This is a genomic window from Nocardia sp. bgisy134, assembly GCF_965341865.1.
Lineage (GTDB): Bacteria > Actinomycetota > Actinomycetes > Mycobacteriales > Mycobacteriaceae > Nocardia.
Window position 1 is genome coordinate 1 of sequence record NZ_CBDQZP010000018.1, and the last position, 115,343, is coordinate 115,343.

Annotated in this window: 81 protein-coding genes, 1 tRNA gene and 1 pseudogene (1 of these 83 running past the window's edge); 40 read left to right on the top strand and 43 right to left on the bottom strand. The window is 66.6% G+C overall.

Annotated features, from left to right (window positions below):
- The 7 genes and pseudogenes from ACRWNM_RS27475 to ACRWNM_RS27505 form a co-directional block, all read right to left on the bottom strand.
- Positions 1-2,027, bottom strand: a 2,027-nt coding sequence (locus ACRWNM_RS27475; RefSeq protein WP_431970995.1) for a type I polyketide synthase, incomplete at its 3' end; no start/stop codon positions are given.
- A 124-nt stretch (positions 2,028-2,151) separates the two neighbouring features.
- Positions 2,152-26,232 (bottom strand): annotated as a pseudogene (locus ACRWNM_RS27480) (SDR family NAD(P)-dependent oxidoreductase); the annotation flags it as partial.
- Between the two features lie 803 nt (positions 26,233-27,035).
- A complete protein-coding gene (locus ACRWNM_RS27485) occupies positions 27,036-27,173 on the bottom strand; it encodes a hypothetical protein (RefSeq protein WP_431970996.1) in 138 nt (45 codons plus the stop codon).
- 571 nt (positions 27,174-27,744) lie between these two features.
- Positions 27,745-28,620: a hypothetical protein gene (locus tag ACRWNM_RS27490; RefSeq protein ID WP_431970997.1), complete on the bottom strand. Its 876-nt coding sequence runs from the start codon at positions 28,618-28,620 to the stop codon at positions 27,745-27,747.
- 27 nt (positions 28,621-28,647) lie between these two features.
- Positions 28,648-29,559, bottom strand: coding sequence for a hypothetical protein (locus ACRWNM_RS27495; protein WP_431970999.1), 912 nt, complete (start codon positions 29,557-29,559; stop codon positions 28,648-28,650).
- An 11-nt stretch (positions 29,560-29,570) separates the two neighbouring features.
- Positions 29,571-29,897 carry a type VII secretion target gene (locus tag ACRWNM_RS27500; protein WP_431971000.1) on the bottom strand — a complete coding sequence of 109 codons (327 nt, stop codon included), beginning with the start codon at positions 29,895-29,897 and terminating at the stop codon, positions 29,571-29,573.
- Positions 29,898-30,098: a hypothetical protein gene (locus ACRWNM_RS27505; RefSeq protein ID WP_431971001.1), complete on the bottom strand. Its 201-nt coding sequence runs from the start codon at positions 30,096-30,098 to the stop codon at positions 29,898-29,900.
- 392 nt (positions 30,099-30,490) lie between these two features.
- On the opposite strand from ACRWNM_RS27505, the gene ACRWNM_RS27510 reads away from it, so the two are divergent.
- From ACRWNM_RS27510 to ACRWNM_RS27525, 4 genes are all read left to right on the top strand, one after another.
- On the top strand, positions 30,491-31,381 hold the full coding sequence (locus tag ACRWNM_RS27510) for a helix-turn-helix domain-containing protein (protein WP_431971002.1): 891 nt from the start codon (positions 30,491-30,493) through the stop codon (positions 31,379-31,381).
- Between the two features lie 59 nt (positions 31,382-31,440).
- Positions 31,441-31,602, top strand: a complete 162-nt coding sequence (locus ACRWNM_RS27515) for a hypothetical protein (RefSeq protein ID WP_431971003.1) — start codon at positions 31,441-31,443, stop codon at positions 31,600-31,602.
- A 23-nt stretch (positions 31,603-31,625) separates the two neighbouring features.
- The gene (locus ACRWNM_RS27520; RefSeq protein ID WP_431971004.1) at positions 31,626-32,126 is read left to right on the top strand and encodes a DinB family protein; all 501 of its coding nucleotides are present in this window, start codon (positions 31,626-31,628) and stop codon (positions 32,124-32,126) included.
- A 189-nt stretch (positions 32,127-32,315) separates the two neighbouring features.
- Entirely contained in the window at positions 32,316-32,774 is a 459-nt protein-coding gene (locus ACRWNM_RS27525; RefSeq protein ID WP_431971005.1) for an SRPBCC family protein, read from the top strand.
- A 54-nt stretch (positions 32,775-32,828) separates the two neighbouring features.
- Here ACRWNM_RS27525 and ACRWNM_RS27530 read toward each other — a convergent pair whose 3' ends face one another.
- Complete coding sequence (locus ACRWNM_RS27530) at positions 32,829-33,473, bottom strand: SDR family oxidoreductase (RefSeq protein WP_431971135.1); 645 nt, start codon at positions 33,471-33,473, stop codon at positions 32,829-32,831.
- A 138-nt stretch (positions 33,474-33,611) separates the two neighbouring features.
- Here ACRWNM_RS27530 and ACRWNM_RS27535 point away from each other — a divergent pair, with 138 nt between their 5' ends.
- Complete coding sequence (locus ACRWNM_RS27535) at positions 33,612-34,226, top strand: TetR/AcrR family transcriptional regulator (protein ID WP_431971006.1); 615 nt, start codon at positions 33,612-33,614, stop codon at positions 34,224-34,226.
- A gap of 133 nt (positions 34,227-34,359) precedes the next feature.
- On the opposite strand, the gene ACRWNM_RS27540 is transcribed toward ACRWNM_RS27535, so the two are convergent.
- The gene (locus ACRWNM_RS27540) at positions 34,360-34,947 is read right to left on the bottom strand and encodes a cytochrome P450 (RefSeq protein ID WP_431971007.1); all 588 of its coding nucleotides are present in this window, start codon (positions 34,945-34,947) and stop codon (positions 34,360-34,362) included.
- Positions 34,948-35,134: 187 nt separating this feature from the next.
- Between ACRWNM_RS27540 and ACRWNM_RS27545 the strand changes: the two genes are divergently transcribed.
- Both ACRWNM_RS27545 and ACRWNM_RS27550 read left to right on the top strand, forming a co-directional pair.
- The gene (locus ACRWNM_RS27545) at positions 35,135-36,838 is read left to right on the top strand and encodes an MAB_1171c family putative transporter (protein WP_431971009.1); all 1,704 of its coding nucleotides are present in this window, start codon (positions 35,135-35,137) and stop codon (positions 36,836-36,838) included.
- Positions 36,751-38,244, top strand: coding sequence for a cytochrome P450 (locus ACRWNM_RS27550; protein WP_431971010.1), 1,494 nt, complete (start codon positions 36,751-36,753; stop codon positions 38,242-38,244). The genes ACRWNM_RS27545 and ACRWNM_RS27550 overlap by 88 nt, the downstream gene beginning before the upstream one ends.
- A gap of 162 nt (positions 38,245-38,406) precedes the next feature.
- Here ACRWNM_RS27550 and ACRWNM_RS27555 read toward each other — a convergent pair whose 3' ends face one another.
- Positions 38,407-38,892, bottom strand: coding sequence for a MarR family winged helix-turn-helix transcriptional regulator (locus ACRWNM_RS27555; protein ID WP_431971011.1), 486 nt, complete (start codon positions 38,890-38,892; stop codon positions 38,407-38,409).
- An 81-nt stretch (positions 38,893-38,973) separates the two neighbouring features.
- Here ACRWNM_RS27555 and ACRWNM_RS27560 point away from each other — a divergent pair, with 81 nt between their 5' ends.
- Positions 38,974-39,501: a DUF1772 domain-containing protein gene (locus ACRWNM_RS27560; protein WP_431971012.1), complete on the top strand. Its 528-nt coding sequence runs from the start codon at positions 38,974-38,976 to the stop codon at positions 39,499-39,501.
- 332 nt (positions 39,502-39,833) lie between these two features.
- On the opposite strand, the gene ACRWNM_RS27565 is transcribed toward ACRWNM_RS27560, so the two are convergent.
- From ACRWNM_RS27565 to ACRWNM_RS27575, 3 genes are all read right to left on the bottom strand, one after another.
- A complete protein-coding gene (locus ACRWNM_RS27565; protein WP_431971013.1) occupies positions 39,834-40,319 on the bottom strand; it encodes a hypothetical protein in 486 nt (161 codons plus the stop codon).
- Between the two features lie 40 nt (positions 40,320-40,359).
- Positions 40,360-41,232 carry a hypothetical protein gene (locus tag ACRWNM_RS27570; RefSeq protein WP_431971014.1) on the bottom strand — a complete coding sequence of 291 codons (873 nt, stop codon included), beginning with the start codon at positions 41,230-41,232 and terminating at the stop codon, positions 40,360-40,362.
- Positions 41,233-41,387: 155 nt separating this feature from the next.
- A complete protein-coding gene (locus ACRWNM_RS27575) occupies positions 41,388-42,503 on the bottom strand; it encodes a hypothetical protein (RefSeq protein ID WP_431971015.1) in 1,116 nt (371 codons plus the stop codon).
- Positions 42,504-42,691: 188 nt separating this feature from the next.
- Here ACRWNM_RS27575 and ACRWNM_RS27580 point away from each other — a divergent pair, with 188 nt between their 5' ends.
- From ACRWNM_RS27580 to ACRWNM_RS27605, 6 genes are all read left to right on the top strand, one after another.
- Positions 42,692-44,473 carry a hypothetical protein gene (locus ACRWNM_RS27580; protein ID WP_431971016.1) on the top strand — a complete coding sequence of 594 codons (1,782 nt, stop codon included), beginning with the start codon at positions 42,692-42,694 and terminating at the stop codon, positions 44,471-44,473.
- Positions 44,474-44,497: 24 nt separating this feature from the next.
- The gene (locus ACRWNM_RS27585) at positions 44,498-44,842 is read left to right on the top strand and encodes a hypothetical protein (RefSeq protein ID WP_431971017.1); all 345 of its coding nucleotides are present in this window, start codon (positions 44,498-44,500) and stop codon (positions 44,840-44,842) included.
- Positions 44,839-45,330 carry a YbaB/EbfC family nucleoid-associated protein gene (locus tag ACRWNM_RS27590; protein ID WP_431971018.1) on the top strand — a complete coding sequence of 164 codons (492 nt, stop codon included), beginning with the start codon at positions 44,839-44,841 and terminating at the stop codon, positions 45,328-45,330. The genes ACRWNM_RS27585 and ACRWNM_RS27590 overlap by 4 nt, the downstream gene beginning before the upstream one ends.
- Before the next feature lie 44 nt (positions 45,331-45,374).
- A complete protein-coding gene (locus ACRWNM_RS27595) occupies positions 45,375-47,936 on the top strand; it encodes a hypothetical protein (protein ID WP_431971019.1) in 2,562 nt (853 codons plus the stop codon).
- A complete protein-coding gene (locus ACRWNM_RS27600; RefSeq protein WP_431971020.1) occupies positions 47,933-48,733 on the top strand; it encodes an ESX secretion-associated protein EspG in 801 nt (266 codons plus the stop codon). The genes ACRWNM_RS27595 and ACRWNM_RS27600 overlap by 4 nt, the downstream gene beginning before the upstream one ends.
- Before the next feature lie 183 nt (positions 48,734-48,916).
- Complete coding sequence (locus tag ACRWNM_RS27605; RefSeq protein WP_431971021.1) at positions 48,917-49,948, top strand: DUF6630 family protein; 1,032 nt, start codon at positions 48,917-48,919, stop codon at positions 49,946-49,948.
- Positions 49,949-50,728: 780 nt separating this feature from the next.
- Here the strand turns inward: ACRWNM_RS27605 and ACRWNM_RS27610 are convergent.
- The 13 genes from ACRWNM_RS27610 to ACRWNM_RS27670 form a co-directional block, all read right to left on the bottom strand.
- Complete coding sequence (locus tag ACRWNM_RS27610; protein ID WP_431971022.1) at positions 50,729-51,010, bottom strand: hypothetical protein; 282 nt, start codon at positions 51,008-51,010, stop codon at positions 50,729-50,731.
- A gap of 628 nt (positions 51,011-51,638) precedes the next feature.
- Positions 51,639-52,925, bottom strand: coding sequence for a condensation domain-containing protein (locus tag ACRWNM_RS27615; RefSeq protein ID WP_431971023.1), 1,287 nt, complete (start codon positions 52,923-52,925; stop codon positions 51,639-51,641).
- An 8-nt stretch (positions 52,926-52,933) separates the two neighbouring features.
- The gene (locus ACRWNM_RS27620; RefSeq protein ID WP_431971024.1) at positions 52,934-54,166 is read right to left on the bottom strand and encodes a class I SAM-dependent methyltransferase; all 1,233 of its coding nucleotides are present in this window, start codon (positions 54,164-54,166) and stop codon (positions 52,934-52,936) included.
- The gene (locus ACRWNM_RS27625) at positions 54,159-55,394 is read right to left on the bottom strand and encodes a hypothetical protein (RefSeq protein WP_431971025.1); all 1,236 of its coding nucleotides are present in this window, start codon (positions 55,392-55,394) and stop codon (positions 54,159-54,161) included. The genes ACRWNM_RS27620 and ACRWNM_RS27625 overlap by 8 nt, the downstream gene beginning before the upstream one ends.
- A complete protein-coding gene (locus ACRWNM_RS27630) occupies positions 55,315-56,532 on the bottom strand; it encodes a hypothetical protein (RefSeq protein ID WP_431971026.1) in 1,218 nt (405 codons plus the stop codon). Before ACRWNM_RS27630 ends, ACRWNM_RS27625 begins: the two co-directional genes overlap by 80 nt.
- Positions 56,525-57,817 (bottom strand): hypothetical protein, encoded by a 1,293-nt coding sequence (locus ACRWNM_RS27635; RefSeq protein ID WP_431971027.1) that lies wholly within the window; start codon positions 57,815-57,817, stop codon positions 56,525-56,527. The genes ACRWNM_RS27630 and ACRWNM_RS27635 overlap by 8 nt, the downstream gene beginning before the upstream one ends.
- Positions 57,814-62,388, bottom strand: coding sequence for an AMP-binding protein (locus ACRWNM_RS27640; RefSeq protein WP_431971028.1), 4,575 nt, complete (start codon positions 62,386-62,388; stop codon positions 57,814-57,816). The genes ACRWNM_RS27635 and ACRWNM_RS27640 overlap by 4 nt, the downstream gene beginning before the upstream one ends.
- Before the next feature lie 53 nt (positions 62,389-62,441).
- Positions 62,442-63,005, bottom strand: a complete 564-nt coding sequence (locus ACRWNM_RS27645) for a hypothetical protein (protein WP_431971029.1) — start codon at positions 63,003-63,005, stop codon at positions 62,442-62,444.
- 44 nt (positions 63,006-63,049) lie between these two features.
- Positions 63,050-64,333, bottom strand: coding sequence for a thymidine phosphorylase (locus ACRWNM_RS27650; protein ID WP_431971030.1), 1,284 nt, complete (start codon positions 64,331-64,333; stop codon positions 63,050-63,052).
- A gap of 7 nt (positions 64,334-64,340) precedes the next feature.
- Positions 64,341-65,639 carry an aminotransferase class III-fold pyridoxal phosphate-dependent enzyme gene (locus ACRWNM_RS27655; RefSeq protein ID WP_431971031.1) on the bottom strand — a complete coding sequence of 433 codons (1,299 nt, stop codon included), beginning with the start codon at positions 65,637-65,639 and terminating at the stop codon, positions 64,341-64,343.
- Entirely contained in the window at positions 65,640-66,938 is a 1,299-nt protein-coding gene (locus tag ACRWNM_RS27660) for a hypothetical protein (RefSeq protein WP_431971032.1), read from the bottom strand.
- Positions 66,935-67,633, bottom strand: a complete 699-nt coding sequence (locus tag ACRWNM_RS27665) for a hypothetical protein (protein WP_431971033.1) — start codon at positions 67,631-67,633, stop codon at positions 66,935-66,937. The genes ACRWNM_RS27660 and ACRWNM_RS27665 overlap by 4 nt, the downstream gene beginning before the upstream one ends.
- A gap of 27 nt (positions 67,634-67,660) precedes the next feature.
- Positions 67,661-68,455 (bottom strand): TauD/TfdA family dioxygenase, encoded by a 795-nt coding sequence (locus ACRWNM_RS27670; RefSeq protein ID WP_431971034.1) that lies wholly within the window; start codon positions 68,453-68,455, stop codon positions 67,661-67,663.
- Positions 68,456-69,345: 890 nt separating this feature from the next.
- Between ACRWNM_RS27670 and ACRWNM_RS27675 the strand changes: the two genes are divergently transcribed.
- The 11 genes from ACRWNM_RS27675 to ACRWNM_RS27725 all read left to right on the top strand — a co-directional run bounded on the left by ACRWNM_RS27675 (position 69,346) and on the right by ACRWNM_RS27725 (position 83,909).
- Positions 69,346-70,305 (top strand): siderophore-interacting protein, encoded by a 960-nt coding sequence (locus ACRWNM_RS27675; protein WP_431971035.1) that lies wholly within the window; start codon positions 69,346-69,348, stop codon positions 70,303-70,305.
- Positions 70,306-70,441: 136 nt separating this feature from the next.
- Positions 70,442-71,263 (top strand): SDR family oxidoreductase, encoded by an 822-nt coding sequence (locus ACRWNM_RS27680; RefSeq protein ID WP_431971036.1) that lies wholly within the window; start codon positions 70,442-70,444, stop codon positions 71,261-71,263.
- Positions 71,264-71,422: 159 nt separating this feature from the next.
- The gene (locus ACRWNM_RS27685; RefSeq protein ID WP_431971037.1) at positions 71,423-72,415 is read left to right on the top strand and encodes an isochorismate synthase; all 993 of its coding nucleotides are present in this window, start codon (positions 71,423-71,425) and stop codon (positions 72,413-72,415) included.
- 57 nt (positions 72,416-72,472) lie between these two features.
- The gene (locus ACRWNM_RS27690) at positions 72,473-73,156 is read left to right on the top strand and encodes an isochorismatase family protein (protein WP_431971038.1); all 684 of its coding nucleotides are present in this window, start codon (positions 72,473-72,475) and stop codon (positions 73,154-73,156) included.
- A 115-nt stretch (positions 73,157-73,271) separates the two neighbouring features.
- The gene (locus ACRWNM_RS27695) at positions 73,272-74,792 is read left to right on the top strand and encodes an ABC transporter transmembrane domain-containing protein (RefSeq protein WP_431971136.1); all 1,521 of its coding nucleotides are present in this window, start codon (positions 73,272-73,274) and stop codon (positions 74,790-74,792) included.
- The gene (locus tag ACRWNM_RS27700; RefSeq protein ID WP_431971039.1) at positions 74,789-76,675 is read left to right on the top strand and encodes an ABC transporter ATP-binding protein; all 1,887 of its coding nucleotides are present in this window, start codon (positions 74,789-74,791) and stop codon (positions 76,673-76,675) included. The genes ACRWNM_RS27695 and ACRWNM_RS27700 overlap by 4 nt, the downstream gene beginning before the upstream one ends.
- Positions 76,672-78,744, top strand: coding sequence for a PhoX family protein (locus ACRWNM_RS27705; RefSeq protein WP_431971040.1), 2,073 nt, complete (start codon positions 76,672-76,674; stop codon positions 78,742-78,744). Before ACRWNM_RS27700 ends, ACRWNM_RS27705 begins: the two co-directional genes overlap by 4 nt.
- A 178-nt stretch (positions 78,745-78,922) precedes the next feature.
- Complete coding sequence (locus ACRWNM_RS27710) at positions 78,923-80,548, top strand: (2,3-dihydroxybenzoyl)adenylate synthase (protein ID WP_431971041.1); 1,626 nt, start codon at positions 78,923-78,925, stop codon at positions 80,546-80,548.
- 79 nt (positions 80,549-80,627) lie between these two features.
- Positions 80,628-80,846, top strand: a complete 219-nt coding sequence (locus ACRWNM_RS27715) for a phosphopantetheine-binding protein (RefSeq protein WP_431971042.1) — start codon at positions 80,628-80,630, stop codon at positions 80,844-80,846.
- Between the two features lie 24 nt (positions 80,847-80,870).
- Positions 80,871-82,379, top strand: a complete 1,509-nt coding sequence (locus ACRWNM_RS27720; protein ID WP_431971043.1) for a tryptophan 7-halogenase — start codon at positions 80,871-80,873, stop codon at positions 82,377-82,379.
- Positions 82,380-82,580: 201 nt separating this feature from the next.
- Positions 82,581-83,909 carry a cation:proton antiporter gene (locus tag ACRWNM_RS27725; RefSeq protein WP_431971044.1) on the top strand — a complete coding sequence of 443 codons (1,329 nt, stop codon included), beginning with the start codon at positions 82,581-82,583 and terminating at the stop codon, positions 83,907-83,909.
- Between the two features lie 1,231 nt (positions 83,910-85,140).
- On the opposite strand, the gene ACRWNM_RS27730 is transcribed toward ACRWNM_RS27725, so the two are convergent.
- Positions 85,141-85,213, bottom strand: a tRNA-Ala gene (locus ACRWNM_RS27730).
- A gap of 122 nt (positions 85,214-85,335) precedes the next feature.
- Between ACRWNM_RS27730 and ACRWNM_RS27735 the strand changes: the two genes are divergently transcribed.
- Positions 85,336-86,808, top strand: coding sequence for a DUF222 domain-containing protein (locus ACRWNM_RS27735; protein WP_431971045.1), 1,473 nt, complete (start codon positions 85,336-85,338; stop codon positions 86,806-86,808).
- 36 nt (positions 86,809-86,844) lie between these two features.
- Here ACRWNM_RS27735 and ACRWNM_RS27740 read toward each other — a convergent pair whose 3' ends face one another.
- From ACRWNM_RS27740 to crcB (ACRWNM_RS27765), 6 genes are all read right to left on the bottom strand, one after another.
- Entirely contained in the window at positions 86,845-87,582 is a 738-nt protein-coding gene (locus tag ACRWNM_RS27740) for a DsbA family protein (RefSeq protein WP_431971046.1), read from the bottom strand.
- Between the two features lie 107 nt (positions 87,583-87,689).
- Positions 87,690-89,033, bottom strand: coding sequence for an MFS transporter (locus ACRWNM_RS27745; protein WP_431971047.1), 1,344 nt, complete (start codon positions 89,031-89,033; stop codon positions 87,690-87,692).
- The gene (gene pgm, locus ACRWNM_RS27750; protein WP_431971137.1) at positions 89,023-90,666 is read right to left on the bottom strand and encodes a phosphoglucomutase (alpha-D-glucose-1,6-bisphosphate-dependent); all 1,644 of its coding nucleotides are present in this window, start codon (positions 90,664-90,666) and stop codon (positions 89,023-89,025) included. Before pgm ends, ACRWNM_RS27745 begins: the two co-directional genes overlap by 11 nt.
- A 47-nt stretch (positions 90,667-90,713) precedes the next feature.
- A complete protein-coding gene (gene crcB / locus ACRWNM_RS27755; RefSeq protein ID WP_431971048.1) occupies positions 90,714-91,076 on the bottom strand; it encodes a fluoride efflux transporter CrcB in 363 nt (120 codons plus the stop codon).
- A complete protein-coding gene (locus tag ACRWNM_RS27760) occupies positions 91,073-91,435 on the bottom strand; it encodes a DUF190 domain-containing protein (RefSeq protein WP_431971049.1) in 363 nt (120 codons plus the stop codon). The genes crcB (ACRWNM_RS27755) and ACRWNM_RS27760 overlap by 4 nt, the downstream gene beginning before the upstream one ends.
- 64 nt (positions 91,436-91,499) lie before the next feature.
- Complete coding sequence (crcB, locus tag ACRWNM_RS27765) at positions 91,500-91,973, bottom strand: fluoride efflux transporter CrcB (protein ID WP_431971050.1); 474 nt, start codon at positions 91,971-91,973, stop codon at positions 91,500-91,502.
- Between the two features lie 258 nt (positions 91,974-92,231).
- Between crcB (ACRWNM_RS27765) and ACRWNM_RS27770 the strand changes: the two genes are divergently transcribed.
- Complete coding sequence (locus ACRWNM_RS27770; RefSeq protein ID WP_431971051.1) at positions 92,232-93,407, top strand: lipase family protein; 1,176 nt, start codon at positions 92,232-92,234, stop codon at positions 93,405-93,407.
- A gap of 96 nt (positions 93,408-93,503) precedes the next feature.
- On the opposite strand, the gene ACRWNM_RS27775 is transcribed toward ACRWNM_RS27770, so the two are convergent.
- Positions 93,504-94,997 carry an MFS transporter gene (locus ACRWNM_RS27775; RefSeq protein WP_431971052.1) on the bottom strand — a complete coding sequence of 498 codons (1,494 nt, stop codon included), beginning with the start codon at positions 94,995-94,997 and terminating at the stop codon, positions 93,504-93,506.
- 118 nt (positions 94,998-95,115) lie between these two features.
- On the opposite strand from ACRWNM_RS27775, the gene ACRWNM_RS27780 reads away from it, so the two are divergent.
- Positions 95,116-95,790, top strand: a complete 675-nt coding sequence (locus ACRWNM_RS27780; protein ID WP_431971053.1) for a TetR/AcrR family transcriptional regulator — start codon at positions 95,116-95,118, stop codon at positions 95,788-95,790.
- Between the two features lie 53 nt (positions 95,791-95,843).
- A complete protein-coding gene (locus ACRWNM_RS27785; protein ID WP_431971054.1) occupies positions 95,844-97,142 on the top strand; it encodes a D-arabinono-1,4-lactone oxidase in 1,299 nt (432 codons plus the stop codon).
- A gap of 71 nt (positions 97,143-97,213) precedes the next feature.
- Here the strand turns inward: ACRWNM_RS27785 and ACRWNM_RS27790 are convergent, their stop codons facing one another.
- Positions 97,214-97,960, bottom strand: coding sequence for an SIR2 family NAD-dependent protein deacylase (locus ACRWNM_RS27790; protein WP_431971055.1), 747 nt, complete (start codon positions 97,958-97,960; stop codon positions 97,214-97,216).
- Between the two features lie 154 nt (positions 97,961-98,114).
- Between ACRWNM_RS27790 and ACRWNM_RS27795 the strand changes: the two genes are divergently transcribed.
- The 3 genes from ACRWNM_RS27795 (at position 98,115) to ACRWNM_RS27805 (ending at position 100,293) form a co-directional block, all read left to right on the top strand.
- Positions 98,115-99,023 (top strand): oxygenase MpaB family protein, encoded by a 909-nt coding sequence (locus tag ACRWNM_RS27795; protein ID WP_431971056.1) that lies wholly within the window; start codon positions 98,115-98,117, stop codon positions 99,021-99,023.
- A gap of 410 nt (positions 99,024-99,433) precedes the next feature.
- Positions 99,434-99,847: an arsenate reductase ArsC gene (locus ACRWNM_RS27800; protein WP_431971057.1), complete on the top strand. Its 414-nt coding sequence runs from the start codon at positions 99,434-99,436 to the stop codon at positions 99,845-99,847.
- Positions 99,848-99,900: 53 nt separating this feature from the next.
- The gene (locus tag ACRWNM_RS27805; RefSeq protein WP_431971058.1) at positions 99,901-100,293 is read left to right on the top strand and encodes a VOC family protein; all 393 of its coding nucleotides are present in this window, start codon (positions 99,901-99,903) and stop codon (positions 100,291-100,293) included.
- A 22-nt stretch (positions 100,294-100,315) separates the two neighbouring features.
- Here the strand turns inward: ACRWNM_RS27805 and ACRWNM_RS27810 are convergent, their stop codons facing one another.
- Positions 100,316-101,050, bottom strand: a complete 735-nt coding sequence (locus tag ACRWNM_RS27810; RefSeq protein ID WP_431971059.1) for a DUF6597 domain-containing transcriptional factor — start codon at positions 101,048-101,050, stop codon at positions 100,316-100,318.
- Positions 101,051-101,275: 225 nt separating this feature from the next.
- On the opposite strand from ACRWNM_RS27810, the gene ACRWNM_RS27815 reads away from it, so the two are divergent.
- Positions 101,276-101,749, top strand: a complete 474-nt coding sequence (locus ACRWNM_RS27815) for a YiiD C-terminal domain-containing protein (protein WP_431971060.1) — start codon at positions 101,276-101,278, stop codon at positions 101,747-101,749.
- A 39-nt stretch (positions 101,750-101,788) separates the two neighbouring features.
- Here the strand turns inward: ACRWNM_RS27815 and ACRWNM_RS27820 are convergent, their stop codons facing one another.
- Entirely contained in the window at positions 101,789-102,277 is a 489-nt protein-coding gene (locus ACRWNM_RS27820) for a hypothetical protein (protein ID WP_431971061.1), read from the bottom strand.
- A 249-nt stretch (positions 102,278-102,526) separates the two neighbouring features.
- On the opposite strand from ACRWNM_RS27820, the gene ACRWNM_RS27825 reads away from it, so the two are divergent.
- The gene (locus ACRWNM_RS27825) at positions 102,527-103,471 is read left to right on the top strand and encodes a threonine/serine dehydratase (protein WP_431971062.1); all 945 of its coding nucleotides are present in this window, start codon (positions 102,527-102,529) and stop codon (positions 103,469-103,471) included.
- A 114-nt stretch (positions 103,472-103,585) separates the two neighbouring features.
- Positions 103,586-104,131, top strand: a complete 546-nt coding sequence (locus tag ACRWNM_RS27830) for a thioredoxin family protein (protein WP_431971063.1) — start codon at positions 103,586-103,588, stop codon at positions 104,129-104,131.
- 18 nt (positions 104,132-104,149) lie between these two features.
- Here the strand turns inward: ACRWNM_RS27830 and ACRWNM_RS27835 are convergent, their stop codons facing one another.
- The gene (locus tag ACRWNM_RS27835) at positions 104,150-104,437 is read right to left on the bottom strand and encodes a hypothetical protein (RefSeq protein WP_157108003.1); all 288 of its coding nucleotides are present in this window, start codon (positions 104,435-104,437) and stop codon (positions 104,150-104,152) included.
- Between the two features lie 181 nt (positions 104,438-104,618).
- Between ACRWNM_RS27835 and ACRWNM_RS27840 the strand changes: the two genes are divergently transcribed.
- Positions 104,619-105,302 (top strand): SGNH/GDSL hydrolase family protein, encoded by a 684-nt coding sequence (locus ACRWNM_RS27840; RefSeq protein WP_431971064.1) that lies wholly within the window; start codon positions 104,619-104,621, stop codon positions 105,300-105,302.
- Between the two features lie 210 nt (positions 105,303-105,512).
- On the opposite strand, the gene ACRWNM_RS27845 is transcribed toward ACRWNM_RS27840, so the two are convergent.
- Positions 105,513-106,679: a hypothetical protein gene (locus tag ACRWNM_RS27845; protein WP_431971065.1), complete on the bottom strand. Its 1,167-nt coding sequence runs from the start codon at positions 106,677-106,679 to the stop codon at positions 105,513-105,515.
- Positions 106,680-106,800: 121 nt separating this feature from the next.
- Here ACRWNM_RS27845 and ACRWNM_RS27850 point away from each other — a divergent pair, with 121 nt between their 5' ends.
- Complete coding sequence (locus tag ACRWNM_RS27850; RefSeq protein WP_431971066.1) at positions 106,801-108,237, top strand: amidase; 1,437 nt, start codon at positions 106,801-106,803, stop codon at positions 108,235-108,237.
- A 273-nt stretch (positions 108,238-108,510) separates the two neighbouring features.
- Here the strand turns inward: ACRWNM_RS27850 and ACRWNM_RS27855 are convergent, their stop codons facing one another.
- Both ACRWNM_RS27855 and ACRWNM_RS27860 read right to left on the bottom strand, forming a co-directional pair.
- Complete coding sequence (locus tag ACRWNM_RS27855; protein ID WP_431971067.1) at positions 108,511-109,791, bottom strand: glycosyltransferase 87 family protein; 1,281 nt, start codon at positions 109,789-109,791, stop codon at positions 108,511-108,513.
- A gap of 76 nt (positions 109,792-109,867) precedes the next feature.
- Positions 109,868-110,770, bottom strand: coding sequence for an ADP-ribosylglycohydrolase family protein (locus ACRWNM_RS27860; RefSeq protein ID WP_431971068.1), 903 nt, complete (start codon positions 110,768-110,770; stop codon positions 109,868-109,870).
- A 178-nt stretch (positions 110,771-110,948) separates the two neighbouring features.
- Here ACRWNM_RS27860 and ACRWNM_RS27865 point away from each other — a divergent pair, with 178 nt between their 5' ends.
- Positions 110,949-111,764 (top strand): cyclase family protein, encoded by an 816-nt coding sequence (locus ACRWNM_RS27865; RefSeq protein WP_431971069.1) that lies wholly within the window; start codon positions 110,949-110,951, stop codon positions 111,762-111,764.
- A gap of 196 nt (positions 111,765-111,960) precedes the next feature.
- On the opposite strand, the gene ACRWNM_RS27870 is transcribed toward ACRWNM_RS27865, so the two are convergent.
- Together ACRWNM_RS27870 and ACRWNM_RS27875 are read right to left on the bottom strand one after the other, a co-directional pair.
- Positions 111,961-113,529 (bottom strand): FAD-binding oxidoreductase, encoded by a 1,569-nt coding sequence (locus tag ACRWNM_RS27870; protein ID WP_431971070.1) that lies wholly within the window; start codon positions 113,527-113,529, stop codon positions 111,961-111,963.
- A 154-nt stretch (positions 113,530-113,683) separates the two neighbouring features.
- Complete coding sequence (locus tag ACRWNM_RS27875) at positions 113,684-113,851, bottom strand: SDR family oxidoreductase (RefSeq protein ID WP_431971071.1); 168 nt, start codon at positions 113,849-113,851, stop codon at positions 113,684-113,686.
- A 158-nt stretch (positions 113,852-114,009) separates the two neighbouring features.
- Between ACRWNM_RS27875 and ACRWNM_RS27880 the strand changes: the two genes are divergently transcribed.
- Complete coding sequence (locus ACRWNM_RS27880) at positions 114,010-114,627, top strand: malonic semialdehyde reductase (RefSeq protein ID WP_431971072.1); 618 nt, start codon at positions 114,010-114,012, stop codon at positions 114,625-114,627.
- A 43-nt stretch (positions 114,628-114,670) separates the two neighbouring features.
- Positions 114,671-115,343: the 5' portion of an alpha/beta fold hydrolase gene (locus tag ACRWNM_RS27885; protein ID WP_431971073.1), read on the top strand. Its footprint extends 272 nt past the window's final position; 673 of the gene's 945 nt are visible here — the first part of the coding sequence; the start codon lies at positions 114,671-114,673; its stop codon lies beyond the right edge, outside the window.

A 115,343-nucleotide genomic window follows, 5' to 3' on the forward strand; every position in this document is an offset into this window, starting at 1 on the left:
CGGCCACGCGCCGCCACCAACACACACGCATCCCCGAGCGACATCACCCCCGCCACATGCGCAGCAGCCACCTCGCCGATCGAATGACCGGCCACCACATCCGCACGCACGCCCCACGACTCCAGCAGCCGGAACAACGCCACCTCGAACGCGAACAACCCCGCCTGAGCGAACACCGTCCGATCGATCAGAGCCTCGTCGGCCAACGCCACGTTCAGCGAAACCGACTGTCCCAACAGCGGATCCAGCTGAGCGACGATCGCATCGAAAGCCTCGGCGAACACCGGATACGCACCACGCAGCTCGGCAGCCATACCCGCCCACTGCGCACCCTGACCGGAAAACACCACACCCGTCGAACCCGGCAGCACACGACCGGTCACCACACCGGGAATGGTTTCGGCGCGACCCAGCGCCCGCACTCCCGCCAGCAGACCATCACGGTTATCGGCCACGACAACAGCGCGATGCTCGAACACAGCACGCGTGGACGCCATCGAGAAACCGACATCCACCGGATCCAGATCGTTCTCACCCGCATGAGACGCCAAACGGACCGCCTGACCCGCAAGAGCCTCACCACCACGCGCCGAAACCACCCACGGCAGCAACCCACCCGCCGGGACAGTCTTCACCACCGGCACCGAAGCCTGATCCACCACCGGCTCGGTCGCGGGGGCCTCTTCCACGATGACGTGAGCATTCGTGCCGCTGATACCGAAGGACGAGACACCGGCACGACGCGGCCGATCTGCCACCGGCCACGCCACCGCCTCGGTCAGCAACCGGATGTGGCCTTCGGTCCAATCGACCTTGGTGCTGGGCTGATCGACATGCAGGGTCTGGGGCAGCACACCGTGCCGCATCGCCATCACCATCTTGATCACACCACCCACACCCGCCGCGGCTTGGGAATGACCGATGTTGGACTTCAACGACCCCAACCACAACGGACGATCCGCATCACGGTCCTGCCCGTAGGTCGCCAGCAGCGCTTGGGCTTCGATCGGATCGCCCAGAGTCGTACCGGTGCCGTGAGCTTCGACCACGTCCACCTCGCCAGGGGACACCCCGGCATTCGCCAACGCCGCCCGAATGACCCGCCGCTGCGACGGACCGTTGGGCGCGGTCAAACCATTCGAGGCGCCATCCTGATTCACCGCCGAACCAGCGATCACCGCAAGAATCTGGTGACCGTTACGCTGCGCGTCGGACAACCGCTCCAACACCAGTACGCCGACACCTTCCGACCAGCCCACCCCATCGGCGGCATCGGCGAAGGACTTGCACCGCCCGTCCGGGGCCAGCCCGCGCTGTCGGCTGAACTCCACGAAGGTCTCCGGCGTGGCCATCACCGCCACACCACCGGCCAATGCCAGATCACACTCCCCCGACCGCAACGACGCCGCAGCCGAATGCATTGCCACCAAAGACGATGAACACGCCGTGTCCACGGTGACCGAGGGCCCTTCCAGACCGAACACATACGACACTCGCCCGGACGCGATCGATCCCGAATTCGCATTGGCCGGATAGTCGTGATACATCATGCCGACCCACACACCGGTCCGGCTTCCCTTCAGCGAGCCGGGATCGACGCCGGCCCGCTCGAACGCCTCCCATGAGGTCTCCAGCAGCAGAAACTGCTGCGGATCCATCAGCGCGGCTTCGTTGGGACTGATATTGAAGAACGCCGGATCGAACTCGCCGGCGGAATGCAGGAATCCACCCTCGCGGGTATAGGTGCTGTTCGGTGTCTCGCCGGTGTGATCGTAGAGACGTTCGGTATCCCAGCCTCGATTTTCGGGGAACTCCGACGTCGCGTCGGTCCCGTCCGAGACCAACCGCCAGAGGTCCTCGGGAGAGCCGACACCACCCGGATAACGACACGCCATACCCACAATCGCAATAGGTTCGCGAAGGGCTGCGTCGAGCTTGCGGTTGCGGGCACGCAATCTCTCGGTCTCTTTGAGTGAGACGCGCAACGCCTGAGCGAGCTTCTGGGTATTGTCGTCGGGCTTCGTCATTATTGTTCCAGCTCTTCCTACGGTCACCGTGACTCGTCGACGAAATCTCGTCTACGAGACAGAATTCCGATGCATTACGGGTGATCGCGGCACGGGTTTTCCACCCGTGCCGCGGACATCGCCGTCAGTCCTCTGATGAGTTGTTGTAAGCCATGTCGATCAAGTCATCGATATCGAGCTCGTCGATCGATTCATCCGAGATGCTCTGATCGATCTCGCTGTGGCTTTCCTGTCCATGTGCGAGCTGCATGAGTGCATCCAGCATGCCCGCGTCGCGGAGACGGGCGACGGGGATCGTTTGCAGGGCTCTGCGAATATCGTCTTCCGACGAATCCGTCGATCGGCCGGAGTTGCGGTGGTCGGTGAACTCGTCGGCCAGGTATTTGGCCAAAGCCTCCGGTGACGGGTAGTCGAACACCAGAGTCGCGGGCAACCGCAGACCTGTAACGGATTTGAGGGCGTTGCGGAATTCGATAGCGGTGATCGAATCGAAGCCCAATTCGTTGAAGGCCCGGTCCGCCGCAATCGCATTCGCATTCTGATGACCCAGCACCGCCGCGACCTGACCGCGAACGATTTCGACGAGCACACCGAGACGTTCGCTGTCGGGTGTGTTCGCCAAACGGGCACGAAGCGCCGTGGGTGCGCCCGAGGCTGTTGCGCGGCGCGCGGGTACCAGGCCGGACAACAGGGTCGCGGCGAACCCCGTGCTGCGGAGACTCGCCAGATCGAGACGGGCGAGAATGGGAGCCGCCGTGCCGATCTCGGCAGCGGCATGGAACAGCGCCAAGCCCTGTTCTTCCGACAAAGGCAGCATGCCCGTACGAGACATGCGGTGCCGATCGACGTCGCTGAGCTCCGCGCCCATCCCGCCATCCATGCTCCACAGACCCCACGCCAGAGACCGGCCGGAGCGCCCGGATGCCCTGCGGTGTGCCGCGAGTGCGTCCAGGCAGGCGTTGGCCGCGGCATAGTTGCCCTGACCAGGGCTGCCGAATGCTCCGGCCGCCGAGCTGAACAGCACGAACGCTTTCAACGGCAGATCGGCGGTCAATTCGTGCAGGTGCAGAGCGGCATCGACCTTGGGCCGCAAAACCACGTCCATCCGATCCGCGGTCAGCGAAGCGATGGCGCCATCGTCGAGCACACCGGCCGTATGGAACACGCCGGTGAGCGGACGGCTCGCGGGAACGTCCGCCAACACCTCGGCAAGCGCCCCACGGTCGGCGACATCGCAGGCGGCGAACTCGACTTCGGCGCCGAGACCCTGCAACTCCGCCCGCAGCTCAGCAGCGCCGGGAGCGGATTCACCACGGCGGCTCAGCAACAGCAGGTGACGGACACCCAGCGCGTCGACCAGATGCCGGGCGAACAATCCACCGAGGAAGCCGCTGGCACCGGTGATCAGAACCGTCTCGTCCGGACCGAAAGTGGGGCTCGGAGCCGAAGCGGTCGCCTGAGTGGCGGCCGCTCGGGTGAGTCGCGCACCGTGTACCTGTCCACCGCGCACGGCCACCTGCGGTTCCTCCGCGGCCAGAATCCCGCCGAGCAGCCCCTCGATGTCGGAATCGGTGTCCACCAACATGATCCGGCCCTGACTCTCCGCCTGCGCGGAACGAACCAGGCCACCCACAGCAGCACCGGCCAGATTCGTAATGTTCTCCCCGGCAACCGATACCGCACCACTGGTCCGAACCACCAGCACCGAATCAACGGACCGCTGATGGGCAATCCAGGACTGAAGCGCTTGCAGCACATCGTGAGTCGCGGCACGAACGGCTGCGGGATCGTTGCCCGTCGGGCATTCCAATATGACCGCCGCCGGGACCTCGTCACCGAGATCCGCCCAGGACACTGCGCTGACCTCGGCATCGGACACCGAGATCGGTGTCCAACCAACCTGGAACATCGCATTACCGGCAGTGGACGCACCGGCCGTGAGCTGTGCGGGATCGATGGGCCGGGAAGCCAGATGCCGCACCGTGGCGACCGGAGCGCCCGACGGATCCGCCAGATCCAGAGCGGCACCGTGCTCACCGACGCGGGTGAGCCGAACACGCAAGGCGTTGGCACCGGCCGCGTGCACGGTGACACCGGACCACTCGAACGGCAGCGCGAGCCCACTTCCCTCCGCGGGCGTGTGCCCGGCGATGAGCAGTGCGTGCAAGGCGGAGTCGAACAGCGCAGGGTGGATCCCGAAACCCTCGGCATCCCGCGGATCGGGCAGCGCAACCTCGGCGAACAGCTCGTCGCCACGCTGCCAAGCCGCCTGCAAACCCTGGAAGGACGGGCCATACCCATACCCGGCATCGAGCAGCTCGTCGTATACACCGTCGATCGGCAACGGCTGCGCACCAACCGGAGGCCAGGAGGTGAGACCGGAATCGGCCGCCACCTCGCCCGGGGCAAGCACACCTTCGGCGTTCAGCGTCCACGACGACGCCGAAGCGACATCATCAGGGCAGGAGAAGATCCGCACCGCGCGACGGCCCGTCGGGTCCTGGTCGCCGACCACAATGCGCAGCGCGAGCCCGCCGGACTCCGACAGCACCAGCGGGGCCTGTAGGACCAGCTCCTCCAGGGTCGGGCAGCCGACCTGCTCCGCCGCGTGCAGGGCGAGTTCGACGAGACCTGTGCCGGGGAACAGCACGGTGTCCATCACCCTGTGGTCGGCCAGCCATGGGTACGTCTGCGCCGACAGGCGGCCGGTGAGGATCACCGCGTCGGAGTCCGGTTGCGATATCACCGCCGAAACCAGGGGATGTCCGGTTGCCACCAGACCCATCGCCCGAGCGTCACTGCCACCGGCGAACCCTTCGGCCATCCAATAGCGTCGACGCTGGAAGGCGTAGGTGGGCAGGTCGATTCGCCGGCCTGCGGAACCGGCGTACCGACCGGACCAATCCACCGTCGAACCTGCGACATGCAACCGGGCGAGACCCGTCAGCAGGGTCGAGGGGTCCGCATTGTTTCGTCTGGTCAGCGGGACTGTGGTCGCGGTGTCGAGGGTCTGGACGATCATCGGGGCCAGCACCGCATCGGGCCCGACCTCGGCGAACCTGGTCACGCCCATGCCCGCCATCACGGCGACCGCATCAGCGAATCGCACCGTTTCGCGGACCTGACCGACCCAGTACGACGGATCCGACATCTCGTCACCGACCCGGGCGCCGGTCACTGTGGACACCAACGGGATGGCGGGCCGACCGAACGCCAAACCCTGCACCACTGAAGCGAACTCAGCCAGCATCGGCTCCATCAGCGCCGAATGGAAAGCGTGCGAAACCCGCAACCGATGCGTCCGCCACCCACGATCGACACAACGATCGACCACAGCGGCGACATCAGCCTCGACACCGGAGAGCACCACCGACGACGGACCATTGACCGCCGCCATCGACACCTCGAGCTGGGCTTCGACACCTCCCAGCAACGCCAGCACCTCGGCGACCTCGTCTTCCGAGGCACCCACGGCGACCATCGCCCCACCCGCGGGCAACGCCTGCATCAACCGGCCACGCGCCGCTACCAGCACACACGCATCCCCGAGCGACATCACCCCCGCCACATGCGCAGCCGCGACCTCGCCGATCGAATGACCGGCCACCACATCCGCACGCACGCCCCACGACTCCAGCAGCCGGAACAACGCCACCTCGAACGCGAACAAACCCGCCTGAGCGAACACCGTCGCATCGACCATGTCCTCGGACGACAACGCCTCACCCAGCGAAACCGACTGCCCCAACAACGGATCCAACTCAGCCACGATCGCATCGAAAGCCTCGGCGAACACCGGATACGCACCACGCAGCTCAGTAGCCATACCCGCCCACTGCGCACCCTGGCCGGAGAACACCACACCAGTCGAACCCGGCACCACACGACCGGTCACCACACCGGGCGCCTGCACGTCGGCGGCCAGCGCCCGCACTCCGGCGAGCAGACCGTCGCGGTCATCGGCCATGACAACAGCACGATGCTCGAAGACACCACGCGTCGACGCCAACGAGTAACCCACATCGATCGGATCGTGGTCGTCGACATACGACGCCAGACGGGCGGCTTGACTCGCGAGAGCCTCGCCACTACGTGCCGAGAGCACCCACGGCAGCACTCCACCGGCCGAGCCGATACTGACCGCAGGCACCGATCCCAGCGCCGGCACCGAACCCACCACCGGCGGAGCCTGCTCCACGATGACGTGCGCATTCGTGCCACTGATACCGAACGACGACACACCGGCACGACGCGGCCGATCCACGACCGGCCACGGCACCGACTCGGTCAACAACCGAACGTGGCCCTCGGACCAATCGACCTTGGTACTCGGCTGATCGACATGCAGGGTCTGGGGCAGCACACCGTGCCGCATCGCCATCACCATCTTGATCACACCACCCACACCCGCGGCGGCCTGAGCATGACCGATATTGGACTTCAACGATCCCAGCCACAACGGACGATCCGGGTCACGATCCTGCCCGTAGGTAGCCAGCAATGCCTGGGCTTCGATCGGATCGCCCAACGTGGTGCCGGTGCCATGCGCTTCCACAGCATCGACCTCGACCGGGGACACTCCGGCATTCGCCAGTGCTTGGCGGATCACTCGCCTTTGCGAGGGACCGTTCGGCGCGGTCAAACCATTCGACGCACCATCCTGATTCACCGCCGAACCGGCAAGCACCGCCAACACCTGATGACCATTGCGGCGGGCGTCGGACAACCGCTCCAACACCAGCACACCGGCGCCTTCGGACCAGCCGACACCATCGGCGGCATCGGCGAACGACTTACACCGTCCATCCGGCGACAACCCACGCTGACGACCGAACTCGAGGAACATATCCGGTGTCGCCATAACCGCCACACCACCGGCCAACGCCAGATCACACTCGCCCGACCGCAACGACTGCCCGGCCAGATGCAGGGCCACCAGCGACGACGAACACGCCGTATCCACGGTGACCGACGGCCCTTCCAGACCGAACACATACGACACACGACCCGAGACCAAACTGCCTGCGGCACCGCTACCGGTCCCGGTTGCCTGGGCGTAGTCGTGGTACATCAGACCGGTGAACACGCCGGTCGAACTGCCCCGCAGCACCGCCGGATCCATACCGGCCCGTTCCAACGCCTCCCACGAGACCTCCAAAAGCAACCGCTGCTGGGGATCCATCACCGTGGCCTCGTTGGGGCTGATTCCGAAGAAGTCCGCGTCGAATTCGGCTGCGGAGTACAAGAACCCACCACTGCGCGTATAGGTCTTGCCCGCCTTACCGGGTTCGGGATCGTAGATGCCCTCGATGTCCCAGCCTCGATCCACCGGCATCTCCCCGGTGGTATCGACGCCCGAGACGACCAGATTCCACAGGTCCTCCGGCGAGGCGACCCCACCTGGATAACGGCAGGCCATCGCGACCACAGCGATCGGCTCGTCGTCGGCTCGAACCCGACTGACCGCGTGCTCTTCGACAGCTTCGGTACCGGTGAGTTGCGTACCGATGAACTCGGCCACGACTTGCGGATTGGGGTAATCGAAGATGAGCGTGGCCGGGAGCTGCAGACCGGTCGCGGTGTTGAGCTTGTTGCGGAACTCGACGGCGCTCAACGAGTCGAACCCGAGCTGCTGGAAAGCCTGCTGGGGTTCGACGGAATCGAGGGAGGCGTGTCCGAGGATGCCCGCGGCAACCGACCGGACGAGGTCGACCAGAGCACCTTCGCGGTCGGAATCCGACAGGCCTGCCAGCGTCTGTAGAAACGCCTGACCCGCGGGGGTCCGGCTGGGGCGGCGCACAGGTGCCGGTGCCATCGAGCGGACGAGAGCCGGGATCTGCTCGCCCCGTGTTCGAAGCACCGCGGGATCGACCCGCAGTGCTACCAGCTGAGCGGTATCGGCGGCGATCGCCGCATCGAACAATGCCAGACCCTCGGCCTCGGTCAGCGGCGGGAAGCCCTGCCTGCGCATCCGATCGAAATCGTCCTCGGACAGCTCGATACCGAGCCCGCTCGACCGCGCCCACATGCCGTAATCGAGGGAGGCCGCAGGCAGCCCCAACCTGTGACGATGCACCGCGAGGGCATCCAGGAAGACGTTGGCCGCAGCGTAATTGGCTTGGCCCGCGGCCAGCACCAACCCACCCGCCGAGGACACCAGCACGAACAGCGACAGCGATCGATCACGCGTGAGCTCGTGCAGATGCCATGCGGCATCGACCTTGGGCCGGAAAACATACCCGATCCGGTCCACCGTCATCGACTCGATCACACCGTTGTCGGCAGTTCCCGCCGCGTGCACCACACCCACCAGGGGATGCTCGTCGGAGATGCCGTCCAGCAGCGCGGCCAGCGCGGACCGATCGGACACATCACACGCGGCAATGGTGACCTCGGCGCCGAGCTCGACCAACTCGTCACGCATCTCAGCGGCACCCGGAGCGTCCAGGCCTCGCCGAGACGTCAAAAGCAGATGTCCCACACCATGTTCGGTCACCAGATGCCGAGCGATCACGGCACCCAGACCACCGGTACCACCGGTAACCAGCACGGTGCCAGGCTCTGTCAGCCGAGCGATCGTGCCCGGTGCGTGGCGGATCAAACGCGGCACGAGCAGTGTCGTGCCGCGTAGCGCGGCCTCCGGTTCCCCAGCAGCGGCTGCCACTGCGGTCGCGACAGCGAACATGTCACCGTCCTGATCCAGATCGACAAGCTGGAACCGACCCGGGTGCTCGGCCTGCGCGGCACGCAGCAGCCCCCACACCGGCGCTTGATCCAGACGCACCTGCTCGGAATCGGCAACGGCCACCGCCTGCCTGGTCGATACGACCAAACGGGAAGCAGCGAAACGGGTTTCGGCCATCCAGCCCTGGACGTTGTCGAGCACAGAGGTCACGACCTGCCGTGCCGCCGCTGTCGGCGGACCGTCCTGGAGCGGGCACTCGAGCAGCACGATGTCGGGAACAGCCGACTCCTCGGCCGCATCCAGATCGGTGATCAACGCCGCGAGATCACGATAGCGCCGCACTCCGTCGGAACTCTGGTCACCGCGGTTCTCGCCGGAACCGAGGACCGCCACGCGGCCCGGGTCGACACTCACCGCTGACGAGGCCGCAACGGTGACCCATTCCACGCCGAAGAGGGCCTCCGACACCCGGCCCGCGCCCAGGCGTTCGGCCGACACCGGCCGAGACACCAGAGCACCCACCGACAGCACCGGCCGGCCCTGGTCATCGGCTATCTGCACCGCGAAGTCGTCGCCTTCGGGGACGCTGTGTACCCGCACGGCGGCGGCACCGGTCGAGTGCACGACCACACGATTCCAGGCGAAAGGCAGCACCGCGGAATCATTTCCGCTGCGACGACCATGAATGATCTCGGTGTGCAGGGCCGCGTCGAACAATGCGGGATGGATTCCGAAACCCTTGGCATCCTGCGGATCCGGCAGCGCGACCTCGGCGAACAACTCATCGCCGCGCCGCCAAGCCGCCCGCAGACCCTGGAAGAACGGGCCATACCCGTACCCGAGTTCGAGCAACTCGTCATAGGCTCCGTCGATGTCCAACGGCTGCGCGCCAGCCGGAGGCCACGAAGTCAGATCGAAATCAGCCATGACGTCACCCGGGGCGAGCACGCCCTCGGCGTGGAGCGACCACGGACCCTCTGCGGCCTGTCGAGAATGGACGGTCAGTCGTCGGCGACCGGCCTCGTCGGCAGCGGTCACCACGACCTGTACCGCGACACTGCCTTCGGCGGGCAACGTCAACGCGGTGTGCAGGACGAGCTCGTCCACCACCGGGCAGCCCAGCAGACCGCCGACATAACCGGCCAGCTCGACGAATCCGGTACCCGGCAGCAACACGACTCCGTGCACGCTGTGGTCGGCCAGCCATTCGACGGAGTCCAGCGACCACCGGCCGGTGAGGCTCATTCCACCCGACTCCGGGTGCGGCACAACGGCACCGAGCAAGGGATGGTCCACCGTATCGAGCCCGACGGCGGTGATTCCGCCGAGTTCGGCACCGAGCCACGACTGGGCCAACATCTGCTTGGCGTCGAGCCAGAACCGCTCGTGTTGGAAAGCGTAGGTGGGCAGGTCGATTCGCCGAGCTCCGGTACCGGCGTAGAGACCGGCCCAGTCCACTTCGGCACCGGCCACGAACAACCCGGCCACCGCATTCAATACGGTTGAGGCATCTGCGTGGTCACGTCTGGTGACAGCGACTGTCGCTGCGTCACTGAGAGTTTGGGCGACCATCGGTGTCAAGACGGCGTCGGGCCCGACCTCGGCGAACCTGGATACACCCATGGCCGCCATCGCGGCGACCGCATCGGCGAACCGCACCGTTTCACGAACCTGACCGACCCAATACGACGGATCCGACATCTCGTCTTCGACGCGGGCACCGGTCACCGTCGACACCAACGGGATACTCGGGCGGGCGAACGCCAAACCCTCTATCGCCGAAGCGAACTCATCCAGCATCGGCTCCATCGACGCCGAATGGAAAGCGTGCGACACCCGCAGCCTGTGTATACGCCAACCCTGTTCGGCGCACCGATCGGCGACAGCCACGACATCGTTCTCGACACCGGAGAGCACTACCGACGACGGACCGTTCACCGCCGCGATCGACACCCCACCGGCCAGCAGCGGTAGTACGTCGGCCTCGGACGCACCGACGGCAATCATCGCCCCGCCCGCGGGCAGCGCCCACATCAACCGGCCACGCGCCGCCACGAGCACACACGCATCCGCCAACGACAACACACCCGCCACATGCGCGGCAGCGACCTCACCGATCGAATGTCCGGCCACCACATCCGCACGCACGCCCCACGACTCGAGCAGCCGGAACAACGCCACCTCGAACGCGAACAACCCCGCCTGCGCGAACACCGTCTGGTCGATCAGGTCATCGCTCACCAAAGCAGCACTCAGCGAAACAGTCTGCCCCAGCATCGGATCCAGTTCAGCGACGATCGCGTCGAAATGCTCGGCGAACACCGGATACGCACCATGGAGCGCGGCGGCCATGCCAGCCCACTGCGCACCCTGACCCGAAAACACCACACCCGTCGAACCCGGCACCACACGACCGGTCACGACGCCAGGAGCCTGCGCGCCGGCAGCCAATGCCCGCATACCTACGAGCAGACCATCACGACCCTCGGCCACCACGACTCCGCGATGCTCGAACACACTGCGCGTCGATGCCAGCGAGAAGCCGATATCGAGCGGATCATGTTCGCCCACACGCGATGTCAAACGATCGGCTTGATCGGCAAGCGCCTCGCGACCGCGGGCCGAAACCACCCACGGCAGCACAGCCGGGACGGTCCGCACAACCGGCGCCGGAGCAGGCTCCACCACCGACGCCTGTTCCAGGATGAGGTGAGCGTTGGTGCCGCTGATACCGAACGAGGACACACCGGCGCGGCGCGGCCGATCCACCTCCGGCCATGCCACCTGCTCGGTCAGCAACCGGATGTGGCCTTCGGACCAATCGACCTTTGTGGAGGGCTGATCGACGTGCAGGGTCTGCGGCAGCAGCCCGTGCCGCATCGCCATCACCATCTTGATCACACCGCCGACACCCGCCGCCGCCTGAGTGTGACCGATATTGGACTTCAACGACCCCAACCACAACGGACGATCCGCATCACGGGCCTGACCGTAAGTAGCAAGCAGCGCCTGCGCCTCGATCGGATCTCCCAAGGTGGTACCGGTGCCGTGGGCTTCCACCGCGTCGACCTCCGTTGGGGAGACCCCGGCATTCGCCAATGCTTGGCGGATCACCCGCCGCTGCGACGGACCGTTCGGCGCGGTCAAACCATTCGACGCGCCGTCCTGATTCACCGCCGAACCCGCGATCACCGCGAGAACCTCATGACCATTGCGGCGCGCGTCGGACAACCGCTCCAACACCAGCACACCGGCGCCTTCGGACCAGCCGACACCATCGGCGGCATCGGCGAACGACTTACTCCGCCCGTCCGGCGAAAGCCCCCGCTGCCGACTGAACTCGACAAAGACCTCCGGCGTCGCCATGACCGCCACACCACCGGCCAACGCCAGATCACATTCGCCCGACCGCAACGACTGCGCGGCCAGATGCATCGCCACCAGCGACGACGAACACGCCGTATCCACGGTGACCGACGGCCCCTCCAGACCGAACACATACGAAACTCGACCGGACGCGATAGATCCCGAATTCGAATTGACCGGATAGTCGTGATACATCATCCCGGTGAAGACCCCGGTCGAACTGCCACTCAGCACGGTGGGATCGACACCGGCCCGCTCCAATGCCTCCCATGAGGTCTCCAGCAACAGGAACTGCTGCGGATCCATCAGCGCGGCTTCATTGGGACTGATGCCGAAGAAGACAGGATCGAACTCGCCGGCAGAATGCAGGAATCCACCCTCACGCGTGTAGGTGGTGTGCGGTGTTTCGCCGGTGGGATCGTAGATACGTTCGGTATCCCAGCCACGATTCACGGGGAATTCCGACGTCGTGTCGATACCGTCTACGACCAAATTCCAAAGATCCTCGGGCGAACTGACACCACCCGGGTACCGGCAAGCCATGCCGACGATCGCAATAGGTTCGTCGGCAACAACTTTGGCGGCAGTGACCGCGATGTCCTCTCCTGCGCCGGTGAGCTCGCCCGCGAGGTATGTGGCCAGCGCCTGTGGTGTCGGGTAGTCGAAGACCACCGCGGCCGAAAGCGACAGGCCGGTGGCGGTTTTGAGCCGGTTGCGCAGCTCGACCGCGCTCAGCGAATCGAAGCCCAGGTCCTGGAACGCGCGATCGGGATCGATCGCGGACGCACTGTCATGACCGAGGACGGCCGCGACGTACGTGCGCACGGTATCGAGTACCGCCTGCTGCTGTCGATCGGCGTCCAGACCGGCCAGCCGCTGCTGGAGACCGGACATCACCGCCGATGTCGCCGCCGCCGGCCGCCGGGCGGCTCTCGGCGCCAGTTCCCGCAGCAGCGGTGGCAGCAGTCCGGCATCGGCCTGGGCACGAATCGCGGCGGTGTCCACCGCGGCGATCACCGCGTGTGCCACGCCGCGGTCGAGCACCGCATTCCAGCCGGCCAACGCCTGCTCATCCGGCATCGCGGTGAATCCGCCCCGGCTCATCCGGGCCACATCGGTCTCACTCAGGTGTCCGGTCATGCCCCCCGAGCGTGCCCACGGACCCCACGCCAGCGATTGGCCGGCCAGCCCTCGTGCACGACGGTGCGCCACCAGCCCGTCGAGGAAGGTATTCGCGGCCGCGTAGTTGGCCTGTCCTGGTCCGCCGATCGTGCCCGACACCGACGAGAACACCACGAACGCCGCAAGATTCAGCTCCGCGGTCGCCTCGTGCAGGTACCAGGCGGCATCCACCTTCGGCGCCAGGACTGCGTCCAACCGTTGTGCGGTCAGCGACGCGATGATCCCGTCGTCGAGCACACCCGCGGCATGGATCACGCCCGTCAACGGCCACTGTGCAGGCGCTTCGGCAGGCAGCCCCGCCACCGCGTCGGTGTCGGTGACGTCGCAGGCCACCACCCGAACCTGTGCGCCCAGTTGCTCCAACTCGGCGCACAGCGGTGCCACGCCGTCGGCCCGCGGACCGCTGCGGCTCACCAGTAGCAACGACCGCACGCCGTGCTCGGCCACCACGTGGCGGGCCACCACCGCACCCAAACCACCTGTGCCGCCGGTGATCAGCACCGTTCCCGTGCCGAAGGCGGAAGCATCATCGCCAGGTACGGAAGGCACCACGGTCGCGGGTCGGGTGAGCCGAGCGGTGTGGGTGACTCCGGCGCGCACGACCACCTGGGGTTCGCCCACGGCCATGACAGTGGCCGCGAGTTGCTCGTCGATGCCGGTGTCCGCATCGACCAAGACGATTCGGCCCGGATCTTCCGTCTGCGCTGTGCGCACCAAACCCCACACCGCGGCGCCGGCAAGGTCGGTGAGGTCTTCATCGGGCAGCGCGACCGCGCCGCGCGTGGCGATCAGCAGGGTGCTCGAGGCGAACCGGTCCTGATCCAGCCATGCCTGCACCACCTCGAGGATCCGCGCGACCTCGGAATGGGTGGCGGTCACCACATCGGTGCCGGTGTGTTCGTCCCACCCGAACCCGGCCTCGACCACCACCACCGGGGGTACCGGCGACTCCGGATCCAGGTCCCACCGACCCACGGCCACATCTCGAGGTGTTACCGCCACCACCGCGGACTCGGACGCGGTCGGCGACCACACCAGTTCCAGTACCGGATCGGCCGCGCCCGCGGCAGCCGCGGCGAGCTGCTCGAGTGGCATCGGCCGGGTCTTCACCGATCCCGACAACACCGGCTGTCCCTGCTCATCGGCTACCGACACCGACACCGACGATCCGGTCGTGGTCAGACGTACGCGCAGCACCGACGCTCCGGCCGCGTGCAGCGACACCGATTCCCACGAGAACGGCAGCACGACCTGCCCGGCCCCGACCGTGAACGGTGAATCAGGCTTTCCCGCAGCGCTTTCGAGTACACCAGCCAGCAGTCCCGCCTGCAGGGCAGCATCCAGCAGTGCCGGATGGATCCCGAATCCTTCGGCTCGCACCCCGGTGTCCGCATCGACGGCGATCTCGGCGAACACGTCCGCACCGCGTCGCCACAGCGCCCGCACACCCTGGAACGCCGGACCGTAGTCGTAACCACGCGCCAGCAGCTCCGGGTACGCGGCCGCGACATCGATACCACTCGACGCGGCCGGCGGCCATGCCGCCGGTTCGGGTTCGGTCATGTCGTCGTGGGTGGTCAGCAGCCCTCGCGCGTGCAGTACCCACTGTCCGTCGCGGTCGTGTTCATCGCGGGAGTAGATCGATATCGGCCGCTGCGGGGACTCGTGTTCGGGCCCGCCGACGATGACGTGGATCTGCACACCGCCTGCCGCGGGCAGCAGCAGTGGCGCCTGTAGCGTCAATTCCTCGATCACCGGACACCCGGTGACGGCGCCTGCACGCAACGCCAGCTCCACAAACCCGGTGCCCGGCAACAACACCGACCCGGCTACCGCATGGTCGGCCAGCCAGGGCTGTGTCGCTACCGACAATCGGCCGGTCAACAGCACGCCACCGGACTCAGGCACCGACACCATCGCGCCCAGCAACGGATGGTCCACCGCACCCAAACCAACGGATTCGACACCCGCCGTGCCGGCAGTGGCCTCGAGCCAGTAGCGACGGCGCTGGAACGCATAGGTGGGCAACGCGACCCTATCCGTGCGGCGGCCCGCATACAGCGGCGTCCAGTCCACCCCTACACCGACGACAGAGGCTTGTGCCAGCGCGGACACGAACTGAGTCGGCTCGTCGATCGAGCGCCGGGCGGCCGCGACCACTATCGACTTGGCCTCGACGGCCGGAGTCTCGACAAGACATTGCCGAGTCATCGCGGCCAGCACCGCATCCGGTCCGATCTCCACGAATCGCCGCACACCCGCCTCGACCAGGGCGTCGATCCCTGGTGCGAACCGGACACACCGCCGCACCTGCTCGACCCAGTACGCGGGATCGGTCAGCTCGGCAGCGACCACGACCGCCGAAACGTTCGACACGATCGGCAAGGACGGCTCGCGGTACGTCAATCCTTCGGCGACAGCGCGGAACTCGTCGAGCATCGGCTCCATCGACACCGAGTGGAACGCGTGGCTGACCCGTAGCCGGGAGGTCTTCACTCCATCCGCAACCAGCCGATCACCGATCTCGTCTATCACCGACGCTTCCCCGGACAACACCACCGACGACGGGCTGTTCACCGCCGCCAACGACACCCGGCCGCCGAACTCGGCCAGCACCTCCAACGCCTCGGCCTCTGACACCGCGACCGCGAGCATTGCCCCGCCCTCCGGCAAGGCACCCATCAACAGACCACGCGCCACAACCAGCGCACACGCGTCCTCGAGCGACCACACCCCCGCCACATACGCCGCCGCCAACTCACCGATCGAGTGCCCGATCAGCAGATCCGGTGTCACACCGAATGATTCGATCAACCGGAACAACGCCACCTCGAACGCGAACAACGCCGGCTGGGTGAATTCGGTCCGATCCAACACACCCTCGGTGTCGGCGAACATCAACTCCTTCAAGGACAGCGCGGAGCTCCTCGATGGGTGGGCCCGACCCAACAACGGATCGACCTGCGCGCACACCTCGTCGAACGCCGCCGCGAATACCGGAAACGCGTCGTACAGACCCGCACCCATCCCCATCCGCTGCGCACCCTGCCCCGTGAACAGAAACGCCGTCTTCCCCGAACCCGCCGACCCCTCGATCGTGCGCGGCGAACCCACCGCCAAATCGGCCAGACCCGCCAGCAGTTCGTCCCGATCCCGACCGACGACGACACCCCGGCGCTCCAGCAATGCCCGCGAGTCCACCAATGACCGCGCCGCCGACCAGATGTCGACCTCCGGGCGATCGACCAACCACGCCCGCAACCGCTCGGCCTGCGCCCGCAGGCCCTCCTCCGATGTGGCCGAGATCGTCCACGCCACAGCGGCATCGATGTCCGGCAAGGCCGATCCGTGCTCAGGCATCGATACCGCCTGGGCCGGAGCCTCCTCGATGATCACGTGCGCGTTGGTGCCGCTGACTCCGAACGAGGACACACCGGCGCGGCGAACCGTCCCCCCTGCGCGCCATGGTTCCGCCCGAGACAGCAGTCGCACCGCGCCTGCCGACCAATCCACGTGCGGGGACGGCGTTTCCGCGTGCAGGGTCGCGGGCAGGGTTTCGTGTCGCAGCGACTGCACCATCTTGATCACGCCACCGACACCGGCCGCCGCGACGGTGTGACCGATATTCGATTTGATCGATCCGATGCGGAGCGGCTCCCGATCCCCACGCTCCTGCCCGTACGCGGCGATCAACGCGTTGGCTTCGATGGGATCTCCCAGCGGAGTGCCGGTCCCGTGCGCTTCCACCGCATCCACGTCGGCGGGCGTGAGCCCGGCATTCGCGAGGGCCTGCGCGATCACTCGCTCCTGCGACGGACCGTTCGGCGCTGTCAGGCCATTGCTCGCACCGTCCTGATTCACCGCACTGCCCCGGACGACGGCCAGGATGTCATGGCCGAGCCGCTGCGCATCCGACAGCCGCTCCAAGACCAGGACGCCCACGCCTTCGGCGAAGGCCACACCGTCGGCCGCGGCGGAGAACGCCTTGCAGCGGCCATCCGGCGACAGGCCGCGTTGCCGCGCGAAATCAACGGAGAGATAAGGGGTTGCGGCCACGGTGACGCCGCCGGCCAGGGCCAGTGACGTTTCGCCCTGACGCAGGGCCTGACACGCCAGATGCAATGCCACCAGTGAGGACGAGCATGCGGTATCGATCGTGACCGCTGGTCCCTCGAGGCCGAACACGTATGCGACGCGGCCGGAGATGACACTGTGGGTGGTGCCGGTCAGCCGGAACCCTTCGAGATCGCCGGTGACGCGGTCGACATATCCGGAGGCGCACGCGCCCGCGAACACGCCGGTATCGCTGCCGCGCAACGCGATCGGGTCGATTCCGGATTGCTCCAGTGCCTCCCAGGATGCTTCCAGCAGCAACCGCTGCTGCGGATCCATCGCCAGGGCTTCCCGCGGGCTGATTCCGAAGAATCCGGCGTCGAAATCACCGGCATCGTCGAGGAATCCGCCGCCGCGGCTGTAGACCGTGCCGGGTCTATCCGGATCCTGGTCGATCAGCTGGTCGAGATCCCACCCACGATCGTTCGGGAATTCCGTGGTGGCATCGGTACCCGACCGCACCAGATCCCACAACTGGTCCGGGGTTCGGACGCCGCCGGGGAATCGGCAGCTCATGCCGACGATCGCGATGGGCTCGTCCACGCGGACGCGGCGCGACACCCGGGTCGTTCCGGAACCGGACGCCGCTCCCTCGATCTTGGAGTGCAAGAGGGTGGCCACCGCCGCGGCGGTGGGGTGGTCGAAGACCATGGTGGACGGTAGCTGGACACCGGTGGCCTTCGACAGGCGGTTGCGGAATTCGACGCCGCCGAGCGAGTCGAATCCCAGTGTGTCGAATCGCTCGTCGGGACTGATGTCTTCGGCGGAGCCGTGCCCAAGGACGGCTGCCGCGTGCTCCCGGACGAGTTCGAGCACCACCTCGGCGCGTTTGGCCTCCGGTACCCGGCTCAGTCGAGTGCCGAGCGAACTCGACGCGGCCGCGGTCGGGGCTGTGGTGCGGGGCAGGTAACCGCGCAGCACCGCAGGCACCGCACCGTCGCGCGCTTCGCGCCGCAGCTCCGCCGGGTCGAACCCGATCGCAGCCAGGTGCGCGGCGGCGCGTGCGGTGGCCGCATCGAACAGCCGGAGACCTTCGTCGTTCCCGAGCGGGTGGAGACCGAGCCTCTCCCAGCGGGCGACGGCGCTGCGGTCCAAAGCGCCGGTCATACCGGCGGCGGAATTCCAGGGCCCCCACGCCAGCGAAATCGCGGACAGTCCTTCGGCTCGGCGACGGTGCGCCAGTGCGTCGAGGAATGCGTTGGCTGCCGCGTAGTTGCCCTGTCCCGCCGATCCGATCGTTGCCGCGATGGACGAGAACAGCACGAAGGCCGACAGGTCACGGTCGCGACTGAGCTCGTGCAGATGCCACGCGGCCGCAGCCTTCGAGTCGAACACTCGCCGCAGTTGCTCGGCGGTCAGGCCTGCGAGGGTGCCGTCGTCGAGGACACCCGCCGCATGTACTACGCCGGTCAGCGGATGATCGGCGTCGATCGAATCCAACAGCGAACGGAGGGCTGCTCGATCGCCCACATCGCAGGCCGCCACGCTGACGCCAGCTCCGGCCGCCGACAGCTCGGACACCAGTTCCGTCGCACCGTCGGCAGTTTCGCCACGCCTGGACACCAGCAGCAAACGGCGGACTCCGTGTGCGGCGACCAGACGTCGGGCCACGAGGGCGCCGAGGCCACCGGTGCCACCGGTTATCAGTACGGTGCCATCGCCAAATGACGGGTGGGCCTGCGTCGCGTAGCGACTCGATGAGGGGTGGTGGTCGGGCGACGGGTGGGCCTGTCCCTCGGCATCGTGTTCGGCTCGTGCTTTCGCGAGCCTGGGCACGAGCAATGCTCCGGCGCGCACCGCGACCTGTGGTTCGCCTGCCGCGATCACCGCACCGATCGGCATCGAATCACCCAGGGGCGCAGCGGCCGACGGATCGGCGTCGACGAGAACGAACCGACCCGGATATTCGGATTGGGCGCTACGCATCAGCCCCCAGACGGCTGCCGCGGCGAGATCCGGCGCCTCGCCAGGCAGCGCGGCACCGTTGGTGGTCACCAGAACCAGCCGAGTGTCGGCCAGGCGGTCTTCGGCCAGCCAGGCCTGCACCGTCGCCAAGACCGTTTCCAGGTGGCCGCGAACGGCCGCCGGATCGTCGGCCGCGGCGCTGTCCTGCGGATGCCAGATCACGACATCCGGAATAGTCGGTGCCGCAGCGAGTTCCGATGGGCTCGGCGAGCAGGTGTCGATTCCGGCGATCGGCACCGAACCGAGGACGGCCATCCGTTCCGCGGACGGACTCGGTGCCGTTGCCTGCACGGGCATCCACTGGACGCCGTAGAGATCGGCGTCGTCCCCGGCCACTGTGCCGCGCATCTGTTGTACGTCGTAGGGCCGCATGACGACCGCGTCGACGGAGACCACCGGCCGCCCCGAATCGTCCACGGTCGCGACGGAGATCGTCTCCGGCCCGGTCGCCGTGGCGATGACCCGCAGCGTCGTCGCCTTGACCAGCGGCTGGTGCAGTCGCGCCCCGCCCCAACGGAACAGCAACCGGCCGGTGTTCGGATCGCTGCCTTGATCGCGCCAGACGAGCCCTGCCAGACCGGCGTGCATCACGAGGTCGAGCAGAGCGGGATGCAGATCGAACCGCTCCGGTTCGGCCGCGGCTGCGGTATCCAGGGTGATCTCGGAGAAGACGGTCCCGCCCCGCTGCCACGCGGCGTCGACACCGAGGAACGCGGGACCGTATTCGAGTCCGGAGCCCTTCGCGATCTGCTCGGGAATCCATGCCGTGTCGAGGGTTTCGGCGTCGACCGGCGGCCAAGCCTCATCGCGCAGCTGATTCAGCAGCGCGTCGTCGCCGTCCCAGGAGGGGGCCAGTACGCCACTGGCGTTGCGCACCCATTCGCCCGCTCGGCGACCTGTCTTACGGAAGTAGAAGCTGAACTGCCGTCGCCCGGTCCGGTCCGGCTCCTGCACCGACACCTGGAGCTCGACCTCGTCGTCCTCCGACGGAAGGATCGGAGCCTCCAGGGTCAGCTCCTCGACGACGCCGCAATCTATTCTGCTGCCCGCTACGAGGAGGAACTCGACGAGCGTCGCACTCGGCAGCACCACGGTGCCGTAGGTCATATGGTCGGCGACCCACGGGTCGGTCGGCAGCGAGAACCGGCCGGTGAAAACGAACTCGTCCTTGCCGGCCACCGGCACCACGCCGGTGAGCAACGGGTGGCCGTGGGCGTCGCCGGTGGCTTCGGGACGCGGCGGCAACCAGAATCGCTGGTGTTGGAAGGCATACGTGGGCAGGGGAACTCGCGGCATCGCACGGCCACCGAACAGTGACGTCCAGTCCACCCGCACGCCGGACGTGTGAGCGTGCGCCAACATCGTCAGGAACTGTTGGGGCTCATCGTGATCCCGGCGCGTAGCCGCGGCAACCACCGACGACTCCACGCTGTCCGGAAGGGTCTGCCGGGTCAGCGCCGCCAGCACCGCGTCGGGCCCCACTTCCAGGAAGCGACGCACACCCGAGTCGATCAACGTCTCGATACCCGGCGCGAATCGCACCGCGGCCCGCACTTGCCGGACCCAGTAGGCAGCTTCCATCACCTCGTCCCCGGCAAGCTGACCGGAAACATTCGATACCACAGGAAGGCGCGGCCGGTTGTACGTCAAGTTCGCTGCGACAGATTCGAATTCGGCCAGCATCGGCTCCATCCGATGCGAGTGGAAGGCGTGGCTGACTCGCAGCCGCGAGGTCTTCCGGCCACGCTCGGCGAATCGAGCCTCGATTTCGGCGACCGCGTCCTCGTCACCCGAGATCACCAGGGCCGCAGGCGCGTTCACCGCAGCGACCGACACTCGCTCGGAATACCGAGCGACGACATCGTTCACTTCGCTTTCGGACGCCGCGATGGCCAGCATCGCTCCGCCCTCGGGCAACGCACCCATGAGACGGCCGCGCGCCGCCACCAACCGGCAGGCATCCTCGAGCGACCACAGACCCGCGAGGTATGCGGCCGCGACTTCGCCGATCGAATGGCCGATCAACACGTCCGGGGTGACGCCGAACGACTCCAGCAGCCGATACAGCGCGACCTCGAAGGCGAACAACGCAGGCTGGGTGAACTCCGTCCGATTCAGAATCGTGGCATCAGTACCGCCATGAGCGGCGCCGCTGAACATGAGTTGTTTCAGCGAGCACTCCAACACCGGATCGAACTGGGCGCACACCGAATCCAACACGTCGGCGAATACCGGGAACGCCTCGTACAAGCCTGCGCCCATGCCGATTCGCTGGGCACCCTGACCGGTGAACAAGAACGCCGTCGTCCCCGAGCCGATGGCGCCCGCGACGACACCGGAGCCGGTTCCCGATTCGGCAAGATCGGCCAGCCGCTCGAGCAACTCGGCCCGATCGCGACCGAGGATCACACTCCGCGAATCCAACTGCGCCCGGGACGTCGCCAGCGAATAGGCGGCATCGGCGATGTCGATCTCCGGCCGCTCCGACAACCATGCGCGCAGCCGTGCCGCCTGCGCGCGCAGGCCTGCCTCGCCCTTACCCGACACCAGCACCGGGGTGACCGGCACGGTGATAGTCGAGTGCCGCTCCGCTTCGTCGTCGATGTCACCCTCGGTGGCCGCCACCGGTGCAGCAGGTGCTTCTTCGAGGATCACATGCGCGTTGGTACCGCTGATCCCGAAGGACGACACACCGGCCCGACGCACTCGATCGCCTGCGGTCCACGGTTCGGCTTCGGTCAGTAGACGCACCGCGCCCGCATCCCAATCCACGTGCGGCGTAGGAGTTTCGACGTGCAGCGTGCGCGGCAGTCGTTCGTGCCGCATCGCCTGCACCATCTTGATCACACCGGCCACACCGGCAGCGGCGACCGTATGGCCGATATTCGATTTCAAGGAACCGATCCGCAACGATTCCCGATCACCGCGATCCTGTCCGTAGGCGGCGATCAACGCCTGCGCTTCGATCGGATCACCCAGGGTCGTGCCGGTCCCGTGCGCCTCCACGGCGTCGACATCGACCGCCGAGATCCCCGCATTGGCGAGGGCCTGCGCAATCACCCGTTGCTGGGCCGGACCGTTCGGTGCGGTCAGGCCGTTGCTCGCGCCGTCCTGGTTCACCGCACTACCGCGAACGACGGCCAGGATGTTGTGACCGAGCCGCCGCGCATCCGAAAGCCGCTCGAGCACAAGCACACCCGAGCCCTCTGACCACGCCACACCGTCGGCGGCGGCCGAGAACGCCTTGCACCGACCATCGGGTGACAGGCCGCGCTGGCGGGAGAAGTCCACGTACAGATACGGGCTGGCCGCCACGGTCACACCACCGGCGAGCACCAGCGAGCTGTCGCCCTGGCGCAGCGCCTGGCAGGCCAGGTGCAACGCCACCAGCGATGACGAGCACGCCGTATCCACCGTCACCGCAGGCCCTTCCAGGCCGAACGCGTACGCGACGCGACCCGAGATGACGCTGTGCGACGTGCCGGTCAGCCGGAAGCCCTCCAGGTCACCGGTCACCCGACGGGAGTATCCCGACGAGCAGGCACCGACGAAGACGCCGGTATCGCTGCCCCGCAACGACATCGGGTCGACACCCGCGTCCTCCAGGGCTTCCCATGCTGTTTCGAGCAGCAACCGCTGCTGCGGATCCATCGCCAGCGCTTCGCGAGGACTGATGCCGAAGAAGCCTGGATCGAAATCGCCTGCACCGCCCAGGAATCCACCGTGGCGCGTGTAGACCTTTCCAGGCTTGTCGGGGTCCGGGTCGAACAGCCGGTCCAGGTCCCACCCGCGGTCGGTGGGAAATTCGCCGATGACATCCCGGTCCGCCGCGAGCAGGTCCCACAGATCCTCGGCGGACCGAACGCCGCCCGGGAATCGGGCACTCATGCCGACGATCGCGATCGGCTCGTCCGACGCCGGGGATGGTCGGCCAGCGGAACGGGTGAGCTCAGCGCGCCGCTGCCCGCGGCCCGTCCCCGTGACCCGTTCCAGTAGTAACGCCGCGACCGCACTCGCGGTCGGATGGTCGAATATGAGCGTCTTCGGCAGCGGCACACCGGTGGCCCGCATCAGTCGGTTCTGCAGCTCCACTCCGCTGACGGAGTCGAAACCGAACTCGGTGAACGGCAGGTCGGGGTGGATCGACAGGGCCGACTCGTGGCCTAGGACGGCAGCGGCATGCTCACCAACGAGATCGAGAACTACTGTGTCGCGCTGATATTCGGGGACCGACAGCAGTTTGCGTGCCAGCGGGCCGTCGTCCCACGCTCCGGTCTGCTCCCTGCCCTCCGAAAGCTGGCCCTCGGAAATCTGCTCCTCGGTTATCGCAACGACGTCGGTTACGCGGGAAGCGACGGATGCACCGGCCCAGAAACTACGGCGCTGGAACGCGTACGGCGGCAGGTCGACCCGCGTCCCACCGGACACCAGCGCGCGCGGATCCACCGGCACACCGGCGCAATGGGCCTGTGCCAGCGACGCCATGAACCGTTCCGGTCCACCGTCACCGCGCCGCAACGATCCGACAACCTGCACGCCCTCGGCCGCACCGGCCGCCTCGGCGGTGACGCCGATGCCCATCGTGAGCACCGGATGCGGACTCGCCTCGATGAACCCGTTGATACCGTCACCGATCAGCGCCGTAACGGCATCGGCGAATCGAACCGGTTCCCGCAGTGACCGATACCAGTATTCGGCGTCCAGTTCCGCCGTATCCAACCGGTCGGCGAATACCGTGGAGAAGAAGGGCACCGACCCTGATCGCGGGCGGATCGGCTCCAGTTCCTCGAGCAGCCGATCACGCAGCCGCTCAACCGCTTTCGAATGCGACGCGTAATCCACCGGAATCCGGCGGGCCCATACACCGTCGCGGGCGCAGTCGGCGAGGAAGTCATCCATCGCCGAAACGTCACCGGCTATCACACTTTGCGCCGGTCCATTCACCGCCGCCAACGACAGCCGGTCCCCATACGCCGACAAACGTTCCCGGACCGCCTCCGCGCCGAGTCCGATCGAGGCCATACCGCCCTGTCCGGCCAGCTCATCGGCGACCGCCCGCGATCGGAGAGCCACCACACGCGCCGCGTCGGACAGCGATAGTCCACCGGCAACATAGGCGGCGGCGATCTCGCCCTGGGAATGGCCGATCACCACGTCCGGCTCCACGCCGGCCGCTCGCCACATCCGGGCCAGCGAGACCATCACCGCGAACAGCGTCGGCTGCACCACATCCACGCGATCCAGCGGGGGCGCGTCACCTTCGCGACGCAGCACCGCCGTCAGCGACCAGTCCACGTACGGCGCGAGCGCCGCTTCACATTCCGCAATCGACTCCGCGAACACGCCACCCGAATCCAACAGCCCGAGCGCCATCCCCTCCCACTGGCTGCCCTGCCCCGGGAAGACGAACGCGATCCGCCGCTGCTCGGCCCGCGCGGTTGTCGGCTCGACCGCCACAGCGGGCGCGGTCGGGTCGGCCAGTGCTGCCATGCCTGCCAGCAGCTCCGCTCGATCCCGCCCGACGACGTTGCCGCACCATTCCATTCGGGCTCGCGTGGCCAGGAGCGAGTGCGCCACATCGACCGCATCCAGCTCCGGGCGATGGAGCAGCCACTCTCGGAGCCGGGCCGCTTGCGCACGCACGCCGTCCTCGCTGCGGGCCGACACCACCCACGGCACCGCACCGGCCGCGTCGCGTGCCGTGGACGCGGCGGACCCGACGGCGGGCGCCTCCTCCACGATCACGTGGGCATTCGATCCCCCCATACCGAACGACGACACGCCTGCCATGCGCACGTTGTCGACGGGCCAGTTCTCGGTGCCGGTCACGACCCGTAAACCCAAGTCCTCGAGTGGAATTCGCGGATTCGGCGTCTCGAAGTTCAGGCTGGCCACCAGTTCCCGGTTGCTCAGACAGAGCACGGTCTTGATGAGGCCCGCGATACCGGAAGCACCTTCCAGATGCCCGATATTCGTCTTGACCGATCCGACGGCCAGCGGCGCATCCTGCGTCCGGCTCACGCCGTAGGTTTCGCCGAGCGCGGCGGCCTCCACCGGATCACCGGCGGGTGTTCCGGTCCCGTGCAATTCGACGTACTGCACCGACGGCGCCTCGACACCTGCCGCCGTCAGAGCCGAGCGGATCGCCGCGGCCTGCGCGTCCCGGCTCGGGGCGCTCAGCACTCGGCGTTCGTTGCCGGTGTTGACCGCACTGCCGCGGATCACGGCATGAATCCGGTCGCCGTCGGCGACCGCCTGCGCCAGTGGTTTCAGCACCACCATGCCGCCGCCCTCGCCGCGCACGAAACCGTCGGCCCGCGCATCGAAGGTGTAGCACCCGCCGAGCGCCGACTGCGCGCCGAACTGCTCGATACGCTCGCCGCTCGTAGGCGACAGAATGAGGTTCAGGCCACCGGCCAAGGCCACATCGCTCTCGCCGCTGCGCAGACTCTCACAGGCCAGATGAACCGCGACCAGCGAGGATGCCTGGGCGCTGTCGATTACGATGCTCGGGCCGCTGAAACCGAAGTAGTTCGAGACGCGGTTGGCGATGATGCCGCGTCCGACACCCCACAGCGAGTGGCGGCTGACACCCGGCCCGCCCTGGGAGGCCACGATTTCGGCGAAATCGCTTCCGGTGGAACCGAGGAACACACCACACCGCCGGGCGTCGCGCGCCGTGGCTGCCAGGCCTGCGTCCTCCAGCGCCTCCCAGCTCAACTCCAGTGCAAGCAACTGCTGCGGATCGAGCGCCCGCGCCTCGTTAGGCGAGACCCCGAAGAAGTCCACATCGAAATGCCCTGCGGTGTCGATGAATCCGGCACGCTCGGTGATGTTCTCTCGCCCGAGGGGAGCTGTGCCGATCTCGGCGCGCCCTTCCCTGAGCAGTTGCCAGAAACTGTCGAGATCGGCCGCGCCCGGCATTCTGCAGGACATGCCAACGATAGCGACGGCAAACGCCGATCCGGTCACCTCTGAACATCCTTCCTCAAGGCATGCTGTGACCCCCCGTAAGCATCTGACGTGTGTGTTTGTTGCCGATCACCGTTATCGGAGACGTTTGCCGGTCGCCCCGCCGGCAATGCGTTCTCGATTCGGCGTTTCCGCCGCGGCTCCTCAGCGATGGCGGTCGGTGAACGACCGCCGCCTCCCGCGACACCATCCGGATCGCGGAGCAGATCAGGTAACCATCAATTAGTAGGTCAAAATTTAGGTTTAAACTAAAGATTCTGTTAAACTGGGGTCCACTCAGACGTTTCCTACTTCGGCATAATGGATTTCGACGCGACCGAGGCTCGGCGAATCACCCCGAGGCATGCGGAACGCCTTCGCAGGCGACCCGGACCCCGAGGAGATGCGCGCAGACTGGACCCAGCTGTGCCGCCGGGCTCAGCAGAGCAATCGATCAGCGAGTGACGCTTCAGAAAACCGAAGCGTTACGGTGGCATGCCAGGGACGCAGCCTTCGCGCCATCGGGCGCGCGTAAGAGGGTGTAGTGCCCGAACAAGGTGCGTACGTCGCACCTACGCTATGGCGGTGTGGATTGGCACAATGATCCCTCTCGGATTTTCGTACGACAGCACACGATTCATGGTTACCGAACAGTATTTGTACGATCTTGACCTTGTCAACCGTCCGGAAGTATCACGACGGTTACTCTGACTCAGGACCAGCCGCAGGCTCGATCGAGCCGGTGGTCACCGGTCGGCTCCGGCGCTCCACCAGTGGAGGTTCGATGGATCGTCGGCGTCGTCGCGGTCGCCGCGCTCGGCATCTCGCTTCTCGGTGATCGATCGCCGCCGCGAGCCGTTCGGGTGGTGGTTGTGTCCGTTCACCGGGATGAGATCCTTCCGTCGGCTCACCAGGAAGAGCTCGCCCGCTCGGCCTCGACCGGCGACCGTCGGTTGCCGATCCCGAGATCGACGAACCCACCGAGCGAATCAGGCAACTCGGCGGACCCGGTGCCGGTCCGGAATCGCTTGTCCCGGAGACTGATTCGACTATCGGTCTATGATCTTGGTGCAGCCAGGGGCGGTGGCCGTCAGGCGGACCGCACCGCTCCAATTGCGAGTCGGCCCGCAGTGCTGCATAGTTGACCGATCGGTCGCAATAGCTCTAGTATCTCGAAATATGGTGCGCACCAAGGAATTCGACTTTGCCGTGATGTTGGACCGCACACTGGAACTGTGCTGATTTCGCGGCTACGAGGCGCCCTACACCGCGAATCCGACTGGGCACCCTGGCACTGCCAGGGCCTGCGCATTCGCGACCTCCAGCCGCAAACACGAGCGCTTCAGAGGCGCTGCAACGCGGAGGTCGTCGCGGAGGTCGCGCCCGAGTTGACAGGTGCCAGCAGACCAGCTGCCCCGCATCGCGATCCGCGCCCACGAGCCGACAGCGATGCTGTCAAGGGCGCGGATCTCTGTCGACGAAGGCCGTCGGCTGTTCCGGTACGTATCCGCCGCGCCGGAAGCGATCCAACCCGAGTTCGGTCCCGAGTTCCGATCGCAGTCCCGGATTACGCACGTAGAACACGAACAGGTGGTAGACCCGGGTCGGGTCGGTCTCGAGATCCTTGTGGCCGATGTCGATGGTTCGGTAGCCGGTGTCGGCATCACCGGCGACAAGGGTGATCACGTTGGTTCCGCTGCCGACTTTGTTTTTCTCTCGGCGGCTGCGGGCGCCGACTGCCGAGATGTCCTGCCAGGCAACATTGGTCGGGCCTTTGCCGTAATCGATCGAGATGTCCTGTGCCGTGAGCACGATGCCGACGTTGCCGAGGGTCTTGCGAGGGTGGTATGTGCCGAGGCCGATGAGGATGGCGAACAAAGCTGGCAGGGAAATGAGGAAGAAGAACGCTGCTCCGGACGACCAGTCGTCGTTCAACGATGCGATGAGTTGCCACAGTCCGGCCCCGAGCAGGGCAACTCCGAATGCGATAGCTACCAGACTTCCGATCGAGGAAGGGCGCGGCACCGGCAGCACGAGCGCGGAGCCAGCTCCGGTGGCTCGAATGTCAGCGGCCACCGGAGCAGTTCGGGGGAGTTCCGACCATCCCCATAGGGTGAGAGTAGCAGCGAAGGGGCCCAGAAGCACGAGCCCGAGGAGTACGCCCCACACCGATTCCGGATCTCTCACAGCTGTCCAGATCCCACCCAGAACCAACGGCCACACGACCATCGCCATGGCGAACGGCAGCACCGTATAGCGGTACGCGCCGAACGCCTTTCGTTCCCAATCCGCTGGTAGCGGCAAGCTGGACGTGCTCCGGTATCTACCCACGAGATCTCCTCCTGCGATCTTGCACGCTTACGCCGTTGCCGATCTGATCCCAGCCTCGGTTGCGCCCTGCACGATCTGAATCAGTTTCGGCACCATTCCGATGATCGTCGACGCTTCTTTCGCAAGCTGGAGCAGGATCTGCGACATCTTCGTGCCTGCGCCCGCGATGCTCGTGCTGGCGCGGGCGACCGCCGCGAAAGACGCCGTCCCCCCGGTGCAGATGATGATCGCGGCAGCCTCGACCAGCACGCCGGCCAGCCAGTTCAGGAGTTCGGTCACGACACCGCGAACACCCTCGACCAGGTCACCGAGCGCGGCATTCACTTTGCTCAGCGAGGTCGCGAGGGAGGACTGAGCCTCGATGTCCGCCATGAACGCATCGGCCTTGGCTTTGTAGGCCGCGCCTGCGGCACCGGCCCATTCACTGACGTCTTTCTGCAGTTCGGTGTTCCATGTCGCGGCGGCTTCGGTCAGCGCACCGGAAATGTTTTCCCAGGACGTGGAATACGCCTTGACCATGTCCGGGTTACCGGTGACCCAGTCGAGCGCCTTGCGCAGCGGTTCGACATTCTCCAGCATCCAGCCCATCAGCAGGGCGCCAACGATATTGAACGGATCGAACTTCGCCAGGGGAACCCCTGCGGACATGCGGCTCCGGTACTCCAGCACGTCCGCCGCGGCGACGGCTACCGAGGAAGCTTTGAGGGCCGCGCCGTACAGGTTCTTGACCGGGTCTTCCCCGTTCAACGCTTCCTTGACGAGCCCGCCGGCTTCCCAGGCATCTCCCAGCGGCGTGCCTTTGAGCAGACCTGATTCGGCACCGTCGCTGTTTATCCTGGGGAGCAGAGCCTTCTGGTCGAAACCGTAAGCCTCGTCGTCGTCGACCTTCCCGTCGATCAGTTCATTGCCTTCAGGCGGCGCGGCGTCGTTGAACGGCACGGCTCCCTCCCCTATTTGATCTGGTTCTGTTGACCCTCGATCTCGGCTTTACGGCCGGCATCGAGGTTTTCGAAGGTATCCGCGCAGTACCGCAGCGTCTTCGGTAGCGCCTCGGTCGTTTCGACGATCTTCTGCAGGCTGTCGGTGATCCGCTCGTGCAGCGAGCCCACCATCAGATCCGCGTACCACCCGACGAAAACCCCGTAGCCGTCATCCAACTTGGCGACATAGTCAGCGGCCTGCTTGGCCTTGCTGACGTTCCCGAGCGTCGATTCGACGGCGCTGGCATGCGCGCGTACCTTCTCCGGATCGACGACGACGTCGTCGCTGTTCCACATCTATGTCCTCGTTCCAGCCACGACTTCTTGCCCCATCCCGAACGCCGTCGGCACCCCGCTGCTGTCCACCGCCACGCTCACGCTGGACTCGGACAACGTCGCCATCCGCCCCTCCAGCTCTCCGAACCGCCGTGCCCGCCCCAAATCGGCCGCGAACTGCGCCAATCCCCCTGCGGCACTGCCCGGATCGAAGCCGACCATCGACACCTCCCCCTCCCACCAGCTGTCCAGTCCGATCGAACTCTGTCAACGAAACACGCACCACGCAAATCACAGTGCGATCTTTCGGTCTCGTCCTCTGTATTGGACGCACCCTCGACCCATCCGGTTCCATCGAATGTCAGCCAACGTGGAGCTGCGCGAGCGCCATCCCGGAGGTCGGGCCTACTGGCTGATCGTCTTCTCGTGTCACATGATCCCGACGATGCTCGCCACGCCCGGCATCAACGACCCCGCGATCAAGCCCGATGTACTCCGAGGCAACAGCCGTCGTCGACTGATGGTCGACCAGGCACCCGCACGAGCGCGATCGGCGGGCCGTAGTGCTGTCGGGACCAGCGAACCTTGTTGCCAGCGTCGATAATCTCGGTCTCATGGTGTTCGACTCGACCCGTTTCGATCTGGAGCCGTATGCCGGTTTCGATACGCCTCGGTACGTTCGGCGGACGTATTGCAGTTGGGAGGTTGCCGGCTGGCGGTCGCTGCTCGTGCAGCGGTTCGAGCATGTCCCCGTGGTCGAGGACATGACGTTGCCGGGCACGGCAGATCTGCACCTGGTAGTGCCCGTCGCGGGGCGGGCTGTGATGGAGACGCGCAGTGATGGTCGGGCGCAACGCTCCACGTGGGTGCCGGGTCGGCCGGAGCTGGCGATCCCGGGCCGGCCCGTCCTTCGCCGCTATCGGGCGGACGGGGCGATGCGCAGCGTACAGGTCCACATTCCGCGTGACACCGTCGATACGGTCGTGGCGCAACTGGGTGGCCACGCGGTGGACTACGAGGCCATGGCCGCGTCCGTCACCGCGGGGGATTCGCTGGTCGAGGAAACCGTCCGAGCGCTCGGTCGCACGGGCGAGGCCGACGACCTGTATGCCGAGGCCGCGGCGGCCTTCTTGACCGTGCATCTACTCACCCGCCATGCGCGACTGCCTGCTGATCGGACGCCGACGCGCGAGGACGCACGCGTGCGCACGGTCGTCGCGACGATGCGTGCGCGGCTGGCCGATTCGATCACCCTGGCCGACATCGCCGGCGAGGTGCATCTGAGCGTCTACCACCTCGTCAGGGTCTTCAAGGAGGCGACCGGGGTGACACCGTACCGGTACCTCACCCGGTTACGGATCGACGAGGCGAAACGGCTGTTGCGCGAGACCGACCTGACGATCGCCCAGGTCGCGGCACGGTGTGGCTTCGCAAGCCCTGGTGCGCTGTCAACCGCCTTCTTGCGGCACACCGGGGCGCGTCCCTCGGAGTATCGCAATTATTGACCGGTGCACCGCAATCTCGAGCATTGGGTGGGGGATGACTCGCCCTTACGGTTCATTCCATGGCCGACATCTTCTCGGGCGAGGTCGCCACGGGTATGGACCTGAATCCGATGACATGGATGGTCGAGCGGGCCGACGCACCCCGTCGGATCGCGACCGGGGCGGGCGGGCGCAGCGCCGAGGTCACCGACCACGTCCTGCTCATCCGCCGAACCGCCTGACGCTCGCGACAAGGGAGACCGCCATGCCCAGCACGACCGGCCGCACCCGCTGCCGCGACACCCCGCCGCCTCGGACCGCAAACAACGAGGCCGAGACCCTGCGCGGATTCCTCGACTATCTCCGGACCTCGATCGCGGCAAAGGTCGAGGGCGCCCCCGAACCGCAAGCACGAACTGCCGCAGTACCGTCGGGCACCAACCTGCTCGGCCTGCTCGAACACCTGACTCACGTCGAACGCTCGATCTTCCTCGGCGACAACGTCACCGACTGGCCTGCGACGTTCCGAGCCACATCATCCGACAGCGTGGCCGACGTCGTCGCCCGCTACCGAGCCACGGTCGAGCACGCCAACGAAATCCTCGACGTCTGCACCGACCTCGGTGCACCTGTCCCGCGGCCCCGGTCGAACCGCCCCACCCCCAGCGTCCGCTGGGCACTGGTCCACATGATCGAGGAAACCGGCCGCCACGCCGGCCATGCGGACATCCTCCGCGAAATGATCGACGGCTCGACCGGCCGCTGAACCGATCACCTTCGATCGAATTCGCCTCCACCGCAGCGGTAGCCGTACCCCAAGACCCGGTCTGCTCGGCGACCAGAGCGTGTGGCCGACCTCGGGCAGCCGCCGAACGCCGGGAAACAGCTTGTCCCCCGACGCATCTCGGTCTCACCGTGCAGATCGCGTCGACTGAAAACGCAGGAAGGATATGACGTGCCGCACTACCGAGTACGTTCCACAACCTCGGCTCCCGTCAGCACGGTGTGGGGTTTGCTGATCGATGGCCACAGCTGGCCCCGCTGGTCCTCCGGGCTGGACGAACTGGTCGAGGAACGCTCCAGCGGCCTCGATTCGCGCGGCAACGACGGCATCGGCGCGGTCCGCGCGTTCCGCACCGGCCGGGTCGTCACCGGTGAGCGACTGACAGAACTCGTGCAGGATCGGCTCCTCGCGTACGAGGATGCCTTCAACTTCGCCATGAAGGACTATCGCGCCGTCGTCGAACTGCAGCCGACTCCCACGGGCGGAACGACCATCACCTGGCGCGGCACCTGGCGTATGCGGCCTGGGATCGGCTGGATCATGCCGTTCTTCCTTCCCCAAGTGATGCAGCGCATGGCCGACGACCTCGCCGATTACGCAGCCACCGCAGCGGGGCCGCACAACCCCTGACGGTCCAGCCCAAACAGGTCATGGCCGACGTCCTGGTCCGAGGCGCCGGGAGCTCTACCACGGGACGGTCTCGCCGTGGCGATCCAGGAACTGCAGGCCGGGCGCGCCGGCTTGTGCTTCGAGGACGTCGGCGACGGCGGGGATGCTCTCGCGGGGCGTGAGAGGCGCGTCGGGGCCGCCGAGCTGGGTTTGGTTGTGGCCGGGGTCGATGAGCAGCTTGGTGTGTCCATCGCCGGCATGGCGGGTGGCGTAACTGCGCATCAGCTGGTTGAGCGCGGCCTTGCTGGCCTTGTAGAGCTCGTAGCCGTCCTCGGTGTTTCGCGAGATGCTGCCCTGCTCGGAGGACATGACTGCGACGGTCCCGCCGGGCGCGACGAGTCCGCGCAGGGCCTCGAGGGTGCGCAGGGGGCTCAACGCGTTGGTGATCATCACCTCGGTGAACATGTCGGTCGAGACCTCGCTGATCGGCAGATCGCCTCGGTCGATCGCGGCGTTGACGAAGAGCAGATCGAACCGACGATCGGCCAGGCGCTCGGACAGCTCGGCCAGCTGGACGGAGCTTGTCATCTCCAACGATTCGACCTCTAGAAGTCCTTGCGAGGCATGGGCATTCGCTTGCAGCCGGCCGCCGCTGCGGCGCGTCGTGGCGATGACTCGCCAGCCGCGTCGAGCGAGCTCGTCGGCGAGGACGAGCCCCAGCCCTCAAGAGGCACCGATGACGAGAGCTTGGCGGTGGGACGTGGCGGACACATTCACTCCTACGTTGTGATACTTAGTCTAGACGCGACGTTGCGACTAGACTACAGCCCGACACCGCTGATGGGTATGGTGTCTCGCATGCCCGCCGCGAACTCCCAGCCCCGTAGGGCGCACTCCGGCCCTCGACGCGACGAGGCAGCGCGCCTGGCTGTACTTCATGCCGCAGACGATCTGCTGGTCGAGAACGGATTCGGGGCTCTGACCATCGAGGCGATCGCGCGGCGCGCCGGCGTCGCCAAGCAGACGATCTACCGCTGGTGGCCCTCGAAGGTCGAGATCCTGCTCGACACGCTCATCGAAGACAGCACCAAGCACCTTCCCGTTCCGACGGAAAAGCCCACGGCAGAGAACATCCGCGGCTACCTACGCCGCTTCGCGCGATTCCTTACCCGCGACCCCGCCGGCAAGGTCCTGCTCGCGCTCATCGCCGAGGCGCAGCATGATCCCGACACAGCCACAAGCTTTCACCAGCGCTATCTCGGTCCACGCCGTGACCAGGAATGCGACATGCTCACGCGCGCAATCGACGCCGGCGAGATCTCGCCCCACCTCGGCCCCGACGCCACGATCGACGCTCTCGTCGGCCCGATCGTCTATTGCGCCCTGAGGGGGTCGAGCATCCCACGCGGACTGGTGGACACCCTCGTCGAGAACCTGCTCAGGCCCCGCGACACTCGAGTGTCCGCCGAGTAGCTCGCCCGGCCGATCAACCGGGCACCGACCAGACCGATCGATGACAATTCGCAAGCCGGTTCACATGATGCAAAGCAGCCAGGACCCTGTCTGACCGGCTTATGCCGTCGGAGACATTTCAATGAACTCTGGCTCACTTGTTGCTCGTTCGCGGGTGAGGTCGCAGTCGTAGACCCGCGGGTTTGAGGGTGAGGGTTTCGCGGACGTCGAGTCGGTAGTCCGGGTCGGGTTCCAGGTCGAACTGGTGCAGGATCACAGCCAGTGCGACAGTGATCTCGTGCTGGGCGAACTGCCGACCGATGCGGGCTCGTGGACCCGTACCGAACGGCTTGAAGATGCACGGTGGCAGGTTCCGGATGCTGTCGGGAAGGAACCGGTCAGGATTGAACTCGTCGGCGTCGGGACCCCATGCCGGGTCACGGTGCGCCGCAAGGAGCAAAACCAGCACCCAATCCTTCTGCCGGAAACGGTATCTGCCGTCGCAGAGCGTCGTGTCCTGGCGTGCGCGCCGAAAGTAGCCCGGTCCGGTCGGCCACAGCCGCAACGTCTCGTCGACGACCCGTCGCAAGCCCCGTAGTTTGGCCACATCCTCGAAGCGGATGTCAGGGAAATCTTGGATAGAGGACCAGGGAACAGAGATTCGCGCAATTGGACTGCTGGCTGCGATATCTGGCCATCGAGTGGCATCGAGGATCGCTCCGGCTAACGTCCGGCGTAACAATTGCTGGCGAACTACGCACTGCCACTTGATGTTTGAACGCGGAGGCCCAAGAGATCTCAGTTCGTGCAGTTGCCCATGCTCCTGGTAGTGTCGGATTTCAGTGTTCGGGGGGCGGGCTTCGAGCGTTGGGGATCGGCGAAGTCCGTGAAGCTCTTCGATGAATTGCGATCCGGGGGAGTTCGATCGGATGTCGAGTATCGGGGATCGGTTCCGCGAGCTTTCTGTGATGGTGCCGATCCCGCGGCCCTGGAATCTGGATGCCTACGTCGCCGCGGTGGCCGAACATCGTGGGCGCCCGATCGAGCTAGCGGCCATGGACACCTCCGCGCTGGGCGCGGCGGGCTGCGGCACAGGTAGCGGTTTGTGGATCGCGTGCCGCAACGACGACATCATCTTCTACGACCGCGACACTTCCGCCTGGCATGCGCAGCACATCGTCTTGCACGAGATCGGGCATATGCTGCTCGAACACGATCGACAGCCGTCTCGGCAGGTCGATGAACTCCGAGACACAGCGCTGACGATGTTGATGCCGTCGATCTCGGGCGATTCCATCCAGCATGTGCTGCGGACGCAACGCCTACGGCGACGACAACGAGCGCGACGCCGAGTCGTTCGCCGACATGGCGCTGTTACACGCGACCCAACCGCCGCCGCCTGCTTCGTCCATGCGTCGCACTCTCTTCAGAAACAAGCGCCGATGACTTCTCCGCTGCCCGCCACCGCCGCGCTGCCGATCATCGCCACGACCTCCACCATCACTGTGCTGCGGTGGAGGCTGATCAACCAGACACCCACCGACAAACTGATCAACCGGACGCTGGCCTGGGGCGTCGTCGGTCAGCTGCTGCACGAGCGCGGGGTGGCTCTGGGTATCGCCAGCCTGCTGCACCAGCTGTCACTAGGTGCCATCCTGGCTAGCCTGTCCGGTATCTACGGGATCGCCAAACTGTGGGGCGGAGCGGATCCGGAAACTACTGGGCAGCGACAGCGCCGCTACGACGGCGTGATTATTGACGTGTTCATCCTGTTGTTGATTGCGGGAACCCCTGCGCGCAGGCAAGGTCTGCTCATCGACCAGGCGCTGGGCTGGCCGGCGGTCGCGTTCTGGGCGATATTCGGTGCGCCGTTGGCTGTCTGTGCGGCACTGCTGTTGCAAATCACTGTCCGTGATTTCCGTACCGAAGATCTGACCCTGCGCGAAAAAGTATTCTACGGCGCAATTTTCGCCGCCGCAGGTAGCCTGCTGTTCGACGCGTTCGCCGGGCCAGCGGTCGCGGCACTATCTACCTACACCGACTTCTCGGCACACGACGAACAGATGAGTCGCAAGGCCACGACGTTCTTCGCGTCTGCTCTCATCGGTGCGCTCATCGTCGCGGTTCCGCTGTTCCCCGTCCTGGCTGAGCATTTCGGATGGGATCGAACCAGTCGCCACGCCCGCCGACTCCAGCCGCTGTGGCGTGATCTGACCACAGCGTTCCCTGACTTGGTCCTCTACCCCGCCACCGAACTCGCCAAGCTCCCTCCGACGCCGCGGCTGCACCGGATGACCATCGAAATCCGTGACATCTTGTTGAACCTGCGGCCGTACATGTCGGTCACCACCGATACCGCGCCAGCACTGCCAGATGAGATGGGCGAAGAGACAACGCGGTACGCGATCTTGGTCGCTCATGCTTTGGATACCAAACGGGCTGGGACGCAGCCTGACCCGGTTGGGGCGCGAACCGTACCTCGGGCACCGGAGGCGACTGGCGATCTGGATTCCGAGATTCAGGTTCTGCTCGAGCTGGCCCGTCAATGGCCGCATGCCCAGACCGCTGTAGTGGCCACATACACATCGGCCCCAGCCACACCGAACGCATCGAACAAGGAGCAGCCCCGTTGACCGACCTATCCGTCCGCCCCGTCCAACGACTCCCCCATCCACCATTTCGACTGCCTCTGCTGGGTGACCTGCTGACTGTGCGGCCGGGAAGGCCAACACAGGCCGCGATGCGGGACGCACGCCGCCTCGGACCGATCTACGAACGCCTGATCATCAACTATCCGATCGTCATCGTCTCCGGCGTCGATCTGCTCGCCGAGATCAACAACCAAGAGCATTGGGCGAAGAATCTGAGCCCGTTGTTCCGCCTCATGCGGCCAGTCGCCCGCGATGGACTGTTCACGGCCTACAACGACGAACCGAACTGGCAGACCGCACACAACATCCTCATGCCCGCGTTCACCCAGTCAGCGATGCGCAGCTACCACCAGACGATGACCGACACCGCCGCCGAACTGGTAGACCACTGGTCCGAGCAGTCCGGCCGTTGGATCGATGTCGCCGAGGACACCAACAAGTACACCCTCGAAGTCATCGGGCGTTGTGGTTTCAGCACCGGCTTCGACTCGTTCACCCGCGCGCACACCGACGAGCATCCCTTCGTCGCGGCGATGACCCGCAGTCTGCGTTTCATCAACCGCAACGCCAATCTGCCGCCTGCCGTGCACAAATTTCCCCGCAACCGTGCCGCGCAGCATGCCAATGACGTTGCCTTCGCCAAGAAAATCGTCGACGACGTCATCGCCGCCCGCCGCAGCGAGGATCCCTACAGCACTCGCGACCTGCTCGGGTTGATGCTCAACAGCACCGATCCCGCCACCGGGAACGCTCTCGACGAGAAGAACATCCGCCACCAAATCCTCACCTTCCTGGTCGCTGGACACGAAACCTCCGCCGGTGTGCTCGTCTTCGCCCTGCACTTCCTCGCTTCCCGCCCTGATGTAGCGGCCCGTGCCCGCGCCGAGGTCGACGAGCGTTGGCCCGGCCGCGAGCGGCCGCACATCGGCTATGAGGATGTCGCGAAGCTTCGCTACCTACGCCGCGTTATCGACGAAACGATGCGGCTGTGGCCGATCGCCCCCGGATACTTCCGGGAAGCCAAGCACGACACCACCATCGGCGACGGCAAATACCACTTCCGCAAAGGCGACTGGGTATTCGTCCTCACCCTCGCCGCCCACCGAGATCCAGGCTGGGGCCCCGACCACGACGAGTTCGACCCCGATCGCTTTCTTCCAGAGAACCTGCGCAAACTCGACCCCAACGTCCGCGCAGCCTACAAACCCTTCGGAACCGGCGAACGCGCCTGCATCGGCCGACAATTCGCCTACCACGAAATCCTGCTCGCCCTCGCCCACATTCTTCACACCTTCACCATCGAACCCGAACCTGGCTACGAACTCGACGTCGCCGAGCAGATCTCCCTGAAGCCCCGGGGACTGCGCCTCCGATTCCATCACCGGTAGTGCATGACGGGCAGCCTGCTGTGTGGTTTCCGGTCGGTGGTCTCGATGAGTTCGCCGCCGAGCTGGTCTGGATTCGGTGTTGTTCCTGTGCTGGCCGCCGGGCTGGGGTAACTCCATGGCATCCGAGGCCGACCGCCACGCACGATGCGGCTGCACCGGCCGTCACCGCTCCGCAGCCGAACCGCGGAGCGTGTCGGTAGCTGTAGTGAGGGAGTCGTTGAGCGCGGCGACGAACCGCTGCAGCACCGCTAGTTCACTGTCGTCGCACTCGGCCAGATACGCGCCGACGGACGTGCCGAGCCCTGTGAACAACGGAGCAACCACGTCCCGCGCCTGCGCGCCGGCCAAGGCGACAAGGACCCGGCGCCGATCCTGCGGATCTCGATCGCGGCGCACGAAGCCCGCCCGCTCGAGCCGGTCGATCATCGCGGTCACCGCACCTCCCCGGGTGATGCCGATACGGTCGGCCAATTGCCCTGGCGTCTGCGGTCCGTCCATGCTCAGCACATTGAGGCAGCTCAGGTCGGTGACGGCAAGCCCGAGCCGTGCGGCGACGGCCGAATGAAAGATGACGGTGCGGGTTGCCTGTATCCGCAGTTCCGTCTGCAGCGAACTCAGGGCCGCCCTCCGGGTTTTCCCTGATCCCATTTCACATCACTCCTTCTAATCTCTCTATATCAGAGAGGCTCTGAAATAGAGAGTACTTGAAGGCAAGAAGGAGATGCGGACATGACGACGAAGCGGGCGATACCCCTCTGGCTGCTGGTCATCTTTGTGGGAATCCAGTTCGGGGCCGGATGGTACGAGAAACTCGGCGTCATTCCGATGTGGGCGGACGCACCCCCCGACGAGCTGTTCCCGGCGATGGAGGCGTCCGGCTTCAAGAAGGCAGGCCGCGCGTTCTGGCCGTTCGTTTCCCCGGTGGTGGCGGTTCTGTCGCTGATCAACCTGTACCTCGCGTGGCGCACGCCGGTCGCCTTCCGGCGCTGGTGGATTGCGGGGGCCGCCATCATGTTCGGCTACTCGGTCTCGACCTACGCCTACTTCGCGACCCAGATGCTGATCTTCCAATCCAACGGCGCGGACTGGACTCCCGAGCGCGTGGAGTCCTTCGTTGACACATGGACCACACTGAACTACCCCAGGATGGCCATCGGCGCCATCGGCTGGCTGTGTGCGCTGCGCGCGCTGTCGCTGTCAGGGGTTACAACTCGGAACCACGCGCCCGCCGTGCCGACCGGCAACGCGGTCGGGTAGTCCGGGCGGAAGTCGCGCCCGCCCGATCGGGCGGGCAAACCGTCCGGCTACACCATCGCATGTCGTGCCGTCGACAGGTTGCGCCGATTGCAGCAAATCACCTGCGCCCTTCTGCGACAGGACATCTGGTCGCCGCAATGACGGCAACGACACACTCCTCGGCCACGATCGAGATCGGCTGGCCCGGCGCCCAGCGCGCGAAGCGCCAACGGTCACCCAACCGACCCGGTGCATCCACAGACGAAGTGGCACAAACGATCTCACCCAAAGGATTGGCCGCGACGTCGGCGGAAACTCCATCGAACCTCACACCGTGTGGATGCGCCACTGAATCAGCTGACCCCGCCGATCACTGCCTTTCCCTCGGCTGCGGCGGCCGCGAAGTACGGGCACAGGTCCTCGAACTCGTCATCCTCGTTCTCCTCGTCCCAGTCGGCTACCGTGGTGCCGAGGACCCAGCCTTCCGCGACCAGCCCCTCCGTGACCTGGCGAACCTCGTTCGGGGTGAGGACGAAGGCTGGTCCGTAGCAGAACTCGTACCCCGCGATGACGTCGCAGTGGTCGCCGGTCGCCCTGGCGAGCCAGGGGTAAGCGTCCCTCCAGTCGGCAGTGCCTTTCTCGGCCTCAGCGCGGCCTTCGGCGATGGCGCTGAGCGTGCGGTAGTCGTATCCGTAGAAGTCCGCCACCCGGCGGAGCCCGCCGGGGAGTGGCGCGGAGTCGTTCTCGGAGAAGAACACGGTGTGAATCAGTTCGGGTTTCTCGCGCATCTCTTCGAGCAGCGAAGGTTCGATCTTTGCCAGTTCCAACCACATGGACACGGGCAGCTACTTCCTATTCCAGATGTTCGATCGGTCCGGTTCAGCGCGCGTGCGGCGTATCCGGCAGCTTTACCACGGCGGTGCCGGCCTGGGATTCGCCATACTCCCAGCCCACGACCAGGCGAGCGCCGAGGCTGGCCAGGATGTCGGTAGTGAAGGGCCACCGGTCGGCGCTGCAGTAGTGCGCGCCGGCCGCCCGCGCGTCATCCTCGTCGAGGCAGAGCATGCGCAGGTGGTCGCGGAGCTCGGGGCGGGTGATCGCTGCCAGTGCTACCTCCCATCTGCGTTCGGCTGTGTCGACGTAGCCCTCGTCGTCGAACGGCACCAGATGTTCGGGGCCGCGCTCGGTGAAGGTCGCCGCGCGCATCGCGTCGGCGAGAGTGCCATCGGTGGAGACCCGAAACAGTACGGTCAGCCAGTTGTTGAGCTTCTTGGAGCTCTCGTGGGTCAGATCTATGCCGTGCCGAGCGAGCAACGGGCCGAGTTCCGCGCCACGCACAAGTACCTGATCGGCGCCGGCGGTCGCGGCGGCGCGTATGTCGGCGACGAAGTCGTCACCGAAGGGTCGGGGGCCTTTGGACCCGGCCTCGCCCCACGGTCCCGTCTCGTCCAGCAGGTGATCGTCGAAGCGGAAGAGGGACCGGCTCAGGTCGAACCGCCACACCCCCGGGGACAAGGGGTACTCGTCGGCGCCAGGAAACGGTAGCTGCCTGGGCTCCGGCTCGGCGAGCGCTGCTGGGGTCGCCCAGGCACTCGGGAACAGGAACTCGTCCAGCGAGTCATCGGCGTAGTACACGCCGTACTCCGCCGTGGGGTCCTCGGCCGGCTTTCCGCCTAGCAGGATGTCGAAAGCGGCGGTCAGTTCGGCATCCCACGCACGGGTGCCTGCCGCTGGGCTTTCACTGGACGTCATGAGAACTCCTGTGTATCAAGTGGTTCGGCCTCGCTGACACGCTAAGGGCTGCCACCGACATTGATGTCGGTAAGCTGCGGCGCGACTGCTGGATAGTGGGGTTTCGACGGATCGCATGGACTGGTCATGAGGGCACTGCGGTGACGCCCCGACGGTTAGTCCGCCGCGCCCGCCATGAGTAGCTGGTGTAGCGCGCCGTCCACATCCTCGTGCTCGCCGAAGAGCCGCACCAGCAGTGCGCGCTCGGCCAGGCCGTGCTCCGCGGCCAGCACCAGTTCCAGTGCCGCGTCCCGCGCTTCGACGCCCGATTCCGCGGCGAGCGACGCCACGATGTCGGCTGCGCTCTCCCTGGTCCATACCCCGGGAATCGCGGCCGCGACCTCGCTCGCGGGCGGGGCGGCGCCGCGATACCAGTGGCCGCCCTCCCACCAGTAGCAGAAGGAGAGCAACCCGGACCCGGCGCGCGGGTTGAGCAGCGGGTTCGCCACCCACCCAGGCGCGCCCGCGTAGAGATCCGGCATGGGCGCGCCGGCGTTGTAGACCGCGTCCAGCACCGGGTCGTTCCATACTCCGCCGGAGAGCACCGCACGGCCGCCAGGGACCAGCCACAGCGAGGAACCGCTGCGTTCGGCGCCCTCGAACAGGCCGAGCGCGGGCAGCACCCGCGGCCCCCACGGAGATCCGGCCGCCACGAACGCCGCGGCGATCGCCGCCCAGCGCATCGCCAGCAACGGCAGCGCGGGCAATGTCGTCTCGATTTCCGGGGTGAGCGTGGCGGTCCGGGCCAGTGCCCCCGCCTGCTCGGCGGGCCGGGACTGCCGGTCCTCGTGCCCGATATGGGCTGCCAGCCAGACGGGGAGCCGCGCCCGCGGAAACGCCTCCAGGTCAGCCCGATACACCTCCGGTGGGAAGAGGTGATCGTCCGGAAAGGGCTCGGCGCCGAAGTCGTGCTCGGCACCGATCTCGCCGGACGCCGACGCCATCACCAGGTAACGCCACCACGGGCCACCGGGCAGGGCGGCCGATGCCTCACGGTACCGCCGGACCAGTGCCAGCACCTCCTCCGAGGGCAACACCTGGGCCGGATGGCCTTGCTCGTCGGTGAAGAAGACCGACGCCAGCTCCGATACGGCGGTCAGCGCGAACACCGCTTGCATCTCGTGCCAGCCCGGCGGGGCGAGCGCGATCAATTCCTCGGCGATCCGGCGGCTCGCCGCGTCGGCGAGCGGTGACTCGGAATCGGCGGAAGGCGAATCCTCTGCTGCGGTCATGAAAGCGGCACCTCCTCGATCGGGCCCGCACGCTACCACTCGGGAGCGAACGGCGCCGGTGCGGCGAATTCGTTTGCCCGTCATTGCGAATTCAACTGTCTGCGTTGTAATCCCACGACATCGAACGCCGAGAGGAGAGCTGTGGTGAGCAATCCGACGGGACGGTACGGAGCCGCCGCGGTGCAGCGATGACCATCCACATGCCCGAGGGGTTGCAGTGGCTGGCCTGGGTGGCCGGAACCACCTGGCCGGAGGGCGACGAGGACGTCGCATGGGCGGTGTCGGAGGCATGGAAGACGGCGAGCACGGAGCTGACGGCCCTGCTCGCCGATATCGATGCGGCCGAACAGGCCACCATCGACGCCTATCCGCAGGGCGAGGGCGGTACCGCGATGGGCGCCCGCTACGACACGCTGCGCACCGGTGAACATTCCATCGAGGCGCTGGCGAAGTTCATGAGCACCGTCGGCGACAGCACCTTCGACATGGGCACCGAGATCCAGGCCACCAAGATCACCGTCATCGTGACGCTGGCCTGGCTGGCGCTGGAGATCTTGTGGGCCTGGCTCTTTCCGCCCACCGCGCCCGCCGTGGAGGCGGCCGCCATCACCACCACGCGATCCTTTCTCAAGGTGTTCGAGGACTTCGTGCAGAAGGCGATCACCAATCTCGCTGCGCGCCTGGGTGCTTCGACCGCCAAGCGGCACTTCTGGACCCAGGCCGCGCGGCTGCGGCCAGTCTTTCCCACCGCGAAGGGCTGGGGCGTCTACGGTACGCGGGCCATAGAGGCGACCGCCATCGTCGGGACCATCAACGGCTCGGTGCAGGTCGGCCAGCTCGCGGCGGGCAAAAGACGGCACTTCAACGGCACAGAGTTCGGGCTGTCCATCCTCGCCGGTGTCGCGGGCGTGGTGCCCGGACGCGAATTCGGGCGCTACCTCGGGCACGGTATCGACAAGGTCGCGGGCAAGCAGTTGAACAACATCCCGGGCCGGGTCGGTCGTGGCGCGGTGATCGGTGGCGCCTCCGGCGCGGTCGGCACCATTTTCGGCAACCTGGCCGTGGGCGCCGCGACCAGAGACTTCTCGTCGTTCGCCTCCGGGCAGGGCTGGGTCGGCGGTGTCACGCGGGGTGCGGTGGTGGGCGGTGCGCGCGGCGGTTTCGCCATCGGCAAGCCGATTCCGCCGGGGCACGGCGACATTCGCTCCTATGTCTGGATGCCGAAACCGAATTCCGGCAATGCGGCGCCCCGGCCACCGGTGAGCGACGGTTCGTCCAGCGGGTCGAGTTCCCGGTCGTCCGGCCAGTCGGACAGCGGTTCCGGTGCGAGCGTGTCGTCCTCGGTTCAACCGGTGCACTCCACCGTTGCGGGCTCGTCGAGCCGGCCGCAGTCCTCGCACAGCAGCGTCTCCGGCAACAGCGTCTACCACGATGCCGCGAGCTCGTTCCAGAGCGGCGGGAGCAGTTCGAGCAGTGGGAGCAGTTCGAGCAGTAGCTCGGGCAACAGCGTCTACCACGACGCGCGCACCAATCAACCTCCGACCTCGTGGTCGTCCTCGGTCGACGGCGGCTGGACCCCACCGCCTCCGTCCGGCTCACACGCCGCTCCCCCGGTGCCGACGGGGTCGTCCTCCTCGTCGAGCAGCGGACATTCTGGCTCCGGCGGTGCGCAGCGACCCCCGCTCCCGCCGTCCGGTGCTCAGGTGACCGGCGCGAATGGCGGGAGCAGCAACGGAAACCCGATCGCCACCCACCACAGCGAACCCTTCCTGGGCGAGGGCAAGGACGTGCGCGGCAAGCCGCGGCCCAAGCAGTGGCCGTGGGTGGAACCGCTGCCCGGCCCGTATTCACCGCCATCGTCGAGTGGCTCCTCCGGGCAGCAGTGGTTACCGGCCCCGGGCGCCCCGCCCCCGGCGGGTGCGCCACTCGAGAACGCCGTCGAGCAGGTCGACGTCCCGTTCACCCCGTAATCCGACGACACAGAAGGGAGTGCCATGGCCGCGGACCGGTTGGAGGTCGATCCCCAGAAGCTGCGCCACGCCTCGGATCTGACCCGGGAGCTGTCGAACGACACCAAGGGAGTCGCCGAGAAGCTGCGCAACACCCTCAGCGGTATCGAGTCCGACGGCACCGTCATGCCGTGGGGTGACGACAAGCGCGGCCACAAGTTCTTCGACGGCGACAAGGGCTACAAGGCGGCGCGGGACAACCTGATCGAGGGCGCCATCGGCGCCGCGACCACGTTGGGCGACATGGCGACCGGTCAGCGTGATGCCGCGGACGCCCTGGCCGATACCGACTCCGGCAACGCCGGCCTGCTCGGGAAGCCGACGCGGTGACCGGGCAGCCCACCGTCAACGAACGCCTGCGCGCCGACATGGCGACGCTGGTGGAGGGTCTCGGCGAGCAGTTCCGCGGCATCGCCGAACTGCAGCAGCGGCGTTCGCGGCTCACCGAGACGGTGAGCGTGTGCGATCAGCGCATCGAGGTCACGGTGAACGCCGACGGCATCCTGATCGACACCCAGTTCGCCGACGACGTCCTGGATCTGACCCTCGAGGAGATCGCGGAGAACGTCACCGCGGCGGTGCAGGCCGCCGCGGCGAAGGCCGCCGAGCGCAGCCAGGAGCTCATGCGCCCGCTGCTGGAACGCAAGAACGCCCTGCCGAAACTCTCCGAGATCATCGAGGGCGCACCGGATCTGGGCTCGCTCATGCCGACGGCGCCCCCACCGCCGCTGCGCCCGCCGGACCCGAACCGCTGGCCCGACGACGACCATTCCGGCGCCCGCGCGCCCCGGTCCGTGGTGGCCGACAACGACGACTGACGCGGCGCACGTGGTGCGCCCATGCGACAAGAAGGGTGAACGGGATGGCTCTCGAACCGGGCACGTGGTCGGGCCTGAAGAACCAGGCGCAGGCCGGGTATCTGAAGTTCGACACGGCCGACGCGCTGGCCGCCGCTCGCGCCTGCGCCGATCTGGTCGACGACCTGCTCGGTATGGCCGAGGCCGTGACGAACCTGCGTCTCGACAATTTCGCGCCGATCGGCACCCTCACCTCCGGCGCTCAGCTGGCGATGGCGTTCACCACCAAGGGAAACCGGCTGCGAACCATCCTCAGAGATCACGCCGACATCGTCACGGACATGGGCGAGACCTACATCGCGGCGGGCAAGGCGTTCGCGAACGCCGAGGGTGAGTCCGAGAGCGACTTCCGGGCGCTCAACGACCTGAAGATGCCGACCGTGGCCGGCCCCTACACCCCCGGCGCACGCAAGCCGGGCGGACCGGATGCCGAATTCGACAAGGCGAACGGCGGATTCGCCTGGATGGGCAAGGACGGCAAGCCGCACCTCCAGAACGCGAACGCGGAGAGCTTCCCCGCCTCGCTGAAGGACTACCAGGGCGAGAAGGATCCGGGCGTCACCGCCAGCATCGAGAACAAGGACAGCCTCGCCTTCAGCGAATTATACGAGCTGGGACGCGATCTCGACCCTGCTCCGGTGCTGGCCGCCGCGGGCACCTGGCACAGCATGGCCAACGACCTGCTCGGCAAGCTCAACACCTTCGTGAACGCCATCAACACCGGCACTGAGGCGTGGGAGGGGCAGGGCGCGACCGCGGCGACCGCGGCGATCGAAAACTACTCCGACGGCGTGCAACCCCTGGCCACCTCGATGATCGCGATGAGCCAGAACCTGGACTACAGCGCGCAGTGGCTGCACCTGACAAAGCTCAGCATGCCCTCCAGCCCCGATCCCGGTGACTGCTGCCCGGGCCGGGTGACCCGCCGGTACCGCAACGAGTGGCAGAAGCACTACGGCGAGGGCATGAAGAACACCGTCTCGGCGATGCCCGTGGTGAACGGTCCGATCGCCCAGCCGGCGCCGCCGGGTGGTCAGGGCCAGAACCAGCCCGGGAACCAGCAGGGCAACGGCCAGTACGGCAACGGCAACGGCCAGTACGGGGTCGACCAGGACGGCTACGGGAACCAGCAACCGGATCCGAGGTACCAGCCGGGCAACGGGCAGGCCGACCCGGCGAGCCAGTCCGGTTACGACACAGCGGGTTCCGGCACAAGCCCGGGACCTCGCAGCGCCGGATCGCACGGCGCCGAATCGGGCGGCACGGGTTCGGGCAGGGGTGCCCCCCTGCCCAACGGCGCCGAGAGCGGTGGCGGCAGCCGCGGAGGTTCCGGGTCGCAGGGGCAACTCCCACCCGGCTACGAAGCCGCGCAGAGGGAGGCCGAGTCCGCCGCGGCTCGCGCCGGCGGTGCGGCGACCCCGGTCGGCTCGTCCGGCGCTGGTTCGCCGAATGGCGGCGGGACGCAGTCGCGCCCGTCGAGTTCGGGAAATCCGTTCCCGCGCAGTAGCTTTCCCAGCGAGTCGGCGTCCGACTCGCCCTCGGGAGGCAGCGGCGCCAGCATGCCCAACGTCCCGTCGCTCGCGTCCGCTCCGCTGCCCAACGGCGCGAAGGGCAGATCGTCCGGCAGCGGTGGAACGGGCAGTGGGTCATCGGGTGCGGGTGCGGGTAGATCCGGCGCGAGCGGGCTGGAGGACGCGCTCGCCAAGGCCACCGGTGCCGATCCGGCCCAGGTGCGTTCGATGCTCGGCGATCTGCCGAAGCTGCTGAACGAGAACACCCTGTCCAAGAAGAGCGGCCTCTCCCCGGAACAGGTGCGCTCGGTGCTGAAGAACATCCCGGAGGTGGCCGACGTCGGCGAACTGGCGAAGCTCACCGGTCTCGACCCGGCGCAGGTGCGGTCGGTGCTGAACAACCTGCCGAACGCGCTGGATGAGAAGGCGCTGGCGGCCGCGACCGGCACGAGTGACCACTCGCCCTGGCGTGCCGGCTTGCCGGGCCAGTCGTCCTCCGTGGCCGGGCTGCCCGGTCAGACGATGGGCGCCGACGGCGGCCCGGCGTCGTTCGCCCAGGCGGGCAAGGACTTCCTCGGCCAGATCGGTACGGCGCTCACCCAGGGACTGGAGTCGCTCGGTCAGCTCGGTGCCACCCTGCCCGGCGCGGACCAGTTGCAGGAGATGCTGCGCCGGTTCGACCCGGCCGCGCTCACCGCCGCCGTGGGCGATCTGGCGGTCGATCCGGCGTCCGGCGCGGGCGGCGGTGGCGCCGGTTCCGGTGGTGTGGGCAGCCCAGCTGGTCTGTCCGAGCATCCTTACCAGCAGGCCCGTGCGTTTCCGCGCGCGTCGCTGCCCGGCGCCGAACACCCGATGTATCCGGCCACAGCGGCGGCGGGCCAGGGCGCGCCCGGGATGGGCGGTGCCCCGATGATGGGTCCGGCCGGTGCCGGCGCGGGCGGCGGTGCGCAGGGCAATACCGCGCAGAAGCCGGCCAAGTACCTGAAGTCCAAAACGCATCTGGACGACGCCATCGGCGCCGTGCCAGACCGAGTGAAGCCGGTGATCGACTCGTGAGCCGAACCTGGGAGTTCACCGACCTGGAGTTCAACCTGCTGTGCGAGGAGGTGCGGCAGGGCGAACTGCCCGCCCCGTTCGTCTTCACCAGCCGCACCCGGCTGGCGGACGACTACGAGCGGGAGAAGTTCGAGGTCCAGCAGCAGTTGCGGGGACGGTTCGACCACGAACTGGACGCCATGGCGGGCGCCATCGCCCGACCTGACATCTTCATCGTGGCGCACGCCTGGGACGACCAGGATTTCGACAACCCGGAAGCGCGCACTCGGGTGCATGCCGTCCGGCAACGCGCCCGCGGGTACATCATCACCCAGCGCCCCGGCGAAACCCTCATGCACGCAGGTGGTTTCGACGCTGTCGAATGCGACCCGCACGCCCTGGCCGATACCGTGCTCGGGCTGCTGCCCACATGCAATGCAGGCAGTCTGGACGACATCCAGCTCGCCTTGCCGACCTCGGAACCCGCGATCGTCCACCAGGGCCCGTCGTCCGGCGTCATGGACAACGACGACACAGACGACGACACGGTCCGCAGCGACGCCTTCTTCGCGACCCCCGCGGTGAGCACCGGCATCGTCAAGGTCCTGCAGGGCCGTTCCAAGTACGGCCCGCGCGGCCGGATCGAAGCAGGCATGCTCTGGCGCGACCTCCCCGACGACGGCCGCTACGTCATGCCGCTGGACCACCCGGCCCCGGTCGCCACAGCGATGAGCAGTGACGGCCTCACCGAGTGGGTGCGCGAACAGATCGACCACATTCTGGCGCGCATGGAATCGCATATGGAGACAGAGGACTGACGACGCTCGATCGTGCCCCGAGCCGGGGCCGTCTCGGCGTATCCGAACGCACCGTGATGCCGATTGTCGCGAGTCGCCCGAGGTGTTGGTGGCGGCCGAGAGCGTCGTGTTGCGAATAGGGACGCGCGGCAACGTGTTTCGATGTCGGCACGAGCGATAGCTTGGGTTGTGCTTACGGTGAGGATGAACGACCGAGCGGCGAGACTGCTCGGTGTGCGGGACGGCTTCGGTGGTCTGTATCCCGAGGAGGGTCTGGCCCTCGGTTTGCGTACCTGGGTGGACGGCGGGATCGAAAGTCGCGGCGAGGTGGTCTCCTGGGCCCCGATTCCCGCGGACGCTGACGACGCACCGGGGCGTTTGATCGATCTCTACGATTGGGAGCACTGGCACAACGACTTCCACCTGGAAGATTTCGTGTCCGTCGACTCCACGTATGCCGACGGGCCGATCGTCGGCGTCGACGCGCAGCGGACCCTGCTCAGGCAAGGGATCGCGTTGGCGCGGGAGGTCGGGCGGCTGGCCGGTGAGCTGAGCACGCCGATTCCGCTGCGGTGCATCATTAGGGCCAACGAAACCAACGGCAAGTTCGCGTTCTATCGGATTCGGCCCGAGGACAGTTGGGTGCTCGATGACCTCGACAATGACGACCGTGGCTATGTAGTGATCATCGACTTCGTTCCTCGGCCTCGCGACAGGTTCCGAAGCGCGCGCATCGCTGCAGCGCAACGGGCGGCGCTCATCGAACTCGTCGAGCTGCTCGCACCCGATGTCGAGAAGGCTCGTGGCAGATTGGCGTACGTCCTCGAGAATGCGTTGTGGTCAGCGTTCGATCCCGAAGATGCGCTGATAGAGGCATTGTTCGACGGAATCGACAGCGCCTTGAGCTACTTCCCTCGCGTTATCGCCGATCCCAACGCGATTCGCCGCCGCTTGGAGCTGATGCCCACCTGTCCGGAAGGACTGGCCTGGGACTGGGACCGGTACGACGGCGATATCGGATCCTGGAACAGCGAGACCGATCTTCAGCCCTACTTGCGGTTGTTGGCCGATCGTTGTCGTGCGGTCGATACCGCGTTGATCGGCGTCTTCACCGGCGCGGATGGACTGGTGCTGGGTTTCCTGCCTTCGGACAAGCTCGAGCGATTCGTCGTTCTCGCCGCGACGGCCAAGGCAGAGATCGTCATCTACGGCTCGGTAGAGCCCGGCGAGCACTGAACCGGCTCCATCGATGACGCCCAAACCGCGGGGTTTCCGTGGGGTTGGGCCAAATGAGACAGGTCAGGCCCGGTTAAAAACCGGGTCTGACCTAGTGTTTCTGTCGAGCTAAGGGGACTCGAACCCCTGACCCCCACGCAGGGGTTCTAGATGCCTCGTGGCTCCCACCGCTTCCCGAAATTGCCTGTGAACTGCGGAAACAGGGCGGAGGTTCGTCCCGTCGCTTCCCGCTGGTTCCCGTGGTTTCCCGTTCAAAGCGGGGGGTTAGCGCGGGGGCGGTCAAGTTTGCAGGGTTCCCGGCTACGGACGTTCCGCCGCCCCGTAGCGCTGCGGGGTGCCTGCCGCGCTGTGCGCCCAGCGGCGGGGGCGCCGCTGCGTTGTCGCGGGTTCCCACCCATCCCGGTTCCCCGGGTCGTTCTGGGCGGTACCGGAGACAGAAGGTGCTAGCCGGTTGAGAATCGCCAGGCAGGCGGTAAAGGATCGCCACCCACCAGCGGGCGGCACCCTCGACGCCGGGCAGCCCGTGACACATCAACGCCAGGGGTGCGCCCACGACGAGCAGGATCGTGATCGTGACCCGGACGACGTTGGAGATGAGCAGCACGAGCAGCATCACCGCCAGCGCCAGTTGCAGCAGCACGAGCACTCCCCGGCTCTGGGGGCCGGTGACCGCGAGCTCGGTCAGCGCATCTGCAGCCGACCCGGAATCGACACCTTCTCCCGCTACTGTGTCGGCGAGGGCGTTGGCGAAACTGATAGCGGCTGTGGCGACCACCATGCTCAGTGCCCCTGCGGCGAACCCGACCACGAGGCGGGGGCGCGAGTTCGCGGATCGACCACTGGGTCTGCAGGGTCTCGCGCATCATCACCAGCACCCCCACCGCCATCACGACCAGGACGTAGACGCTGGTGACGATCTGCCATGACTGGTTCCAGCGCCCCGATCTCCGGGATCTGTCCCGGCTCCGGTGTCGTGAGCAGGGTTTGCGACAGCAGCTCAAGCAGCGGGTTGAGCGAGGTCTCCACGATGCGCTGGAAGAATCCATCGATCGCGTTCTCCACGCACCCGTTGATGTTGGTGACCCCGCACTCGACCGACCCCGAACTCGGATCGGTCCTGGGCGGGTCGGTGTGGGTGCGGTTGGGTGGTGGTCGAGGGTGGCGTCACCCACCGCGACGGCGGGGTCGTCGTCGGAGTGGGAGTCGCCGGGCCCGGGGGTGACCGGAACCCCCGGTGTCGGTGTGAGGGGTTAGGCGGCCGCCCCGGCCGCGGCCGAGCACCGCGAGCGCAACCGTAGCGAGCACCACGGCAGCGGCCCCGGCCACGGCACGCACATACCTGACGGGAACGGGTGGGAGTTGGGCCTGGGAAGGGTTACAGCCCCGAGGGCATACCGGGCGACTCCGGTTCTCAGCGTCTTCTCAGCGAGGCGCCGCTGGCCTGGTCGAGCATTCGGCCGCGTGCTGCACATCGCACCCACTTCCTCGCGCCAGAAGCAACCGGTCGGCGCCGCCGCACAGACGCTGCGAGCGCGGCGACTTTCGGGCTATGGATCGAGCCCCGAACCGGGTGGGTTCGGGGCTCGAAAAGGGTAATCGCCCATGCAGATTCACATCAGCATGTTTGACGAGCGCGACATTACCGTGGTGGACCGGTCCACTGCTGCGGCATGCCCAGGTCGTGCACCGGCTATCGATGGTCCATGGCGAGTGCCAACGAATCCGACAGCGAGGCCAAGAGCGGCTCGATCTGCGCTCGGTCGACGGTGCCCGCGTCGAACTCAGCGGTGGCTGTCGCGGTGCCGGCCTCGTCCTCGCGGACAGAGATGAACACGTCGTTACCCATGCCCGGCCGGGCGCCGGCCTTGGCGAATAGGAACTCACCGCGGTGCGCATCACCGGCTTCCGCGCGCCGCAGCGGTCGGACTTCGAAATAGATCGCAGCCCCAGCTGACGGGTTCGTCCAGTCGAGATCGAACCGTCGCCCGAGTTGGACCAATGGCAGCGCGCCCTCCACGATCGTGGCGAATTCTGCATCGACGATGCGACGTCGCTCGCTGGGCGTGAGCCGGGTGTCGCGGTCGACCACCGTGACGGGAACACCGAAACTGAACAACCCGCACGAATCGGCATATCGCACCTTCGACCTGCCGTGAACGGCCGCACATACCGCGGGTACCTGCCGGTCGAACACCGTCGTCAACGCATCGAAGAACGAGGCCATGCACAACGAGTAGACGCTGACTCGCTCGCTTCGTGCAGCGGCCGTCATCGAGCGCCACGACACAGCCGTCACGCACTCGGACAGGGTTGGCTGATCGATCGAGCACCGATCAGCTCGCAGCAGGCCATCGACCCGTGGAGGGTAGCCTCCGAGCGTGTCCATGCTGCGTTCGGCCCGCGCGACAGCCTCTTGGCCTTCCTCGGACGCCAAGGTCAGCCGTTGCTCGTGGCAGTAGGCCAAATAGTCGTAGCGGGTCTCGACGTGTCGGATGTGAGGACCCGACAGAATATCCCGCATGCTCTGGTCGAGCCCGACGAAGGACCTTTCGTCCATCGCGATGTGGTCGACGGCGACGATGACCGTGACGATGGTTCCGGAGCGGCCGACACCAACAACCAGCGTCGCCAGTCCCTGCGACAAATCGAGCGGTTCGAAGGAAACACTCGAATCTCTCGCCAGCGCCTCGGGATCTGTGTCGTCGACGTCGCGGATCTCGACGAAGTGGGCGAGCATCTGTTGCACTGCAGACTGCATGTCCAGTACTTCCACCCGCGTTGCGGATTGGAATCGGAACCGCAGAATGTCGTGCCGAGCCAGCAGCACCGCGCAAAGCCCCGCAACGAAATCCATCGAGAACGGTATCGCGCCACTGGCATGCCACCGCAGAGCAATCGGACGTCGGCCGCCGCTGGCGACGGTGGCAAGTCTCGATTCCAACTGCAGACTCGGCGGAACCTCGATACGAATGGCCATTCCAGTCCTCATTTCGAACGATTGCGGGATACCGAGAGACGTCGCCGAGTGCTGTACGCCTCCAACGAGACAGTGCAAACTAGCGGTTCATCGAGACAGATCCGGTCAGCCAACAGCTGTTCCGACACGACGTCACCTGCGCGTATCAGGACCTCTGCCGGTACGCGACCCAGGTAGGGAACGAATCCCGATTGCAACCGGGAAAGGATCTCCTGACGCGAAACTGCTACAGACCACGTGTCGACCAGTTCACCCTTGACCACCATCCCGAGCCGCTGCAGGGTCTCATCGATCGCGGCGTCTGCTCCCTTGCCGTACAAACGAAACCCGAAGTAACCCATCCTTCGAAGTGCGTCGTGAAAAAGGCCTTCGACACATTTGAGTTCTTCGTTCAAACCCACGCGGGAAACCAACCGGAGCAGAACACCGCCGTCCTTGACGACGCGCAGAGCTTCCAGCGCAGCTCGGACTGGACTCGGAGCGAAGCAGAATACTTCGTGCTCGATCGCGCAGTCGACCGCTTCGTCGACCATTGGGAGCCGAAGGCATGAGGACTGCACCGTCAAGATCTGTCGATCGTGTGTGGCCGACACACCGAACTCTCGCAACATGTCCCGGGACAGATCCGTCGCAATCACTTTCGCGCCCAGATTCGCCGCAATCTCCGACAGCGCCCCTGTCCCACAACCAATATCGGCAACAACCGACGACGGTGACACTGACGCCGAGAGTGCACTCTTCACAGCCGAGAAGAACTCGTCGCCGCGGAATCGGCGGCGGTTGTATCCAGCAGCCTGTTCGGCGAAGTACTCCTGCCCGTACAGACTCCAGGGCCGGTCGCCGGTGCCACCGCAACCATGAAACTCGCCGTACAGAGCCTCACGCTGGACAGCGTGCGCCACACCGAGCTCAGACAGCCAGCCGACGAGACCGAGACACACCCCGATCTGGGACACCCGAACCACGGAACAGCGGCGCGGATCGTCGAACGGCTTTGCCCAGTTCTCGAGCAGAGCCCTCAGCTCTCGATCACCGGCGACCTCGTCCATGTCTGGACAGATCGCCGAATGCACACGTGCGCCCAAGCCTGCCCTCAGCAGCAGTGCGGCCTCGTCGAACGCAAGCTCGCCGCCGTGGAGAAGCCAGCTGCTGGCGCGCTCCACAACATTCGGCAACCATCCAGCGATCGACTCGATCCGTTCCTCGGTCAGCAGCGGGACGTGCTCGAACGTGCTATCCAACCGGCACACCGTCCCATAGCGGTGCACCGAACGATCCCCGCAGCCTCTCGGCGGAGTCCGGGCCTGCAGCGCCGAGCTCACCGCGGCTTACTGAGGCGATCATGTCCGCGACGATGCTCATGCTTTCGGCGGTGGCACCGAGCAGCGCCATCTCCGCGGTCCCCAGACGCAGCGATGGCCCGCCCACGCGTGGAAGGCTCCTCTGCACGTTCAGGAAGATTCCCGTGGAGGCGAGGATGTCCGCGACCTCGAACCATGTGTTGGTGCAGCGTGCATCGGGGCCCACCCACACCTGATGGGATCCGACGCATCCAGGGGACACCGACTCGACCGCCACACCTCGGACCGTCAGGGCATCGGCGAGGGCTCGACTACTCTCCAACACCCGCGAGGCGTACTCCGCGCCGTAGAACTGAAACTCCAACGCCGACAATGCCAGAGATGCTTCGGCGGCGAGATGGTGACTGCTCAGGATGTACGGCTGTGCACCATCGAGATCCTTGCTCACCGCGTCATCGGAGGTCATGATGCAACCCTTGTGCGGGCCCGGGAAGGTCTTGTGGGTCGATCCGCCGAAGGAGAGCGGCCCGTCGACTGTCGGCCGGCTGTGCGCACCGCCGAGGATCAATCCGAGCGTATGACTGCAATCGACGTGGACCCACGCGTCCACACCCCCCTCCCGCAACTCCTCCACCGCTTGCGAGTACCTCGGCTCCACCACAGTGTTCTGGACGTCCAGATATACCCCCACCACAGAGCGCGGGTCCACGCGTGACAAGGCGGATCGAATATCGAACACACCGTATTCGTCGTAGCCGATCGGGACAGGGACGCCTCCGAACATCTTGACAATCTCGCCGGTCGCGTAATGACCGCCGCTGGTCTCCTCGACATACAAGATCGTCCCAGACCCCCGCCGCGCCATCGCGTACAGCACCAGGTGCATCGCCGACATTCCCGACACGGGCCGGGTGTTGACGAATTGGCATCGACCCAACTCCGCCAATGCGGCCCTGCCCGCCTCCACCAGACGAGCAGCCCGCGCACCTGCGGGGAACTCGTCGGTGCCGTTCAAGTCGGCTCCGAAATGGTACCTGTTCGCCAAATCGGACCCCAAAAGCGCCGCAGCCCGAGGACTCAGCCTGTTCTCACTCGGCGTGAGATTGACTATCGAGCCACGCTCCGCCACGGATAGATCGGAAAGCAGCGTTTGCACCCTCGTAATCATGTCCACAATCCTCGTTGCTCGCTATAGAAACAAGTACTTCAACCGGGTACTGAAGGCCATGAATAGGCCGGAACATGCCGGCTGAATATGCGCCGAAACCTCGGAAGACGAGGCGATCGCCGACAGCGAACTCCTGCGCTTCCTCGGAAATCAACCACACATCACCCTCGTAACATGTCGGCCCCGATATCCGGGTGGGGCCGCCCCGGCGACGGTCAGCGCCACCTATGAAGTGACAGCCGATGAATTCAATGTCGGTCCAGGTGTTCAGCGAGAAAACGGATGCATCCACGGTGACTTCTTGAAAGGAAGCATTTCTGGAAACAGTCACCACAGTGCACACGACGTACCCTGAACCCATTACGACATCGGCGCCCGGTTCGAGCTCGACAGCCTGAACGTACGGCAAAAGCTCGGTGGACAGAACCTGTCGTACCCGGTCGGCACCAACGTTTCGGAAGAGGGCGGTCATCCCGCCTCCAAGGCTCGCCGTTTCGACATTCGGGAGATATCGGGTCGCGTCACGAAGAAGGCCGATCAGTTCGCGGAGTTGGACGATATCGCGCACGTCAGCGACATGACCCAGTATGTGGCCGACACTTCCTCTCTCACGAACACTGAGCGTGGACAGCTGTCCGACATCGACACCGAACCTGCTCACCGGGCCCGTACGCAACCGCAATCCGACAGATTTCGCACGACCCGCATATTCTTTGAACTGGGGAATTGAATTGCAGAATACGACCCCGTCGGATGTCTCGCCTACGACCCGGCGGAGCTCCTCCGAATCGCCGGGAAAGACGAATCTGAACTCCGTGAAGCCAGCCGCCTCCGCGGACGCGTGCTCCGCGACGCTCGAAACCGAGGCAAAGTCGACAACCGTCGCCAAGTGGCTGAGGACCGATGGCGTACGGTTCGCCTTGACGGCGAATCCGACGCCGTGCTCCCCTACCGCGTCACGGTACCGTCGGACCGATGCTTCGATGTCGATCGCGTTGTAGACCAGCGCCGAGTCGGTCGCATCGATGCCGGCGGAGGCGACCGCTTCGAGGAGCATGCCCGCGTCGACGTTGTTCGATGCCCAGTCGAATCTGGAAACGGTGGACAACGACTCTGCCACGATCGGGTACTTAGGCACAGCGCTTCCCTCCTCTGGAGATCGAATCCAGACCGGCCTTCACGGTTCGGAGCGCTCGTTCGAGGCAAGCAGGAGACTCAGAGATGTTGACCCGGACTCCGGCCCCATGCGGGTACAGTCCGTTCCAGGCGGCCTCGTTTCCGCCGAACATCAGGGTCGGGTTCAGTTTCAGCCGGAAGTTGCGACCGACGCTGTTGCAAGCCGCGACGAGGTTCTCGTAGCCAATCGTGCGGCCGACGGGCACATGGGTCGAGTATCCGGCGTAGGGCTCGATCTTCGTTAGATCGCATTCGTCTGCGATCCACGAGTGTTCGATCACGTCCCAGCCCGATGCCAGTCCGTTCATCAGGGTGCCGAAATGCGCGATCATCGATTCCGAGAGTGAGGAAATTGCATGGCCGGCACCGGCACCTACGTGGGCAGCGACCCAGCCGACATCGGCGAAGGCATCTTCCTCGCCGCCGTCTCGGCTGTAGTTTCCGACGGCGAGCACGTACGAGGTCGATACGAGAGACCCATGCGGATTGAGGCAGTAGGATCGCGCAAATCGGCTCTGATCGATGCTCTCGATGAGTCGATCGTCCCAGGAGACCACGACTCCGGGCCGCAGGCCGGGCAACGACAGATCCTTGCTGGCCGTGAACGTGACGACACAACGCTCGAGATCCGTATTTCTCAGTTTTTCACCGAGGGTCATCAATGGAAGATCGTGGGCTCGGTGACCGATCTGGAAGGCGGTATCGAAAACGGAGTATCCGGGATCAATGTCCGGCTCCTGGAACATTCTTCCCGAGACGCCGTTCGGCGTTACCGAGACCAACGCGATGGGGTCTGGTGTTTCGTCGGGGATCGGAAAGGTGTTCCCGTTTTCGTTGTAGTAGAGAGCTACCGGCATACCGTTCACGGCACGCGATTGCTCGAAGATGTAGTAAGAAGGCAGCGGGAGTGCCACGCTGAATCCGTTCGCAGCGAGGAATTCGAGGACAAGGCTGACCCCCTCGGTCGCTCCCTCGGTGAATCGGACGTTGGAGGGTGCGACTTCAACCTCCCAGATCCTGGAGAGTGCGTGTGCGACCACCGCCCGCTCCTGATCCTGCCATGCACCGCTGTAGTCGACCAGTCTGGATCGGTACCACTCCTCACCCAGGCATTGCCCGAGTATCAGAAGTGAGTCATCACTGGGATCAACCAGGCATCGCCCCTGTCCGATTTGGCCGGAGTCGGAATCGACACCGGCTCTCACTTTCTTGTATACGTCAACACATTCGGCATTTACGGTGCTCATAGAGCACACTCGCGATCAAATTGTGAGACCATTTCCGAGAGTTCTGCCAGAGTCTTCTCGATTGCTCCGAGAAGCCAATCGGGGTCGGTTCCGGCGTGGCATTCACACGCGGTGACGTCGACCCGGAACGAGGAACGCTGACCGGCTCTCTCGAACCAACAGTTCAAGGTGATGCATTCGTTTGTCACGCTGTCCTCACCGAGCACGCGGGGCAGCGCCGGTGCGGCCTGGTCGTCCGAGCCTTGCACTCCGAGGAAGTTCAGCAGAACGCGCGGTCTGTGCGGTTCGCCCGTCGTCGTGCCGAGGCGATAGCCCCACTCCACGCTCTTCTCGATGGGTGTGGACGCCCGACGGATCTTGATGGCAGATATCGAGGAATGCCACACGTTCAGGTCCCAGGGCGTGGGAGCCGCTGACATGATCCCGTCGACTGCGACCGGCCACTCGACTGCGTACCAGCCGATTCCGGTCTCGTCGGGAAGCCCCAGACGGGGAATCCCTGTCCGGCCGTGACCTTCGAGCAGGATCTCGCCGGTGGGCAGAAAGTGCTCGGCGCCGGCTGCTCGGCTCTCCAGCGCGCGAACCACAGCAACCACGACGATGTCGAGCAGGTCACCGCCGAGCAGGTCGGCGTACCAACTGTTCGCGACGAACACGAGGCCGTTCTCGAAGTCCAATCGATGGCTGGTGTGCACGAAGCGCCCGTGCCGCTCGCGTTCTGCGCGTGTAGTTGCCCCGCCCCGCCTGCCTCGACCGAACTCCTGGTCCAGCGTCTTCGAACGTGCGTACCAGTCGATCTCGCGCACAGGCGCGCCCGTGCTGGTGGTCGGCCCTTCACCTGCCACAACCGCGCTCTCGACGATTCGCCAGGACACCGGATCCATGACCAGATGCGATACGACGAGGACGACATCTGCTCCGCCGTCCGGGCGCGGCACGACACCCGCGGCGAACACTTCGCGCTCGGAGTTCTCCCGTGCCCAGACTTGCTCGAGGACGTAATCGGTGGCGGTCCCAGCCGGAAACTCCAGTACGCGCAGGGCGGACTCCTCTGCGCGCGAGTCCTCTGCCGTGACCGTGAACGTCAGCGCGGGGGCGGCGTCGCTGTCCGACTCGTCCGGGGACACCACCTTGGCGGCCAAGAGCGGATGTGCATGACGCAGCGCAGCGAGCCGGCGCCTCACCTCGCCGGGGCTGGCCTGAATCGAGTAGACCTGCGAGTAGCAGAACCGAAGGAGCTTCTCGAGGTCTCGCCCGGCCGCTTCCCACGCCGCGATCGCGATCGGTGGAAGCTCGACGGACAGGTCTGCGCCGCCCGCTATCCACTCGGCTTCGCTGACCCGTAGCCCGTGGTCGTGGCGAGCGTTCGGATCTCCTCCGAGATGCGTCACGGTGACGTCGATCAGGCGTGCACTGCCGCGCAGGTCTGCTGCTGCCACCCGCCAGCCCCGGACATGCATCCGGGCGACGACGTCGATGGTCGACAGGCTGTCGCCGCCGAGCTCAAGAAAGCTCGCCGCCAGGAGGGACCCAGTGAAGTGGTCGGCCACAACCTCTCGCACGGTCTCGGCCAGCACCTCGTGGCCGGGGCCGCCGACGAGGTCATCGGACAGTGAATCGTCAAAGGCATCGAGCTGTGCTGCGTGGATCGCCACCTGCGACCAGACCGCATCCCAGTCGACCTTGCCGTTGACGTTATATTCGAGCGAATCCACCGTCGTCAGCCGGGCGGGCACGTGGCTCGCCGGGACGCGTTCGCCGAGTTGCCTCCGTATTTCTGAGACATCAGTGGAGTCATCGACGACCAGGACCACGACGGCTTCGAGCCTGCCGTCGGTGGAGACGCGGGCCGAGCAATGGTGGATACACGAAAGCGCCAACAGTGATTTCTCTACCTCAGCGAGGTCGACTCTGTTCCCGCGGATCTGGACCTGCCGGTCGTTGCGGCTTGCGAACACCAGCCCGTGGGCGTCATCGATCCAGACCAGATCGCCGGTGGCATAGACCGCGAGGGCGCCGACTTCGTTGACGACCTGCCGCAGCGTCGGGTCGATGGTGCGGCCGCCCGAGAGGTAACCCGTCATCAATTGGTCGCCGTAAACAACCAGTTCACCGACGTCGCCCGGCCGAACCGGAATACCGAGCTCATTGACGACCAGTCCGGCGACCCCTGGCAGAAGCCTCCCGATCGGTGCCGACAGCCCAGTGTCCTGGCCCGCTGGTGTCTTCCCGGCCGCGGCTGGGAATTCATAGAAGATTGCGGTGTCGACCGTGTTCTCGGTGGGACCGTAGGTGTTCGCGAGAACGTCGGTATGCCGCCGGAGTCGCTGCCACAGCGACAGGGGCACCGCTTCGCCACCGAGCAGTACTGTGGTTGGGCCAGGCTGGGTGTGTGTCCACAGTCCTGCAGTCAGCAGCGCCTGCGCATGAGACGGCGTCAGATCGATGACCTCGATTTGATCGGCAGCGAGACGGAATGCCAGTTCCTCGGGGTCTCGCCGCTGTGCCTCGGAATAGACGTGGGTGTCGTAGCCCACGAGCAGAAAGCACAGCTGCTCGTAGAAGGCGTCGAATCCGAATGACGCGGTGATGGCGGCGCGGCGCGGAACTGCAGTGCGCCTGGTGTCACAGAATCCGGGGTTGTGGAGCGTGGAAATCTGAGTGCTCAGGAACCGCTCGAGCGCGCTGCGGCCCACGGCTACGCCCTTGGGCACGCCGGTGCTTCCCGAGGTGAAGATGACGTACGCAATGTCAGCCCAGTCGATAGTGTGCTCACTCGGTACAGCCGGCCGCGGATCGGCGTCCTCCACAGTGAACACCTCGACGAAATCATCTGGCCCGTCACCGCCGACGCTGTCTGCGGGCACGGGGAGCTTCGCGTCCGAGTCTGTGCGGACGATGTACTTCGGTCTTGCCAGCTCGAGGATCTGTCGGATCCGGGCCGGCGGATGCTCTTGGTCGATCAGAGTGAACGGACGTCGCGCCTGGAGCATGGCCAGAATGGTGACCAGGGTTTCGAGCCCGCGGCCGGCGACAACGGCTGTCAGCTCGCAGTCTTTGATCGCCAACTCGAGGTACCCGCGCCTGGACTGGACGTGTGCAAACAAGTCGGCGGTCGGTAGCGATCGGACTGCTCTCGATTCCTCATGAAACGTCACTGTCGGTGCGTGCGGCATTCGCTCGATCAGGTAACCTCGCAGAACTCGGTCGAGCGCAACGCGCGCCGTCGTGCGGGGAGCCGCGATGGCCTCCCATTGCGCCGCGGCGTAGAGCGGAACCTCTCGCAAAGCAAGTTCTGGAGACGCCAGCCAGTTTCGGCAGAAGGACACGAAGTCATCCAGGGCCAGGATCGGCTCTCCGGGCTCGTGAGCTGTGGCGCGCGGCAGAGTCAAGGTCAGCTCGCCAGCGGGTCCGAGATCGATCTGCAGTCCTCCGGGCTCCCGAGGACCGGTCGCGATCGACACACGATGGGTGCTCGACGTCGAACCGAAGAAGGTCCTGATGTTGATCCCGATGCCCGCCAGCAGCCGGCCGTCGGCGCCATCGACTCGTGCAACGAGTTCCTCTCCGCGGAACCTCGAGTGCTTGCCGACCTCACGGAGCACTGTGGCGGTCCGGGTTGCGAGGCTATAGAGGGTGTCGGTCCCTTTGCCGGTGGCGATCTGGATCGGTAGAACATTCACCAGCATGCAGGGCACGGCTGCCAGTGTCGGAAACCTGACGCGGTTGCTGAACGGCATCGCGAAGGTGACTTTGTCGACGCCGAGTCGATAGCCGACGAACCCCGCGTAGAGTCCGGTCAGAACCTCGATCCGGTGGCATCCTACGGTCGTCGCTGTCAGTGTCAGCGAATCCATGAGTGACTGGTCGAGGACATGAGAATCCGAAAGTTCATCGAGCTGGACTTCCCGACCGCTCCCATATGGGTATTCGACCTCGACATCGAGCGCGTTCCGCCAGAACTCCCAGTCGTGGTCATAGTTTTCCGAGGACCGATACTTCTCCTCGGCAACGAGCTCGTCGGGAATACTTTGATTCGGATCGTACGGATCGTACGTGCGAACACTATCGGGCGCGCGCTCGCTCGCGAGCTCCCGTTCGATCCGCTCCTGAATCAGACTCGCACCGAAACCATCGATTACAATATGGTTGTACATCTGGACGCAAGCTGCTTTGTCCGCGCCGAGAGGAATCACCGCAATCGAGAACAGTGGAACGTCGATGGTTGCAGCCATAGACGGTGCATTCTGGTCCAGAATTGTTCTCGCTGCGTCGATCGCATCGGATGTCGAGCAAATGTCGACACCAGACACGACAACGACACGATCTGACGGATCGTGTTTTCGCGTCTGAACGATCCGGCCCGCGTGTTCGCCGGCGCCGTAATGGACTCGTGTATACAGGATCGGTACTTGCCCGACCACACGTCTCGCTGCATCGGCGACGTCCGAGGCGCTTGCCTCGTAGATTGACAGTTCGCAAACCACCCATACGCCAGGATCATCGGAAAGCTGTATCGCATTCCAAATTGCTTCCTGCGCCGCGGTCAGTCGAATTACCGGATTGCTCATGAGTCAAACTCCCCCCTTCAAGACACCTTGTCAGCAGATCGACAGTCGATACCTCAGGCTTGTATCAGCTTCGCCACCGAGTCCACCGTCAGGTCGATGCTCTCGATATTGTTGTCGACAATGTTGAAATGACGCGAGATCCAGTCGGCCTGCTGATAGTCGCTGTAGCGGTGCAACCGCCAGCGAAGTGCATCCGGTTCTTCCTGGTCCGCGCGCACCCGCCGGCTGTGCACATCCGGTTCGACGTGCAGGGAAATCGGAAGCAGCCGAACCCTCGGCGAGAGTCCGTTGCTGATTTCCTCCCAGTACTTCTCGACCAGAATGGTCTGAGGGACCACGATCAAGGAGCCGGGAACCTCGGTGGCGATCGAAGCGATGAGCTCCACTGATACGCGCCGCCATGCTTTCCAGTCCTGAAAGTCTCTTCGCGGGCAAGTTTTCTGCAGGGAGGAACGCAGAATGGATCCCACTTCTTCGGGATCAACCGTCACCGAGTCCGCGAACGTGTCGGCAAGCCTGTTGGAAACGGTGGTCTTCCCGGCACCAAACGCGCCGTTCAGCCACACCACGGTGGCGGATTCCGCGGTCGTGGCATCTGGACCAGTTATTTGGTTCATTACTTCCTTTCACTTGTTCGACCAGCCCGTCTCTCGGGCGGCATTCAATAAGCAGCTAGTACGATGGAGTTACTTGACAGCAACTCCAGGTGTTCACTGATGGGATTCCCGGACCACAGCGTAGCGATGACGTCGCCTGCCGACACCACGGACCCCACTTCGACCTTGAGCTCGATTCCAGCCACCGGGTCGATGCAATCGTCAATTGCTTTCTTGGCGGACCCCAGCGTCGCCGCGATCTCGGCTATTCCCACCGGATCGATGCGTGCGACCATTCCAGATTTCTTTGCGCGCACTGGCCGGCGCTCCGGCTGTAGCGATGAGAAGTAGAACTCCGGGTCGTCGACGAATTCTCTGTCCGCACCCTGTTCCGACAGCCACCTGTTGAAAGTTGCGACCGCGTCGCCATTTTCGATTGCCGTCGTGATCTTGCGATCCGCATCTACTGGATCGAGCGACGCCACCTCCAGCAAGGCCCGGCACACCGAATAGACCTCTTCGAGCAGAGTGGGATGCGTCGAGTAGCCGCTGAGAAATCGTCGCGCCTCGAGTACCTCGAGCAGGTTCCCGACACAGTATCCCGCGGGCGAATCTATGGCGGAGTAGACGATCTTCGAGTTGATCCCGTACGCCCGGGACAGAGCGTCGATCAACTCACCCAGTCCCCGCGCGGAGCCTTCGTCACTCACCAGCCCGGCCGCGCCCCATTTGATGTGGTAGACGACTCGGGTGGATCCCGCGGCGACCTTCTTCGACACGATGCTCGCCGCGATCAGAGCGGCAGATTTGACGGCGCCACACAGGTCCCGTACGCGGTAGGTGGCCGAGTCACCGGGACACAGATCCGCCGTCTGGCTGCCGATGACGAGGTTGGTTCGGGCGAGAACGTTCTCAAGCTCGGAATGCCCCAGTTGCACTCTGAATCCTGGAATACTGGCCAGTTTATCGGCGGTACCTCCTGCCAAGCCGAGTGCTCCCCCGCTGAGCTTCAGCACTGGGATGCCCATCGCCGCGATGATGGGCAGCGCTGTCAGCGACACTTTGTCTCCGACGCCGCCGCTGCTGTGCTTGTCGACGGGTACGGGTCCGTCTCCGGCACGACGTGCCGGTTCCACCTGCCGCCCGGACGCGATGTAGGCGTCCGTGAGTGACTTCACCTCATCGAAGTCCACGTCGCGGGCCGCGAAGGCACCCAGCCATGTCGCAATCGTGAGGTCCGACACGGTGCCGTCCATGAATCCGGCAACCGAGCTGCGCACCTCGTCAACGGACAGTCGTCGCTGGTCGAACATCTTCTCGATTGCTGCGACAGCAATTCGATCCTGCACGGCCGCCTCACCGTCTCTCGTCTGCGAAAACTGCACGGCTGCCTGCGATCTCGGCGGCACCGGCCGCGATGACCCCGATCGCCGCGAGCAGGTCGCTGTCGGCCGATGTCAGTGCCGGAATCAACATCACCGAGTTCGACTGCCTTCGAACGATCACGCCCTCGTCGGAACAGAAGCGCGACAGAGTGACGGCATCGGCGTCGGTGTTCAAATGCACCGAGACGCAGGAGCCGAAAGTGTGGTGCCGGACGCCCTGGTCGGTGAACGCCTGACTGGCATCCGCAACGACTTGAGCAGCCCGCCTGACACGGGACCACACACCGTTGTCGTCGAACTCTGCCAGAGAGGCGATTGCGGCCTCGGCGGCGAGTGCGTTGCCCGACATCGTGTGTCCGGCGAACACTCGAGGGAGGCGCGCCAGCTCGTCGGCGATCGGGTGACTCGTCAAGGTGGCGCTCAGCGGCACGGTGCCGTTGGTCAGCCCCTTGCTCAGGGTGATGAAGTCAGGATCGATCCCGTCGACCAACGCGGAGGACAGCGCTCCCCGACGTCCGAATCCGGTGAAGACCTCGTCGGCGATCAGGATCGCACCCTGGTCTCGGCAGCTCTCTTCGGCGGTACTGAGGGTGCCCAGCGGCAGTGTGTACCCACCCGCGACGTTGAGCCACGGCTCGATTATCACGATCCCTGCCGGTTCACCGCCGTGGGAACGGCCACTGATCGCGTCTGCCACTGACCGCCGGAAGGCACGGGCGTAGGTCATGTGGTCGTCAACGGTGTACATCCACGGCGCACAGTCGATGTAGCGGACCTCCACATCCAGCCCGAGTGCTTTGGGCGCGAACTGTCCGCCCATGGACAAGTAGCGAAGCAACGAGGTGCTGCCGTGGTAGCCGTGACTGAGCACCGCGATCGGCACGTGAGCGCGCCCGCGGGCCTCCTGGATCTGAGTCGCCATCCCGATCGCGGCCTCGTTCGCCTCGCTCCCGCTGTTCGCCAGGTAGGCGGCGCCGCCCCAGCTCCCGGTGCGCTCGATCAGCGAGCGCGCCAGACGCTCGGCATTCGGATTGCTGAAGGTGCTCGCATCGTAGGATGCGAGCACATTGAGCTGATCGGTAATGCTTGCGCTTACCCTCGCGTTGTGAGCGCCTAGGACGCTGCTCATTGCCCCCGAGTTGCCGTCAAATTTGGCATTTCCGTCTCCGTGTAACTCAACGGTGTTTCCGAGAGCGCGATGAACGATTGGAGCTGCTTCGCCAGCCTTCGACCATGGGCGGATGAACCGCGGAGCACCCGCGTTGCGCATCTATCCAATTCCTTCCACTGTGTCGTGCACGGCACCGGGAGCGTCTCGGTGTGCGAGCAGATACTCGATCGCGGCAACAAATGCGGTATTGCTATTTCGATAGTTGTACTTCTCCAGGCGCTCGGATTGAATCAACTGTCTACAGGTCCATGCCCGGGTGAGTCCCGCGGCGACAGATTCGGCGGATCGGCGATCGACCGGGATCGCCAAGCCATCGCGGTCAAGCTCGTCGCAGGTAGGGTTTCCGCCGTCGATGATCATCGGAAGCCCGAATGCGCGTGGTTCCCGGACACGAAGGCGGACACAGGTGTCGTTCTCGATACCGTCGCGGCCGATACAGACGTATCCGCGTGGGCGTACGTGCGTGTTGTCGTCGGTGCTGGTAAAGACCTGATCGTCCTTGCCGATCGTTTGATTGCCGGATTCGATGCGGAGGCGGTAGAGCACCACGTTCTGCTCTACACCGATCGTGCGCGCATATTCGAGCACTTCGTTCGACTGCAGGTCTCCGGAGCCCTCGTCATGGTCGGGTTGCACGGATCGAACATCCGGGAAAGCCACCAGGAGCTCCTCGCGTGTTCGAGAATCGACATGCGCTATTGCTTCGAGTACGACTTTCCAATTCATATACGGCCAGAGACCACCGTTCCAGACGATTGCTGGTTTCGTCACGGGTACCGCCGTGCCGTCCTCCGACCAGCGTCGATTCCGGCCTGTTTCGCCGCCGGTGTATCCGATCGGCACCATGCCGATCAGGTCCCGGAACCGTGCCGTGTCACCGTCGATCACGTCAACACGGCCGGCGGACACCAGCACACCCGCCAACACGGCCTTCTCTATATCGGATCGAGCAAGGAAGAAATCTGCTTCACGAACCAGCGTATTGAATATTTGCACGTATTTATGGTGCTGCGCGACACGTTCGCTCGATGTTTTGTCTGCGTCATAGAGAAGGTGCTCGATCGGGGGCGCGATCTCCGCGATAATCGGCGTGTCCAGATTGCGGACGATCTCGATGCTTCTCTGTTGAGCGAAGTCGTACATCACCACAAGATCCGCGGACCGAAGAACGTGCTCGTACAGGACTCTCGATTCAGCGTCCGCAGCATTTCTCAGGCGCGCGATCATTTCATTCCCGGCAGGACTGCAGCCGATCATTCTTCCCAGAGAGTCGATCACGATCGAAACATATTCTCCTGTTAGGGATCGCCCCATTTCCACCGCGCGCCTCGTGATCCCGGAGACGGAACCGAGGTCGTAGTCGCAGACGTCGAAGACTACTAATTTTTGTTCGGTCATCGTACCGCCTGCAGATCGTCAATAGTATTGATGTTCACATAACCCTGGACATGAAGCACCCTCGATGTCCGCCACGGATTGTCGTGTTGGTGGCGAAAACCGTCGACGAGTCGGTCGAGCTGGTTCGCGTTGGCCACGAGCGCCGCCCAGGCATGGTGAAATCGCTCATCGTCCGCAGGTGGTTTCTCCTTGTGCGTGACCACCTGCTCGTTGGCGGCATCGAGCTCAAGGCATCCCTCGGCATGGCGGGCGCTCGGCGGTATACCTGCGGCCAGAATTGCGATCCCGTCGTTCTGGACCTGTTTCACTGAGTCCACGAGGACGGAGCCGTCGGCAGTCAGTATCTGATCTGCGAGCAGATAGACGACCACTCCACGGTCGATCCACCGGCGCGCCGCTGCAAGCACGTTCACGTTCGGGTTCTGCGTGTCGGCCCCCTGGAGGCACAATCCGACCGGCACTATCGGATATCGGCCGGCAACGTGGACGAGAGTAGCAGCCCTGCTTTCATCTCCGATGATTATCACGCGTGCCGAGAATTCCTCCCCGGAAATTGCCTTCAGCCAGGGTTCCAAGACCCGGTCGATCACCGCATGCCCGGTCGGCAGCAGGTGAAGCTCCTTGGGGTACCTGGCACCGAACCGTGTTCCCTTCCCGGCCGCGGCGACGACTATGTTAACTACCGTAGGTGGCATTTTTAGAACGCTGCTGTCCGTCGGGGCTTAGTACTCTTCGGCATACATAGCTCGCACAAGGTGTCGGCCCGCATGGTGGTTGTCGCGGTATTCGGTGCGGCGATGCACGCACGACGAATTTCTCAACACCAGCGTCTGTCCGGCGCTCAGCCGGATCCTCGTGCTCAGCGACGGCATCTCGAGCTTGTCTTCGATAACTTTGAGACCGACCTGGAGCAGCTCGCTCTCCGCGAAATCACGAGGGCACCATACATCGGTTCCTGCCTGGCCATATCGCGTGATCACAGGCCGTTGAAAGCCAGGGCGGTACGCAAAAGCAGGCCCGATGCTCTCCGCGCTGATTCCCTCCAACGTCGCCCGTTTCGCCAGGATGTGATTCGCGGTGAGCAGTTTCGCGGCCTCGGGGTGCTCGTCGGCCAAAGAGAGAAAGATCGAGGAGATATCCGCGACGACTGTTTCGCCGCCTTCCTCGGCCGGGCTGATGCAGTGCAGGAGCGTGGTGTTCACTACGCCGATCGGCTCGAGGAGCGCGTCGACGTGCCACGGCTGGGCAAGAGGTCTGGAGAAGGCCGGGTGAGTGTTTTCTTTCGACTTCTCCGTTTTGATGTCGACGTACTGGTTGTTTCCCGGTGAATCAGGTGCATGGATGCGATACAACTCCGGAATATAGGGACTTCCCAGCTGCAACGCCGTTTCGACTGCATGCAAAGCCTCGGCAGCCGGACGATGATCAGGGTGTTGAAAAACTGTGTAGCAATCGGTCTGGCTGATGATTTCCAACCCACCGAAGTTCGTACTCGCCGGTCGATTAGTACGTGTCATTTCCCCTCCTGTTCGACTGTCGCGCTCTCGCCACATCCGACCCGGTCGCCAGGCGGCAGCCGTGCAGATACCGGCTAAGGGTCCGACTCGTCGGCTAATTCGAAAGATCTCCCCGATGCAAATTCAATACGGTGCTTACTCTCAGGCGCGCCGTACCGGCCTAATCACGACAATGCCGCACTGCGTACCCGAGTTGTTCACCAGAAGTTTCTGCCCACACTTGCGGACACCTCCCCACTCCTTTCCACGACACAACGCCGCGGGTTCGGTTGATGCAGTAAGACTCCCCAGGCCACTTGAATCGCAGCACGCACTTGAACGTTCAAAGTTCGAATGCCTCCGAACGAGAGTATGCCAGATATGCCGGTCACAACACCCTGTGTGATCGCGATCACTTGAGCTGTCGACTAGCCGTTCGGACAGGTTGACAGACAAGAGAGGCGACTCCTAGTATCGTGTCCGTTCGCCCTATCGACTGAACATATTGGGGGGAGGGAGAGAACGATCTCGGATTCTCTCAGCAGTATTAATGCTGATTGAGCCACTTCGCTGATCGACAGAGTGTCGCAGTCGATTTCCAAGATCTGGAAGCATCATTTGGAGCATTCAGTTGTTCCTTGTGTGCTGGGTACGTCAAATTCTGACACCGAACGGGGGATCGGTTCTCCGCCGACGGTGGCCGCTGTGTCTCGAACTGTGTATTTGCTGCTAGCGAACTGCGGGTTCGACCGAAGCCGGCCCGCAAGTTGGCGAAACCGTGCAGCTAGGCGTGTCACCTCGTTGAAGTGTTTGTGCGCCATGTACTGCGATGACCAGGAATCGAGTGGTCGCGGTGCCGTAGCCGGTTCCGACCCGATTTCGTTCGTCCCCGGCGACGGATCACCCGGATCGTGCCGGTCGAACCAGGTACACCACGCGCTGACCGGCGTTCTGTTCGCGCGGTTGCCGTCGGGCCGAGGGAGCAACGCGGCTTCCCGGTCTGGCACGCCGTAATCGAAAGAGGAGAATCCCTGATGGATCGTGCTGCCTATGCCGAGCGTATCGCCGAGGTGCTCTCGGGTACGCACGGTGCGAAGGTCGGCTATCCGATCGGATTGTGCACAGTGGAGGTGCTCCGCACCGCGCCCGTGGGCTCGGGCCTGATACGTATCACCTTCGGTGGCGAGGAACTCGACGGATTCCACAGCTACGTGCCCGATGAGCATGTGCGCCTGGTGTTTCCTGACGAGGAAGGCGTCCTGCACCTACCCCGCAAGGACGGCCTCGTCTTGCACTGGGGCACCCCACGACCGGTGACGCGCGACTACACGGTGCGCCGGTTCGACGCAGTCTCTCGCGAGATGGACATCGATGTCGCAGTTCATCCTGGAGGCCTGGCCTCGGAATGGGCGCTGCGAACCGAACCTGGCGCCCGCGTGCATATCGCCGGCCCCGTCGGCGGTCTCGTGGTGCCCAAGACATACGACAAGTACCTGCTCGCCGGCGATATCACCGCGTTGCCTGCCATCGCCCGCTGGCTGGAGTGGCTGCCGCGAGAGGCTTCTGGCTGGGCATTCATCGAAGTCGCGCATCGTAGTGAACAGGTCCCGCTGGAGGCACCCGACGATCTCGAAGTCCGCTGGGTGCACCGCGGCCACTCGGGGCCAGGGGCCGACGGCACCTTCGAGAAGCTGGTCCGCAGTGTCGAAATAGAGTCCGATCAGCGGGTCTATATCTGGATCGCCGGAGAATCCGGCGCGATCAGGCCCCTCCGTCGATGGGTGCGGATCGAGCTCGGCCTCGACCCGCAGGATTGCCTGATCACCGGCTACTGGCGTCATGGCGTGGCCGGAAACGACCAGGACGAGTGAACTCGATGGCACACCACCAGGCGATGACACCCCGGCCGGGAAAGCTCGGACCCTGCAGCACGCGGACGCGGTCCGTGACGATGTTTCCAGCGACCAACGCGGCAGCCGTGCCCGTCGTCACGTCAGGCAATGACCTATGACCAGCGTCGGCAAGCCGGTCGTTGTCATCACTGGCGCTGCCGCCGGGATCGGAGCGGCCATTGCGTCTGCACTTGCGCCTGACGCACGGGCGGTGGCACTGTGGGATCGATCCGCCGACGTGCATCGCGTAGCCCGCGAACTCGGCGGTACCACAACCACTTCCATCGTCTCGGGCGAGGTGGACGTCACCGATGGTGCGGCGGTCTCGGAGTCGTTCGACCGATTGAGCGTCGAATTCGGACTCGCAGACGTGGTTGTCCACGCCGCTGGAATCATGCTGCCTGGTGCGGCATTGGACACCTCCGCCGAGGACTGGACCCGCAGCCTCGCGGTCAACGCCACCGGCACTATGAACGTTGCCCAGCGCGCGGCCCGGGACATGGTCGCGGCAGGACACGGCTCGATCGTTGTCGTCTCCTCCAACGCCGCCACCACTCCCCGTGTCGGCATGGCTGCATATTCCGCATCGAAGGCCGCCGCGACAGCTTTCACCCGTGCCCTGGCGCTGCAGGTCGCCCCGTACGGCGTTCGCGTCAACCTCGTCTCGCCTGGCTCCACCGACACCGCGATGCTCCGCGGCCTCTACACCACACGCGGGACCGAGAGCTCACATGTCGGGGAACCGCGGCTCCCCGACAGTGCGCTCGCGGCCCTGATCGACGGCGATCCCGACTCCTATCGACTTGGAATTCCCCTGCGGCGCATAGCTGTTCCTGCTGATATCGCCGCGGCTGTCCGTTTCTTGGTCTCCGACGACGCCCGCCACATCACCATGCACGATCTGCGGGTCGACGGCGGGGCAACCCTCGATATGTGATGCGAGAGGATGATCGACATTTCCGACAATCGCGCTGGCCGTGTACGGCCTACCTTCGTCCTGGCTCGGCCGCACCGAACAGTGATCGCGCACGGCCGAGGACAGCGGTTCACCTCCGCAGCCGACGCCGCAGCGCACCTACGCAACGGACAGGTCGACATGATCGTCGGCGCACTGCCGTTCGCGCCCGACGAACCGGCCGCGCTGTGGGCGCCCGATCGAGTGTCTGTCACTGGCGAGAGATACCGACCAGCAACATCGACGACATTGCCACGCTTCGAGTTCGACGATGCCGTCCCGACCCCGGACGAACATCTCCGACGAGTCGCAACAGCTGTAGGGCTGCTGCGCGACGAGATTGATTCGCTGCGAAAGGTGGTGTTGGCCAGGGCAATCCGTGCCCGCGCAGAACAACCGGTCGAAGCCGTCGAGGTTCTGGATCAGTTGGTATCCACCGATCCGGCGGGCAATGGGTTCCTCGTTGACCTGTCTGCGGCGGGTGGCCTCTACCACGGCAAACACCTGGTCGGCGCCAGCCCCGAAATGCTGATCAATCGAGACGGTCCTGCGGTGGTCAGTCACCCTCTCGCCGGTTCAGCCAGCCGCGGAACCGATCCCGATGCTGACCGAGTCGCCGCGGAGGCTCTCCTCGGCTCCGCCAAAGACCTGCAGGAGCACCGGTACGTGGTCGACCAGGTCGGGGATCTGCTGCGAAAGGTCTGTGGCAACGTCGATGTTTCCGGCCCGAGCCTGACCGCCACACCGAATATGTGGCATCTCGGCACGGCGATCACGGCGATGGTCGCGGGCACCGGCCCTTCGGCGTTGGAGCTGGCTGCGGCGTTGCATCCTACCCCCGCTGTCTGTGGAACTCCGACGACACAGGCCGCCCGTCTCATCGCCGCGCTGGAGGGCAACCGCGGGTTCTACGCAGGTGCTGTGGGGTGGTGCGACAGCGACGGAAACGGTGAATGGATGGTCAGCATCCGCTGCACCGAACTGTCCTCCGACCGTCGAGAACTGGTGGCCTACGCCGGCGGCGGAATCGTCGCCGAATCCGATCCGCATGCCGAATTGGCAGAAACCACAGCCAAATTCGCGCGCGTGCTCAGGCCCCTCGGGATCGCCGATGCTCCCGTGGCTGTCACTTGATTGAGCCCTACGTGCCCGCCGACGCCATCGAACTCACCCTCATCCGGAAGGCACACCATGCCAATTCCCCCGATCGCCCCGTACACGCTGCCTACCGCCAAGGAGGTAGTCGCCAACCAAGTCCCCTGGAGGATCGACCCCGCCCGCTGTGCGCTGCTTATCCATGACATGCAGCGCTACTTCATCTCGGCCTACGACAGCACCGCGGATCCGATGCGGACCGTGCTGGTCAACCTCGCCGCACTCCTACAGCGCTGCCGAGAGCTGAGCATTCCCGTCATCTACACGATGCAACCCGGCAACCAGCACCCCTCTCGCCGTGGCATCCTCGCTGACTTCTGGGGCACTGGCATGACCCTCGGACTCGACACCGAAGTGGTCCCCGAACTGGCTCCCTCCACCAGAGACATTCAGGTGACCAAGTGGCGTTACTCCGCCTTCCAACGCACCGACCTCCGGGATCTGCTCGCCTTCTACAACCGCGACCAGCTCGTGGTCACCGGCGTCTACGCCCACATGGGCTGCATGCTCAGCACTGCTGAAGCGTTCATGAGCGACATTCGCCCGTTCATGGTCCTCGACGCCACAGCCGATTTCACGCGCGACGAACACCTGATGGCACTGAACTACACCGCGCGCCGCTGCGGTGCCGTCCTGTCCACGGCCGTGCTGCTCGACCAGCTGACCGCCGATTCGGACACAGCGACCCGTCGCGGCGATACCGGGGCCTACGTCGGCTGACATGAACGAACAGAACCGAAGCCGAGAGAACTCCGTCATCGACCTCCCCCGTGTCGATGCGTCGACCACTCCGCAGCAGCTGCTCTGGCGAACGATGGTCGCACACCCGCAGTACATGCTCCCCGCTGTTACCTTGTCCGCGACACATCAGGTCGGGGTGATGCTGGTACCGGTGGTGGTCGGTATCGCTATCGACCACGGTGTCACCACCGGCGACAGCGGTGCGTTGATGAAATGGATCGCCGTCCTCGCCGCCGTCTTCGCCGGCCTGTCGTTCAGTTTCCGCTACGCCTCCCGGCTCGGTTGGATCGCGATGAACTTCGTCGACCATGGCCTACGCATGCGGATCTGCGACCGCGCACTGGATCCGAACGGGCTGGGCGGCAAACGCCGACTCCCAGGGGAACTTCTCGCGATCTCCTCAGGCGACACACACGCAGTGGCCAGAACGAAAGGGGTGCTGATCTACCCCATCGGCAACCTGGTGGGGATCTTTTTCGCCGCCTCGGTGTTGCTCACGATCTCCCCGCCACTGGGCATGGGAACCCTGACCGGGGCATTCGCGGTGGTCATTCTTTCCGACCGGATCGGAGGTCCGCTCTCGGCGCGGGTCGGACGCCAGCAGCGCGCGGCCGCGCTCGCGGCCGGCACTGCAGCAGACCTGATGCACGGGGTACGTGTGATCAAGGGCCTGGGCGCCGAGGACACGGCCGTTGACCGATACCGGGCCCGCTCGGACCGGGCACTCGAGGCGACCCTGCACGCCAACAGCGCCACCGCGACACTGTCGGGTACGTTGACTGCTCTCGCGGGCGCCTTCGTCGCCGGGATCGCCGTCTTCGCAGGCCTGCAAGCGGTGCACGGCAGTATCGACATCGGCGAGTTGATCACCGTTGTCGGCCTCGCCCAGTTGATCACCGAGCCGATGAAGTCCATCGCCAAACTCGCGAGCGTCATGTGGGCTTCCGGCAAGGCATCAGCATCTCGTGTCCTCTCGGTGCTGCAGGCACCCACCCTCCTCGAAGGTCAAGGTGACCGCCCGTACGTTCCGGGCCCGCTGGTGCTGCGGCTTGGCGACGCCGATATCGAAGTGCGGCCGGGGACACTGACCGTGCTGGATCGGCCCTCGAGTCAAGCCGTTACCGCGACGTCGGCGCTGGCGTTGAGTGTTGCTTGTGCCCACGGGATCGCGAGGATCGGCGACACGGACGTGCGCGACCTGGCACCCGAGCAGCTGCGACAGTCCGTTCTCGTGGCCCCGCACGTCGGCGATCTGTTCGAAGGGACCGTCCTCGAGAACGTCGAATTGGGCGCCCGATCCGAGCGGGGAGTCAGCGCCGAGGCTGCGCTGCTCGCCGCAGGGCTCGATGACCTTGTTGCAGACGATGGGCTCAACACCCAGGTCGGTGACGCCGGAACTGCGCTGTCCGGCGGACAACGTCAGCGTGTCGCACTGGCTCGCGCCTTGTACGCAGATCCCGATGTCCTGGTCCTCGACAACCCCACCACAGCCGTGGACTCGGTCACCGAAGCTGTCGTCGTCGCCCGTGTGGCTAAGCTTCGCGCGGGCCGCACCACACTCGTGTTCACCGGTTCTCCTGCATGGCATGCTGCGGCCGAGAGGGTGGGCTCGTGAGTACGGTCGTCACCGAAACCATTCATGTATCGCAGGCGACCGCCACTACGGCCGAGACCTCGCAACTACAGCTGACTGTCGCTTCCGGGCGCGAGGTCCGCGCTAGCGTCCTCGACGCAGCCCGCCCATATCTGCCGCGGATCGTCCTCGCGGTGATTCTGTTGATCGGTGGTGCGACGGCTGCCCTGGCAACGCCGCGCCTCATGGGCGCGATCGTCGATCTGGTCAGCAACGGTGATCGGCTCATCGTATGGACCAGTACCACCGCGGTCTGGTGGGCGGGCGGACTCATGGTCGCGGCCACTGCCGCTTCTGCACTGCTCACGTCGTTCGGATTCATTCTGATGGCGGGTGCGGTGGACCGTGTCATCGCGCGGTTACGCGAACGTGTCATCGATAGCGGCATGCATCTGCCACTGGCCCGGCTGGAACGGGTCGGGGCCGGTGATCTCATCGCCAGGACCACCGATGACGTCACAATGCTGACCCAGACCGTGTCCGAGGTGCTTCCTGCGGTCACCGGCGCCGGATTCGCCGTGGCCGTCACCCTCGTCGGCATGGCCGCGCTGGATTGGCGATTCCTCCTGGTCGGGGTGGCACTACTGCCGGTCTACGCCTTCGCGCTACACAGATATCGTCGCTCGGCGCCTGCGCAGTATCTCGAGGAACGCCGTCGCCGGGGCCGGCGGGCAGCCGAGTTGCTGGCCTCGTTGCGCGGATTGTCGTCCGTACGTGCGTTCGCGCTACAGCCCGACCGGAGGGCTCGCATCGGCGACCACTCATGGGCTGTGGTCCGGCTGTCCATCACGATCAGGATCCTCAACAACCGGCTGTTCGGGCGGGTCAACTTCGCCGAGTGGCTCGGGATGACGTTACTGCTCGTGATCGGGTTTCACCTCGTGCGTGACGGTGCGGTGTCGGTCGGGACCGTTACTGCGGCGACACTGTATTTCCTTCGGTTATTCGGTCCGATCGGACAGCTCCTGCTGGTCGTGGACCCGATCTCGTCGGCGTCGGCGTCGCTGCGCCGGATGATCGGGGTGATCATCGAGACCACCCAGGTGCCGGTATCGGGCGCACCGGAGCACCATCGGCAATCCGAACCCGGCCCGGCACACGGCCGTCTTCGCGCCACGAATATCGGTTTCTCCTACGGGGATCGTGCGGTGCTCGCCGAGGTGAGCGTCGACGTCGCGGCCGGGCAGACACTGGCGGTCGTGGGCGTGTCCGGTGCCGGGAAGTCGACGCTTGCCGCTGTCCTTGCCGGTCTGCGTCCGCCCGCATCGGGCGATGTCCGCTTGGGCGGTACCGACATCGCAGATCTCGACCCTGCGGTACGAGCGCGGCTGATCTGCATGGTCACCCAGGACGTACATGTCTTCTCCGGCACCCTGCGCGAAGACCTGATGCTGGCCCGACCTGGAGCCACCGACGCAGAGCTCGACACGGCGCTGCGCACGGCCGGTGCCGCGGAGTGGGTCGCCGAACTCGAAGCGGGCCTGGACACCACGGTCGGGGCACAAGGCACCGCACTCACCCCGGTCCAGGCCCAGCAGGTGGCCTTGGCGCGTGTGGCACTGGTCGACCCCGCCGTCGTCGTACTCGACGAGGCGACCGCGGAAGCCGGCTCGTCCGGCGCTGCGGAGCTGGAGTCCGCCGCGTTGCGGATTACCCGTGGCCGCACCGCAATCGTGGTCGCCCATCGCCTCGACCAGGCCGCCCGCGCCGACGAGGTGATCCTCATGCGACACGGTCGGATCATCGAGCGAGGCACCCACGACCAGCTGATCGCCGCGCACGGTGAATACGCCCAGCTGTGGAGCGCGTGGTCGGCCGGACGTAGCCAGCCGGTCCGGGGCAAGGCCGAGGAGGGCGCCCAGTGAGCGCTCCCTTCGACTCGGCCACACACGGGCTCCCGCTGTTCGTGCGCCATCCCGGCCAGGGCTCGCGTCAGGCCTTGACATGCGAATACCGGTGCGGCAACGCGTGCTTCCATGCGCCGCCGAACACCACCACCAACGCCTACTCCGGTGACATGGTGCGCTCGCCGAACCGCCGCGGATTCCTCCGAGCCGGCGCGGCATTGCTCGCCGTCGGGGCAGGGATGACGGTCGCCGCGTGCGGCGACGGTGCGAGTGAGCCGGCGACGCGCCCGGTCGGCGACGGAACAGGCACCCGCTTCCCACCGGTGGCACCCAACTCCGAGGACGCGATCATCATCCCCGCAGGCTATGAGCTGGCGGTCGTCATTCGTTGGGGTGACGCTCTTTTCGACGACGCGCCAGCATTCGACTTCGAGAACCAGAGCGCAGCCGCGCAGGCCCGCCAGTTCGGCTACAACTGCGATTTCGCTGCCCTGTTGCCGATCGAGGGACAGCCGCATTCCTACCTGCTCGTGGTCAACCACGAGTACACCACCGGCCCGAACATGTTCCGCGGCTACGACACCCACGCCATCACCGATGAGCAGATTGCCATCACCAAGGCCGCACACGGACTGTCCATTGTCGAAGTGGCCGGCGAGGCCGACTCCGGACGATTTACTCCGGTGTTCGGCAAGTACAACCGCCGAATCACCGCCGATACCGAGTTCGCATTGATCGGGCCCGCTGCGGCCAGCGAGTACACCACAACCTCCGCCGACCCGACCGGCACCGCGATACTGGGAACCTTCGCCAACTGCCCGGTAGGATTAACCCTTTGGGGCACAGTGCTTTCCGGCGGAGAAAACGTCAACGGGTACTTCGCGAACAGCGACAAGCTCAGCGATCCCACCAGCAGAAGCCGCGCCAACCGCTACGGCTTCCCGCGCGGTGCCACCACCTCCTACGGCTGGGGACGCACAGCAGAACGATTCGACCTGGCACAGGAACCCAACGAGGCCAATCGATTTGGCTATGTCGTCGAGATCGACCCCTGGGATTCCACCTCGACGCCCGTCAAGCACTCGGCCATGGGTCGCATCAAACACGAGGGCGCCAATGTCTACGTCACAGCGGTATGTGATGTCGTTGCTTACACTGGCGACGACCAGATGTTCGACTACATCTACAAATTCGTCTCCGCACGCAGAATCGAAGCCGGGGGCACCGCAGCGAGTCGTCGCAAGAACATAACCATCCTCGATGAAGGCACCCTCTATGTCGCCGAGCTTTCCGGTGACAAGCACGGCACAGTGCACGGCACCGGCGTCGCACCGTCCGAGCGCGGCTTCACCGGTACGGGCCGGTGGATTCCCCTATTGGAATCTTTCCCCGACGGTACGGGCAGGTCGTTCGTCGAGGGCATGTCGGCAGCCGAAGTGGCGGTGTTCACTCGCGTGGCCGCGGACAAGGTCGGTGCCACCAAGATGGACCGCCCCGAGGACATCGAACCCCACCCGCACACCGGCAGGATCTATGTCGCGCTGACCAACAACCCCGCCCGCGGCGCCGACGGCAAACCCGGTGTGGACGCGGCCAATCCGCGCACGCGGAACAAGATCGGCCAGGTCCTCGAAATCGACGACCAGCACACCGGCACGCAGTTCACCTGGTCGTTGCTTTTGGTCTGCGGCGATCCAGCGGCCGCTGACACCTACTACGGCGGGTTTGACAAGTCCCGGGTCAGCCCGATCTCATGTCCGGACAACTTGGCGTTAGACCCGTACGGCAACCTGTGGATCGCCACCGACGGTAACGCTCTCGAGTCCAATGACGGCTTGTTCTCCGTGGTGTTGGAGGGACCGAATCGTGGGGAGACCAGACAGTTCTTGACGGTGCCTCCCGGCGCCGAGACCTGCGGGCCCATCGTGACCGAACAACGCGTCATCGTATGCGTGCAGCATCCGGGCGAGTTCGATGAGGCGACCGTGGAGGTTCCGCGGTCGCATTGGACTGACGGCGGAAACGCCCAGCCGCGCCCTTCGGTCGCCTCGATCTGGAAGACAGGAGGAGGCCGAATCGGGATCTGAGGCGCCGCCGTACCGACGCCCACGGCCCGGCATGTGCCGGGCAGCCCGTGAGCAGGATTCTAAATCTGTTGTCGCAGTAGATAATTTGTTCACCGATCAAAAACAATAATCAACGCTGCCCCAGTGTCGAGACGGTCTCGCCTCACACTTCGATCGGCGGTAATTCATGGGGGAAATCATGACCAACGAAGCGGCGACCGACCACGTCCCGTGGCCCGAGGAAACAGCCGAGCACTACCGTGCGACCGGCTGCTGGGCAGGCCTCACATTCGGGCGGATGTTGAGCATGCGCGCCGCCGAACACCCAGATCGACTCGCTGCGCGCGACCCGGTTCGTGACATCACCTACGGCGCACTCGACGCCGCCGCGTCCTCGCTGGCGGCTGGCCTGGACGCGCTCGGACTGCGGGCCGGCGACCGTGTCGTGTTCCAACTTCCCAACACGGTCGAGTTCGTCGAAGTCCTGTTCGCGCTCTTCCGGCTCGGCGTCGTACCGGTCATGGCGCTCCCGGCACACCGGCACACCGAACTCGCCGCGCTCTCCGACGCAAGTGGCGCGGTCGCCATCATCGTTGCCCACGACACCGCCGGGTATGCCTCGCAAGCCCTCGCCCACAGAATCCGTCGTGAGGTGCCGACGGTCCGACACGTGATCACTGTAGGCTCGGCCGGCGCCCACGCTGCAGCGCAGACCGACCTGTCCGACCTGCGCCGGGCACCGAGGCCCTGCCACCATGAACCGACTGCCGATGCCGTGGCCCTGCTCATGCTGTCCGGTGGCAGCACCGGAACTCCCAAACTGATCCCACGCACCCATGACGACTACCTCTACAGCGTCCGGCGCAGCGCCGAAGTCTGCCAGCTCGGGCCCTTGAGTGTCTATCTGGCCGTGCTGCCTGCAGCGCACAACTTCACATTGAGCTCGCCCGGCATCCTGGGGACCCTGTGGGCAGGCGGCACCGTCGCGCTGACGGCCGATCCATCGCCCAGTGGCGCGCTGTCGTTCGCGAGCCGCACCGCGGCGACCATGACGGCGCTGGTACCGCCACTGGCGCGGCTGTGGGCCGATACCGCCGAACAGACCGGGCAGGTGGAGGGTGCCCTCACCGTAGTCCAGGTCGGCGGCGCGCGATGCTCCACCGAGCTCGCCACCCGAATCCGCAGCGTGCTCGGAGTGCAAATTCAGCAGGTATTCGGGATGGCGGAGGGACTCGTCTGCTACACCGCGCTGGACGGACCGGACGACATCGTGCTCAACACCCAAGGCAGACCGATGTCTCCCCTCGATGAGGTGCGCGTCGTAGACGACCTGGACGTACCCGTCGATCCGGGGACCCCCGGCCACCTCATGACCAGAGGCCCGTACACGATCCGTGGCTACTTCCGAAATCCCGAAGCCAATCGTCGGTCCTTCACAACCGACGGCTGGTACCGCACCGGCGACATCGTTAGCGTCAGCCCGGCGGGGGACCTCACCGTCCACGGTCGCACGAGCGACGTCATCAACCGCGGGGGCGAGAAGGTCTCCCCTGCCGAACTCGAACGTCAACTGCTCCAGCACCCAGCTGTTGGCGATGCCATCGCCGTAGGCCTGCCAGACGACACACTCGGCGAGCGCACCTGCGTCTTTATCGTGCCAGCCGGGCCAGACGAACCCTCCCTTCGGGAGCTGCGAGCCTTCGCACGGCAGACCGGGTTGGCCGATTGGAAACTGCCTGATGAAGTGCGAATAGTCACCGACTTCCCCAAGACGAGCGTCGGTAAAGACAGCAGGGCCGCGCTTCGAAATGCGTTGCGCGGCTAAAGGAAACTCATCCACCACAAATGTCAACCATTACCAAGAACAGGGGGTCCTCATGCCTGCAGTTATTTCCCGTGAACAAGTGACCGCGGATGTCGCATCCGCGCTCGGTGTCCCGCCCGAAGAAATATCCGACGACACGAACCTCGTGGACGCCGGCCTTGATTCGATCCGCTTGATGCAGCTGGTCGAGAAATGGCGGGCGGAAGGATCCGAGAACGCGGACTTCGTGACGCTCGCGGGGACACCGACGCTCGGCGCGTGGATCGCCGCGATCGTCGGACCATGGACAACCGATTAGTTCCAGATGGAGGGGTACACGGCAATGGCAACACACGAAGAACAGGTCGACGTCGTCGTAGTGGGCGGGGGCCCCGGCGGCTCGACAGCGGCCACTCTGCTGGCACGTCGCGGGAGACGAGTAATCCTGCTGGAGAAAGAGAGATTCCCCCGCTATCAAATCGGCGAGTCCTTGCTACCGGCTACCGTGCACGGTGTATGCAAACTCCTCGGCGTGGAGCAGGAGATCGCCGAAGCCGGCTTCATGAACAAACGTGGAGGAAGCTTCCGATGGGGCACCAATCCGGTGCCATGGAATTTCCTGTTCTCCATTTCTCCGGAGTTCTCCGGCCCGACCTCGAACGCCTACCAGGTCGAGCGTGCGAAGTTCGATGAGATCCTACTCAAGAACGCCGCCCGGCACGGTGTGGACGTGCGCGAAGAATGCGAAACAACCGGCGTTCTCGACGACGGTGGCGTCGTGCGTGGCGTTACCTACCGCGACAAGGACGGCACGCAGCACGCGGTATCAGCCACGTATGTGGTCGATGCCTCCGGGAACCGCAGCCGCCTGTGGCAGACCACCGGAGGCGAACGGAAGTACTCCGAACATTTTCAGAACATCGCGCTCTTCGGATACTTCAATGGAGGCGACCGGCTACCCTCGCCCAACAGCGGAAACATCCTCTGCGAGGCGTTCGACGAGGGCTGGATGTGGTACATCCCGCTCACCGATGATCTCACCAGTGTCGGTGCGGTGATCAGCCGCGAGCACGCAGCCAAGCTTCAGGGCGACCAGGAGAAGGCCCTCCACGGCTTCATCGACAAGACCAGCTACGTACGCAACATGTTGACCTCGGCCAAACGCGTCGACGATGACAGCATCTACGGCGAGATCCGCACCCGCAAAGACTATTCGTACGCCAACACGCGCTTCCACGCGCCCGGCATCGTGCTGGTCGGCGACGCTGCATGTTTCATCGACCCGGTGTTCTCCACCGGCGTTCACCTGGCCACCTACTCGGCCGTGCTCGCGGCGCGTTCGATCAACAGCGTGTTCGACGGGACAGCGAGTGCGGAGAGAGCCTTCGCCGAGTTCGAGGGACGATATCGGCGGGAGTACGCCGTGTTCTACGAGTTCCTGTCGTCGTTCTACAACATGCAACAGGCAGAGGATTCGTATTTCTGGCAGGCCAGGAGGGTCAGCAACCTCTCCGAGTCCTCGTTCGAAGCCTTCGTCTCCCTCGTCGCCGGCGGATACTCTCGCGAAGGCGTGCTCGTCGACGGTGCACAAGCAGCGGAACGATTCGCCCGCTCGTCGAAAGACATCGCCGACGCGGCCGCGAAGACCGGCGATATGGATACCGACTCGGGGCAGAGAATGGCTCACCTGTTCGGAGCCCCGGTGGTGCGTGAAGTAATGGAAGAAATGAACGCGATCCAGGCGATCATGGCCGGGCGTGGCGAGGTTCTGGAACCGCCGCTCCTCTCCGACGGTCTCGTACCGACCGCAGACGGGCTCGGGTGGACCGAGCCGACCGCCGCTTCCAGCTGACATCCGCACGTTTCGAGGGAAGGCCGCGGCCGTTGCCGGTGGCGGCCTTCCACCGAACCGCACACCACCACGACAGAGTCCGGCTCCAGCAGCAGACATGGTCCACATCGACACCGGACTCGGTCAGCTAAGAGGGGTGCGGACGATGACATGCCGTCACGTGCTTCCGCACGTCCGTGAGCAGACGACGATTGGCCAACCGTGTTCGTTCCCGTTCCCACCCTTGCCTCACACCAACTGTTGGTCTTCCTGATTCAGGTGGGTTTGCTGCTGGTGACGGCCCTGTGCCTCGGTCGACTAGCGGCCCGGTTCGGCATGCCTGCCATCGTCGGCGAACTTCTGGTCGGTGTTGTCCTGGGTCCCTCCTTGCTCGGCCACCTTGCCCCCGACCTGCAATCGTGGCTGTTTCCTGTCGACAGGGAACAAGCGCACCTGCTCGACGCGGTGGCACAGATCGGCGTCCTGCTGCTCGTCGGCATCACCGGCGCCCACCTCGACCTCGCCATGGTCCGACGACGACGCCGTTCTGCGCTGTCGGTCAGCCTCGCCGGCCTGCTGATTCCCCTGACGATGGGCATAGCGCTGGGGTACTACCTTCCGGCTCCGACCCGCCCGGACTCCGCCGACCGGATCACCTTCGCGCTCTTCCTCGGCGTCGCGATGTGCGTCAGCGCCATCCCGGTGATCGCGAAAACGCTCAGCGACATGAAGCTGCTCCATCGCGATGTCAGCCAACTGACGTTGGCGGCCGGCATGATCGACGACGCAGTGGGCTGGTTACTGCTGTCGGTGGTGGCCGCCATGGCAGCCGATGGCCTGACCCTTCTCGGGGTCGGTCTGCCCGCCCTGAACCTGGTGCTGTTCCTCCTCGCCGCGACGACACTCGGCCGTCCACTCGTCCGTTTCGCGTTCCGTCTGGCCAATCGGTCCGAGGATGCCGGGCCTTCGATTGCACTGGCGACGGCGGTCGTGCTGGGCGGCGCGGCGCTGACCCACGCACTCCAACTTGAGGCGGTGCTCGGCGCGTTCGCCGCGGGCATCCTCGTTGCGCAGTCCGGTGCGGCGGAGCCGACCCGCTTGGCGCCCCTCCGCTCTGTCGTGATGTGGGTTCTGGCACCGCTGTTCCTGGCGACGGCGGGCCTCCGCATGGACTTGACACTGTTGGCACGACCTGAGGTAGCAGTTGGCGCGCTCGCAGTACTGGCGGTGGCGATCGTCGGCAAGTTCGCCGGTGCCTTTCTCGGCGCCAGGTTGTCGAGCCTCACCACCGCAGAAGGGCTGGCGTTGGGTGCGGGGATGAATGCCCGCGGCGTCGTCGAAGTCGTGGTCGCGATGGTGGGGTTCCGGCTCGGTGTCATCGGAACAGAGGCGTACACGATCATTGTGCTCGTCGCCATCGTCACCTCGCTGATGGCTCCGCCGCTGCTGCGTTCGGCGATGAGGCGCATCGAGCACAGCGACGAGGAACATGCCCGGGAGTCCGCCCACGACCAGTGGACGCCGCGGTCCGCGCCGCCCGCCGCGGCCTGATACCGGTCCGCCAGGCGCTGTCCTCGCCTACACCCAACCCTCACCGCTCTGGACCAGCATCAGGAAGCTATTGATTTGGGACCTACCGATGACGGCGGATACTTGCACGGCGAAGAATCCCTCGAATGGGCCCGCACCTTGACCGCAAGGAAAAGCACGGGTCGCGAGATTGTCGACATCGACACTCCAGTGCGAGACTGCAGCGCTCGATGCCGACGAGCGCCCAGAACCAGGACGAGCGGCGAGAGTGGATCGTACCCGTCTCCGGCCACGTTGACATACGACGCCAATATTCACTGGCACAACCAACGAGCCGTTCCACGCGCGCCAGGTACAGCTTTCTAAGATCATCAGGGTGCCTGGTCATTCGGGCGAGGTCTATTCCGGTGGTGTAGCTGCCAAGCCATCGGTGGGTGTCCGCCGCCCCGTAGCGCTGCGGGGTGCCTGCCGCGCTGTGCGCCCAGCGGCGGGGGCGCCGCTGCGTTGTCGCGGGTTCCTACCCATCCCGGTTCCCCGGGTCGTTCTGGGCGGCACCAGAGGCAGAAGGTGCTAGTGCAGCGAGTTTGTTCGATTAGCGATGCCACCCTCAGCGGCAGGTTCGAAGAGCTGCACCAGCTTTGGGCAGGCTCGTCGTTAAACGTAGCGTGCTTTGAAGTCTCCGAGGCGTCTTCTTGGGTGCCTCGCCCAACAGCGCGGACGGGGAAATCCTGTTCTACCGGCCCGCCTGGAGCGTGCGGTTCTACGATTTCTCTACGATTTGCAGACGGGAATCGATGGGAACTCGGGGCAACGAACGAATAGCTTCGGGACTACAGAATGGCCATCTACCTGCGGCAACAAGGAAATCATGGGAAGCGCTGGGCAACGTTGGCACCCTGCGGAAACACTGTGCCGACTTCATGACCAACAAAGCCTTGAACGAAGCGCTGGGCTTCATCCCAGTCACAGGCATACTGCCCGGCAAAGACAACGGCACTGCCTGCCTACAGCGGGTATTCAGCTTCGATCATCAACCGCCTACCCGAAAACCGCAGGTCATCCCCGTTCCCATGTTCGATGTGCCCTGCCGGAGGCACGAACCTGCGACGACGGTAACCACAGCAGGTACACGACCGCCCCCATCGCACCGGCCAAACAGAATCCAGGACCCAAAACGGGGGGTAAGCGCGGGGTCAGACACAAAAAAACAGGTCAGGTCCGGTCTGAGACCGGGCCTGACCTGCTATTTCTGTGGAGCTAAGGGGACTCGAACCCCTGACCCCCACACTGCCAGTGTGGTGCGCTACCAGCTGCGCCATAGCCCCTTGGTGGGTCGCACTCGGTTTCCCTCGTGCCTGATGAAAGTTACACCACCGGCACGTCAGCAACCAAATCGCCTGGGCAAAGGGGTGGCGGGTGGGTGAACTCAACCCGTAGAATCGAACACATGTTCGAACACAATCAGCTCTCTGCGGTGGAGTTCGGGACCATGAGTGACGAGGGGTTGATCGAGGCGCTCAGGGCGGCGCACGGGGCTGCGGCCGCGGCGCAGGCGGCGGAGGTGTTCGCGGTGCGCGAGCTGTATCGGCGACACCGGGCCGCGAGCGCGGAACCCGGGCCGGGCGGGGTGCGGGCCGGGGAGTTCGCGGCGGCCGAGGCGGCGGTGGCGCTGTACGTGGACGAGGGAACGGCGGGGGCGCTGATCGATATAGGGCTCGTGCTGGAGGAGTCGCTGCCGCGGACCAGGGTGGCGTTCGCGGCGGGGCGGATCGACCTGGCGAAGGTGCGGGTAATCGTCGACAGCACGCGGGCGCTGACGAAAGAGGTCGTCGACGCGCTGGAGCCGCGCCTGCTGGAGGCGGCGGCGCGCACGAATCCCGCGCGTTTGCGGCAGGCGGCGCGGCGGTGGGCGATTCGGCTGGATCCCGCCGGTGCGCAGCGGCGCCGTGAGCGGCGGCAGGACGACCGTGACGTGCGAATTCGCGCCGTACAAGACAGCATGGCGGTGTTCGACGGACTCCTGCCCGCACCCGGCGCACAGACGGTGGCGATGCGGTTGCGGGAGATGAGCTTGCAGGTGTGCGCCGCGGATCCGAGGACGATGCCGCAGCGGCGGGCCGATGCGCTGGTCGCGCTCGCGGACGGGTCGGGGCGGCTGCGCTGCCAATGCGGCCGTGGCGAACGGTGTCCGAAGCCCGGTGCGCCCGCGCAGCCGCCGCGACGACCGCTGATCCAGATCGGGATCGCCGCGGAGACGCTGCTGGACATGCGGGAGGCGCCCGCGTTCCTGGCAGGCTACGGGCCGATCGACGCGGCGCTTGCCCGGTTGCTGGCCGAGCACGCGCGGTTCCAGGCGGTTCCCGAACATTCGGACGCCGATGCGGGCGCGACGGAAGAAGCGGCGCGGCAACGCGTCGGTCGCGAGATACGGGCGATGGACGGGATGTGCCGGTTTCCCGGGTGCACGATCCCGGCCGCGGAAGCCGAGGTGGAGCGCAGTGGCAGTGGACTCGCCGTGCTCTGTTCGCGGCATCGCCGACTGAAATCGTTGGCGGACAAGAGGAAACAGGGATGGCGGGTGTGGCGCGCCGATCGCGATCGGATGCAGTGGACCGCGCCGAACGGTGACGTGCACACCACCCTCCGAGAGGGTGCGCGGTACCTGTTCCCGCATACCGATATCGCACTGCTGGCAATAGAAGCCGCTGGCGTCCAAGCCTTTTCGAGCGTGCCGGGAACGGCCACGGTAGCCGACCGCCCGGGAAGCGTCCCGGACGAGCCGAGCCCGTTCACCGCCGATCGCCCGACCGGCGAGGACCTGCTCTACCCGCTCGACGGGCACATACCGCTGCACCGCCAGCTCAGCCGCATCGCGCCAGAGGACGACATCCCGGACGACGTCACGGCACACCAGGTCTGAGCCACGCGCGCCCGGCTCGGAGGGGGAGCCGGGCGGTCAGCGGGTCAGCTCGACCACCCACTCCTCGTTGTTCACGTCGATCTTGTTCTGCCCCTCGAACACCGACGGCGTCGCGGCGCGGCCGTCCAACCGCGCGTTCAGGTCGTCCATGGCCGCCTTCGCGTGCGCCTTGGCGCTCTCGACCTTCGCCCCGGTCGCCACGCACTGCACGACCTGGTCGGGCGCCCCCGCTTCCCGCGCCAGCCCGGGCAGCTGCTCGTTGCTCAGGTCGTCGCCGCCTTCCTTCGGCTGCTTCGACACGAACAGCAGCTCGTGGAACTTCGAGTACACCGGACCGTTGCCCGCCTCGGCGACGCATTCGGTGGCGGCGACCGCGCGCGTCGAGTAGTCCTTGCTGCTCGACTTCGGGTCGAGGAAGTTCACGTAGTGGTACCGCACCGTGAGCTTGCCCTCGTCCAGCTGCTGGGCCAGTTCTTGGCCGTAGACGCGCTCGAGTGCGCCACAGGCCGGGCACAGCGGGTCCTCGTAGACGTCGATCGCCGTGGGCACACCCGGCTTGCCGAGGACGACGATGCCATCGGGTTGCAGCACCGCGTGCACTCCGGGGTCGCGCACGGGACCGTAGCCGTCGTTGCGCACGTCCGGTTCGTCCCGGCTCCAGCGGAACGCCAGGAACACGATCAGCACGATCAGAGCGAGCGCGACGCCGCCGAGGGCGTAACTGGTCGCGCTGGACATCGGGCGCGGGGTGTAGTTCGAACGCGATTGACTCACGTCAACACTCTGCCGCAACCCCCGCGACCGATGTGCGCCGGGCGGGGCGAGTCGCGCACATCGGCGCTGCTCGCGCCATAGCTCAGAACAACGACTGCGCGTCCCGGCTAGCGACGGGAACCGGTGGGCGAGGCGTGCCGTTCGTCGTGGGTCAGGTCGCGCGGTTCCTCGCACTCGTCGGCGACGCGATGGGCGAGTTGATACTCCGCGTCGTCGCACGGCACGGCGGTGACCTGCTCGGCGGTGTGCCGTTGCAGCGGCTCGGGGACGACCGCCCACGCGGCGGCCGCGATGGCCAGCAGCGTGCCGGTCACGGCGAGGGCCAGTCCGTAGGAGGTGTGCTGGGCGAGCGCGCCGACGGCGATCGGGCCGACGACGGTGCCGAGGTCGGCGGCCATCTGGAACCCCGCGAGCACCGGGCCGCCGCGCGCCTTGGGCCCGATGATGTCGGCGAGCGCGGCCTGCTGAGTCGGCGTCAGCATTCCCGAGCCGAGCCCGGCGACGACGGAGGTCGCCAGGAGCCAGCCGAGGTCGGGGGCGTAGCCGAGCCCCGCGGTGCCGAGCGCGCACACCAGCGAGCCGATGACGAGGAACGGCTTGCGCCCCCACCGGTCCGACAACCGGCCGGAGAGGAACAGCACAGCGACATTGCCCGCGGCGAACGCGGTGAGCGCGACGCCCGCCATGCCGGTGGGCTGCCGCAGCACCTCCACCACGAGCAGCGGCACGAGCGCCATGCGGACACCGAATATCGCGGCGCCGTTGGCGAAGTTGGACCACAGCACCGCGCGGTAGGCAGGGCGGGTCAGCGCCTGACGGAAGGTCATGACGCGCAATTCGCCGCTGACCTCGGGCGCGGCCAGATGCGAATCGCGCAGGCTCAGGTAGACCGCGACGCTCACCGCGAGCAGCGCCGCGGCGTAGATGAGGAACGGCGCGCGCAACCCGAGCCCGGCCAGGGCGCCGCCCACCAGCGGCCCGCTCACCGAGCCGATCAGGAAGCTCGTCGACCACAGGCCCGACACCCGCCCGCGCTGTTCGGGCGGCGAGATGCGGATCACCAGCGCCAGCGACGACACGGTGAACATCGTCGAGCCGATGCCGCCCACCGAGCGCAAAACCAGGAGTTGCCAATAACTCTGGGCCAGCGCGCTCGCTCCGGTGGACACCGCGACGATCACCAGGCCGGACAGGTACACCCAGCGCTCCCCCAGCCGCTGCACCAGCCGACCGCTGACCGGCGCGAACAACAGCCGCATCAACGCGAACGCGCTGACGATCGCGGACGCGGCCGCCACTCCGACGCCGAAGCTGCGCGCGAACTGCGGCAGCACCGGAGCCACCAACCCGAATCCGATGGCGATGACGAACGCGGCTCCGATCAGCACCCAGATCTCGCTGGGCAGGCCTCCGGCTCTCGTGCTCGCCAGCGCCCTGGCTCTACAGCTCACCCGTCAGCGCCTTGCCCACCATCTCCTCCGCGGCCGCCTGCACCTGGGCCAGGTGCTCACTGCCGTGGAACGACTCCGCGTAGATCTTGTACTTGTCCTCGGTGCCGGACGGACGCGCCGCGAACCAGGCGTTCTCCGTGGTGACTTTGAGCCCGCCCAGCGGTGCGCCGTTGCCCCTCGCGCGGGTGAGCACGGCGGTAATCGGCTCGCCCGCGATCTCCTTGGTGGTGATCACATCCGGTGTCAACCTCGCCAGCCGTGCTTTCTGTTCCGGGGTGGCCGCGGCGTCGATGCGGGCGTAGGCGGGGCTGCCGTAGCGGCGCTCGAGCTCGACGTAGCGCGCGGACGGCGTCTGGCCGGTGCACGCGGCGATCTCGGCGGCGAGCAGCGCGAGCAGGATGCCGTCCTTGTCGGTGGTCCACACCGTGCCGTCCATCCGCAGGAACGAGGCGCCCGCGCTCTCCTCGCCGCCGAAAGCGAGGCTGCCGCTGAACAATCCGGGCACGAACCACTTGAACCCGACCGGCACCTCGTGCACGTCGCGGCCGAGTACGCCGACCACCCGGTCGATCATGGACGAGGTGACCACCGTCTTGCCGATCTTGGTGAGCGCGTCCCAGCCGATACGGTTCGCCACCAGGTATTCGATCGCGACGGCGAGGAAGTGGTTGGGGTTCATCAGCCCGCCGTCGGGGGTGACGATGCCGTGCCGGTCGGCGTCGGCGTCGTTGCCGGTGGAGATGTCGTAGTCGTCCTTGATCGCCACCAGCGCCGCCATGGCGTAGCGCGAGGACGGGTCCATCCGGATCTTGCCGTCGCTGTCCAGCGTCATGAATCGCCAGGTCGGGTCGACGAACGGGTTGACGACCTCGAGTTCCAGGTCGTAGCGCTGGCCGATCTCCTCCCAGTAGTCGACGCTGGCGCCGCCCATCGGGTCGGCGCCGAGGCGGATGCCCGCGCCGCGAATCGCGTCCAGGTTCAACACGTTCGGCAGGTCGGCGATGTAGTGGTCGAGGTAGTCGTAGCGCTGGACGCTGGTGGCCAGCGCGTGCTGCAGGGTGGTGCGCTTGACCTCGGACAGCCCGGTACGCAACAGCTCGTTCGCCCGCGCGGCGATGGCGTCGGTAGCGACGGTGTCGGCCGGGCCGCCGTGCGGCGGGTTGTATTTGAAGCCGCCGTCGCGCGGGGGATTGTGCGAGGGCGTGACCACGATGCCGTCGGCCTGGTGCTTGGTGCCGTTGGTGTTGTGCCGCAACACCGCGTGGCTCAGCGCCGGGGTCGGGGTGTAGCGGTCGCGGGCGTCGATCACCGCGGTGACGTCGTTGGCGGCGAGCACCTCCAGTGCGGTGGTCCACGCGGGCTCGGACAGCGCGTGCGTGTCCCTGGCCAGATACACCGGACCCGTGATGCCCCTGGTGGCGCGGTATTCGACGATCGCCTGGGTGATCGCGAGGATGTGCGCCTCGTTGAACGCGCAGTCCAGGCTGGACCCGCGATGTCCCGAGGTGCCGAACTCCACCTGCTGGGCCGGATCCGACGGGTCGGGGATGTGGCTGTAGTAGGCGGTCACCAGGTGGGCGATGTCCTCCAGGTCGGTCGCCCGCGCGGGTCGCCCGGCTCGATCATGGGCCATGCTCGGGTCTCCCTTCCAGGTCGGCTGCGCCCGGCTCGTCATCAAGATCATGCCCACAACCACTGGGTCGCGGACGCGGCGGCGTACACCGCGGCCAGGCTGGCCGCCACGCTGATCACGACATTGCCCACCGCGTAGGTGTAGGCGCCGTCCGCGACCAGTCGGATGGTCTCGTATCCGAATGTGCTGAACGTCGTCAACGCGCCGCAGAAGCCGGTTCCCGCCAAAGAGAGGAGCCAGCTGTCCGCGCTCGCGCCGTACAAACCGCCCAGCACCGCCGAACCGACAATGTTAACCGTCAAAGTTCCCAAAGGCAGCAGGGATTCGAAACGGGCGGCAACGGCGCGGTCGATCAGATAGCGCAGCGGCGCGCCGACCATGCCGCCGATCACGACGAGGACCGTGGTCATCGGGCCACCCCGAGGGCGGACTGCCAGGTCTCCACCGGCGACAGCGAGACGGTCACGCCGCCGAGCAATTCGGCGTTCTGCTCGACGAACGACCGCAGGCGCTCCGGCTCGTCGACGATCATCACTTGCACGGGAAGGTGTTCGGCCAAGTCGAGGATGCGGCTGGTGTGGATGCGCGAGGACGCGCCGTAGCCCTCCACGCCGCGCCACACGCTGGCGCCCGCCAGGCCCGCGTCGCGCGCGCGGCGCACGATCTCGTGGAACAGGGGGCCGTGCCGCCACTTGTCGTCCTCGTCGAGCAGCACCGTCAACCGCGCGGCCTGCCGCCACTGCCCCGCGTTCGCAGGTGAACCACTCATCGCATGACCCCCTTCCGTAGTACGTACCAGTCGTCCACCGCACCGCCCGCTGGCGATGCGCCGTTCACCGTCGTCCGCCGCGCTGTCGCGGTCCTGCCGTGCCTGCCGCGAGCCGCGCCACCCCCATGCCGAGCCAGACCGCGCCGAGCGTCGCCGCCAGCGTCCCCCCGAGATAGCCGAGCGCCTCGGTCGTGGCGCCCGATTCGAGCAGTCTACGAATCTCGAGACTATAGGTCGAAAAGGTCGTGAAACCGCCCAGCAACCCGACGCCGACGAAGGGGCGCAGCAGTCTGTGGGCTACCCAGACCTCGGTGATCAGAACCATCAGAATTCCGATCGCGAAACAACCGATGACATTCACGGCGAAGGTAGCCCACGGCACCTGGCCCGGCTGCGGCGGCCACCATAGTCCGACCGCGTAGCGCAGTACGGCGCCCAGCCCGCCGCCCAACGAGATCACCAGGAGCACCGCCGGCTCGACGGCCGGGATGCGGGCTTGCGAGCCCATCTGCTGACCTCCTGCCGCGCCGAACGTCATCGGCGTCATGCTATCGGTAGGACCACCCGGTCGGTTCGCCCAGGGGACGCGCATGACGAACAGCCACGTTCGTTGACATGGATCGCGCCGCCGACTACGAATGCCCCGAAGGTTTCGCCACGGTTCCCCCTCACCCACCCCTTCGGCAATGGAGCGACGATGGCGGTACGACGGGCAGTACCCGACGCGCGTCCGACGGCGGCGGCAGCGCGCCGCACCGTGCGGCAGCAAACTTCGAGCGGCAGGCGTTCACGTCCGATGCGACGCGTCGCCCTCGCGGCGCTCGCGGTCGCGGCGACCTGCCTCGGGCATACCGCGCCCGCGGCGGCGCTGCCGATCTATCCGATCCCCGACGCCGACGGCTTCTACGCCGCGCCGTCCGATCTGGCCGCGTTCCAGCTCGGAGATGTGCTGCGCAGCAGGGTCGTTCCCGCGGCGATCTTTCCCGGTTCCACGGTGTGGCAGCTGCTGTTCCGCTCCATCGACTCCGCGAACGAACCGATCGCGGCGATGACCACGGTGCTGGTGCCGCCGGGCGGCGGGCTCGACCGTCCGCTGGTGTCGTACCAGCCGTTCGTCAACTCGCTCGGCATGCAGTGCGCGCCCTCGCACAGCCTCTTCGACGGCGGCATGCAGGAGGCTCCCGCGTTGAATCTGCTGCTCGCCAGGGGCTGGGCCGTGGCGGTGCCCGATCACCTCGGGCCGACCGGCGCGTACGGCGCGGCACAGCTGGGCGGCCACATCACCCTCGACGGCCTCCGCGCGGCAAAGCGTTTCGCCCCCGCGGGCCTCGCCGGCAGCCCGGTGGGCCTGGCCGGGTACTCGGGCGGCGGCACGGCCACCGGATTCGCGGCCGCGCTCGCTCCCGAGTACGCACCCGAACTGCCGATCGCCGGCGTGGCCATGGGCGGGGTTCCGGTGAACATCGGCACGCTGGCCCGCGATCTCGGCGCGAACCCCAACCCGCTGTTCGGGCTCGGCTTCGCGGCCGCGATGGGCCTCGAACGCGAATACCCGGGCCGGATGGACATGTCGCCCAGGCTCAATCCAGCCGGGCGGACGCTGCGCGATCAGATCGCCAACGCCTGCACCGACGAGATCATCAGCGCGGGCGCGAACCGTAGTTTCTCCGACGTGTTGAACGGACCGCTGGAGGCCGACTCGTCCACCGTCCAGGTCCTGGAGGAGAACAGCCTGGAGACCTTCCCCGGCGTCCCACGCGCCCCGGTGTACCAATGGCACGGCGAGGCCGACGACGTCGATCCCGGCCTCGTCCGCACGGTCACCGCTCGCTACTGCCGGGCGGGCACACCGGTGCAGCTCGACATCATCCCCGGCGCCGACCACAACGCGGCGGGCACGCAGGGCGCGCCGCGGGCCTTCGGCTACCTGTCCGATCGATTCGCCGGCGTCCCGGCTCCGAGCAATTGTTGAGAGGTCGCCGCACAGCACAGCGCCCGCGTCCGGTCGAAACCGGCGCGGGCGCTGTGTTTTTCGAATTGCCTTCGTGGTTTTCGAGTTGCCTTCGGGTCAGTGCGCGAGCACCGGCTCACCCTCCGCGGGCGCGGGCTGGGTGTTCGGCATCAGCACCGCCGAGAGCAGGGCGCCGAGGACGAAGATCGCGGTGGCCCACCAGAAGCTGGTGGTGTAGCTCTCGATCTGGGCCTGGGCGACGGCCAGCGGGCCGGGCTGCGCGGTGGACAGGTAGTCCGTGGCGGCCGAGGCGGCGATGGTGCTCAACAGCGCGGTGCCGATGGAGCCGCCGACCTGCTGGCTGGTGTTGATCATGGCCGAGGCCACGCCCGCGTCCTCGTGGTGCACGCCCGAGGTCGCGCCCTGGAAGGCGGTCGCCATGGCGCCACCGAGGCCGAGACCCATCAGGACCAGGGCGGGCAGGATGTGCGTGCCGTAGCCGGTGTCCAGGCCGATCCGGGTCAGCCAGGCCATGCCCGCGGCGGCGATCAGGAACCCGGCGGACACCACGATCTTCGGACCGAACTTCGGCAGCAGCACCGAGGGCGTGGTGGTCGAGGAGACGATCATTGCGGCCACCATCGGCAGGAACGCCACGCCGGTCTTGATCGGCGAGTAGCCCAGGCTCAGCTGCATGTAGTAGGTCAGGAACAGGAAGATCGCGAACATGCCGATGCCCATCACGAACACGGTCATGTAGGAGCCGGCGCGGGTGCGGTCCAACAGGATTCGCAGCGGCAGCAGCGGGTGCGCGACCCGGGACTCCAGCCAGACGAACACCGCGAGCAGCGCCGCGCCGCCGATCAGGAAGGCCAGGGTGGCGCCGTTGGTCCAGCCGTCGGTCTCCGCGTGCGCGAAGCCGTAGACGATGCCGAACAACGCCGCGGTCACCACGACGGTCCCGGGGATGTCGAGCTTGGGTCGCTCGGCGCTGACGTGCTTGGCGAGCAGCAGCACCGCGCCGACCAGCGCGACGGCCGCGAAGGCCAGATTGACGAACATCACCCAGCGCCAGTTGGCCCACTCGGTGAGCGCGCCGCCGAGCAGCAGGCCGATCGCGCCGCCGGTACCGGCGACCGCGCCGAAGATGCCGAAGGCCTTGGCCCGCTCGGACGGTTCGGTGAAAGTGACGGTCAGCAGCGACAGAGCGGCGGGCGCGAGCAGCGCGCCGAACACGCCCTGGCCGACGCGAGCCGCGACGAGCACCTCGAAGTTGGGCGCGGCGCCACCGATGGCCGAGGCGACGGCGAAGCCGACCAGGCCGATGATGAAGGTGTTGCGGCGGCCGAACAGGTCGCTCAGGCGTCCGCCGAGCAGCAGCAGGCTGCCGAACGCCAGCGCGTAGCCGGTGATCACCCACTGGCGGTCGGCGTCACTGAAGCCGAGGTCCTGCTGGGCGGCGGGAAGTGCGATGTTCACCACGGTGGCGTCGAGCACCACCATCAGCTGTGCCACGCCGAGCACGGCGAGCACCCACCAGCGCAGCGCGTGTGAGCCGCGGCGCTGGGATTTCTCGGGGGCAGGCGCCCCACGATCGATCACGGTAGTCATAGGTCCCCTCGAGACTCGGGTATCGATGCGGAGATATCACCTCCGCTTACCGGTAGAAGCTATCACGTTAACGGAGACAATGCCTCCGCTTAATCCCGATCGTTGCTAACATGGGGATGTGAATCACGCCACGGCCCCCGCCCCACCTCGGCGCCTGCGTGCCGACGCCGCGCGCAATCAGCAGCGCATCGTCGCCGCGGCGCGCGAGTTGTTCGCCGAGCACGGACTCGAGATCACCCTCGACGACGTCGCGGAGAAAGCGGGCGTCGGCGTAGGGACCGTGTACCGGCGGTTCGCCAACAAGAAGGAGCTCATCGCCGAGGTCTTCGAGCAGCATATCGGCGAGTTCGCCGTGGCAGCCGAGGAGGCCGCGCAGCACCCCGACCCATGGCTGGGGGTCGTCCAGTTCTTCGAGTACGCCTGCAGGCACCTGGCGAACAACCGCGGCTTCAGCGAGGTCATGCTCGAGCTCGAGGAGGACCCCGGACGGTTCGCCGCGCTGCGCGATCGCATCAAGCCGACCGTCGCGGCCGTCATCGACCGCGCCCGCGACGCGGGGACGCTGCAGCCCGATATCGAACCGAGTGATTTCTTCGCGCTGATCCACATGGTCGACGCGCTGGCCGAGTTCGCCAAGCCCGTCAATCCCGATGTCTGGCAGCGTTATGCGGCCATCATGCTGAACGGCGTGCGCGCCGACTCCATCCCGCGCATGCCGCTGCTGGTCGCGCCGCTGAACGACGATGAAGTCGAAACGGCCAAAGCGCACACCTGCCTGGGACGCCGCCGGTAATCGAAAACCGAGCGCGGGTAGCGCGCGTCACACGCATGCCTTAAATTGGACGCATGACCAACTCGTGGGTGAACTGGGCCGGGGATCAAGACTGCACACCGGCGACCCTCGCCTCCCCGCGCAACCACGAGGAACTCGCCGAACTGCTCGCCGGCGCGGCGGACCGCGGGCAGAACGTCCGGGTCGCGGGCGCCGGGCACTCCTTCACCGACACTGTTCTCACCGACGGCACGCTGCTCGACCTGTCGCGGATGAACCGCGTCCTCGAACTCGACGCCGCGACCGGGCGAGCACGGGTCGAGGCGGGCATCACCCTCAACGCGGCCAGCGCGGCGCTGCACGCCGCCGGGCTGGCCTTCCCCAACCTCGGCGACATCGACGTGCAGACCATCGCGGGCGCCACCGCGACCGGCACGCACGGCACGGGCGCGACGCTACAGAACATCTCCGCCGCGCTGCATTCGGTCGAGCTGACGCTCGCCGACGGCAGCCGGGTCGAACTCGACGCCGAGAACGACCCTGACGGCTGGCGGGCGGTGCGGGTCAGCGTGGGCGCGCTCGGCGTGGTCACGGCGGTCACCCTGCAACTGGTGCCCTCGTTCGTGCTCGAAGGCGTGGAACGGCCGGTGCCGGTGGACGAGGTGCTCGCCGACCTGGATTCCTACGTCGACGGCAACGAGCACTTCGAGTTCTACATGTTCGCGCACAGCCCGCTGGCGATGACCAAGCGCAACAACCGCGTCGACCTGCCGGAACAGCCGCGCGGCAAGATGCTGGACTGGCTCGCCGACATCCTCATGTCCAACTACACCTTCGACGCGCTGTGCCGCGTCGCCAAGCGTCAGCCCGCGGTCATCCCGTGGATCCACCGCGGCGCCGCCTACGCGGGCAGCTACCGCCGCCAGGTAGACCGGTCCTACCGGGTGTTCGCCTCCCCCAGACTGTTTCGCTTCACCGAGATGGAATACGCCATCCCGCGGGAACATTCGGTCGCGGCGATCAGGGAGATCAAAGAGGTGTCGGCGCGCTTCCAGACGCCCATGCCGATCGAGGTGCGCTGGGTCGCGCCCGACGACGCCTTCCTCTCCCCCGCGAGCGGCCGCGACACCTGCTACATCGCCGTGCACCAGTATCGCGGCATGGAGTGGGAGCCGTACTTCCGCGCCTGCGAAGAGGTCTTCGACCGCTACCAGGGCCGCCCGCACTGGGGCAAGCGCCACTTCCAGACCGCCGACACCCTGCGCGAGCGCTACCCGGACTGGGACCGCTTCACCGAAGTCCGCCGCCGCTTCGACCCCAAGGCCCGCTTCGCCAATCCGTACCTGGACCGCGTCCTCGGCCCGATCGGCTGATCGGACCGCAGGGGTCGGTCGGCTGACGGCCGCCGCCACCCCGGCCGCTCACTTCGGAACGCCGAAGGTGGTCAGGCGTCGAGGATTTCGGCGACGAGGCGGGGGACGGCGGCGCCGATGGGTTCGCGGATCACTTCGGTGGCGATGTCGTCGTAGGGGGTCGGTTCGGCGTTGACGATGACGAGGTCGGCGCCCGCGCGGACGGCGACGGCGCACATCGAAGCAGCCGGTTCGACCTGCAGCGAGGTACCGATGGCGAGGAAGATGTCGCTGGTCTCGGCGGTGATCGCGGCCTTGGCGAGAGTGCGCTGATCCATCTGCTGGCCGAACATGATCGTCGCGGCCTTGAGGATGCCGCCGCACGCGGGGCAGGGCGGATCGGGTTCGCCCGCGGCTACCCGCTCCAGGGTGGCGGCCATGCTGGTCTCGAAATCGCATTCCACGCAGACGACCTCGAACATGTTGCCGTGAATCTCGATGACCCGCTCCGGCGGCGAGCCTGCGCGCTGGTGCAGCCGGTCGATGTTCTGGGTGATGATCGTGACCGCGCGACCCGCCCGCGCCAGCTCGACGAGCGCCTCGTGCGCGGTGTTCGGCGTCGCCTGCCAGGCCGGGTTGTCGCGGCGCGCCAGCCACGCGCGTTCCCGCAGGCCAGGGTCGGCCAGGTAGTTGTCGTAGGTCGAGAGCAGTTCGGCGATGGGGTCTTTCGTCCACACCCCGCGCGGCCCGCGGAAATCGGGGATGCCCGAGTCGGTGGAGATGCCCGCACCGGTGAGCACGCCGATCCGGCCTGCGCGCTCGCGCCACTGCCCTGTCATACCCACTCCGTCCGCTCCGTCGCCATGGCAGCCAGCGTAGGTCGCGCGCCACAGAACGGGCCACCGGCGGATCTTGCACACGACAAGAGAATGAGAGATTGGTATGATAATCATCTCATCGTTCTAAGTTGGGTCGATCAAAGGAGATCGCACAATGACCGCGTCCGCCGCACTCGAGACCACCGCGCGGGAACTGCCCCCGCGCCGTCCCTTCGCGCCCGGCACCCGGATGTGGGACGAGACCGGCCTGATCACGTTCTCGCTGACCGCGGGCTCCGCCTTCCTCCTGCAGACCATGGAGCCGACCATCTCCGCCGTCGTCGACGAGCACTCCAGCTTCCGCACCGACCCCATGGGCCGCGCCGTGCGCAGCCTCTCCTCGGTGATGATGTGGGTCTACGGCGGCGAGGAGGCGCTCGCCGAGGCCGACCGGCTTCGCTCGATGCACGCCTCGCTGAACACCACCGACGCCGCGGGCATGCGACACAAGGCGCTCGCGTCCGGGCCGTGGGCCTGGGTGCTGCACACCGGAACCTTCGCCTTCACCGAGAGCGCCGAGTACTTCGCCCGCCGCCCGCTCACCTACGCCGAGAAGGAGGCGTACTACCAGGAGACGTTGCAGCTGATGCGCAACTTCTCGGTGGCGCCCAAGGAGATTCCGGAGAACTACGCCGCCTTCGAGAAGTTCTTCGACGACATGGTCGAGAACCACCTGCGCGAGACGAGCACCGCGCACGACTACCTGCGGGTGATCCGCTCGGTCGCGCCGCCGAAGCAGCTGCCGCGAGTCCTGACGCCGCTCTGGCGCGCGGCGGTCGCGCCGATCGGACGGATGCAGTACTTCGTCACCGTGGGCACCACGCCGGAGGCCGCGCGGCGCAAGCTCGGTCTCACCTGGACCGCCGCGGACGAGCGCAAGCTGCGAGCGCTGGGCTGGTTCATCGCGCGCGGCGTTCCGCTCCTTCCCGAACGGGTGCGCTACTTCCCCATCGCTTATGAGGCGCGGCGGCTCGAACGCGACCGGGCGCGGCTGCGCAAGGTGATCGACCTGCGCCCGATCTGACCCCGCACCACGACCCGCCGCCGCGACATCCTCGGATGTCGCAGCGGTTTCGCGTTCCCGCACCCCAACGGCGGGCCAGTCGTCAAGCGCGGCAAGAGTTCTCGTCCCCGCTGGCTGCCGCGCACGAATTTTGCGACCGACTGGTCTTTTCTGCCCGAGTGTAGACCTTCGTCACAGCAACGACTTTCGCGTCTCGATGCCTCTAGCAGCGCAAACGTCACGGCGCCGCGGATCGAGCGGGCGGGTACGGCCGCGAGAGGTCCCCCATCCTCGGCGCCCGACCGCCCGTATCCCTTACGCTACGACAGCGTTTCGGCCCAATCCTTCCGGACGGTACGCACCGGAACCACACCGCACCGTCGGACCGGTCCGGCCACCACCTAGCATCGCACCACCCGAAAGGCGGCCCGATGGCCCACAAGCCCAGTGTGCTGTTCGTCTGCGTGCACAACGCGGGCAGATCCCAGATGGCCGCCGGGTTTCTCACCGCTCTCGCCGGTGACCGCATCGAGGCACGGTCCGCGGGCAGCGCACCCGCGGCGACCCTGAATCCGGTAGCGGTGGCGGCCATGGCGGAGGTCGGCATCGATATCTCGGACAAGACGCCGCGCAAGCTGACCGACGAGGCCGTCGGCGTCTCCGATGTGGTGATCACCATGGGCTGCGGCGACGCCTGCCCGTTCTTCCCCGGCATCAGCTATCGCGACTGGGTGCTGCCCGACCCGACCGATCAGACCATCGAGGTGGTCCGCACCATCCGCGACCGGATCCGCATCCTGGTGGAGAACCTCATCGCCGAACTGGTGCCTGCGCCGACCCACTGACGACGTCCGATTCGTTCAAGACCGGACCGGCGCACCGTCCTTACGCTGCCGATATGACTCCGCAACTGGATTTCCTCGGCATCGTCACCTCGAACATGGCCGCCTCGCTGGCCTTCTACCGCCGTCTCGGCCTGGAATTCCCGGCCGACGCGGACGCCCAGCCGCACGTCGAAACCCAGCTCGCCGGCGGGATGCGGCTCGCACTCGACACCGAGGACGTCGTTCGCTCCTTCCACGACGAATGGGAGCCGCCGAGCAGCGCGGGCCGTATCGGTCTCGCCTTCCGCTGCGCCGACGCCGCCGAGGTCGATGCGATCTACGCCGATCTGACCTCGGCGGGCTACCGGGGCGAGCTGAAGCCGTGGGACGCGCCATGGGGCCAGCGCTACGCCGTGATCAACGATCCCGACGGCAACGGCATCGACCTCTACGCGCCGCTGAGCTGATGCCTCGACCGGGTGCGTCGGACTACGCGCCGCTCGGCCGGTCTCGCCCGCGGCGGGCCAACCATTCGCCGAGCGGCATTCCCGCCAGCTCCCGCATATCGCGCGCGAGATGCGCTTGATCCGCGTAACCCGTGGCGATCGCGGTGTCGGCGGGCGATGTGCCCGCATGGGCCGAGGCCAACGCCCGCTGTAGGCGCAGGATGCGGGCGAGCATTTTGGGTCCGTAACCGAAGGCGGCCAGCGATCGGCGATGCAGCAGCCGGGCGCCGAGTCCCGCGGCGTCGGCCGTCGCGGCCACCGACCGGCCCGCGTGCAGTGCCGCGACGATCTGGCGCAGCAGCGGGTCGGGCGGTCCGGCCTCGGCAGCCCGGCCCAGCGCGATGGCCTCCAGCGCGGCTGCCCGGTCGGGCGCGTCTTCGACTCGGCCCGCCAGCTCGCGCACGGTCGCCGCGGGCCACAGGTCCGCCAATTCGACTCGCCGGTCCCGCAATTCGTGTGCGGGCACGCCGAGCAGCGCGGGGGCGGTACCAGGAAAGAACCGCACGCCCGTGTATTGCGTCGCCGTCGGAGCGCCCGCGGGATGCGCGGTGGTGTCCGGGCCAGCGACCAGCAGCGTGCCGTCCCGCCACAGCAGGTCCATGCAGCCGTCCGGCAGGACCGGCAGCGGTTCTTCGACGCGCGTCATGGTCCGCGTCCACACCACGGCACCGCTCAATCGTGAGGGGCGCTCGCGATAGTCGATCAGGTCGTCACCCACGGTTCCGAGGCTACTCAGGCACACCGACAACGATTGCCGCAGAATCTCGCTCGCCATCGCCCCCGCCGATTGCGCAGCGCAGCTCCCGTTTCCTAATCTGAGGGCACCCGCCCTCGCCGAGGACGGGACCGGTGAATCAAGGACGACGAGGTCCGCGGGCACAGGGCGCGGACGCCGCGCGGACGATGGTGCGCCGGACCGCACGCGCGAAAGGACTCGGTCCCCATGACCGACAACAGCACCGACGACGCCCCTCCGTTCGTCGACATCATCAACGGCGCCCTGGAGTTCACCATCCCCGCGGCCGCCAAGATGGGCGTCCAGGCGGTCGAGGTGCGCCGCGGATTCGCCGCGACCACGGTGCCGCTGGAGGGCAACGGCAATCACTTCGGGGTGATCTACGCCGGCGTGCAGTTCACCGTCGCCGAGGTGCTCGGCGGCGCCATCGCCGTGGCGACCTTCGACAATTCCGCCTACTACCCGCTGGTCAAGGGCTTCGAGATCAAGTTCGTCGGCATGGCGAAATCCCAGCTGCGCGCGGAGGCCACGCTGCCGGAGGAGGAGATCGCGCGGATCGAGGCGGAGGCGGCCGAGCGCGGCAAGTCGGACTTCACGCTGGAGGCCGTCGTCACCGACGCCGAAGGCAACACCGTCGCGGTGACCAAGGGCCTCTACCAGCTGCGCGCCCACGGCAAGTAGCGCGAGCGCTGCCGCCGCGGCCCACGCCGCGGCGGTGGCTCAGCTCGGCTTCAGCCCGCGCGGGACGACGCGGATGTAGCGCAGCTGCGCGTCGGCGACCAGGTTGCCCACGTCCTGGCAGCCGACCGTGACCTCGGTGGCGGGCGGCGAGGAGAAGGACCACAGCGTGACCCACTTCCTGCCCGCGATGTGCTCTTGTTTCTTCGGCTCCGAGGAACGCAGATCCTCGTTCCTTCCGTTGCTGTCGGCTACCGTGCAGCGCACAGTGTTGACGGCCGCGCCCCATTCGGCGGGAACCGTGATTTCCATGATCGCGGCGGCGGGAATAGGAACTTTTCGCTCCTCGCCGAGCGGAATGCGAAAACCGCCCGCGGGATCGGCGTCCTTCGACGCGGCGGTCGTTGTCGCACCCGCCGAATTCGCCGGAGCGGCGGACGAGGTAGCAGCGGTATCGGCCGACGTGTCAGCGGAACAGCCCGAGACCGCGACAGCCGACAGCGCGAGCGCCGCCATCCAACTCGATTTCACAGATCGACCTCTCGTCATCCCGTGCGCGAGGCAGCGGGCCGGATCAGCGAACGAACAAGAGCATGACAGCTCCTCCTGCGCCTACCCGGTAATCCGCGCCGTATTTGCGCAACTGGTTGGCAAATCGAATGTCAGGCGGCCGGAATTCGAGTCGGACACCGCCGCGAGCGCGGCTGGCTATGATCGCGTTCGGCGGCGCGCGCACTCGACCGCCCCCGAAGGACGTGCGAGGGAGCCGAGCGGAGCCGGATGGACCTGAGTTACGCAGACATCAAGGCCGCCGCCGAGCGCATCTCGGGGCGCGTGCGACCCGTCACGATCGCCCCCGCCGACCCGCCCGACAAGGGCTCGGCCCGGCTCTGGCTGGCCCTCGAATTTCTCCAGCACACCGGGACCTTCAAAGCGCGGGGCGCGCAGAATTTCCTCCAGGCGCACCGCGAGGCGGGCAGTCTGCCCGACCGGGGCGTCACCATAGCCTCCGGCGGCAATGCGGGCATGGCCTGCGCCTGGGCGGCGCGTAATCAGAACGTGCCCGCCACGGTGTTCGTGCCCGCCACCGCGCCACCGGTGAAGATCGACAAGCTGCGCGGCTACGGCGCCGACGTCCGGCTGGTCGGCGAGCAGTACGCCGACGCGCTCGCGGCCTGCCACGCCTTCGCCGAGTCCAGCGGCGCGCTGCTCTCGCACGCCTACGACCACCCACTGATCGCCGCGGGCGCGGGCACCCTGTTGACCGAAATCCATCGGCAACTGCCCCGCCTCGACACCGTCGTCGTCGCGGTCGGCGGCGGCGGCTTGTTCGCCGGAATCGCAACCGCCGCAGCACATTACGGCGTCCGCGTGGTGGCCGCGGAACCGCGGAACTGTCGGGCGCTGCACGCCGCGCTCGCGGCGGGCGCACCCGTCGACGTCGCGGTCGACTCGGTGGCCGCCGACGCTCTGGGCGCGCGCCGCGTCAGCGAGCTGGCCCTCGCCGCGGCGCACGCGGCGGACTCGGTGTCGGTGCTCGTCCCGGACGAGGAGATCGTCGCCACCCGCCGTGCGCTCTGGGCGGAGCACCGGTTGGCGGTCGAACACGCCGCCGCGACCGCCATGGCCGCGCTGACCGGTGGCGGCTACCGTCCCGCGCCCGGCGAGCGGGTGTGCGTCGTGCTGTGCGGTGCGAACACCGATCCGGGCGATCTCACGAAGTAGGCGCACCTCCGGCTGTCGCTCCGGCCGCGCGGAACCTGTCCACGAACTCTCTCCGACAGGGTCCACAGGCCCTCGTCGCCCGTTACCCTCGAAGTGAACCGGACGGAGGCAGATATGGCTCTCGAATCCCTGATGGTCCCGCTTGGCACGCCCGCCCCGGAGTTCGCCCTGCCCGATCTGGACGGCCGGATCCACCGGCGGTCCGATTTCGCGAACGGTCCGGGACTGCTGGTCGTCTTCGCGTGCAATCACTGCCCGTATGTGCGGCACATCGAGGACCAGCTCGGCGCGGTGATCGACGCTTCGAACGTGCCCGCGGTGGCGATCTGCACCAACGACGCCGACGCGTACCCGGACGACAGGCCGGAAGGGCTTCGCGCACAAGCGAAACGGGCGCGATGGTCCTTCCCGTACCTCATCGACGAGTCGCAGTCGGTGGGGCGCGTGTTCGGCGCGGCCTGCACCCCGGACTTCTTTCTCTACGACGCCCGTCTCGCCTTGGCGTACCGCGGCGCGTTCGACGAATCCACTCCGGGCAACGGCAAACCCGTCACCGGCCGCGAACTGCGCGCCGCGCTCGCGGCGGTGCTCGCGGGCGAAACGGTACCGGAACCGCAGCGTCCGAGTATGGGCTGCTCCATCAAGTGGCGCGCCGTCTGAAGCACGCCGGGCGCGGACTCAGCCGACGACCGCGTTCATGATGGTGCCCGCGCTGGTGGCGACGGCGCCGCCGAGCATGGCTCCGGCCACCATCTTCGGCGACTGGAGGCCGCCGCCGGTCCACTTCTCCCAGGCGAACCGGCCGCCCGCGTAGGTGATGGCCGCGATTCCGGAGAGCAGCACGAACCAGGTGAGGTAGCGAACCATTTGGAGGATCTTGTCCGAGATGGGCGGGGCCTCCGGGGTCGGATTGCCGACCTGGGCCAGAACTGTGCCGTACATGTCATGTGCCGTAGCGAGAATCATGCTCACAGCCGTACCCCTCTTCGAATGTCAGCGACGGTTCGAGAACGCCGAAGAGGATCGTACCCCGTTCCGGCCGGAAACATTGCGGTGCAGTGTATTTCACGAATCGAAACGGTCTGGAATCGAGAATTCCGGCCAGCGCACCTTGATTCAAACATACGACCGGACGTATGTTTGAATCGTGAGTATCGCGCAGCATTTCACGTCCGAAGAGACAGACCCGCACTGCGTGCCCGCGCTGGAGGCCGCGGCACTGTTGTTCGACGCGCCGTGGCGGCGCTTCGGCGTGGTCGGCGACAGCCTTTCGGCGGGCACCGGCGACCCGCGCCCCGGCTACGCCAGCCAGCCATGGGCCGATCGCGTGGCCGATGCCCTGCGACGGGTGGCGCCCGACCTGACCTACCGCAACGTCGCGGTCGGCGGGGCGACGACCGAACACGCACTGGACCAGCTGGATCGCCTCACCGACTTCGCCCCCGACCTGTTGCACCTACCGAGCGGCGCCAACGACATCGTGCGCCGCGCCCCGGACTACGCGCGGATCGAGAAGGACCTGCGCGAGCTGTACCGCCGCGCGGCCGCGACGGGCGCCCAGCTGACGACCTTCACGCTGGGCCGCGCGTACCGAATTCCCGAGTTCGACGACTGGACCGAACGGGTTCGCACGGTCAACGCGATCACCCGCATGCTGGCTGCCGAGTATCGGGCCGTGCTCGTCGACATGTGGGACCACCCGGTCAACGACCGCGCCGATCTGCTCAGCGCCGACCGAATTCACTTCGCCGCCAACGGCCAAGCGGTACTCGCCGCCGAAATGGTCAAGCAGCTCGCCCATCGCCTCGGCCAGCGGGTCCGGTCGTCGTGAGCACCGAACGGCTCTGCCGAGTCGACGGCCGCGCCGGTGCCGACGCTCGCATTGTCCGGGGCGAGGCCACACTGTCGAACAGCCGCGCGCGCTCTGCCACGTGCGACGAATACGGCTCTGCGCCGGGGCATTTCGGACGATCCGGCAGCTACCGCCCGCTCGTTTCTCCATGACCGGCGGCGAGCCCGGACCTGGCGCGCGGCCGACGTCTCAGCGTGCGCAGCCGGTCGCCTCGAACTCCGCGGTCGTCATGAGGTCGGTGCGCGGGTAGTAGGGCCCCATCCCCGCAGCAGGGTCGTCTTCCGGCGCGCGCTGAATGGAGTGCGCGAAATCCTTGTCGGGCAACATGTTCCGCATCAGCAGCGTGGTGTCGAATCCGGCGGTCGGCAGCCAGGCGACGCCGCAGTCGCGGGTGGCGTTCGCGGGTCGGTCGGCCGGGTCGGAGACCACGACGGTGAACCAGCCCCGCTCGTCGACGGGCGTCTCGTCGTCGACTACGCAGGCCGAAACACGGGTGCTGGCAAGCTCGTTCGCGCACAGGGACCAGTAGCGCAGCTGCGCCGGAGCCATGGTCGCCTGGCCGCCGTAAGTCGCGGGGGTGCTCGGCAGCTGGGCGCCGACGACCGCGACCTGTCCAGCTCGCGGCGCGACGCGCGAGGCGAGATAGGTGTTGTCCGGATTCGCGAACACGCCGTTGCCACTCGTCTTGGACCAGGCGCGGTGATCGGGGCCTGGCACGCTCGCGGGCAGCCGGGGCCCGCCGGGCAGGTGCGCGGCGGACGGATCGGGCGCACCCTGATCCGCCGTGCAGGCAGGGAGCGCGTGCGGCCCGTCGGCTCGGTGCACGGTGAGCTCCGGCGGCGGTTCCCCGCCGAGCGGATCGAGACCCTCGTCGGTGCGGTAGACCCGGTAGATGATCAGTGCCAGACCGGAATCCGCGTAGAGGGTGTTCGGAGCCGGCTGTGCGGGACGGGGGCCGGGCAGCACCCGCACGGTGAAGGACCGTTCGGTCGCGGTTCGGTCCGCGCCGGGCCGAAACGGATTGGCGCTGCCCGGATCCGGTTCGATGCGCAGATCGTCCAGGCCGTCCATGGTCCGCGAACCCTGGTAGCTGGTGAACGAGATGTACCGGCCGTGCGGATAACGGCCGCGCAGCGTCAGGCCATCGGCGGGCAGCGCGGGCAGGGCGGCCATCCAGTAGTTGGCGAAAGTGTCGGGCAACGCGACGTTCAGCGTGTCGGCCCCGATCCGCCTGCTCCATCCGCAGTCCGTCAGCGGCCCGGCCTGCGCGGGCGGCGTCAGCGCCAGCGGCGCCGCGACGGAGCAGACGACAGCAGCCATCGCGAGCAGACGGCGCAGCACGGCGATCATGTTCACGCGGGCCAGTATCACCCGCGCCGTCCGGCACCGCCCTTGACACGTCCCACCGTGCGGCATGTAATTCGGACAACTGAACGCGCGTCCACGTGAACGCGTTCGCGCCACGAGAGGGAGTCCGATGAACGAGCAGCCCGGCGACCGACCCCGGTACACCGGCGTGCTCGGCCAGGCCGAAGCCGTCCGCACCGGCCTGATCTCGGCGGTCGAGCTCACCGAACAGACCCTCGCGCGCATCGATCGCCTGCAACCGCGGCTCAACGCCTTCACCTCGGTGCTCGCCGACGAGGCGCTGGCGCAGGCCCGAGCCCACGACGAGACGCGAGCGGCAGGGCGTCCGCTCGGCCCGCTGCACGGCGTGCCGATCGCGATCAAGGACGAGGTCGACGTCGCGGGCGTCCGCACCACTTACGGCGGCGCGGCGACGACCACTCCGGCAGAGGCCGATTCGGAGATCGTGCGGCGGCTGCGCGCGGCGGGCGCGATCATCGTGGGCAAGACCGCGATGCCGGAATTCGGCACCTGGCCGTTCACCGAGTCCGCGGCACACGGCTACACGCGCAATCCCTGGGACGTCACGCGCAGCACGGGCGGCTCCAGCGGCGGATCGGCGGCGGCGGTCGCGGCGGGCATCGTCGCGGCGGCCACCGGCGGCGACGGCGGCGGTTCGATCCGGATCCCGGCGGCCTGCTGCGGATTGTTCGGCCTGAAACCGCAGCGGGGCCGGGTCAGCACCGTGCCGCACGGCGATCTGTGGCGGGCGCTCGGCACTCTCGGCGTACTGACCCGTTCGGTCGCTGACAGCGCGCTGCTCTACGACGTCATCAGCGGCAGCTGCGCCGCGGACCGCTGGCACGCGCCCGCGCCGACGACCCCGTTCACGTCGCTCGAGCCGGTGCGGCCGCTGCGGATCGCGGTGTCGTCGCGCCCCGCCGTGCCGCTGACCCGATTGGCGCCCGAGTGCGCGGCGGCGCTGCGCTCGATGGCCGACACCCTGACCGAACTCGGCCACGAGGTCGAGGAGTTCGAGGTCGACCACCCCGAGGCCACCCCCGCGTTCTTCCCGCAGTTCCTCGGCGGCATCAGGGAGGAAGCCGAGCGCGTCGATCGCCCGGACCTGCTCGAGCAGCGCACCAGGACGCTCTCGGCCGCCGCGCGCCTGCTCGCGCCGGAACCGCTCCGGCGGTGGGCCGAGCGCTACGGCGAACGGATCGCGGCGCGGGTCAACCGCGTCTTCGAGCGCTACGACCTGGTGCTCACCCCGACCCTGCCGCACCTGCCGCCGCCGATCGGCAGGCTCGACGGCACGGGCGCGGTGCACGCGATCCTGCGCAGCATGCCGATGACCGCCTACACCGCGCTGTGGAACGTGTGCGGCAATCCGGCGGCCGCGATCCCCGCGGGCTGGTCGGACTCCGGACTGCCGCTCAGCGTCCAGCTGATCGGACGACCCGACGACGAACTCGGAATCCTGCGCGTCGCGGCCCAGCTCGAGCAGGCCAGGCCGTGGGCGCAGCACTGGCCGGAAGAAGCCGACGCCGTCGCGGGAATCCGCTGATAGCGGCATCGGCGCTGTCCTGGACGCACGATTGGCCGGCCGCACTGGCCTGAGCAGCCGATTCTCAGCGGAATCACAGAGAACCGGGTGCTCTGGGCTCAGGAACGCACCGTTGAATCAATCGCGGCTGCCCCGCCCGGTTCCTCTACACCGGGCGGTAGGCAGCGCCAAACTTCGTTCGCCCCACCACCGCACCGGTGATCGGCATCCTTCCGGTCCCGTCGAGCAGTGGGAGATCGGGCGGGCGCCTCGGGATCGAACGGTGCCGACCGCTCACGAAACCGGCTGCGGCGCTTCCGCACGGACGGGCTCCGGATCGGCGGCGGCCGCCGGACGCCGAGACGTCGCCAGGAACAAAAGCACCAGCAGCACGCTGAGCCAGACGTAGGTATTGCCGATCACGTGCTGCCACGGCGTCCACAACGACTCGCGCTGTTCACCGTTCGGTAGCCAGTTCTGCGGCCCGTAGACGAACACCGCGCCGGTGCCCGCGGCCACCGCGTACCAGCCGAGCGCCCGCCGCAACGGCAGCCGGATCGCGTAGCCGAACATGGCGAACAGCGCAGGCGCGATCCAGACCCAGTGGTGCGACCACGAAATCGGCGAGACGAGCAGGGTGAAGACCGCGTTGATGGACAGCGCGAGCGCGGGCGCGTCGGACGCCCGCCGCATCGCGAGCACGACCAGCGCAAGCAGGGCCGCGCCGACCAGCAGCCAGACGATCGTGAACGCGGGTTCGGGCACGCGCAGCCGGGCGAGCACCGCCTGGATCGACTGGTTGGTGTGGAAGGCCGAACCGCTCAAGCCGTCCACGTTGCCGAGCCCGCCGAACCAATACTTCACCGAGGTGCTCGGCAGCGCGAGGAAGCTGAGCGCGGTCGCGGCGGCGCCGGTGGCCGCGGCGGTGATCGCCGACTTGTAATCGCGGCGAACCAGGAAGAACAGGACGAACGCGGCGGGCGTCAGCTTGATCGCCGCGGCGATACCGATCAGCATGCCGCGCCGCCACTTCGGCTTCTCGGTCAGGCAGTCGGCCGCGACCAGCGCCATCAGCAGCAGGTTGACCTGCCCGAAATCCAGCGTCGATCTGGTCGGTTCCAGCAGCATGGCGAGCGGAGCCGCGCACGCGGTGGCGAACAGCGCGACCCGGCGCGCGTTCTCGCCCGGCCAGACCCGCCTGGCGACCAGGTACAGCGTCAGGGTCAGCGCAGCCACCGAGGTGACGAAGAAGGCGAACGCCGCGACGTCCCACGGCAGCAGTGCGAACGGCGCGAGCACCAGGGCGGCGAACGGCGGATAGATGAAGGGCAGTCCGATGCCGATGGTGGTCTGCGGAAGTTGCCCGTACATGTCGCCGCCGTGGCGCAGCGTCTCGACGCCGAGGCGATAGACCTGCAGATCGATGAAACCGCCGGTAATCTCCTTGAACGGCCAGAGCGGCTCCGTCAGACACAGTGTCGTGAACGCGACGAGCAGCGCAGGCACAAGCCAGACCACACGCCCGAACCGGCGGGTCGACGACATCGGCACATCACAGGCGGCGGAACTACTCATCCGCGGCGACTATACCGACCTACGCGCCGGTGTTCGACGGGTGGCGCGTGATCACCCCCGCCCGATGGATTGCCGGTCAGTAACTACTGTCCCGCCGCGGCACGGTCCCGCTCAGCGTGATATCCGCCCAGCCGGGCAGTTCTTCGCACCGCCGCAGCCATTCGTCCGGGATCGCGGCGTCGCGCGCACCGAGAATGCCGCCGACGATGGCGCACGTGGTGTCCACGTCGCCGCCCGCGCTCGCGGTGGCCCAGCACGCCTCGGCGAAGTCGTCGAACCGAGCGGCGATCCACAGGCAGAACGGCACGGTGTCGGGCGCCGAGACCTCGCGTCCGTTGCCGAGCGCTCGGGCCGCGGCGTCGGGATCGGCGTCGAGCAGGCCACGCGCCGCGGTGATTCCGTCGCGCACCGCGCCCGCCGGGGTGCGCGCGACGATCGCGTCGAGCAGTTCGGCGCCGCGCAACGTCGTGAGCGCCGCGCCGAGCGCCACCGCGATCGCGCCCGCGACACCCTCGGGATGGGCATGGGTGATCTCGGCGGACGCGGCGGACTCGTCGATCACCCGGTCCAGATCCTCCGCGAAGTAGGCGCCGAGCGGAGCCACCCGCATGGCCGCGCCGTTGCCCCAGGAACCCTTGCCGCCGAACGCCTCCGTCGCCAGCTCGCGCCAGTCCCCGCCCTCCTGCCGGATGAGCCGGAGCATCCGATTGGCGCTCGGACCGTAGCCGCGGTCGAAGTCGTGGTGCTCGGCGAAGGACGCGGCGAGCGCGTCCTGGTCGACGCGCCCGTGGCGGTGCAGGACGGCCACGACCGAGCACGCCATCTCGGTGTCGTCGGTCCACCACCACGGGTCGGGCGGCAGCGCACGCGCCCGCAGTGCGGGCAGGTTGTCGGGGACGAAGAAGCAGCCGCCGAACGCGTCGCCGACGGTGAGCCCGCGCAGCGACGCGACGGCGCGGGAACGGCGGTCGGCGATCACTCCCGCGATTCTGCCCAGCCACAGTGATATTCGCCAGGTGTCGAGATCGCGGCGACCGGCACCGGTTATCTTCGCTCGGGGTCGTCGGGCTCGCGGAGCACTGCCGCAGCGCGCCGCGCCCGGACTCGCCCGCGCCGACCATGAGGACCCACCGTGCCGCAGTACCGGAATCGCTGACATGTGCGCGCCCCGAATCGTCCGGCTCGCCCACGAGAACGCCGCCCGCCCCAGCCGCCGCGCGCTCTTCGCCGCCGCGGGCCTCGCCGCTCTCGCCTCCGCCGCGCCGCCTGCGCGCGCCGTCCCGGCGGCACGCGGCGTCATCGACCTCACGCACACCCTCAGCCCACTGCTGCCGACCTGGCCGGGCACCCCGCCGTTCACGACGGTCCCGGTCGCCTGGCACGCCCTCGGCGGATTCGGCCAGAACGCACTCGCCTTCTGGGAACACTCCGGCACGCACCTCGACGCGCCCGCGCATCGCGTGCCCGGCGGCGCCACCACCGACGCGCTCGCCGTCGCGGATCTCGTTGCGCCACTGGTGGTCATCGACATCAGCGCGCGAGCCGAACGCGACCCCGACGCGGCGCTCACCATCGACGACATCGAGAACTGGCAGACCGAACACGGCCGCATCCCCGAACGCGCCTTCGTCGCCGTGCATTCCGGATGGGAGCGCCACATCCACGACACCGCGGCCTTCCTCAATCTCGACTCCGAGGGCGTGCCGCACGCGCCGGGCATCTCTCCCGATGCCGCCTCGTATCTGGTGCAGCGGTGCGGAGTCGTCGGCGTCGGGGTGGACACGCTGAGCCTGGACCACGCGCTCAGCCTCGATCACGGCGCGCACACGGCGATCCTCGGCGCCGGTCGCTACGGGGTGGAGATGCTGGCGAATCTCGGTGCGGCGCCTGCTGCGGGGGCGACCGTGGTGATCGGTGCGCCCAAGCATCTCGGCGGGACCGGCGGGCCGTGCCGGGTACTCGCGCTCACCTGAAGCCTGCCGGGTTCGGGTGCCCGGCGATCCGCAGCGCGTGGTGCGCCATCGGGTGCTGATCGTCGCAATCGGCCACCGGCAGTCGAATTGCCAAGGGTCGCCGAGCGTGATGCCGGCGGCAGCGGCGGCGCCCTGGTCGGCTGCGCTGACGGCAGTCGAACGCTCGAGGGCGCCGAGCACGATGTGGGGCTGGGTGCTACCAGTCCGGCCGACCGATCGACAGGGCGTGCTGGAAGACGCCGCGCGGATCCCACTGCTGCTTGACGCGCAACAGTTTCGGGTAGTTGTCGCCGTAATACAGGCGGTGCCATGGCACGCCGGAGGTGTTCCAGCGCGCGTCCGCCGAATCGGGGTCGGGGTAGTTGACGTAGCTGCCGCCGTTGTCCGCGTTGGGAACCGGGACGCCGCCGGTCGCCGCGTACACCTCGCGGAACAGCTCGCGCGACCAGCGCAGGTGTTGCTCGTCGCCGTCGGGTAGTCGCCACGCGGCGTGAATGAGCATCTGGGCGAAGGAATTTCGTGCGGGAATAGCCGCGGCATCGGGGGCGACGGCATTGATGGCCCCACCGAAGGGCAGGAACTCGACCTCCGTCTCGCCGAGCACCGCGAGATCGGTCAGATACCGATAGAAGACCCGCAGCTGATCCTCGGAGTACGCGCGCCGCAGATAACCGGCCTTCACCTTGACCCGAGGCGTCAGCGGGCCTTTCGGGTAGTACACCTGCGCCACCGTGTCCGCATACGACAGCTGCGCGACCGGCTGCACCACCGGAACGGCGTCCACGCCGTCCAGCACCGTGCCGAGGAATTCGTCGAATTGCGCTCGGGCATCAGCGGAATCGGCATCCAGCAGGACGAGCAGCTGCGCGAACGCGGTGCCGACCGTCCGAAAACTCAACGGCGCGTATAGCCCTGCGAACCGGTTGTCGGGCGTGCTGTACCGCTCGAAGAACGCCAGATAGTTACTCAGCAGCCGCACGAACGCGGCTTCGCTCATCAGCGGGAGGATCACTCGCGAATTCAGCATCGCGCCAGGCGGTTTCGGCAGCGCCGTTGTCGGGTCCGCACCGTCCGACCGCGGCGAGCGCAGCAGAAACCGCGTCACCACACCGAAATTGCCGCCGCCACCGCCGGTGTGCGCCCACCACAGGTCCGCGTCGGGCCCGTCCTTGGTCGCGAGCACGACCTTGGCGGCACCATCGGCGTCGACCGTGACGACCTCGACCCCGTACAGGTAATCGGCGACCAACCCGAGCCGCCGCGACAGCGGTCCGTATCCGCCGCCGCTGACATGCCCGCCCATGCCGACCCCGAGGCAGATCCCCGCCGGAACCGTGACGCCCCAACGCTGGTGCAGCGCCTCGTACACCGCGCCCAGTTCCGCACCGGCGTCCACCGAGAACGCCCGGTGCTCCTCGTCCCAGCGCACCTGGTTCATCCGACCCAGATCGACGATCGTCCGGGTCTGCGCCGAGTCGACGAAATCCTCGAAACAGTGCCCGCCCGACCGCACCGCGAGCCGCGACCCCGCCGCAACCGCCCGCGTCACCGCGACCCGCACCTCCTCGGCCGACGTCGGCACATAGATCTGCTCCGGCCGCGCCGTGAACCGCCGGTTGTACCCGCGCATCACCAACGACAGATACTCCGGATCCCCAGCCCCCACCACCCGCACGTCCGCCGCCCCCGCCTCCGGCGCTCCCACCACGGCCGCGGCCCCACCGACCGCCGACGCCGCCAAGAACCGTCGCCGCGACAGTGCCATGAACTCTTCCCCCTAGCCGTGAACATCGAAACGCAATCCGATCTTGCACGGACTCTATTTCAGACTCACGGCCGATCGAAACTTGCCCGGGCTGTGGACGACACGAGCGAGTGAGGCCCACGCCCCGCGTGGACAAGGGCCTCTAGCTACGGGTTCAGTACAGCGTGTAGCCGCCGTCGACGGGCAGGGTCACGCCGGTGACGAAGGACGACGCGTCGGACAGCAGCCACATGGCGGCCTCGGCGTCGCCGATGCCACTTGCGCCGCCCGTCACGATGATCGAGCGTCCTTCGATTCCAGCCACGCCGCGCCCTTCTGTCATGCCGCGCCTTTCTGTCATGCCAGCGAAGCCAAGCCGTATCGACGGCGCCGAGTGTCCAGAAACTTGGACACTCGGCCTGCGTGGCTAGCTCTTGACCGACAGTCATGAGATGCTCTTAACTGTTGTTCAAGAATGGCTCGATGGAGAGGCGCCGACTCATGACCGAACTCGTCACCGAAGTGACCGCACCCGCACTCGACCCCGTCGCCCGCGCGGCGTTGTTCACCACGGCGCGGACCGCGAACACCTTCGCCGACACCCCCGTCACCGACGCCGAGCTGACGGAGATCTGGGAACTCGCCCGCTGGGCGCCGACCGCGGCGAACACCCAGCCGCTGCGCGTGCTCTTCGTCGGCAAGGGCGAGGGCCGCGCGCGACTGGTCGAGCACATGGACGAGGCCAACAAGGCCAAGACCGAGGCCGCCCCGGCCGTCGCCGTCCTCGCGGTGGACACCCGTTTCCACGAATACGTGCCGACGCTGCTGCCGTTCAAACCCGAACTGGCCGGGCTTTTCGAAGCCGACGCGGATCTGCGCTCCGGCACCGCCCAGTTCAACTCGGCGCTACAGGCGGGCTACTTCGTTCTGGCTGTGCGCAGCGTCGGTCTCGCCGCAGGCCCGATGGGCGGATTCGACCGCGCCGGAGTGGATTCGGCGTTCTTCTCCGACGGCCGCTGGCGATCGATCCTCGTCGTGAACATCGGACATCCCGGCGAGAACGCGTGGCGCGAGCGGCTGCCTCGTCTCACCCACGAGGACGTCGTCCGCTGGGCGTGAGGCCCGCTGTCGAGACTGCCGAATCCTTCACGAGGAGAACACAATGACCGACCTGCGCCATCACTATGTCGAGGTCAATCGCATCCGACTGCACTACGTCGAGGCCGGCGAAGGCCCGGCCGTCATCCTGTGTCACGGGTTTCCGGAACTCTGGTACAGCTGGCGCCATCAGCTTCCCGCGCTGGCGCAGGCAGGTTACCGGGCCATCGCCCTGGACATGCGCGGTCACGGCGAGTCCGACGCACCGGCGAACATCGAGGATTACGACGTATGCCGCACGGTCGGTGACGTCATCGGCCTGATGGACGAACTCGGCATCGGCAGAGCGGCTTTCGTCGGCCACGACGCGGGCACGTCGACGGCCTACACCGCCGCCCTGATGCGGCCCGATCGAGTACGCGGCGTGATGGGGCTTTCCGTTCCCTACATCCCCAGGGGGCCGCTCAGCATTCTCGAATCCTTCGACGGCGCAGTGCCGCCCGGCTTCTACATGGTCTACTTCCAGGAACCCGGCCGCGCCGAACAGGATCTCGAACGCGACGTCACCGAAAGCCTGCGGCGCATCGTCTACGCCAACTCCGGCGAGAATCCGCACACCCCCTTCCTCATGACCGTGCCGGAAGGCGGCACCCTGATCGACGGACTGCCCGCACCCGTGGGCGCGATCGGCTTCCTGTCCGACGCCGACCTCGACGTCTACGCGACCGCCTACTCCC

Bases quoted from the DNA above. Each gene is read 5' to 3' on its own strand.
- ACRWNM_RS27635 (WP_431971027.1), bottom strand. From the start codon at position 57,817: ATGAGCACCGTAAATGCCGAATGTGTTGACGTATACAAGAAAGTGAGA.
- ACRWNM_RS27500 (WP_431971000.1), bottom strand. From the start codon at position 29,897: ATGTGGAACAGCGACGACGTCGTCGTCGATCCGGAGAAGGTACGCGCG.
- ACRWNM_RS27560 (WP_431971012.1), top strand. From the start codon at position 38,974: ATGACGACGAAGCGGGCGATACCCCTCTGGCTGCTGGTCATCTTTGTG.
- ACRWNM_RS27505 (WP_431971001.1), bottom strand. From the start codon at position 30,098: ATGGTCGGCTTCGATCCGGGCAGTGCCGCAGGGGGATTGGCGCAGTTC.
- ACRWNM_RS27685 (WP_431971037.1), top strand. From the start codon at position 71,423: ATGATCGTCGGCGCACTGCCGTTCGCGCCCGACGAACCGGCCGCGCTG.
- ACRWNM_RS27625 (WP_431971025.1), bottom strand. From the start codon at position 55,394: ATGATTACGAGGGTGCAAACGCTGCTTTCCGATCTATCCGTGGCGGAG.
- ACRWNM_RS27710 (WP_431971041.1), top strand. From the start codon at position 78,923: ATGACCAACGAAGCGGCGACCGACCACGTCCCGTGGCCCGAGGAAACA.
- ACRWNM_RS27580 (WP_431971016.1), top strand. From the start codon at position 42,692: ATGACCATCCACATGCCCGAGGGGTTGCAGTGGCTGGCCTGGGTGGCC.
- ACRWNM_RS27680 (WP_431971036.1), top strand. From the start codon at position 70,442: ATGACCAGCGTCGGCAAGCCGGTCGTTGTCATCACTGGCGCTGCCGCC.
- ACRWNM_RS27585 (WP_431971017.1), top strand. From the start codon at position 44,498: ATGGCCGCGGACCGGTTGGAGGTCGATCCCCAGAAGCTGCGCCACGCC.
- ACRWNM_RS27690 (WP_431971038.1), top strand. From the start codon at position 72,473: ATGCCAATTCCCCCGATCGCCCCGTACACGCTGCCTACCGCCAAGGAG.
- pgm (WP_431971137.1), bottom strand. From the start codon at position 90,666: ATGGCCCATGATCGAGCCGGGCGACCCGCGCGGGCGACCGACCTGGAG.
- ACRWNM_RS27850 (WP_431971066.1), top strand. From the start codon at position 106,801: ATGAACGAGCAGCCCGGCGACCGACCCCGGTACACCGGCGTGCTCGGC.
- ACRWNM_RS27835 (WP_157108003.1), bottom strand. From the start codon at position 104,437: ATGATTCTCGCTACGGCACATGACATGTACGGCACAGTTCTGGCCCAG.
- ACRWNM_RS27760 (WP_431971049.1), bottom strand. From the start codon at position 91,435: ATGAGTGGTTCACCTGCGAACGCGGGGCAGTGGCGGCAGGCCGCGCGG.
- ACRWNM_RS27615 (WP_431971023.1), bottom strand. From the start codon at position 52,925: ATGGCCATTCGTATCGAGGTTCCGCCGAGTCTGCAGTTGGAATCGAGA.
- ACRWNM_RS27880 (WP_431971072.1), top strand. From the start codon at position 114,010: ATGACCGAACTCGTCACCGAAGTGACCGCACCCGCACTCGACCCCGTC.
- ACRWNM_RS27830 (WP_431971063.1), top strand. From the start codon at position 103,586: ATGGCTCTCGAATCCCTGATGGTCCCGCTTGGCACGCCCGCCCCGGAG.
- ACRWNM_RS27720 (WP_431971043.1), top strand. From the start codon at position 80,871: ATGGCAACACACGAAGAACAGGTCGACGTCGTCGTAGTGGGCGGGGGC.
- ACRWNM_RS27775 (WP_431971052.1), bottom strand. From the start codon at position 94,997: ATGACTACCGTGATCGATCGTGGGGCGCCTGCCCCCGAGAAATCCCAG.
- ACRWNM_RS27855 (WP_431971067.1), bottom strand. From the start codon at position 109,791: ATGAGTAGTTCCGCCGCCTGTGATGTGCCGATGTCGTCGACCCGCCGG.
- ACRWNM_RS27825 (WP_431971062.1), top strand. From the start codon at position 102,527: ATGGACCTGAGTTACGCAGACATCAAGGCCGCCGCCGAGCGCATCTCG.
- ACRWNM_RS27770 (WP_431971051.1), top strand. From the start codon at position 92,232: ATGCGACGCGTCGCCCTCGCGGCGCTCGCGGTCGCGGCGACCTGCCTC.
- ACRWNM_RS27875 (WP_431971071.1), bottom strand. From the start codon at position 113,851: ATGACAGAAGGGCGCGGCGTGGCTGGAATCGAAGGACGCTCGATCATC.
- ACRWNM_RS27865 (WP_431971069.1), top strand. From the start codon at position 110,949: ATGTGCGCGCCCCGAATCGTCCGGCTCGCCCACGAGAACGCCGCCCGC.
- ACRWNM_RS27515 (WP_431971003.1), top strand. From the start codon at position 31,441: ATGGCCGACATCTTCTCGGGCGAGGTCGCCACGGGTATGGACCTGAAT.
- ACRWNM_RS27735 (WP_431971045.1), top strand. From the start codon at position 85,336: ATGTTCGAACACAATCAGCTCTCTGCGGTGGAGTTCGGGACCATGAGT.
- ACRWNM_RS27640 (WP_431971028.1), bottom strand. From the start codon at position 62,388: ATGAGCAATCCGGTAATTCGACTGACCGCGGCGCAGGAAGCAATTTGG.
- ACRWNM_RS27660 (WP_431971032.1), bottom strand. From the start codon at position 66,938: ATGACCGAACAAAAATTAGTAGTCTTCGACGTCTGCGACTACGACCTC.
- ACRWNM_RS27870 (WP_431971070.1), bottom strand. From the start codon at position 113,529: ATGGCACTGTCGCGGCGACGGTTCTTGGCGGCGTCGGCGGTCGGTGGG.
- ACRWNM_RS27695 (WP_431971136.1), top strand. From the start codon at position 73,272: ATGCTCCCCGCTGTTACCTTGTCCGCGACACATCAGGTCGGGGTGATG.
- crcB (WP_431971050.1), bottom strand. From the start codon at position 91,973: ATGACGTTCGGCGCGGCAGGAGGTCAGCAGATGGGCTCGCAAGCCCGC.
- ACRWNM_RS27800 (WP_431971057.1), top strand. From the start codon at position 99,434: ATGGCCCACAAGCCCAGTGTGCTGTTCGTCTGCGTGCACAACGCGGGC.
- ACRWNM_RS27785 (WP_431971054.1), top strand. From the start codon at position 95,844: ATGACCAACTCGTGGGTGAACTGGGCCGGGGATCAAGACTGCACACCG.
- ACRWNM_RS27520 (WP_431971004.1), top strand. From the start codon at position 31,626: ATGCCCAGCACGACCGGCCGCACCCGCTGCCGCGACACCCCGCCGCCT.
- ACRWNM_RS27670 (WP_431971034.1), bottom strand. From the start codon at position 68,455: ATGACACGTACTAATCGACCGGCGAGTACGAACTTCGGTGGGTTGGAA.
- crcB (WP_431971048.1), bottom strand. From the start codon at position 91,076: ATGACCACGGTCCTCGTCGTGATCGGCGGCATGGTCGGCGCGCCGCTG.
- ACRWNM_RS27550 (WP_431971010.1), top strand. From the start codon at position 36,751: ATGGCCGCATGCCCAGACCGCTGTAGTGGCCACATACACATCGGCCCC.
- ACRWNM_RS27790 (WP_431971055.1), bottom strand. From the start codon at position 97,960: ATGACAGGGCAGTGGCGCGAGCGCGCAGGCCGGATCGGCGTGCTCACC.
- ACRWNM_RS27815 (WP_431971060.1), top strand. From the start codon at position 101,276: ATGACCGACAACAGCACCGACGACGCCCCTCCGTTCGTCGACATCATC.
- ACRWNM_RS27655 (WP_431971031.1), bottom strand. From the start codon at position 65,639: ATGCGCAACGCGGGTGCTCCGCGGTTCATCCGCCCATGGTCGAAGGCT.
- ACRWNM_RS27595 (WP_431971019.1), top strand. From the start codon at position 45,375: ATGGCTCTCGAACCGGGCACGTGGTCGGGCCTGAAGAACCAGGCGCAG.
- ACRWNM_RS27555 (WP_431971011.1), bottom strand. From the start codon at position 38,892: ATGGGATCAGGGAAAACCCGGAGGGCGGCCCTGAGTTCGCTGCAGACG.
- ACRWNM_RS27570 (WP_431971014.1), bottom strand. From the start codon at position 41,232: ATGACGTCCAGTGAAAGCCCAGCGGCAGGCACCCGTGCGTGGGATGCC.
- ACRWNM_RS27535 (WP_431971006.1), top strand. From the start codon at position 33,612: ATGCCCGCCGCGAACTCCCAGCCCCGTAGGGCGCACTCCGGCCCTCGA.
- ACRWNM_RS27575 (WP_431971015.1), bottom strand. From the start codon at position 42,503: ATGACCGCAGCAGAGGATTCGCCTTCCGCCGATTCCGAGTCACCGCTC.
- ACRWNM_RS27645 (WP_431971029.1), bottom strand. From the start codon at position 63,005: ATGAACCAAATAACTGGTCCAGATGCCACGACCGCGGAATCCGCCACC.
- ACRWNM_RS27510 (WP_431971002.1), top strand. From the start codon at position 30,491: ATGGTGTTCGACTCGACCCGTTTCGATCTGGAGCCGTATGCCGGTTTC.
- ACRWNM_RS27795 (WP_431971056.1), top strand. From the start codon at position 98,115: ATGACCGCGTCCGCCGCACTCGAGACCACCGCGCGGGAACTGCCCCCG.
- ACRWNM_RS27605 (WP_431971021.1), top strand. From the start codon at position 48,917: ATGAACGACCGAGCGGCGAGACTGCTCGGTGTGCGGGACGGCTTCGGT.
- ACRWNM_RS27805 (WP_431971058.1), top strand. From the start codon at position 99,901: ATGACTCCGCAACTGGATTTCCTCGGCATCGTCACCTCGAACATGGCC.
- ACRWNM_RS27545 (WP_431971009.1), top strand. From the start codon at position 35,135: ATGTCGAGTATCGGGGATCGGTTCCGCGAGCTTTCTGTGATGGTGCCG.
- ACRWNM_RS27665 (WP_431971033.1), bottom strand. From the start codon at position 67,633: ATGCCACCTACGGTAGTTAACATAGTCGTCGCCGCGGCCGGGAAGGGA.